Raw genomic sequence first — 115343 nt, forward strand, 5'->3', positions numbered from 1 at the left:
AAGTAGCGAGTGCCGCACATGCGGTCGAGATGGGCACCGGCGTCGGAGCCCCCCACGATCACCCGGGGGTCTTGCCAGTGCTCGGTGCGATGAGCCCAACTCTCCTCCGAGTCATCGGCATTGATGGGCCACAAATCGGTGCGCAAGTCATCAGCCAGCACGATGTCGCACAGGGTGTCGAAGGGTTCTTGGCCCCGCTCCGCGGCGATGTCGCCCACTCGCCGGCCGGTGAGCCCCTCGTTCTGCGGGGCATAGGTGGTGCCGATCTCCATGTTCTGCCACTGGGCCATGTGGTAGAAGCCGCCGCTGCCGGTCTGGGCCTGCTCGTTCAGCCACCGTCGGGTCTCCGGGTCGGCCAGCGCCGCCATCTTCTCCTCATGGGGAAGGTTCATGGTGTCCTTCCACCCCGGCATGTTGTAAAGCGGGCAGTAGGTGGCAAAACACAGCTTCAGCCCGCCGATGGTGGGCATCGACAACGCCACAATGCGCCCGCCCACCTCAGCCGCCGCATCGGCGGCCCCGAGCTGGTGGTTGGTCCGGTCTTTGGTGTCGGCGCTAACCGTGAGCACGTTCCAGTTCAGCGGACGCTGGGCTCGGGCCGACATCTGACTCATCAGCTCGATCTCCTCGTCGCTGAACATGCTGAGGCATCCGGAGGTGATGAACTCCAGCCAGGTCCCAGGGTGGTCGGCCACCGCTCCGGCCAGCGCCAGCACCTCCTCGGTGGAGGAGAATCGGCTGGGGACGGGCTCGTTGTCGCCATCCCAATGGGTATGGGCCAAAGACGTGGAGAACCCCATGCCGCCGGCAGCCAGCCCATCGTGGAGGGCCCGCACCATCTGGTCGAGCTGATCAGAGCTCGCCGGCTGGTTGGCGTCGGGCCCCATCACATAGCGGCGCAGCGCCGAGTGGCCCACCAAGAACCCCGCGTTGACCGCGGTGTTGCCGTCGAGGCGGTCCAGGAACTGCCCAAACGTCTCCCAATCCCACGGCAGCCCCTGTTCCAGCGCCAACAGGGGCATCCCCTCCACCATGGCCATCATCTCTTGCAGGTACCGGGCGTCGTCGGGATTCACCGGCGCCAGCGAGAACCCGCAATTGCCGCCCAGCACAGTGGTCACCCCGTGCATCGGCGACGGCGTAGCCGCCGGATCCCAGAACAACTGGGCGTCGTAATGGGTGTGAGGATCGATGAAGCCCGGCGACACCACTAGCCCGTCGGCATCCACCGTCCGGGCTGCCGCCCCATCCACCTGCCCGATCTCGACGATGCGCCCCTCAGCCACCGCCACATCAGCCACCACCGGCTCGGCCCCGGTCCCGTCCACAACCGCGCCACCCCGAATCACCAGATCAAACATGCCCCCCACAGTAGGCGCGCCCCGTGACAAATCCCCTGGCGAAATGGACCAACCGACACACTGGGTCTACCGGTACAGTTGTTACATGGTCGTGGAACTAGACCTCAGCCCTGACTGTGAAGCGGCTCTGCTAGCCGCAGCCCAGCAAGCAGGCTGCACCGTGGACGAAACAGTCAACCTCGCCGTCCAGGCCTTCGTCGAGCAGCAGAAAGACGCCGTTTGGCTCGCTGAAGCCAAGAGGAACATGACAGTTCATGCAGAAGCCCTGCGCCGTCTAGGCGAGTGACAGGCGAAACGTTCTTCCCCTCGCTGGAAAATCTACTGGCAGCTGCCCGAGAGATACTGGGCGAAAACCTGCCGATCAGAGATGTGGGCCTGCTCGAATCTGCCGTTGCCCGATGCGTGGCCCACGGGATCAGCCTTGCCGACATCGCAGAGGTTGCCGAGATCAGCCGCAGCTTGGCCAAGCAGCTCGCCGACCGCCAGGGCAAGCTTGACCTCGCCGAGCCTCTCACCGAGGTCCTCCGATGACCTGCTCCGAACGGACCAGAAGAACCGCCGCCACATACGCCGGAAGTGCCGCCGGTATGGCCCTCATGGTGCTGCTGCTGGGAGCCTCGCCGTGGCTCATCCCCGCCGTTGTCGGAGGCTCGCTCATCGGCTCGTTGACCGCCGCATGGTCGGACCGGAAGAAGGCCGACTCATGATGGCGATGGTCACCCACGAGCACTACCCCCTGCCCGACATCGACCGAGCTGCCCAGCGGCTCACCCTCACCGTCGCCCAGGCCCTCCACAACGCCGACCCCGTGGATCTGCTCAGCTCCCTGCTCATCTATCCCAGTTTGTGGGACAAAGCCGCCGCATTGCTGCATTCCATCGTGCTTGGGCACCCCCTAGTCGATGGAAACAAGAGGCTCGGCTGGCTGGCCGCCACCACCTTCCTGAGCGTCAACGGACACCCTGTAGACAAGATTTCCGCAGATGCCGCATTACACCTCGTGGAGAGCATCGCCATCCATCACCTAGAGGTTGAGGATATTTCCAGCGCTCTACAAGAGTTGGCCCGCGGATAGCCGCCTCGACCGCTTCGGCAACGACTTTGTCCCACACACCGGGCCCACCAAGATCAGCTCTTAGGCGACCGCCTCACCCTCTTGCCCCTCGCTGCTCTCGGGACCCCAGCGTGATCCCAATAAGCCCTCCGCGGACTCCGAGGATCACTCTGACCTGAAAAGCCGTTGACATCCCTGTAGCAGCATCGCTACTGTCACCAATGCCTGCGGTCCGGTTAGTAGGAATCTTCCGAATGCAGCCGACATACCGCGGCGACGGGGCCCCGGACCGCACGGGGCCCCTTTTTTTTCGCCATGAACCGTCCGGCCCGTGATCCAGTGGGCCTTAGGTCCGTACCCTCCAAAAGGCTGCTGGCAAGGCTCCGAAGGCGCCAAAGCAAATGGGGTGGCGAAACAGGCGACTTGGCCGGGTAGTCTGAATGCCTACCGGCTTGCGGAGGTGACGATGTCTGACAGAACAGCAAACCAGATGCCAGACGCACCTGGCCCGGCCACGATCGCAGAGATCATCCGCGGTTTGGAACCTATGGGCGATCCACGCAAGTTCTCCATCGAGGACTTGACCACTGAGGAAGAGGACGCTTTCTTCGCCATCATCGAGAACCTCTGACCACATGCCGCCACAAGTAGTGGTTGACACCATGGTCGCCAGTGCCTGGCTCGCCAACCGCCAGGTAGAGCGCCAGGTTCGTTGGTTGAGGGTTCTGGCGCAGGCCCTATGGATACTCCCCTTCGTGGTCGTCGCCGAGATGCGCTTCGGGGCCGAGGTGGCCGGTTGGGGCCTTCGACGCAGAGCGAGGCTGGAGAACGTGATAGCGCGTGCCGCAGTAGTGCCTCCGCTTGAAGACATCACCGATGCGTATGTCGATCTACGAGCCTGGAGCGTTCGCAGCGGACACGGTCTGAGCGCCAAGAGCCACGAAGCCGACCGGTGGGTCGCCGCTGTCGCTATTGCCGGAGAACTCCCGCTCGCCACTGAGGACTCGATCTTCGACGACGTTCCTATGCTACGGCTCCTCGATCCAGATGGGGCCTAGACGTTCTGCCCGCAGAGATTGCTAGCTCGACTGGGTAGGTCGGCTGTGGGGTGCGCATTGTCATTGTTTGAAGTGGCCATGTTGGCCTGTAGCATGGCTCGCAGCCGTTGCGTACTGCGCGACACCAGATGAACAAAACACAAATCAGGCTATTCCTCGGCCAGGAGATCGAGGATCCCGTAGAGCAAAAACTCATCAGCCGCTTGCGCCTTGATTTAGAGCAGCGCGGTGTTAGCGGTGCCTTGTACGCGAACTTCATCCCGCGACCCGGACAGCAGCGCCAGATCGACCTGCTCGTCCACACTGAAACCCACACAGCGCATGTAGAGATCAAGGGTTTCAATGCCAACTACCCGGTGCGCGGCCATGTGAACGGTCTTTGGGTTCAGATCCTTGCTGACGGGACAGAGCGGCAGATTACAAACGGCAGCTCGCAGGCCATTCGTGGCACCTACGCGATCAGCGACGCCATGCGAGACCTTGCCAGGAAAGAGGGCGTCGCTGCGGTAGATAACAATTTTTCCAGTTATATCGACACGATCGTTGGATTGTGGGAAGCCATCCCCGAAGGATCAGAAATTGAGCCACGAGCCCATGTGACCGTACTGGGTTACCAAGACCTCCTCGAGCGGCTAGTCAAACCCGGGCCATGTGTGCCGTGGACGCAAGAAGAGTGGGATGAATTCGCCCGCCGCCACAGCCTCTTCCAGCCCGAAGACATCTCGCCTTCCGAGCAGAGCAGGCGCGACAGCCTCGAAATCATCGCTGATTACCGTCCAAGGGCCCGAGCCAGTCTCTCAGACGGTCTCGGGCCTCTGGTCGATCTGGGCGCAACTGACAACGATGGCACTGAATTGGCGGCAGACGACATCGACAACATGGTCGCCGCTGGCAGAGTGGTCGCGATAACAGGCCACTCGGGAAGCGGCAAGACCTTTTTCGCTCGACATTTGGTTGTGAGACACTGCGATGCTGGTCGCTTGGTGGTCTGGGTTCGGGCCGCTGACTACGAGGGTCGATTCAGCGACTTGCTCAACTTGGCCACAGCTCCGTACAGCATCGAGCGGCGAAAAGACGTCATTCGAGCCGCCGAAGAAACTGGAGTGGGCATATCTGTAGTGCTCGATGGTCTGAACGAGTGCCCGGAGAGCGAACGGACCGAACTACTGAAGCAATTGAAGGCGTTTTGCTTGCGACACTCCGCGGGAGTGCTGGTTACAAGCACTGTTGAGGAAGGTCTGGTCGGCACGCTAGGCGCGAAAATCTTGAACTCCAACGAGCCCGATGCAGAGACCAGGCTGGCGATCCTCCGCTCTTATGGCGCCCGACAGCCAGAGCGCATAAGCGACCAGTTCCGCTCGCCGCACGAACTGGCAATCGCCGCGGAGTGCGAAAGCGAGTTGGCCAATGGCGCATCGGTCGCAGACCTGCACGACGCCTTCGTCCGCCGACATGCCCCCACCGTACGAGTCCGAGCCGGCCTACGCTCCCTCGCCGCCAATCTTCACTCCCAATTCAGAACCAGCATGCCGCAACTCGATGCTGCGTCAGTCCTTAACTCGCCAAGCCTTGAATCTGATGCCCGATTCGTCGACGAGGTCTTAGCCAATCCACTCATAGGGATTGACCGCCACCGTGTCCGTTTCCGCCACGAGCTATTCGGCCAATTCCTCGCCGCCGAGGATCTCGTCCGCTCCTCCAGCACCAGCCAACGCCTCGCTGCTCATCTCGACCTTCCGGTCAACAAGCCGCTCACTCAGACTGCCCTTCAAATCGAGCGAAACAGCCACCGGATCTGGGACGTGATCAAGGCGCTCTGCGATGAGTGGCTAATGCTCAGGGCACTCACAGGCGATTACGGCCCCGAAGTTGCCGCTCTCGCCGCTGCGGACATCCGAGACATTCTCCATGTCGGCATCGCCGCAGCCAACCCAGAGAACGCCTCCTTCGAGGCCTTCAAATCCGAAGATCAGGAGGGCTTTGCCTTAGGCGGGCGTTGGTCGACAAGCCGCCGGTGGTCAGAGACCGAACTGAAGCTGCTGGCCGCCGCAGGCAGGGGCTCGTACCGAGGCCTGCTCGTCGAAGAAGTCTGCGAGCTGATCGACAAGACCGATGAGCTGTGCCAGACCCAGGCGCGGCTCCTGCAAGCCGACGGCATAACCAACCCCATCTCGACGGTCGTAGAAGCGACGCTCAGCCAAATGGCGCACCAAGTAGACCGGGAGAATTGCGGGCTCGCTATGCCCTACGTCGCCGTCGCGTTCGAGTATGCCGCAATGGAAGCCCCGTTCAGTGGCCTTCGGGGCAGCACCGGGCTAGCAGGACGCTTGGCCAACGGCGCAGGCGACTACTCGTGGGGCCGCTACTACCTGGCGATGCTTGCAGTCAACCCATTCGATCCCACCGACCAAGCTGTCTTCGCCTCCCTGCTGCGTCGGGCTTGGGACGCCGGCGGATCCCCCTTGCAACTTAAAGCCCTACACACAGCCACAGACTTAGGGCGTCACGGCGGAACCCAAGACCCGCACCGCTCCGAAATCGTCGACGTACTGCGCTCGATCGATACGAGCAATCTGATTCTGAGTACCTCGCTCCTCGAAGCACTCGCCGAATTCGACGAGATTGAAAGCGAAACCACAGTCGAGCAAGTTCACGACCGTATCCGACAAACCATCTCGCGCCCCGAAGATATGGAGAGCTGCCGTGCGGCCCGGAGCATCGTGGCCATGCAATACGAAACCCAGGAAGTCGTCGGCCCCTACCGCGAAGCAATCGGAGAACTCACTGATACAGATTGGGCATGGCTTCTTACCATGGCCGCGCGTGGCTCCGATCCCAACTCATGGGACATCGATTCCCTGTTGGAGCAACTGTCGAACCTCGTCCCCACTGGGAACGCCGCTCTCGATAACGCTGCCAAAGATGTGTTCGCGTCGTACCTAGACGGCCCGCCCGAAGACTCCACTATGCCGCAGGTGGCGTCAGCCGCATGTCGGGCTGCCATAAGCGGGTGGGCCCAATTCGAGTCTGAGATTCCACCAGGGCCAAATGACCCGACCCCAGCGCAAAGAAGCTGGCACCTTATTGCCAGTCTGCTGCTCCGCCACGAGCAAGACGACGCCGCAGTGGATGCTGAAACACTCTGGAGCGCCCTCCTCTCCGAACCGGACCAAACAGTCGCGACCCTGGCCCACATCGACAGCACCGACAAGGAGCACTTGTGGGACCGCCAAGCACGAGCGCATTATCACCGCCGCGACCTCCCTCAACTAGCCGAAGACTACCCAGAGTCCATGCGCCGCCTATTCGAGTGGGCGCTCGACAACCTGGCAGACATTCCCACTCACCCCATCATCCACAGAAAAGGCGTATTGGACTTCGCGATACGGATGCTCGGACTTGTAGGCACCGAGACCACCGCCGAGAAACTACGTGTCTACACCCTAGACCCGAAGGCCGGCAGCACCGCCGTCCAAGCCATCAGGCAGATCAACAATCGAGCCGCCTCATGAGACCCGCCGTAGACCACTTCCTGACCCCTAGAAACAGCATGTCCAAGCGCTCAACGAGGATGCCATAACAGATCGTAGGTCCGTAGATCGAGCCACGGTGGCGGAGTCGAGCACTGCCAATTCAACCTCGATGCCCTTGGACACTACATCTCGGTCCTTGAAACCGAACAGGTGAATGAGGCTGTCGGCTATGAATTACAGGCACTCCTCCACCGATAGCAGACAATGGTCGCCTTCACAGTCAGGCAGCATCTCAACTGGGAACAGGGTTCCGCAGTCAATCGACTGGAAATGGCAACTGATGGCTGTCAGTCGCTCAGGCATACTGGCTTCATGGAACCCACTGAGCAGATCTTGGAATGGGCCCGTGAGCACATTGACAAGCTATCTGAGGACATGACATGGACCCCGTCGCGATACGGAACCTTTGGTTACTGGCAAGCCATCAACCCACAAGTTCGGGGTGTGATTCGTGCACGGGCAACCGCTGCATTGGATTTCTTAGAACGCTTCACTGGACCCTCGTCCCTCTGGACCAAGACAGCTCACGACGTGTTTGAGAACAATGGCGACAATCAGTCAATGGAGACCGGGGCTAGGGCAATAGGTGATGTACTTGAAGAGTGGTCCAATCTCGTTCGATCTGGCCAAATTAGGCCAAGACTCACTGAAACGCTCGCTCTTCGACAGATTGCTTCAACCGAACTCCTTGAACAAGTTTGTGCACTAAACGCCGATCACAGTGTCACGCCTGCTGCACCCATCGTCCTGGCGGGTGCCGCTTTGGAGATTGCATTACGTTCAGCAGTAGAAGAACTCGGGCTCAGCATTTCAGGTCAGCCTGGCATCTCAACGTACGCAAGAACACTCCGCAGCGCTGAAGTGCTGAACAAGCAGCACATTAAGGACATAGAACAAATGGCAGGGCTTCGTAACCAGGCTGCTCACGGGGAACACGATGCACTCAGTCGTGAGCGGTCGGGTCTGATGGAACAGCAAGTCAATATCTTCCTTAGAACCCTGGAGGAAGTAATCGAGAAATCGGCCTAGTCTCTATCTGTCCAAGAGGGGCGGGTCGACGCGGGGTGAGCTTGGGAGGGGTGGGCGGGTGGGGGGCTGATGTTGGTTTGGTAGTGAGTGGCTAGGGCTTTAGCCAACTGGTGGGAATAGTGGGTGAGGCTTGCCTGATCGAGGGGTGGAGTTTTGCTGTTGGGTGTGTTGGTCAAAGTACCGTGGGCCGACTCGTAGGCATGAGTCATGGCATCGTAGCGATCAAGGATCAGATTCTTGGTGTGATACTCCCCATGCTTCTTCCTATCTTTACGTTCCACAATAGCAAAAGTGTCCATGATATATATGACGTCTTCGCGATTAACGCCATATAAGTGAAACATGAGGGCATCTAATTCGGCAAGGATCAGCGCTCGGCGTTCCTCGTCCCAGACAAATGGAGGACCAAAGCAATCCAGGGAATTTGCAAAACTCCTCAAATCCCACGCAGTATAAACTAATTCTAGAATTGCAGCAGAAATCATCGTTTCATGGGTGCGGACTTGATTACAAGACAAAACAGGGAATTGCTTCAAGTAACCCAGCGTAAGATTCGTCCCTCCTATCTTCTGTCGAGCGATGTAGTCCAACACAAAAGAGTTCAACACTGACAGGAGCAAATGAGGAGCTCGTGCGTCTCGGATTAGTGGTTCAGAATGCCCAACTGCAGCTAGTGGTAAAGCAGTACAAACTAACGTTCGTCCATTTGTGGAGCTACTCGTAACGTTGTTGAATCCAAGAAGCCACCAGGAATTCATGCCAATTCGTTTGACAACCTCTTTTTCATTGACCCAATAATAGGGCTTCGCAGTAAACTGTGGCATCATTTTCTCTTCTAAACTCAAATACTGTGGTTGATTCTTCCGGTGTATCGCGGTAGGGCTCTTGATGACGTTTGCAGCCCGATGATCATAGAAAGATACCATCTTTCCTTCATACAATGGAAGGAACCGTTCTTCGAACCCCTCGTCATGTTGTCGCACATAGTGGTTGCCTTCCATCATCAAACCAGCCGCATCTAACATTTCACTCTCATGAAATAAACCAGAATCATTGCTCATGTGGAACATACACTGGTAGGACATATTCCATGGGTTGCCTTCAGGACTCCCATCAATGACAAGAGGGGCGACTCGACGGTAGATTGCCTTTGTTATTTCTGCATCTCGACTTGTTCGAAATACGGGACATGTTTTTGTATTCGGATTAAGAGAATAGAAATCACTTGTTGTTAGGGAAAAAGTTCTGTCTGCGTCATCAAGATCAGAAATTGTTTGCGCAAAGAAAGAAAACACGGCCTGATTCACCGGCGAATCAGAACCGGATAGCGTGAGCAGACAGAATTTCGTTCCCTTGTGAACTCCGTGAAAGAAATTCTCCCGATTTTCAAAATCATATAGGGAGACTAGCGAACTTTTTTCAACGAAGTCCTGAAAAAGATATTGGGACTTATATCGGATGGTGGCGAAAGCCATGCCTGAGCAGGCGTTATAGAGAAAGACAGGAAATATGGACGGATTGAACAAGTTGTCGGCGCGCCGGAAAACGGCGGTCATATACAAGCATCCGAATGACGGAACGCTGAACGGAGTCGATGGCGATATCGACCGCTGGGTGGACGACAAAGGAGTGCTGCACGTGTTCTTGGCACCGGGAGGATCGTTCCGGCTGAGCGATGAGCCAGACCGGGTTTGTACACCTAATACGAACTAGCCCTCGTCGCACTCGGGAGCGCAATAGGCGCACCCGTTGATGCTCCAATCCGGGTATATCGCTCTAGCCAGTAGCACAGCCTCCCGACATGAGGGGCGCTCGAATAGGTGGATCTGGTTTATGTCGTCGGGAAGGCACCCCTTCTCCTTGCCAACTGACAGATTGTGGAGTTCTCGCTGCCCCTTGTGCTTGCCTTCGGTCTGGGCGTTCTCGTTCAAGACGAAATGTGGCATGGGCCAAGGCTACAGAGCAGGCACTGGAATCAGGCACGCCATCAGGCGTGTTTTAGAGACATAAGACTCAAAGTCCGGGGAGCCCCAATCCTTCTAGCTGGGATTTCTTGTGCATCGGGGCTCTCCGGACTTTGGACCACTGGGGTCGGTTGATAGAACTCCTCTTGCACAAGAATTACGGCAGGAAGGAGTGCGGAGTGCAACGAAATACACTGAGGATAAACTGTCATAGGTGCGTGATAACGTGGCGTCCGATGAATGAAGAACGGAAGCGCCACAAAGCTCCTGGTAGAGCAGATCGCAACGGCATATCGCTATTCGACCTCATGGGAATGTTCCCCACTGACAAGGCAGCCGAGCAATGGCTGATCGAGCGCCGCTGGCCGAAGAAAGTCGCCTGCGTATCGTGCGGTTCGGTCAACGTGCAGACAGGAGCGAAGCACCGCACGATGCCGTTCCGCTGCCGCGAGAAGGGATGCGCAAAGAAGTTCAGCGTCAGGACCGGCACGGTCATGGAGGCATCCAATCTCGGTTACCAGACCTGGGTGTTCGCCATCTACATCGTGATGACCAACTTGAAGGGCGTGTCGTCCATGAAGCTGCACCGCGACCTGGGCATCGGCCAGAAGGCGGCTTGGTTCCTGCTCCATCGTCTGCGCGAAGCAATGGCCGGCGAGGACATCCTGTTCTGCGGTCCCGTAGAGGCTGACGAAACCTACGTCGGCGGCTTGGAGAAGAACAAGCACAAGGACAAGCGCATGAAGGCAGCGGGCGGGCCTGTCGGCAAGGCCATCGTCGCCGGTGTGAAGGACCGCTGCTCCAACAGGGTGGCTGCCAGAGTCGTTCCCGACACGTCAGCCGACTCGCTGATCGGGATGGTCTCAGACCACGCCGAGAAGGGAACGCTGGTGCTCACAGACGAGGCGAAGGGCTACCTTCCGCTCCGCAAGAAAGGCTACGGCCACAGGGCCGTAAAGCACTCGGTTGGCCAGTACGTAGACGGCATGGCACACACGAACGGGATCGAGTCGTTCTGGTCGCTGTTGAAACGCGGCTATCACGGCACCTATCACCAGATGTCGCCGGAGCACCTTCATCGCTACGTGGCCGAGTTCCAGCACCGCCACAACGAGAGGCCATTCGACACCATCATTCAGATGGAGAGGGTGGTCAAGGACATGGACGGCAAGAGGCTCACCTACGAGGAGTTGATCGCAGACGGCGTGCGCGCCAACAGGGTCAGGGAGACGGCTTGTTGAGCGAGCGGTCCCTATTTGCAAAAAATTTGCCAAATAGGAACAGAGCTAGGCTACAATACATATAGCCCTGATGGCCGGGGGAGTGGACCCCCCGGCCTAAGGCTGCTAGTAGCCACGTAGCAACCCTGCACTGATCCTATTCACGCACAGGGCACGCTTTCAACCCATTTCAAGGCGATTTCCGCAACTTACGACTCTGGTTCCTGATCGCGTCCACCAAGCCCTGTGCGTCAGGCTCCGACTGGCCAAACGGGGAGCGCTTCCTGGGAAATCTGCGGCTTTTGGATGCTTGGCTGGCGATCTCGTCCAGTGCTTCGGCAACGATCTTGCGAACGTCCTTCTCGTCTTGCGGATTCATTGGCTCTCCTTGTGGTTTCAATTGCGTATGTTTGGCAGATACCCCAGTCGCACGCACTCGTCGTCTGACGACAGCCGGGAATCGCGGGTATCGAAGATCGCTCCGGGCACTCTCGGCCCCGGATACCTCCCGTATGCGTCAACCATGAACTCGCATATCCACGCCCAAGCATCCGGGGCCGAGTCCTCCGGTGCTTCTAGGACATGCGCGCTCAGCTCGTGGAACATGGTTTCTAGGGAGCGGAACTCCCTGTTCAGTGCGTCGTGATCCTCTCTGAGTGTCAATAGAGCGTCTGCCAGGGAGCCGAGTTGCGTCTCCATGTCCTCAATCTCCGATGACGAGTCGGACTGCAATGCCAATTCGACTGCCTGCGGCGGCGCTGGAACACTGTCCGCAAGCACCGCCGTTCCCGCGGTTGTTGCAGTGCCCGGTTCCTGTGCCCTACACCCTGCAAGCACAATGCCGAGCAAGATGGCGCAGAACAGCGCAATATGCTTCTGTCGAGATGCTCTCATGTCAGTCGAACTGCGAGAACACCAAGTAGTAGCAGTCTTCGTATGCGTACCGTGAGGATACGGTGAACTCGACTGCTGGCGTGCCGGTCTCATCCCACTGGCACTGGGCCATCTGTTCGCAGACATCTCTCCGCGCATCGCCCATCGTGGGAGAACCGAGCGCCCACTGAGCAGACCCCCATTCGGCAGAGTCGCGCTCATCCACCAGAGCGCGTTCACACCTGTTGACAGCGAGGTTCCAGCCCGGATGCTCACGCGCCGTCTCAGGCGTCTTTGGAGCGTCCGATCCGCATCCGGCGACGAGCATCAGCGCGGCGAGCAGTATTCCTAACCACTTCAAGGTGGCCCCCTTCGGCTGGTGAGTTGCCTCTTGCCGAAGACGCACGCACAGCCAAACCGAAGGGAGCCGCGCGAGGCGACTCCCCGAATTTGATATGGCTGTGCGGCATTAGAGCCTGCACGTCTTCGGCACCGGCCACGGTAGCACAGAGCGGGCGATGGCGGTCCTCTGTTGTCGAACGCCTCCGCTAATATCGGAGAATGGAGACAGATGACGTGCGAGCGCCGGAAGACGAGTTGCCGGAAGAGCTAGAAGACGCCTACGACCCGGAAGAAGTGTTCGTGTTTGAGGGCACGCCGGAAGATTTGGCCGACGCTCTGTTCAAGGAATGATGAATCTGGCGGGCGCAGGTAAGATATATGCAGAGGGATGTATATGCTGGTATTGGGTATAGCGGGAATAGTCGTCGGCGGGCTGACGCTGCTGTGGAGGGTCTACGCGTGGTTCGACCGCAAGTTCGACAGGCTGGACAGGCGGCTGAGAAAGCACGACCGCGCCGACGCGAAGCTGAAGGCCAAGGCCAAAGTCACGAAGAAGGACGTGCGGCGGCTGGAAGGCAAGGTGGACGATCTGAGCGACAAAGTGGACCGGATGGACGAGAAGCTGGACGAGTTGCTGAAGAAGGCTGCCTGAGCAGGCACTATGGCGCGCCACCATCCGATATAAGTCCCAAGATATTTCGTAGTATCATCTGTAGCAATCCCCGAGGGAACGATCACTCCTAATCGACCAGTAGATGAGAGACTGGTCCTCATAAGTTCGACGAACACAGGATACTTGTTTACATCGCCTCTACCACCTAAAGGAAAGCGCCCACTATTACACAGTAATGAGCTCCACCCTTCAGACTTGCGGAAATCAGTGTTAAAGACCATAAACAGATCTGGATTTTCGTCTTCAAGGGCATCAACCCGACGCTTTCGAGCGGCGGCATTTGCTGCCATGGCAACGTGGCTGTCTCTACCGGTAAACCATTCTATCTTTTGAAGTTTCACACGTCCCCATGGTGGGTTCCCAAGGATTGCGTCGAATCCTCCGGACCAGCCTGTATGAGGGTTGGTGGCGTTGTGAAGACCAGAAGGCACAGAGAACACATCCGGGAAGGTCAGGTGCAGGTGGGTGAACTGGTAGTCCTCAGCCAGGGTTTGAATCGTCTCTAGTACACCAGCATCAAAGAGCGACCCCCGGGACGGGCTATCGCTTTGGGTCATCGCAACAACTTGATCGGGAGTTAGTCTCTCTCCCTCCTTTAGTACCTCGTCTGTGATCGCGGGCGCATCAGAGGACTTTGGCGCCACGAATGCGGCGCACCAGGTGTCGGCAATCAGCTTCTCCTTTTGCGCTAATCCTCCGCTTCGCATTTCTTCGTACTCAGCCTCCTTACCGGCCACTTGCTCAGCGGTGTGGTCAGGAGCCTCATCAATGCGTCGGAGAGCAGCAGCAAGCTTGGCGCTGTCGGCTGCCATCGAATAGTCCAGTTCAAGCAAGAGCTGACCTCGCGCGTTGCGCTCGGCCTTATTCCTCTTCCGAAGCGCGCTGACGTGTTTCTTGTCATCGCCGGTCATGGCTTTGAAGGCAGCGTCGGGGATGCCTGCGGCCAATAGCTTGGGAGTAGTTCCAAGCAGGCTGTTACCGCAGGCTATGCGGTGCTCTAGGAAGCCGAGTGGCCGGCCGGGGACATTGGCCTCTAGCCACAGACTCACCTTACACAGTTCCACGGCCATCGGATTGATGTCGATCCCGTACAGGCAGCGGCCTACCACCTCCCGCAATGCAGCCCGCAGTTCGTCGGCACTCGGTTCGGTTCCGCCCTCGCGGACGCGGGCCAGCCGGGCGGCGATTCGGTGGCCAGCGGCGATCAGAAAGTGGCCCGACCCACAAGCGGGATCAAGCACTTTCAGAGCCAGTAATGCTTGCTCGGGATCGGGTTGGGCCGCGGCCTCGTCAATCACTGGATCCAAAGCGTCGTCGAGCAAGCGGGAGATCAGTGCAGGTGGGGTGTAGTAACTGCCAGTGGTCTTGCGTTCACTGCCCGCCGCCCGTTTGAGTTCGAACGTGCGGGCATCGGGGTTGGTATCGGGGTGCAGCTCCAGCAGCGACTCGTAGATCGACCCCAGCTCCTCGGTGCCAAGGTTGTGATAGTCCACTTGTCGCCACAGACGGGCTTCGTCGTCACGCACCAAGGCCAGGTTGCGGATGGCCTCGAGCAGGCGCGCGTTACCTATCTGGACATCAGCCAAGTCGGGGACTTGAGCAGATGACCACAGAAAGCTGCCCAGCGAAGTAAGGCCTAGCGCGGTTCGAGCATTCTGCTGCCCTTCGTTGTCGCCTATGTCCAGCGCTGCCATAGTGACCGCCAAGCCTGACCACAGGTCGCTGTGGTCGCCCCCGCGGCGGCGCTCGGCCAAATGCCGTAAACGGGCCACTGAGTAGTGGCGCTCGTAGCGTTGCTTTGCCTCAGGGTCGGCGTCGGCGGGATGGAGCAGACCGCGGGCCTCCGCCACCAGCAGGAACAACAAGCGATAGACGATCCGCAGGAGCTGGCGCTGCAATACCTCGGGGACCAACTCCCGGTTCCGCAGACGAGCGCGCAGCGACTGGTTGGCCGAGTGCTCCAACACACCGCAACCGAGCGCGACAATGGCACTCTCCACTCCGTCGCGGAGCTTGTCACGAGCGCGGGTACCAGCGGAAGCGGCCTCTTGAGACCACTGCTCCAACAGGCAAAGGTGCGGCTGGTCGGCTTCGAAGCGGGTTCGGTGACAGCACAGCCACAGCAGGGCGAACTCGGCGAATGAGTCGCCATCAAAGATGGCGGCCACATCGAACTCCACATACGCCTGGCGAGTGAACGAAGCATTGTCTCGCAGCAGGCGCAGCACCCGCCCGTTAGACACGATTCCCCATAAGTGTTGGTCAGAGTGGTTCAGGAACTCCTGGACCAGGCCGTGGGGCGAGGCTTTTGACGCGCCCCGCACTCCGGACGAGCGCCGGTCTACGTCCACCCGCCAGCCCATGAGATGGACGGGTACGTAGCCAGCCCACTCATGGCTGATGGCATAGTCCTTGCTTCCAGTGCTATCGCTTGATCCATCATTGACCGTGAGGCTCTGAACCAGCGGCAACCCTGCGAAGCCCAGTTCGTCGAGCAGGGGCAGGAGCCATCGCTCGCGGGTCAAAGAGGTTCCGGTTTCGTCCAGTGCCAGCGATGCCTCGGCCTGACGAAACCCAGCCCACAACGCGGTCAACCGCTGCCACGAGCGGGTAATGGCGTCCCGTATCCGCTCGCCAGGGGCCAAACCGTAATCGACGGCCTTCATTCCCGGCAGCTTGAGATCGACGTTATCAACTCGCTCTAGAAGCTCTCGCGACAACAGAGCACCTAGGACCGAAACCGCTTCCCGGCCCATCAGGAGGCCGCCTTGGGGAGAAAGTGGTACACGGCGAGCACATCAGTTGGGGTTTGGGCCTCAACCGCGACCCGACCAGGACCAGGACCGCGCACGACGGCTCCTTGGCGTCGGTCGGCATCCCGCACTCGGGCGTGGGCCTCGGCCAGTGCTTCGGCGCGGGCTTCGGCCTCGGTAGCAACCGTTGGGCGCCAAAGCGGCTCAGCATCGATGATCGCCTTGATGCGCTCGGCCGCTACCTCGGGCATCACGTTCCCCGCGGGCTCAGCATCCAAAAGGGGCCGAACCTGCTCGGGGGTCAGCCAATCTGGTCTGTGGGGTGCGCCAGCGAAGGCCAGCAGCATGGCCTCTTCAGCCAGCATGTGATGTTCACCACCGCGGGCCGACGCAGCGATCGACATCCTCACTCGGCATAGAAGCAGCGTGGTAATGATCGACACGGCACCCGTTCGCATAACTCCGCAGCGAGCGGCGACAAACTGCCTTCCCCCTTCGGTTGCGCCAGCTGAATCGAGGGCCTGGTCAAGTACATGGCCGGCCAGCCCGCCGACCGCGGGATGAGTACGGGAGAGCACCAACCCGCCCTTGGGCGCTGTTTGGCCGAACCCGAGAACCATATTGGAGTTGTTTGTGTCGCGAAGCGCCAGAGAATCCTTCACCGCATCGGGCACCTCGGCCAGGTCGACTTCATACGTTCGATCCGAGGCGGCAGCATCATCGGTAATGGCCGCTCCGTAAGAGCGCAGGGCAGCGGTCATGAACTGTTCAACGTCAGTTCCCGAGCCAATGGCCTCGCGCATAGCGGCCAACTCGGCAGCCACCTCACTGGGGTCGATTCGCCTCTGAGCGAACAGTGATCGGCGGCGACTTATTTCGTTGTCGCGGGCCCGCTCCCATTCGGCGTCGAGTGCATCGGTCTTGGGGCGCAACTGCTCGATGATCCCTTGGAGGGGGACATCGATTGCCCGGCCAGACGAGGTCAGCACCTGCTCGGCCAGCGCTTCGATGATGTCGCTCGTGGAACCGGGAACCGGAATTGACACTCCCAGCGCACCCCTGATCCTGCGGTGCTTGCGAAGCAAGACCTCTAGCACTGTCTCGTCGATGCGATTGTCGGCGCCCCAGTAGGTGACTACCCGTACCTCAGGCCGCGGCTGGCCGTAGCGGTCTACCCGCCCTTCCCGCTGTTCAAGGCGGGTGGGGTTCCACGGCAGGTCATAGTGGATCACCGCCGAGAAATGGTCTTGCAGGTTGACGCCCTCGCTGAGGCAATCGGTGGCCACCAGCACACGGCGGGGATAACTGGCCAACTCGACGATACGAGCCTCCCGGTCAGACGGAGGTAGGCGACCGGTAACAGCGGCGACTTCGGGACAGTCGCGCTTGGGCAGGCGTGCCCGCAGCCGTTCGGCCACATACTCGGCGGTCTCAATGAACCGACAAAACACGATGGGCTGAAAGCCGTCGGCCAGTAGTTCGCTCACGATTCCGACCAAACCTTCGAGCTTGGTATCGGCCCCTTTGCCCCCAGTGGCGATCTCGTCGGCCTGCTTGGCGAATTCCCGCAACCGGCGGGACACCGCTGACTCGGCAGCTTCCGTTTGGCTACCAGGCACGACATCAGGTGCCTCTTCGACATCATCCAGATCAAGGATCATGCGGCGACCCAACTCGTCGATGTCTTCAACGGAATCAGTGTCGGCATCAACGGTGACCGCCCGAGTCCGCAGCGTGGCGGCAGCCGCTGCGGGGCTGGATGCCAACGCCCGTAGTAGCCCCAACGCCGACCACCAGCGAATGCGCTGACCTCGCTGTCCGGTGCCTCGTTGGACCACGGAGCTCCGGGCATACTCCAAGACCTCGTCAAAAAGCACCCGGTAGCCAGGTGATAGGTCGTAGTGCTGTTCGCGGTCAGCTCTTTCCGGAAAGTGCGTGTCGATGTCCAGGTAGTTGTCGATGTCGCTGCGGCGGCGCTGAACCAGATGGCGAGCCAACCGCTCTCGATGACGGCGGTTGTGCTCACCGGCAAGGTCGTAAGGCAGGTCGGCGAATTCGCCATCAAGCAGACTCAGGAGTGAGCGGAACGAGTCGTCCTTGCCCGAATGCGGAGTGGCAGTGACCAGGATGAGGTGGCGCTCGGCTTTGGCGGCCAGATCCCTCACCAAAGCATGGCGCTGGTGGCGGCTGCTAGCGGCGCGCTCACCAGCCTGTGCGCACGTATGGGCTTCGTCCACTATCACCAACTCGGGACAATTTCGGATGAATTCGCCGCGGTAGCGGTCGGACTTGACGAAGTCCAGGGAGACGATCACGTTCGGATAGCGGTCGTAGATGGACTGGCCGACGGCAAGGCCGCGTTCGAGACGGGCGGCGGTTGACGCCAAAACAAGCTCAGTCTCGATGTGGAACTTGTCGGCAAGCTCCACTTGCCACTGCTCGGCCAAATGAGGCGGGCACAGCACCGCTAGGCGGTCGGCGTCTCCTTGGGCCATCAACTCGGCGGCCACCAATGCGGCTTCGATGGTCTTGCCCACGCCCACGTCGTCGGCGATCAGCAGGCGCACCGGGTCGAGGCGAAGGGCCATCAACAGGGGCACCAGCTGATAAGGGCGGGGATCGACGGCCAACTGGGCAACCGAGCGGAACGGCCCCGCACCGGAACGGAACCCGAGCCGCAGCGCATCTCTCAGCAAACGGGCTGAGTGGGCATCTCCCAGATGCCGAGACGGATCGGGCAGATCGAAACTGGCGGGCGAGACCTCTTCGACCGCAGCCAGGATGCCGGTTGTTTCGTCATCGGTGCCGCCCAGAGGGCGGACCATCACCATCTCGTCGGTGCTGTCGGGCAAGACAACCCAGTCGCGCCCTCGCGCGGTGACCAGCGAGCCAGGTGCGAAGTTCATGAGGCACCCTGGTTACCGATGCCGAATACCGCGGGATGGCGGGTGACGATGGCTTGCCAGTCGTCAGCGTGGCCGAAGCGTATGACCTGATAGCCGAGATCGTTCATGGCCTGTTCCTGGATGGCATCTCGCGCCGCCCGCTCGGGGTAGTCGTGATGAGGGCCATCCACGTATACCACCGCGCAGGCTTCGTCATAGACGAAGTCCGGGCGGGTCTGGGCGGTCTCGAAGTAGACCTGCGAACGATCGGGGCGTCGATAGCCGCCGCGTTCGAGGAAGGCTAGAAACTGCTGCTCAAGGCCGGAGTCAGCGGAGTCGGCCAACTCGTCATCGTGCTTGTCTCGGGCAAAGGTCGCGCCGTGGACCAGAGGCATGAGATATTCGGCCGCCAGACGGCGGTCGAGCAGGCCATGATCGCCTTGGTTCGAGTACGACATCAGACAGTCGTAGCAAGCCGCCTCACACGCCTCCACCTGACCCGGGCCGTCTTGGTCATGGCCAGTGTCGGGATCAATGTGGCACCGACGCAGCGCCTCGCGAGCGATCCGCGGCCATAGCGACGGATCGTCCACCAGCTGTTTCAGGGCACCCGCACCGCCCTCAGCCGCCTCGTACACCAGCAGTTGACGGCGATTATCCGGCGATGGCAGCGGCTCGGCGGCGATCTCGCTCGGCTCCAATTGGAACACCACTTGCAGGGCGGAAGTCAATGCGGCCTGGACCGAGGCCATTGTTTCTATGTCGAGCTCGGCGGGGGGAAGGTCGACAGCGTTTGGACTGCCCTGACCGCTCCCCTGGGCTACTGGCTCAATGAGCAGTGCGTTGCGGGCGTCGGTTACATAGGGGATCACCCGGACCGTGCGCTGAGACAAGGGATCTTGGTGGGATGTGTCGGCATCGCCCTCGGCGGCATCGGCGTCGCGTGCCCAATAGCCCCGCTCGATGTCAAGCACAAACCCGAGGTGCGCTCGGTTGGCGCGTCGCCGTGGCCCTTCGTTGATTCGCCAGATTGTGGCCGCGTCCCCATACGACAATCGCAGAACTGGTCCGTCATCGCGAGGAGCCCCGCCTGCCTGAGTAGCGCAGAGCACTCGCTCGCGAACAGATCTTTCGCCTTGGCGGCGAGCGAAGCGGACGGCGGCAACGATGTCGTAGCCCCGTCGCTCCCGCTGTTCCTCATCGGACGTGATCCGGTCGCGGCGGCGAGTAGACACATTGCGCAGTCGGAACATGTTTCGGGTCTGCGGGGGCAGAGGCTCAGAGCAATGCTCGCATACGTCGGGGCCAGGAGCGGTGTAGTCGGCGTGTAGGTAGCCGCACGCTTCGCATCGCTTGATCGACGTGGTGATGATCGAGCCGCCGTCGGGGTCACTCTCGAAATCCTCGGCGTCGAGGATCACCCGGTTGACCTGATAGCGGTTGCCCTCGTGGTAGATCAGGCTGTGGGGGCTGAACTCGGAGATGGCCAGGAAGCGAGGGCGCTGCAAGAACTCGGTGCCGCGTTGCTGTCGGCCTGGCACGAATGCCGACAAAGGTAGGCGGGGGAACGAATACCCGGGCAGGAAGCCTTCAGCGGCAAAGTAGCGGTACGGGTAGAAGTCCGAGTGGAAGCCGTCGCTTAAGTCACCTCGCAGCAGATCGAGTTGGCGGACGGCCTCTCGACGGAGGCGGTCCGCTTGTTCTCGATCTCGGCGGGTGCGACCGGCTGCTTGCCGGATGCGGGCCTGCTCGACAGCCTGGTGAAGTGCCGAGCGGTACAGCGATTTCCAACGATCGAGCGAGTCGGCGAACCGCTTGGGAAGGGCCTGCATGGTGTCGTCGAGCCAGTCAGCAGTCCACCAGTCGGCCTCGGTCAGCTCTGAGCCGAGATTCTCGAGGACCACTTGGGCGCGGGCCTGAGCCTGAGTACGGGCAGCTTCGTCAGCCAGCGCGTCGTCTACGTGGGCCAGTAGCTCCAGCGAAGGCTCATCTCCCGAGAGGTCGAGCAGCTCGCCCATCTTGCTGCCCAGATTGAGGCCGCTGTGGGTCAGCCAAACCGAGTGGACGTGGGCCCGAACTAGATCCTCGTTGGCCAGGTCAAGGCGGGGTGCCTCCACCTGGCCCGCCACCATCTGCTCCTGATGACGAAGGAAGTGCTGATCGTGGCTGTTGCCGGTAGCGCAGAAGGTGGTGACCAATGCAGGCTGGCCGCTGCGTCCGGCTCTCCCCGAACGCTGCGCGTAGTTCGCCGGCGTGGGCGGCACGTTTCGCATGTTCACTGCGTTCAGCTCGGCAATGTCGACACCCAGCTCCATCGTGGGTGAGCAGTACAAGACCGGCAGCTCTCCGTCGCGGAATCGGTGCTCCCGCTCAGCCCGCAGTTCGTGGGTAACTTGCGCGGTGTGCTCTCTGGCCTCGATGCGGTGCTCTTGGGCGTCCTGCTGGGTGTATAGACCCACAAAGTACGGATTGGGCCTGATGCCGCGCTCTGGCCCTGACGGCATACGAATCGGGTCGTAGTAGGGCTGGCCGTTGCCCAACTCCCAGCGCATCGCCCCCGCGGGAAGCTGCCAAATCCTACAGCCGTCGTCTTCGAGGCCTGCTTGGTACAACAACCCGTAGACGTTCAGGGCTTCGGCTAGGTCGTCGATGATCTGCTGGCGCTCTTCAAGCGTCAGGTGCTGAACTCCACCTAGCGTGTCGAGGCGGTTGAGGAACTGGCCGAAGCCGCTGCGGGGACCGAGGTGCGTGAGGCTGCGGTCATCATTTGGCCGGCGAGGCCGGGCGACCAGCGCCGAGCTGTACTCCAAACGCTCGCCTTCAAGCGACCACGGATCGCAAAGGTTCTGCTCGCTGCGCTGCTGCATTGCGTGGTGGTTGTTTCGGTCGAGGACTCCGACCCGAATGGCCAACTCCCGGCGGACGACATCCAACATGGCCCGCAGGATCCGAAAGCGGACTCCGGCGTCGCTCTGGGCAAGGACAGGGTGGCGAGTCGCCCACTCCTGCTCGTCGGCGGCCAGCTCATCGAGCGACTCGTAGCCGATCGATAGGAGTCCGCATTGCTCGAGATTGGGTTGGGTGATCCGCCAGCCTCGGCGTAAGTCGAGATACAGCCGGTAGGAAATCGCCTCGGTGAGCGCTTGACTTGCCATGTTGTGGGCATGGCCCCTTGCCTCGGGCTGAAGGGCATAGGTCTGCGGAGGCAGGTCGAGGACTTCGACGACTCGCTGGGCCACATTGTCATGGTGAAGACCCTCCTCTCCAGCCATACGCAGGGCTTGATAAAGGGCTGACCGCAGCATGGTGACCTCGACAAAATCGTTGAGGTGGCCCGCTTGGAGCGAGGCATCTTGGCGGTTGTCGGTGAATGACAGAAGCTTGTGGGCTCTGGGGCTGAGTTCACCTGCTTCGCGCAGGTGGCTGATCGTGGCCAGGGACGTAATCGTGGTCACCGTCGAGCGCCCCTGCGAGCCGAGGGTGCCCAGCCGGGTAAAATCATTCCCAAGGCGCCCGGTGTAGGAAACGCCGCAGTTCATGCAGAACCGGAATGGGGTTGGGAGCCAAAAGGCGATGGTTGTGCCAGCCTGGCTTTCTCCAGAGTCCAATGTGGCTAAGTCGTCATCCACCAGCGGGACAAACGCACCATTAGCAGCGATGTTGATAGGTCTGGGAACGCTATCCCTCCGACCGTCGCGCAACCTTTGGTTGGCGTCGAACCAGTCAAAGGGCAGGCGGTTTTCGATGCCCTCGCGATCAATGGGCCATGGACTGTCTCTTGGGCCTTGCTCATCTGGCCCCGCTGCTTCAACGGTGGGTCGGCTCCCCCGGCCAGGTGCATCGGGATGCGGATCGGCGAACAAGAAGCCGGGTTCACCATCACCATCATCGGTGTCACCCAAGTCGCGAGCCACAAGAGCCGATCCGCCATCAACCGCTGATTGCCGAACTACGTAATACTCCTGCCCACATTGCCGGCAGAACGACAATGGGAGGTACGACCGGTTCCGGTCGTCACGCACAAACCGCTGCGCCCGCATTGTGATCTCTCGATCTTCGGCGTCTTCTGGGGTGGCATATGCCGTGTCTCCTGCACTTAGGAACTGATGCAGACGGAAGGCGAATACGCTCTGGCCCGCTGCTTGGTCCGGCAGACGGCTGGCGGTCAAGAGCTGGTCTTGAATCGCCTTCTCACACTGGGCACTGGGCAGGCCTGTCGCCGCGGCGAGACGTTCTCCTCCACCATCGGGTCCTGCGATGGGAATGGGCGTAGCCCTCACCAGCCGACCGCTGGCATCCTCGGCCAGGCCGAAAGTTGATTCGATCCAGATCGACAATGGGTCGGTCAAGAATTCGTCAACGGTGACGGCAGCAGAGGGTGAGGCCTCAACCCGGCTGGCCAGTTCTCTGGCGAACTCAAGGCTGTTGATGTCTCGATCATCCGTGACTCGCCTCAGTGTTTCAGAGATGATGTCACCGGGCTTGACCTCGGCACCGAACAGCTTTGTAGCCACTTCTGCCACTCGGGCATCGCGCTCTGCGGGCGTGCCCTCGGTTGAGAGTGTGGCCGACGTGCCCACGCACTGCATGTCGGAGGCACCGGTAGCCTCTCGGATTCGGCGAACCAGCATGGCCACATCCGCTCCCTGGCGACCTCGATGGGTGTGTAATTCGTCAAGCACCAGGAAACGCAGTGAAGACATCGCCCTTACCAAGGCCTTGTCGATGTAGCGGGTGAGAATGAGCTCGGCCATCACATAGTTGGTGAGCAAAATGTCGGGCGGATTAGTGAGAATTGCCTCCCGCTCGTGCTGGTTCTGCTGGCCGGTGTACACAGCAAACGTGACAGGCCGATCTACGGTTGAACCGGGCGTTGTCGCCCAAGAACCGTGGTCGAGGAACTTGGACAGTTCCTCATATTGGCTGTTGGCCAGAGCGTTCATCGGATACATGACCAGAGCCTTGACGCCCTGGCCCGACCCTGAGCGCAGCACATGATCGACGATGGGAATGATGTAGGCGAGACTCTTGCCGGACCCCGTGCCAGTGGTCAGCACATAGTTCCTACCCGCTGCGGCGGCATTGACAGCCTCGCTCTGATGCCGGTGCAATGTGAGCAAGTGGCCTTGGGAGTTGTCGGCCGATTTGCCCGTTTGGAAGATGTCACCCGCTGTCTGGTGCAGTTGCCCTGATTCAACCAGCTCATCGATCGACGCCCCCGGCTCAAACGCAGGGTTCACCCCAACCCGGGGATGCGGCCACAGCAGCCCACCGTCCAGCGCCTCGACTACTCCCTCTCGAATGCGCCCGTCGGCAATCTCCACAAAGCTCTCGGCGTAGCGCCGGTACTCCCCAACCACCCGCTCCCGAAGCTCAAATACGTCCACAATCAGTCTCCGTCACGAAGGGACTGGCTGCCCCGAGCCTCGGAATGTGTCTGCCTCGGCACCGCCCCATCCTCGCATCGGGGTGTAACCCTATGGGCAATACAAGCTGCTGTCAGGACTCACAGACCCCGATGACTACCTAGCGACCGCGATTGGCGATCTCCCCAACGAGAAACGGCCCCGACCGAAGTCGGGGCCGTCGGGCCGGGGCTACTCACCCCGGCGGGGTTATCCATATCCTAAATGCAGCAAAGGTCGAACGTCAGCTTGCGCTACTCCTCCACGAGGGACCAGATTCGCTTTAGGGGGAGGTCGGCGCGAATCTCTTCGCTGAGCCGCTCGTAGTTTCTGAGGACGGCGTTGAGTAGGTCTTCGGCATCCCAGACGCGGACACGGAAGAACTGATTTCGAAGCTCCTGTCGCGCCACTTTGTTGACTCCGCCCCATGCAACCAGAAGTGCTTGCTCGGCACCATGTGTGGTGAGCACTCCGTGGAGTTCGCGAACGACCTTCGCATCAACCGGTGCTGGACTTGACTTCACCTGAACAATCAACCGAGGGCTATCCAACCCCAGCGGGCCTTGACCGGCGAAAATATCGATTCCGCCGTCAGCGCCCCGGGATGCTTGCTGGGTAAAGAACCCTTCCGCAGATAGAACAGCGGCAACGAGTCTCTCCAGCCCATGACCGGCGAATTCCTGGGAAACATAGGCCTGAATCTGATCGCGCCCGATCCTTTCGAGGTCAAAGGTTGATTCGGCCGCGTCAGTCGCATCCGCGTCCTCCGCCTCCATTGACTCGACAGTTTCATCTCGAGCACCGGGGTCATTTCCGGCCTCCATGATCTTCTGAAGACGCCAAGCTCCATCGTTGCGAGTGATCTGGCACACAGTCTGAGCCGCACCAAGTGAATACAGAAGGTCTTGCTTTATGGCTGTCCTTGGGACATCTGTGCGTTGCCAATCGACCGAGATCACGTGTCTCTTCCGAGGATCGTCATCTTCTCTGTACTTATACCCGTCCTTCACAGTGCCTAAGGCGATTTGGGATGTCGTCTTCATAGGAAGAACTATCAGATCTCCAGGCCTTACACGGCGCATCGACCATAGCTGGCTGGTGTAATTTGCCACTGCCGCGTTTGATAGATGAGGAAGGGCGACTCTGACGATTTCCTTTACCTCGTCACGTGAAACTACTTCGGTCAAATTCGGAATCTCATTGAAACCGCCCCCCGCAGCAAATCCGTGCTCAAGGGCAAAGTTCTCACTCTCACCTCCCCCACCAGAACGAACCAACCAGGCCTTTGGCGCGTCAGTCATACTCTTGTCCTCCTGCCCTACGGCAGCACGGTTTCGGTGTCGCGGCCGGAGCGGAGGAGGGTGCCGGGGGTGGCGCCGGTGGGGTGGCCGGCGGTGATGATTTCGGTGCCGTTGACCAGTACGTGCTCGACGCCGATGGCGCTGGCGTAGAGGCGCTCGCAGCTGCCGGGGAGGTCGGTGCGCTCCACGATGGGGCCGGAGGCAACGGTGTTGGGGTCGAATACCACTAGGTCGGCGCAGTAGCCCTCGGCGACACGGCCGCGGCCCTTCAGCCCGAATAGGCGGGCGGGCTCGTCGGTCAGCAGCCGCACGCACTCCTCCATCGACAGCAGTCCTCGGTCGCGCACTGCCTGGGCCAGCATCTCGGTGGGGAAGCGGGCGCCGCACATGCGGTCGAGATGGGCACCCGCGTCGGATCCGCCCACCAGAACCCGCTGGTCGCGCCACAGATCGGCTCGCTGCTGCCAAGCCACGTCGATGTCGTCGGACGACAAGGGCCACAGCGCGGTCCGCAGATCGTCGGCCACCACGATGTCGAGCAGAGCGTCGAAGGGGTCCACTCCCCGCTCGGCGGCGATATCGCCCACCTTGCGCCCGGTGAGCCCGGCGTTCTCCGGGGCGTAGGTGTCGCCGATCTCCATGTTGGCCCAGGTGGAGATGAACTGGAACGGCCCTTCTGAGCTGCGGGCCTGCTCATCCAGCCACTGCCGCACGGCGGGATCGGCCAGCTTGGCCTTCTTCTCGTCGTGGTCCAGATACAGCACATCGCCCCAGTTGGGCAGCAGGTACAGAGCGCAGTAGCTGGCGAAGCTCATCTTCAGCCCGCCGATGGTCGGCATCGACAGGGCCACGATGCGCCCGCCGGCCTCCGAGGCCGCATTCGACGCACTGAGCTGGTGCTGGGTGCGGTCCATCATGGTGGAGGCGTGGGACAGGACATTCCAGTTGAGCGGCCGCTGGGCCCGCACCGACATCTGGGTCATCAAGTCGATCTCCTCGTCGCTGAAGAACGCATTGCAGCCGGTGATGATGAACTCAAGCCAAGTGCCGGGATGGTCGGACACCGCGTCGCACAAGGCCAGCATCTCGTCGCGGTCGGCGAAGTACGACGGCACCGGATCGTTGTTGCCGTCGGAGTGGGTAGTGGACTGCGACGACGAGAACCCCAGGCCGCCGGCCTCCAGCGCCTCGTGCAGCAGCCGCACCATCTCGCCCACCTGCTCCGGGGAGGCCGCGTTCCCGGTGCCTTCGGCCCCCATCACAAAGCGGCGCAGCGCCGAGTGGCCCACCAGGAACCCGGCGTTCACCCCGATGCGCCCGTCCAGCGCATCCAGATACTCGGCGAAGCTCGACCAGCTCCACGGAAGGCCCTGCTCCAGCGCAGGCAGGGGCATCCCCTCCACCTTGGCCATCATCCGGCGGATGTAGTCGGCGTCGTCGGCCTTGAGCGGGGCCAGCGTGAAGCCGCAGTTGCCGCCCAGCACCGTGGTCACCCCGTGCTCGTTGGAAGGAGAGGCCAGCGGATCCCAGAAAAGCTGGGCGTCGTAGTGGGTATGGGCGTCGATGAACCCCGGCGCCACCACCAGCCCATCGGCGTCGATGACCTGGGCCGCGGCTTCGCCAACTTCGCCGACGGCAGTGATCTTCCCCCCGCTGATGCCTACGTCGGCGGCGAACCCCGGCGATCCGGTGCCGTCCACCACCGAGCCGCCCTTGATGATCAGATCTAGCATGGGGCAAGACTAGGCCAGGCCGCTGACACGGCCCCCAGCGAGCCGTCGCCTCCTGACCGCAGAGTACGCTCAGCCCATGCCTGAGATCCCCAAGATCATCTCGGTGGACGACCACGTGGTGGAGCCGCCCACGGTGTGGACCGACCGTCTGCCCCGGAAATACCAGGATGTCGGGCCCCGAGTGGTACGGGAGACCGTCTGCAAAGACCTGATGATCATCGACCACGAGCCGGTTTGGGTGGACAGCGACGTGGAGCGGGTGGTGGATTTCTGGCTGTACGAGGATCTGAAGCGGGCCGTCACCCGGCTGAGCGCCGCATCCGGGTACCCCAAAGAGGAGGTGGACGCCCGGCCCATCAGCTACGAGGACATGCGCCCCGGCTGCTGGCAGCAGCAAGCCCGCCTCGACGACATGGAGCTCAACCACGTGGAGGCCGCCATGTGCTTCCCGATGTTCCCCCGCTTCTGCGGCCAGACATTTATGGAGGCCGACGACAAGGAGCTGGCCCTGCTGTGCGTGCAGGCCTACAACGACTGGATGATCGAGGAATGGTGCGCCGGCACCGGCGGCCGGCTCATCCCGCTGCCGCTTATCCCCCTGTGGGATCCCCACCTAGCCGCCGCCGAAGTGCGCCGCAACGCCGACCGGGGAGCGCACGCGGTGGCCTTCACCGAGTTGCCCACCAACCTGGGGCTGCCGTCCATCCACGACGCCGACGGGCACTGGGAGCCGCTGTTCGCCTCCTGCGAGGAGACCGCCACCGTGTTGTGCATGCACATCGGCTCGGGGTCGCGCATGCCTTCCACCTCCCCCGACGCCCCGCCGGCGGTGCCGTCCACCCTCACGTTCAACAACGCGATGGGGTCACTGGCCGACTGGCTGTTCTCCGGGGCGTTCATTCGCTATCCCGACATCAAGATCGCCTACAGCGAGGGCCAGATCGGCTGGATCCCCTACATCCTGGAGCGGGCCGACGTGGTGTGGGAGCACAACCGGGGCTGGAACCGGGTGTGGGGAGTGATCCCCGAGCCGCCCAGCAGCTACTTCGCCGACCACGTGTACGGGTGCTTCTTCGACGACCGCTTCGGGCTGGCCAACCTGGACGCCATCGGGGAGGACAACGTGACCTTCGAGACCGACTACCCGCACTCCGACAGCACGTGGCCCCACACCAAAGAGGTGGCCGAGAAGCTGTGCGAAGGGCTGTCCGACGAGGTGATCTACAAGATCATGCGGGGCAACGCCATCAAGATGCTGCACTTGCCCTTCGATCAGTAGAAGGCGGTCGCCGCGCATGATCTACGACTTCGTGATCGTCGGCGGGGGCTCTACCGGCGCGGTGTTGGCCGCCCGGCTGTCGGAGAACTCAGACGCCTCGGTGTTGCTGCTGGAGGCCGGGCCGATCGAGCCCGATCCCGAGGCCGACCGGCTAGGCGCGGTGGACTTCTCCCACACCGGGCGCGACTGGGGCTTTCAGGCCCGCACCTCCGGAGACGCCACTGCCCCCTACCCCCAGGGCCGAACCCTGGGCGGAGGGTCGTCGGTGAACGGGGGCGTGGCACTGCGGGGGATGCCCAGCGACTACGACGCCTGGGCCAGCCCCAACTGGAGTTGGGAGGCCATGGCCCCCTGCTTCCGGCGACTGGAAGACGACCCCCTCGGCGGCGACCTGCACGGAACAGGCGGCCCCATCCCCATCCGGCGGGCAGCCAAAGATGATTTGGTCGCCCCCCAGCAGCAACTCCTGGCTGCCGCTGAAGACAACGGGCTGACCTGGGTGGACGACCACAACGACGGAGTGTCGGAAGGCATCGGCCCGTCACCCCAAAATGTGGTGGACGGCGTGCGGGTGTCCACGGCTATGGGCTACCTCCGCCCGGCCGACGGGCGGCCCAATCTGGAAATCATCGGTGGGGCCTACGCCCACCACATCGTGATCGAGCGGGACCGGGCCACCGCGGTGGCCTATTCGCCTAGCGACGGCAGCCAGGAGCAGGCTCGGGGCCGGCACATCGTGGTGTGCGCGGGAGCGCTCAACACCCCCGCACTGCTCCTGCGCTCGGGCATCGGCCCGGTACGGGATCTGGAGGCGGTGGGCATTCGCTCTGTGGTCGACCTCCCCGGCGTGGGCGCCAACCTCATGGAGCATGTGGGGGCGTTCATCTTCGTGGTCCCGCCCGAGGGAGCGGTGACCACCGACATGGTGCAGCACCAGCTGCTCATCCGCTACAGCTCCCCGGAAAGCCCGGTAACCAACGACATGCAGATCGGCATGATGAACCACTGGGACCTGAGCCAGAACGAGCCTTTGGCCGAGGTCTGCGGCTCGGAGCTGATCTGGGGCATCTGCGCTGGCATCCAGGTCCCCCGGTCCCGGGGACGGCTGCGGGTGCTGTCGCCCGACCCTGGGCATCCGCCGGTGATCGACCTCAACCTTTTGGACAGCCCTGACGACATCGCCCAGCTCGTGCACGGCCTGCGCCTCTGCCACCGGTTGGCCACCCATGAGGCACTGTCGGAGAGGTTCGAGCGGGTGGCCGTTCTCGACGAGGCCGCCTTCGCCAACAGCGACGACGATGCCCTGGCCGACTACTCCCGACAGTTCAGCTTTCCCTGGTACCACGCCTCGGGCACCTGTCGGATGGGACCCGACCCCGACGCTGGCGACGTGGTGGACGACTTCGGCCGGGTCCACGGCATCGACCGCCTGTCGGTGTTCGACGCCTCCATCCTGCCGATGATCCCCCGGGCCAACACCAACTTGACCTGCATCGCCGTGGGCGAGCGGGCCGCGGAGCTGCTGCGATGAGCTTGGACCTCGCCATTCGAGGCGGCACGGTGATCGACGGCACCGGCGCACCAGGCCAACCGGCCGACGTCGGCATCGCCGGTGGGCGCATCGCCGAGATCAGTCCTCGGCTGAGCGACACCGCTGTCCGCACTATCGACGCCCAGGGTCTGGTGGTGGCCCCGGGATTTGTGGACATCCACACCCACTTGGACGCTGCCGTGCTGTGGGACGACACCCTCAGCCCGTCGCCCCTCCATGGCGTGACCACGGTTATCGGGGGCAATTGCGGGTTCACCGTGGCCCCTATCACCCCCGAGGCCCGCGACTATCTGCTGGCCATGCTGGCCCGGGTGGAGGGCATGCCCGCCGAGTCATTGGCCACCGGCCTGAACTGGGACTGGGGCACCACCGCAGAGTACCTAGACCGGACCGATCGGCCTCTGGCCGCCAACGCCGGATTCCTGGTGGGCCACTCCGCAATCCGCCGCACGGTAATGGGAGAGCGGTCCTCGGAGGCGGCCACCGCCGCCGACGTCGAGGCCATGGCCGGGCAACTGCGAGCCGGACTGACCGCCGGCGGGCTGGGGTTCTCCACTTCAACATCCAACACCCACCACGACGGCGATGGTCGGCCGGTCCCCTCCCGGGCCGCGAGCCGCGACGAGATAATTGCCCTGTGCCGGGCAGTCCAGGGCACCGCGGCCCCCGTGGTGGAGATCTCACCGGGTGTTGAGGGGTTCGATCCCGAGCTAGCCGAGCTCATGGCCGACATGTCCCTGGCCGCAGACAGACCCCTCAACTGGAATCCGGTGATCGTGGATGCGGCCACCGAAGCCGGGGGCTGGGACCGGCTCCGCATGTCGGACGCAGCCGCCGAACGGGGCGCCGAGGTGCTGGCCCTCACCATTCCGCTGGCCATCACCGCCCGCCACTGCCTGGCCACCCCGTCGGTGCTGGCCGCCCTGCCCGGCTGGGAGGATCCGATGGCCCTCCCCCACCACGAACGGCGGGAACTGCTGGCCGACCCCGTGCGCCGCCAGGAACTCGACCGATCGGCCCGGTCGGTGAAGATGCGCCTGTCCCACCTCGCCGACTGGGGCGCATATGTGATCGGCGAGGGGTTCAGCCTGCAGACCAAGCCGCTGGAGGGCCGCACCGTCGGAGATGTGGCCTCTGAGCGGGGTGTGAGCCCGTGGGACGCCCTGTGCGACATCGCGGTGGACGACGACCTGCGAACCGTGCTGGTGTCGTCGGCCAACGGGGCCGACCGAGCCGACTGGGAAGCCCGAGCCCGATTCTGGACTGACGACCGGGTGGTGATGGGGGCATCCGATGCCGGCGCCCACCTCGACCAACTCGACTTCTTCACCTATACCACCGGATCGCTGGCCGCGAGCCGCCAGTTCGGCTTGCTGAGCCTGGAGGAACACGTCCGACAGCTCACCGACGTCCCGGCCCGGCTCTACGGCCTGGCCGGGCGGGGCCGCATCGCCGAAGGCTGGCACGCTGATCTGGTGGTTTTCGACCCCGACACGGTGGCGCCGGGCCCGGTCCACACCCGATACGACCTACCCGCCGACGCTGGCCGGCTGTACGGCGAAGCCGTCGGAGTGGCCTCGGTGATCGTGAACGGTGCCGAAGTGGTCACCAATGGCCAATTCACCGATGCCCGGCCCGGGCATCTGCTGCGATCGGGGCGCGATACTGAACCGGTGACCCTGACGACTCGCCGCTCAACCCACAACAGCCAACGAGGAGCGCTATGAGCCCCACCGCCATGATGATCTCGTCCGACTCCCACATCATCGAACCCCCCGACCTGTGGACCGAGCGGGTAACTGCCGGGCCGATGGCCGAGCGGGTGCCGCAGGTGCGCCGCGAGCCCGGCGGCGACTGGTGGTACATCGACGGCCAGCGGTCCATGTCGTTTCTGGGCTTCCAGGCCGGCAACCGGTTCGACCAAGACCCCACCAAGCTCCGCATCGAAGCGTCGTTCGACGAGGTCCGCCCCGGGGCCTACGACCCCGAGAAGTTCATCGCCGACAACCGCACCGACGGGGTGGCCGCCTCGGTGATCTACCCCAGCGAGGCGCTGCTGGCCTACAGCATCCCCGACTCCGAGCTGTGCTCGGTGACCATGGCGGCCTACAACGACTTCATCGCCGATTTCTGCGCCTACGACCCGCAACGGCTGAAGGGCATCGCCCTCATCAACGTGGACGACGTTGACGAGGCCATCGCCGAGATGACCCGGTGCCGCAATATGGGCCTGTCCGGCGCGATGATCAGCGTGATGCCCCCGGCGGGCCAGGGCTACGACCACCCCCGCTACGAGCCCTTCTGGTCGGCCGCGGTCGACCTGGATGTCCCCCTGTCCATGCACGTGGCCACCGGTCGACACCTCGCCAGCGCCAGCGGCCAGACCAAAAACGATGTGAGGGTGGTGACGGAGGCCGCGTTCTACCTGCAAGACCACTTCGTACGGAAGTCGCTGGGCGAGATGATCTTCGCCGGGGTGTTCGAGCGCCATCCCCAGCTCAAGGTGGGATCGGTGGAACACGAGGTGGGCTGGATCCCGTTCTGGCTGTTCCAGATGGACTACTGCTACACCGACCGGCCGCTGCGGGGCGACTGGCACCGCTTCGCCGATCCCGACGCCCGTCCCAGTCACTACTTCAGCTCCAACTGCTTCGTGAGCTTCCAGGAGGACGCGGTGGGCGTGCGAGTGCGGGACACCTTCGGCACCCACACACTCATGTGGGGCTCCGACTACCCCCACACCGAGTCCACCTTCCCCCGGTCTCGGGAGGTGGTGGCCGAGACCCTGGCCGACGTGCCCGACGACGAGCAGCAGCTGATCGTGAGGGACAACTGCGCCACTCTCTACGGCTTCGACCTCGACCTTCTCGAAGCCGACCTATCGGGATAGCGGGATGCGCATCGCCTTCGGGACCGACGAGCCCACTGCCCTGACCGGCGCCATCAAACAGCATTTGGCCGACAGCGGCCACAACATCGTGGCGGCCGCGGCAGAGGGGGCGCCGTGGCCCGACGTCGGCCGAGCGGTCGGCGAGGCCGTGGTCGACGGCAGCGCCGAAATCGGGGTGGTGTGCTGCTGGACGGGAACCGGAGTGTCGATCGCAGCCAACAAGGTGCATGGGGTGCGGGCCGCCTTGTGTACCGATGCAGAGACCGCCCGCGGTGCCCGCCGCTGGAACGATGCCAACGTGCTGGCCCTGAGCCTGCGCCTCGTCTCCTCTGAGGTGGCCGCCGAGATGCTCGACGCCTTCCTGGGCACCGACCCCGACCCAGACGAGTCCCCCGAGATCGCCAAGCTCTCCTGATATGAGAGTCCGAATCGGTGTTGGCGTAGGAGGCGGGACGGCGTCGGGAGACCCCGAGGTGTTCGGCGCGGTAGTCGACGGACTGGAGCGGTTGGGGTTCGACTCGCTGTGGGTGGCCGAGCGGGCCAGCGGGCCAGCGCTGGACCCGGTGGTGGCCATGACCTTCGCAGCCGCCCGAACCACCCATCTCAAGTTCGGTCCCAGCGTGATGGTGCTGCCCGGCCGCAACCCGGTGCTGTTGGCCAAGACCATGGCCAGCCTCGATCGCATCTCCAACGGCCGGCTGCTGCCCGCGTTCGGGCTCGGGGTAGCCGACGCCGCCGAGCACCAGGCCTTCGGGGTGGCCCGCATGGACCGGGGGGCCTGGTTCAACGAGGCGCTGCCGCTGATGCGCCGGCTGTGGACCGAAGACGTGGTGGAGCACCATGGCCCCCGATTCCATCTCGACGCCGCCCGGGTGGACATCAAGCCGGTCCAGCAGCCTCTAGACGTGTGGATGGGCGGAATCGCCCCCTCCGAGCTCCGCCGGGTCGGCCGGCTGAGCGACGGCTGGCTGCCCTCGTTTGTCACTCCCGACGACGTGCGAGACGGAATCGCCGCCATCAAACAGCACGCCGACGAGGCCGAACGGGAAATCGACCCCGAGCACTACGGAGCACTTCTGACCTACACCGACGGCCCGCTACCTGACCGGTTCCTCGAGCTCATCAAGCTGCGCCAGTCCGACAAGAACCCCGCCGACCTAGTGGCGTCGAGCCGAAAAGAGCTGCGCCCCAAGATCGAGGCCTTCATCGAGACCGGCGCCTCCAAGTTCGTGGTCATGCCCCTGGGCGAACCACCGGACTGGAAAGAAGAGATCGAAGCCCTCGCCGACAACCTCCTGCCGTTGCAGGACTAAGGCGGCTACGAGCCCAAGGCCTGCTCCAAGTCGGCCAGCAGGTCGTCGGCGGTCTCGATGCCGACCGACAAGCGCACCAAGCCGGGGTCCACTGCTAGCGGCGAGTCGGCCACCGACAGGTGGGTCATGGTGGAGGGCTGCTCGATGAGCGACTCCACTGCGCCGAGAGACTCGGCTAGCCGGAACACCTTGGTGGCGCTCACCGCGGCCACCGCGGCGGCCTCTCCCCCGCCATGGATGAACGACACCATCCCGCCGGGGCGGCGCATCTGCTGAGCTGCGATCTCATATCCCGGGTGGTCGGGCAGGCCGGGAAACAGCACCCGGTCAACCGCGGGATGGCCGGCCAGAAACTCGGCCACCGCCTGCGCGTTGTCGCAGTGGCGGTCCATGCGCACCCCCAGCGTCTTGACTCCCCGCAGCAGCAGATAGCAGTCGAACGGGCTGGGCACCGCGCCCACCGCGTTCTGGACGAACGACAGCCGCTCGGCCAGATCATCCCGATTCACGGCGATAAACCCCCCGACCACATCGGAGTGGCCGCCCAGATACTTGGTGGTGGAGTGCACCACCACGTCGGCCCCCAACTCGAGGGGGTTCTGGAGGTAGGGCGTAGCAAAGGTGTTGTCCACCACCACGTCGACCCCTGACGCGTGGGCCATGTCGGCTACCGCAGCGATGTCCACCACGGCCAGCATGGGATTGGTGGGCGTCTCCACCCATATCTGGCGAGTCTCAGGGCGGATGGCTGCGCCCAGCGCGTCCAAGTCGGCCATGTCCACCGCCGACCACTCGATGCCCCGCTCGCCGTACACCCGGGCGATGAGCCGGAACGTGCCCCCGTAGGCGTCGGTCCCCAGAATCACGTGGTCGCCGGGGCGCATCATGCCGACCACCGCGTCCTCCGCAGCCATGCCGCTGGCGAATGCCATGCCGTGCTCGGCCCCCTCCAGCCCGGCCACGCACCGCTCCAGCGCCACCCGGGTGGGATTGGAAGTGCGGGCGTACTCGAATCCCTGATGCTGGCCCGGTGCGGCCTGCACAAAGGTGGTGGCCAGGTGGATGGGAACGGTGATGGCACCGGTGGCCTCGTCGGGCTCTTGGCCGACGTGGATGGCCCGAGTGTCGAAACCCCAGTTGTCGGAGGAGGAGCCGCTCATGACTCCGTGGCCGACGGGCCCGACGACAAGAAGCTCAGCACGTCGGTACTGGTCATCACCGCCCGGGGACGGCCGCCGTCGAGCACCAGCAGGGCTGGGGACCGCTCCAGTTTGGTCACTGCCAGCGCCACCGATTCGCCGATGCCGATCTGCTCCAGGGGGCGGCTCATCACGCTCTCCACCGGCTGGCCCAGCAGATCGCCATTGAAGGCCAACTCCATGAGCTGAAGCTCGTGGACCGATCCCATAACCTCGGCGGCGGCCAAGGGCATCTCCCCTTTGGCCACTGGCAGCTGGCTGACTCCGTGGTCGCGCATCCGGGTCACGGCCACGCTCACCGGATCGTCAGGGAACACGTACACCAGCGGCGGCAGCGCCCCCTCCTTGGCGTTGAGCACGTCCTTCACACAGGGGTGCTCGCCGATCAAAAAACCGTACGACGCCATCCAGTCGTCGTTGAACACTTTGGACAGATAGCCCCGGCCGGCATCGGGCAGCAATACCACCACCACATCATCGGGTCCGCAGTCTTGGGCCACCTCCAAGGCAGCGCACACGGCGGTTCCCCCCGATCCGCCGATCAGCAGCCCCTCCCGCCGGGTCACCAGCCGGGCCATGTCGAAGGAAGCCTGGTCGGAGATCGGGATCACCCGATCGACCACCTCGGGGTCGTAGGTCTCGGGCCAGAAGTCCTCGCCGATCCCCTCCACCAGGTAGGGCCGGCCCGACCCGCCGCTGAACACCGAGCCCTCAGGATCTCCGGCCACGATTTGGATATCGGGGTTCTGCCGTTTGAGGAAGCGCCCCACCCCGTTGAGCGTGCCGCCGGTGCCTGCCCCGGCCACGAAATGGGTGATGCGCCCGGCGGTCTGCTTCCACAGCTCCGGACCGGTGGTCTGCTCATGCGACAGGGGATTCACCTGGTTGAAGTACTGGTTGGGCCGGTAGGCACCGGGGGTCTCGGCCACCAGTCGCTCGGCGGTGGAGTAGTACGAATCAGGGTCTTCGGGATCCACCGCCACCGGGCACACCACCACCTCGGCGCCGTAGGCCCGCAGCAGCTGCACCTTCTCCGGGCTCACTTTGTCGGTCATCACGAAGATGCAGCGGTAGTCCCGCTGGGCGGCGACCAGGGCCAATCCCACGCCGGTGTTCCCCGAGGTGGGCTCGATGATGGTCCCGCCCGGCTTCAGCAGCCCATCGCGCTCGGCGGCATCGATCATGGCCACCGAGGGCCGGTCCTTCACGCTGCCGCCCGGGTTCAGCATCTCCAGCTTGGCCAGCACCTCACACGACACCCCCTCAGCGATGCGCCGCATCCGCACCAGCGGAGTGTCTCCAATGAGGTCGAGGATCGAGTCGGCGACCTCCACGCCCATAAGCTACCCGTTGCCATGAACCGGCCTCGCATCACACTTCCGAACGTCGCGGTGGAGCCCGAATGCTGGCGTCGGCCGGTGCTGGTCGACGCGGTGGTCGCCGGAGGGGGCGCGGTGTCGGCCCCCGCCGGGGCCGAGGCCTTGGTGTGGGCGGAGCCCGCCGCCCCCGAGCTCTTGCCCGGGGTGCTGGAGGATGGACCGGGCATCGGGTGGGTGCAGCTCCCCTACGCCGGCATCGAGAACTTGACCCATCTGCTGGACCGAGACCACCACTGGACCTGCGGCAAGGGGGTGTACGCCGAGCCGGTGGCCGAGCATGCGCTGATGCTGGCCCTGGCCGGCCTGCGGGGAATGGGGAGCTTCGCCCGGGCCCGCAGCTGGATGCCACCGCAGGGCCGCAACTTGCTGGGCGGCCGGGTAACGGTGCTCGGCGGCGGCGGCATCACCGAATCGCTGGTCCGCCTGCTGGAACCGTGGGACTGTCAGATCACCGTGCTGCGCCGCCATCCTGCACCCATGGAGGGCGTCGAACGGGTGGTCGGCCCCGAAGATCTGCACGACGCCCTCCGCGACGCCGATGTTGTGGTGGTGGCGCTGGCGCTGACTCCCGAGACCGCCGGCATCATCGACGCCGCCGCGCTCGACGCCATGGCCGCCCATGCCTGGCTGATCAACGTGGGCCGGGGCGGCCATGTGGTCACCGACGATCTGGTGGAAGCGCTGACCGCCGGGGCCATCGGCGGTGCCGGGTTGGATGTGACCGACCCCGAGCCCCTCCCCGACGGACACCCCCTGTGGAGCATGGACAACTGCCTCATCACCCCCCATGTGGGCAACACCCCCGAGATGGGACTGAAGCTCCTCGCCCGCCGGGTCACTGAGAACGTCCGGCGCTACATCGCCGGCGAGGAGCTGCTCGGCCCCGTGGACGTCGACCTCGGCTACTGAGCCGTTACGGTCCGACGATTCGCTCGAATCGGGCGTAGGGGTCTTGGATGGTGATCACCCTCATGGGACGCCCGATCGCCGCGTGGACGCGGGAGCCGAAGGTGACGGGGCCGGCAACCAGATCTTCGGCATCGAACCGCTCCATTTGGACGGCCACCACGGCGGGATCGGTGGTTCCGGCCCGCTCGACCGCCCGCACATAGGCCTCCACAGCGTCGTGCCCGGTGACCGCTCGACCGTCTCGGGCTCGATGGCCGGTCACCGCGAAATAGTCGGCGAGCAACTGGCGAACTTCGGGGCTGGGATCGGGGGAGTCGGTGTAGACCGAGGCGTAAGAGAGCATGGTGAAGTCGCCGACGCCGGGAACATGGCCCAGCCAATGATCGCCGTCCATGGTGGAGCTGGCGAAAATGGGCTGGACGATGCCCGCGCCGCGGATCGGCGCCAGGATCTCGGGGGCCACCAGCCTGGTCCCGCAGAACACGATGGCCTCAGTGCTGGAGCCGGCCAGCCCCGACAAGATGGGCTCTAATAGGCCGGGATCGGTCGGCTGATAGCGGTACAGGCCGGATATCCGGCCTGCGAAGCCCTGCTCGAAGGCCTCGCAGACTGCCACCGCCTCAGTACTGGTCTGATCGATGATCACCGTCGCATCAGTGAGACCCCGCTCGGCGACCAGCGAGACCAAGATCTCCGCTTCAGTGCTCACCGGCGTGCCCAATGAGAAGACCCGTTCTCCCAGCTCTCCGGAAATCCAGATGTCGTCGGTTCCACAGGGGCTGATCACCAGAGTGCCCGAGCTCTCCAGCGCGTTGAGGGCGGGTTGGGCGAAGACGGCATCGCACGTCATCAACACCAGGTCGACGCCGTCCAGGAGAAGCTGTTCCGCCCCTCGGTGCATCGAGGACATCTCGGTGTGGCTGTCAAAGTGGCGAAGCACCACCGGACGTCCCAGCAGGCCGCCGGCCTCGTTCAACGCGTCAATCCGGTTCTGGGCGGCCACCAGAGCCGGCTCGTCGTAGTCGGCCAGGAACCCGGTGGTGGCCATGAGCGCGCCGATCACGATGGCGTCGTCGGGCAGCGGTGCGCCGGCGAACGTCGCGGTGGGGGTGGGAGAGCTCTGGACGGCCGGCTGTCCCTCTTCCTCGGTCATGGGGGCAGAGCTGATGACCGTTCCCTCGCTGAACAGCCCGCAGCCGGTGCAGGCCAACAGCACCAGCACGGCCAGGAGCACTGGCCTTGCGCCGGACGGCATCACACTCACATTTTAAGGTCGCGGAAGGGAACGCCCTTGTCGGCTCGCGGCTCGCGGGGCAACCCGAGAATGCGTTCGCCGATCACATTGCGCTGGATTTCTGGAGTGCCCCCGCCGATCTTGTGGGCGAAATGGCCGACCATCTGCCACACCCAACTGTCGTCGTTCAACATCGCCTCCGGTCCCAGCAGCTCCATGGCCGTTTGGCTGGTGTCGCGGATGTGGTCGCCGGCCAGGATCTTGGTGATCGAGGCCTCCGGGCCGATCTCGGTGCCCTGGCTCAATGCGGTGTACACCCGCATGCCCAGGTAGCGGAGCACTTCCGACCTGATCCACGCTTCGGCCAGGGATTGGCGAACCGCCGGATCGCCGTCTTGGTCCTTGCGGCGGGCCAGTTCCACCAAAGCGGGGACGTCCACCCGGGACGACTGGGCGCCCACCGCGGCGCGCTCGCTGTTCAAGGTGGTCTGGGCCACCGCCCAGCCGTTGTTGACCCCGCCGATCACATTCTCGGCTGGGACTCGCACATCGTCGAAGAAGGTCTCGTTGAACTCGGCCCCTCCGGTTATCTGGCGCAGGGGCCGCGGCTCCAAGCCCTCCGTGTCCATCTCCACAAAGAAATAGGTAAGGCCTTGGTGCTTGGGCACATCCGAATCGGTGCGGGCCAACAGGATGCCCCAGTCGGCCAGATGGGCGTAGGAGTTCCACACCTTTTGGCCGTTGACCACGAACTCGTCGCCGTCTCGGACCGCCCGGGTCTGGAGCCCGGCCAAATCGGAGCCGGCGTTGGGCTCGCTGAACAGCTGAGCGAACACCATCTCCCCCCGGCGGATCGGGTCCAAGAATCGCCTCTTCTGCTCATCGGTGCCCCACGCCATGAGCGTGGGAGCAGCCATGTCGAGCGCAGCCATGAATATCGACATCACGACGCCGTAGCGGCTCTGCTCCTCTTCGAAGATGATGGCCTCCATGGTGGAGGCCCCCCGCCCCCCGTGCTCTGTCGGCCAGTCCAGACAAGCCCAGCCATCGGCGGCCAGCCGCGCTTGCCAGGCTCGGGCTCGACCGGCCATTTCCTCCTCTCGGCCCGCGTTGATGCCCGGATTGAACATCTCATTGAACGCCTCCGGCGAGCCTTTGGCCGGCGCATTGGCCTCCAGCCAGGATTGGGCCTCAGCCCGAAACGCTGCTTCTGCGGGGGTGTCGCCGAAATCCACGGGGACAGGGTAAGTCGATTACGGGCGAACCAGCACTTTGCACCGGTCCTCTACCCCTGTGCCGCTTCCAATTCCTGCTCTACTCGGGCGATCTCAGCCCGGTACCACCCGGCCTCCTGAAAGTTGCGCAGGCCGAATTGCTCCCCCATCGATCGGAGGGCAGCGAGCTTGGCCGACAGCGCCCCTACGTGGACGGCGTCGGCGGCCAGAACCATGTCGGCCAAATGCAGGGCTTCGAGTAGCTCACCGGCGGCCAGCCGCTGCTCTGAGCGGGCCACCAGGGCATCGGACCCGGCCAGGTCCACCACATCGGGGTAGACCGCCTCAGGAGACGTGGCGTAGAGATCAGCGGTGGACCGATAGGTGAACCAACCGGCCAGCCCCTCCCAGATGGCCCGGACGCCCCAGTCCACCCGGCCGTAGGTCTCATTCAGGGGAGAGTCGTCGGGAAGGCGGATCTCCTTCATGAGCGTGAAGGGGTCCTTGCCCTCGTTCATTCCGTCGATCACCTGGTCCCACACCCAGGCCACCCCGTCGTGCATGCGGGTGAGCACGTCTCGGACCTGATCTTGGCCCACAACCGGCTCGAAGTGTCCGGCCAGGGCAATCTCCGGCTCAAGGTCGCGAACCTCGCGAAGCGACTCCATATATTGCTGAGCGTCGCGGTAGGGCTCGCCCCTCAAGGTGAACAGGTTGGGGAAGGCGTCGATTATCGGACCCCAAAGGTCGCCCACGAAAGCGGCCCGCAGTTCGGGAACCCACACCGTGAGCCCGTCGGGGCCCTCCGCTCCGGGGGTGTGCATCACCTCGAAGGTGAGATCGCCCACTCGAAGGGTGTGGGAGCGGTCGACCACGATGTCGGCCTCTATCGGCGGGGTGGGCTCCACCCGGCCGGATTCGGTGCGGAGGTTCATGGCCGCCCCCCACAAGATCTTGGCCCGATCCACCCGGAACTGGGTCAGCCGGCGGTACTGCTCATCGCGCTGGAGGCACAGGCGGTGGGCCACCACTTGGGCGCCCTCCCGGGACCAGAGCCGGTGACCGCCGATGTGATCCTCGTGGGCGTGGGTCAAAACGATGTAGCGCACCGGGTTGCCGGGCGCGGCCGAGAGCTGGCGATAAAAGCGGCGGGCGTCGCCGGCCAGTCCGGCATCGATCATCACGCTGCCCTCAGGGGTGGCCACCTTGTAGGCGTTGGCCGTGCCCTCCGCCATCCAAATCCGGTCGGCTACCTCGGTTGCCGTCTCGGGGCCATCCCTCCCAATCAGCTCCGAGACCCGCTCGTCAGCCATCAGTCATCAACCCAAACCCAGCGACCCGGGCGAATCTCCACGCCCTCGGGGTGCTCATGGCACTGCACATCCAGATGAATGGGCAGCAGGTACCGCATGTAGAAGGCATGGACGGTCACGGTGGGCATTACGAGGTCGTCGTAACGCTTTATCTCCACCCGGGGGTCCTTCTCCTGCCAGGCTTCGCATTTGGCCAGGCAAGTGTCGACCTCGTCCCGGGTGTCGAACAGCAAACCGAGATGGTCGAACGGCGGGGGGGTCATCGGCTCCTTGTGCTCGGCTAGCAGGATGAATTGGCTGGTGGCAGGATCAGTGGACAACAGCAGCGCGGTCTGCTTGAGGATCTGGGTGTCCCTGGCGGTCCAGCCGAACACATCGCCGTAGAACTCGCGCACCTCCGCCCGATAGTCGTCGGTCAATGTCCCCAGCGGAAGCGTCAGCTCCATGTGGTTGAAGCGCATTTTGGCCATGCCGCAGCGTAGCCTGAGGCGATGTTGCGATCTTCAGCCGCCAAGCTGCTCTGGTCGATTCTGCTGGTTCTGGCCCTGGTGGCCGGGGCTTGCGGCAACGACGACGACAGAGGAACCACCGAGCCAGCACCCGTGGCCACGGCCACCGCCGAGGCCACATCGGCCCCCACCGAAGCCCCCGCGCCGGAACCCACCGCAGAACCCGAACCCACCGCAGAGCCAACCCCCGAGGCAACGCCCGCCCCCACCGAAGCCCCCGCGCCGGAACCCACCGCAGAACCCGAACCCACCGCTGAACCAACCCCCGAGGCAACGCCCGCCCCTGAACCCGACACCCATCCATCAGGGTTGGACGTCGGCGCCATCAATGCTGCGGCGGCCGACTGGATGGAAGCGGCAGGAATCCCCGGGCTGGTCTTGGCCGTGGCCCATGGAGACGAGGAGCCGTGGACGTTCGGCTGGGGTGTGAGCGATGTCGTCACCGAAGAACCCATGACGCCGGGCCAATATGTCCGCATCGGATCGGTCACCAAGCCGGTCACCACGGTGGCGGTGCTGTCGCTGGTGGAAGAAGGCCTCCTCGACTTGGACACGCCGGTCACCGCCTACCTGGGCGACGACTGGTACGGCACATATGAGCACGGCCCCGACATCACCCTCCGGCACCTCATGGGCCACACCGCCGGATTCGTGGAGTACGCCTTCGATCCGGGGTTCTTCATCCTGGCCTCCGCCCGGTTGAGCGTGCCCATCACCCCGGGGGAGATTGTGCGGTTCACCACCACATATGGCCCGGTGGCCGACTTTGAAATCGAGTACAACTACAGCACCGCGGGACACGTGATCGCGGGGATGATCATCGAGGCGGTCACCGGCAATCCTGCCCATGTTGAGATTCGGTCCCGCGTGCTCGAGCCGCTCGGTTTGCAAAACACCTATCTTCCCCCCGGCGAGCTGCCACCAGTGCCAGTGGCCAACAGCTACAACGGAGGTCTTCTATATTCCGCTTTCTCCTCGTTGACCAGAGTTCCCGACGAAGCCCGGCACAACTACTTGGGCAACGACTACATCTCCACCAATAGCTATTCCCAAGAGCTCCTGCAGACGGCCGGATGGACGGGCGGGGGAATCGAGACCTTGATCGGCGACGTCCCGACGATGTTCCGAGGGCTGTTCGCCGGAGGCCTGATCAGCGATGAATCCCTTGCTGAGATGACGACCCCGAGCGTGAATCCCGGCTATGGCCTCGGAGTGGGCATTGACGACATCGACGGTCGACTGGCCTATAGCCATGGTGGCGGAACGCCGGCATTCAGCACCCGAGTGATCTACTTCCCCGAGCTAGACCTGACGTTGGCGGCAAACGCCAACGTGTTGCCTCCTGAACCCGGCGTGGGCGAGTTGATGGACGTCCTGATCCCGATCGTGATGGAGAGCTGGGGATTAGCCGGCTAATGAGCCTGACCGCCTGGAATGAGGCTGCGACGCAGGTCACCGCGCCGGGCCAGCTGTTCTCATGGTCGGTAAAAGAGGTGAACGGCGTCCCCCTGCGGATTTTCGACAACGCGCCCGATTCCATGCGGGACCTCTTCGTCGGCACCGCGGCCCACGGGGAGGCCGACTACCTGGTATTCCGCGACGAGCGCCTGTCGTATACCGAGGTCCATCGCCAAGCGAGGGCCCTGGCCTCCTGGCTATCGGAACACGGCGGGGTGGGTCCGGGCGACCGGGTGGCCATCTCCATGCGCAACTACCCCGAGTGGATCATCACCTACTGGGCGGTGATTTCAATGGGCGCCGTGGTGGTGGGCATGAACGCGTGGTGGACTGCGGCGGAGATGGCCTACGGCCTCGACGACAGCCAACCGGCCGTGCTGGTGATCGACGGCGAGCGCTGGAAGCGCTTGGATTCCCTTGAGAACCGGCCAGAGATCCCGGTGGTCGTGACTCGGTGCGACGACAGCTTGCCTGACGACATCGTCCGCTGGGCCGACACGGTGGACAACCCCGGCCCGCCCGAGCTTCCCGACGTGGACATCGAACCCGACGACGACCTGTGCGTGTTCTACACCTCGGGCACCACCGGCTTCCCCAAGGGGGCGGTGATGACCCATCGGGCCGCGGTCCACAACGTGATGAACATGGGCTTCTACTCGGCGGCGCTAGGCATGATCAACGAGAAGGAGTCCGTCCCCCGAGACCAGCGCGACCAACCGGCCGGCCTGGTGTGCGTGCCGCTGTTCCATGTCACCGGGTGCAACTGCTACCTGCACCCCACCACCACCGTGGGCGGGAAGCTGGTGCTCATGTACCGCTGGGACGCCACCGAGGCTCTGAAGCTCATCGACGCCGAGCGGCCCAGCACCCTGGCCGCGGTGCCGGCCATGTCTCGGGAGATCGTGATGCATCCCGACTTCGACCGCTACGACACCTCCAGCCTGGGCTCGCTGGGGGGCGGGGGCTCGCCGCTTCACCCCGATCTGGTGGACAAGATCTCCCGGTCGATCCCCAGCGGCAACCCCGGCACCGGCTACGGCCTGACCGAGACCAGTGGCGTGGTCACCATGAACATCGGCCAGATCTACAAGGGCAAGCCCACCACCGTGGGCCAGCCCCTGCCCACCGTCGAGGCCAAAGTGGTGGACGACAGCGGCACCGAACTGCCGCCCGGCCAGCCGGGAGAGCTGCTGGTGCGGTCCCCCATCGTCATCCGGGGCTATCTCAACAAGCCGGGGGCCACCGCCGAGGCCATTGTCGACGGCTGGCTGCACACCGGCGACGTCGCGGTCATCGACGAGGACGGGTTCATCGCCATCGTGGACCGGGCCAAGGACCTGGTGATCCGAGGCGGTGAGAACATCGCCTGCGCCGAGGTGGAGAACGCCATCTACCAGCACGACGCAGTAGCCGAGGCCATCGTGTTCGCCATTCCCGACGAGCGCCTCGGTGAGGTCCCCGGCGCCGCGGTGGTGCTGCGCCCCGGCGGCGAGCTCGACGCCGCCGGGTTGCGGGCCCACCTCGAGGGCCGTCTGGCCCCCTACAAGATCCCCGCCCACATCTGGTTCCTCGACACCCCCCTGCCCCGCAACGCGTCTGGCAAGTATCTGAAGCGCCAAGTACGCGATGAACTGCTGTCGTCTTAGGCGACAGAACCCCCCTGCCCGGTAGCATTTTCTCGTGACCACCGCCACCGCTGACCGCTACACCATCATCTCTTCGGACTGCCACGCCGGAGCCAACCACAAGACGTATCGGGAGTATTTGGAGTCATCCTGGCACGACGAGTTCGACGCCTGGCGGGGCAAGTACCGCAACCCGTTCCGCGACCTGCAAGACGACGGCCGCTCCCGCAATTGGGACAACGACCGCCGCATCTCCGAGCAGCACACCGACGGCGTGGTGGCCGAGATCACCTTCCCCAACACCGTGCCCCCCTTCTTCCCCACCGGCACGCTGATCGCCCCCCAGCCCACCGACAAGGACCTCCCCCGCCGCCTGGCCGGCATCCGGGCCCACAACCGGTGGCTGGCCGACTTCTGCGCCGAGTACCCCGAGCGCCGAGCGGGCATCGGCCAGATATTCCTCAATGACATCGACGAGGCCGTGGCCGATGTGAAGTGGATCGCCGAGCACAACCTGCGGGGCGGGGCGCTGATCCCCAGCATCGCCCCCAACTCGGATCTGCCTCCGCTGTTCCACCCCCGCTACGACCCGGTGTGGGCGGCGTGCGAGGAGCACGACGTGGTGATGACCCTGCACTCCGGCGGAACCGGGATGCCCGACTACGGCGACTCCCCCGCGGCCGGGCCGATGTTCGTGATCGAGACCCCGTTCTTCTCCAACCGCTCCATGTGGCACCTCATCATGGGCGGGGTGTTCGAGCGCTACCCCGGCCTCAAGGCGGTGTTCACCGAGCAGGGCTTCGGCTGGGTGCCCGACATCTTGCGCCGCCTCGACGGCCTCCACGCCCAGATGTCGATGACCGGGCGCACCGGCGAGCTCGGCTTCTCCGCCGACTCGGTGCTGCCCGAGAAGCCCAGCTTCTACTTCGATCGCAACATCTGGATCGGCATCAGCTTCCCCGGCCCCAACGAGATGCGCCTGCTCGACCGGGTGGGCGACCACAAGGTGATGTGGGGCTCCGACTACCCCCACGTGGAGGGCACCTACCCCTACAGCCGAGAGGGCATCCGCTTCGCCCTGCACGACCGCGACGAGGAGTCAATGCGCCGCATCCTGGCCGGCAACGCCGCCGACGTGTACAACTTCGACCTCGACGCCCTGGCCCCCCTCGCCGCCGAGCACGGCCCAACGGTGACCGAGATCGCCGAGCCCCTCACCGAGATCCCCAAAGACGCCACCTCCCCCGCCTTCTGGGGCAAGTAGGGCTAAAGCCAGCACCAGCTGGGCTCATTTCCGCCGAAGGCCGCAACCAGAAAGGCACGCTCATGGTGAAAGACATCCGCGATGTGACCCCCGACCAGCATTGGGATGCGTTCGAAGAGATCTGGACCGGACTCATGTCGTACCGGTACCTCAACAAGACCACCCCGGCGCTCGACACCGGATTTGCCGACGACGAGCTGGAGTCGATGCCCCTGCGCCACGACATGCGCAACGCCCACGGCGGGATCATGGCCGCCCCCCTGGCCATCGGCTGCCCCGAGCCGAGTTGGAACGACGATCTGGTGGTGCCCGCCCCAGTGGTGTCGTTCACCCAGATCCTCGACGATGCCCGAGGCGTGGACCGGATCGAGGTGTACCGCGAGGTAATCAACTTCGGCCGCACGATGGGATTCACCCGCTCCAAAGTGGTGGATGCCGCCGACCACTCCCGAGTCATCTCCACTTCGGCAGGAATGGGAGTGAGCCTGGGCGACGTGCCCGACGGCTACGAGGCGGTGGACAACCCGCTCATCCCGGTGGAGGACTCTCCCGACATGCCCCGCCTCCACGAGGTGTTCGGCGTCACCAAGGGCGACGACGGCTGGTACCGGCTCCCCGAGCTCACCAAGGAGTTCTCCGCACCCCACGCCGCCCTCCACCTCGGCCCCATCCACATCGTGTTCGACATCACCGCCCACGAACTGGTTGAACAGGCGGCCGGAACCGACCGCATCCAGGTTGAGAGCTGGTACGTGATGTTCGTCAAACCCGGCCTCATCGGCCCATTCCGCTGCGAGGCCGAGGCCATCACCAGCCGCAGCGGCCGCATCAACGTCAACCTCACCCTGTTCGACGAGGGCCGCGACAACCGCACCATCACCACCGGCTCAGGAGTATTCCGGGTGGTCTAACCCCCCTCCACAATTGAGCACCCACCCCACCGCCCGCCCGGTACCGTGGGATCAAGCCCGGGTGGCGGAATAGGCAGACGCAGGGGGCTTAAACCCCCCAGCCCTCAAAGAGGGCGTGTGGGTTCGACTCCCACCCCGGGCACTAGGGGCTGTTCGCCGGTCCCGTTGAGGCAGATGAGACGTTCATCGGAGGCTTGGAGGGCAACAAGCACAAGGACAAGAAGCTGAGAGCCGGACGCGGCACGGTGGGCAAGACCGCCGTGTTCGGGATCAGGGACCGGGCCACCGGCAAGCTCGCAGCGAGGGTCGTGGACGACCGCTCAGCGCCCACGCTGACGGAGGCTGTGGCCGAGACTGTGCAGCCGGGAGCGATGGTCTACACCGACGAGTGGATGGGCTACTACCCGCTGAGGGGGATGGGATACAGCCACGAGACGGTCGTTCACGACGTGGCGCAGTGGGTCGATGGCATGGCGCACACCAACGGCATCGAGTCGGTGTGGGCTGTTCTCAAGCGCGGCTACCACGGCACCTACCACTCGATGTCGCCGGAGCACCTGGGACGCTATGTGGCCGAGTTCCAGCACCGCCACAACGAGCGCCCGAACGACACCGAGGACCAGATGCGAGAGCTTGTCCGCCAGATGGACGGCAAGCTGCTCCCCTACAAGGAACTAATCGCTGACGGACCCCACGCTAAGATGGCCGCATGACCGCAGGTCCGGCCACACCGGAGGACTGGCCCGACATCGAGCCGGTCGAAGAGACGTTCGAGGAAGCCGTCGGCAAGCTGCTGGGGCTGGAAAGCCCGGTCGAATCGCCGTTCGCGGAGGGCCGGGACCGGGGGTGATTTCGGATCGGGCCTTGCATTGGCCTGATCGGGGCGATACGTTGCCCCGCCATGACACAAAGAACATCCCCTGAGTCGTTGCGGGGCACCCGCAACGGCACACACACACACACACACACAGGTCAGCGGCGATGTTGTCTGATCTATTGCGCCCCAGGAGGGCGCTCGCCCTAATCATCGCCGCCGCCGTTCTCGCGGCGGTCGTCGCAAGCCCCGCATCAGCCCATGAAGGGGAGCAGGAGGCCTACACCGAGAGGGTCCAGACCGGCACCGAGACTTACACGGAACAAGTCCAGACCCGCACCGAGGTCTACACCGAGAGGGTCCAGACCGGCACCGAGACCTACTCGGAACAGGTTCAAACCGGCACGGAACTCTATACGGAGCGAGTCCAGACCGGCACGAGAACAGTTACCAAATACGTCCAGACCGGCACGAAGCAGGTGCGAGTCGGCCCCTACACCCGCACGGTCAGGCATCCCTGCATAACCGTCATCATCAGCGGGCAGGCAGGAACCTATTGTCCGCCTCCCACCACCGAGACGGTCTACAACTACCGAGAAGTTCCTGTCTGGAAGACGACCCAAGAAACCGTGCCCGTCTACGAAACCGTCACCAGAAGTCGGCCCGTCTACGAAACCGTCTACAGAACCCGGCCCGTCTACGAGACCGTCACCCGCACCCGCCCGGTCTACGAGACCGTCACCCGCAGCCGCCCGGTGTATGAGACCGTCACCCGAACACGCACCGTCCACGACGACGGCTGTACCTCGCCGTCGCAGCCCAGCCAGCACTCGACGGCACCGGCGAACCACAGGGCCACATCGGTCTACTTCGACGACTACGGCCACAACTGCGTCCTATACCGCAGCGCGGTGTCCCGAGGCCCGTCGCTGGGTGATATTGCGAGGTCAGTGGTCGAGAACGTGGAGAAGGCGCTGGAGACGGTGGGTACGACCTTGCAGGACGCGGTGGAGACTGCCGTGAGGACGGCGAACAGGCTCGTGTGCAGCGAGGACGGCCAGATACTCACAGCTGCCGCCTTCGGCACCATGACTGGCGTCGTGACAACCCCCGGCGTGGGATTTGGAGCGGGTGTGGGAGCGGCGTATTACCTCAGGGAGACGTGCGGCGACCTGTACCCGACCGCCGCTGCCGCGCCCACAGCCACGGCGGAGCCAACAACGGAGCCAACAACGGAGCCGACTGTGCAGCCGACTGTCGCTCCTACGACCGAGCCGACAGCAGCCCCTACCCAACATCCAGACCATCAGGAGCCGCCGCCGGTGTTTAGCCGCAAGCTGTGTCGAACCATCGGCACTCACACGTTCTGCCACTACTACACGCCCGACGGCTGGACCCAGCGGACCCATGTGGACTAGTAGAGTGGTGCTGATGGCTGAAAACGCAAGAGGGCTGATGAAAACGGGCGGCGACAGGCTGCAAGAAGGCATAGCCGCTGGTCTGGCGGCTGGCGTGGCCGCTCTCGTCTGGCACAAGCTCTCAGTCCCGTTCGCCCTGAGCGTGCTTGTCGGACTCGCCGTTCTGCTCATGGTCTGCTATGCCATGCGGAAGTACAACCAGTCCAAGCGAAAGCCGGACAGAAACGACGAATCAGTCCCGGAATCCAGAGAGCGTGGGGTTACATAGCTGCACAGCAGTTGAGTAGGGGCTATGCCGTGGCTAGCCAGGAATATAGTTCCCCAACCTAAGAAGCAGCACACGCACCAGACCTGAGTCCACCGTTTGGCGTCTGCTCACCACCGCAGTCACCTCGTCAATCGAAAGTGCCCGCCACCGCTGCGGCGGTGTTGGGCGCCGGGCCGCTAATGCGGAGCCCCGGGATCCTTGCCGACTAGTGGTTCCAAAGCCGTAGCATCGCTGTCCCCGGGCTCCTTTGCCACAAAAGCAGCAGCTCGGCCCTCGCTATTGGCTGGGCGGCCAGCGAGTTTCACGTGTTGGTGCCAGAGCCGCCAGGGAATGGTGCCTCGGCTGTTGAGCAGTGTGCCGATCTCGGTTGCGGTTATTGTGCCGCCCAACCAGCCCCGCTTCGTCCCGTGTCGCCCGCCGAACCACTGAGTTGTGCGCACCGTCTCGCGCACAGCAGACACGATCACGGTGCCCGCGACCATCGCTGCCAACAACAACAGCGACCTGGCGACGCTTCCCCACACCTGCCGGGGGAGGCTGCCTTCGGGGCTGGCGAAGGCCCCATACACCGCCCAGCCGAACCAATAGCCCCACATAGCGGTGTGCTTGGCGACGGCCTTTAGCCGTCTCAAAGGCGCGCGCCGCCGCGCTTCTTTCAGCCTGTCGTACCAGCCGGCGGGCGGGCCGATCTCAGGACAGGAGAACTCCTCGCTGTAATTCCCCCAATCTGCGGAGGGTTCGCGGTCCGGTTGGGTGGGGTAAATCAGCCACAGAGCGTCCTCTGGGATATCTCGGTTCGCTCTCAGGAAAACTCTCCGTTGCCTGCGCTTGGGCCTGTCGGACGACAGCACTAGGGCGTATCGCGGGTCGCTCTCCGCGAGCCTCATGGTTTCCGCGTCTACCAACAGACACCTAACCTTGGCGTCGGGATCGACGGCCTCGGCTGCTGAGGCAACGGCGATCATCCGCTCTTTGGCCCTAGTTTGGGCGGTGGCTGACCGCAACAAATGGCAGCCGTTCTCCCCAGCGGTCAGGCGAAACTCCAACACGAACCCCGAACCGTTTTGAAACAGATCCTCGACCTCTGGGTCGCTGTCCAACAAGTACTTCCAGCTTTCAATCGGAAACCCCGACTTCGGCTCGGTCTCACGAACCGTATATGTGCGCCGGAACCACAGCCACAACGCCCTAGGCCGCCATCGCGGCTTCGTGGGTTGCAGCGGCACCCGACGGCCACGGCTGATTGCCTCCGCAAGTGACCGAGACGCAGGTGAATCGATTGGCGCGGCCATTTGGGTCAATGGCGTGCGCCGCCCCAACCGATGCTCTCTCCGTCCATTCCATGATCCGACTTCCCGCTTCTTGTCTCGGCGCATCAGCCAGGTGATCCACGGCCCTCCCACCGTCGCTGCCACTCCAATCGCCGTCATCATCAAAGCCGCCACATTCACCGGCATCCTCCTTGCCTGTCCCTTTCCATTAAAGACGTGGTTACGTCCTAATCGAGGTGACCGGCCAAAGGGGGGATACTCAGTATTGCCCCCCTGAACAGCCCATGGACCTCGGAAATGACAGACACACTCCAGAGTCCGGCGATCTATGTTCCCGACCCGCGCAAGCTCAACCATGTGACCAGGGGAATCCCTTGTTTGCCGCAGCCTCGGAAACAGGCTTTCCTCAGTCGAGACAGCTTAGAGTTATCTGGCAAGACCTATCGTCGTACCCAAAAGCAGCTTCCCCAAATGACCGTCGACCAAGATACTCCCGCTCTCAAAGTCTGGCGTGCTGTAGTACGTCGGCCTTGGCACGCTGACGTCGTGCTATCCGTCCTTAGCCGGACGCAACTGGAAGCGGTAGCCCAAGCGATCCACCACACCACCGGACTCGTGCTTGACCTCTCCACCAACCGGCGAGGCAATCCTTGCCTCGTATTCCCCAACCGACACCCCTCAGACAAGACTGGCGAAGGATGGGAGGTCATTCGTCAGGGGTCAATGGTGACCGAGGACGGGGAATGGCGCGTCCAGGTTGATTGCCAAGAGTCAGAAGCATCATGGTTTGTCGAATGAGACAATCACTGCTCCCCGACGCCAAGAAATCCGAGCAAATCCGTTTCAAGCCCCATAATCGCGAACCTCTGACCGGAAGCTCTCAACTCCCCGTCCGTTGCCCGTAGCTCCTTTCTCCCTCATACGGTTGGCATTTCTTGTCCTGGGCACTCAAGGTGTCAATCACCGCTCAATCCCTGTCGGCGGGTGCTGCGATACGACGGCTCATACGGGCCGATGTCACCCTTGAATATCTTGGAGGATGCTTCCTCTAGCAATTTGTCTTTCCAAGGCGCTTCCATTTCGCCTTCCCTCGGTTGGGCCTTCTTGGCAAGATCGTCGACGTAGGGACGCAGTGACTTGAGTTGCAAGGAGAGTCCCAGCCATCGGGCGTGGTTATGGCGGTGGACTTTGGCAGCTCGGGTTTCACTGCTTGCTAGGTAGACGAGGATGACGACGGGGCCTCCCAGCAGCGGAGCTGAGATCAAGTGGCCATCCCAACCACTCGGCCCCACACCTGACAGCTTGAGAATGACCACGGCCATAGCCCACAAAACTGCACCTAACTGCGCCCATCTTGCCGATCTCGTGTGCTGGTCCATGAGGGTCTTCTCCGCTTCGGCAGCGGCTTCGTGCGATCCGCCGAGAGTGGCTCCCACGGTGAAGCCGTAGCGATCCTGCAGGTCCTCCAATAGTGATGTCAGTTGGGCCATTGCTTGGGACTGCTGTTCCTCGATCTCCCGCACGGCCCCGTCCATTGCATCCCGGCTTTGTCCGGCTTTGTCTTCTATCTCCCTCACAGCGCTATCTATCGCGCTTTGGCTCTGCTGGACTGCGCTTTCGACTGATCGCTTTGCGTCTCCTACTGCTCTGCGCCCTTTCCTCATGGTCTCGACGAGGGAGCGAGCAGCAGGAACTGGGTTCCTCTCGGCGGCGACAAGAATTGGGCCACCGCGCGCTATTACTGCATAGCCGTGAAGCGTGTTGAGGAGGGACTCGCGGTCTTGCGGGTAGGAACCCCGTACTACGTTCAGGCAATTGGCTATCCGTTGCCATTCCTGTATCCCCAACATCGGCGATGCCTCGCTCAAGGCGTTTTCGATCATGTTCAGGAATTCCTGAAGGATGTCACCGTCGGTGTCCGGGTCGGGTCCGCCTGAGACCTCGCGCAGCCATTCAACGTCGTCAGAGAAACTGGGGTAGCTGCTTAGAGCTTCCTTCACATGGTTGGGAACCGAAGTTTGTTGTAGGGGCATTTTGACCACCGTTCTTCTCATCCGCCGGTGATTTGACGGCAGGGGGCTAGCTGCTTGGCGGCGAGTGTATTGGCCCGCGATGACAGTTTGAGGCAATGCCACAGGGAGCTGGCCAGGCTGACTGCCCCTAGCTAGAAGCGCTCACTAGAGCTATGTGCGGGGGCCGCCGGAAGGTTCGAACCTGTCTCCTTAGGTGGTTTCACTGACAATCACCACTGTCACTCTGATCGAGATGATGGAGGCCTGCTTTCCATTTCCTCTGATCGGGAGAAGTCCTATGTCAGACTTCAAACAGATGTTGCTGATTGACCGAGACGACGCTGCAGGAGCGACGACCTGGCTGGAGTCGGAGCGAGAACTGGCTGCGGCGGCGTGGGCCATTGTCAGTGATGGAGCCCTCGCTGAACTTACTGTCGCAGAGTCCGAGGTTGTCGACGCCGCAGCGGAGATTACTGAATCGGGCACTACCGAACTGCTGTCTGGGATCGAGCAGGGGAGCGACCCGTTGGGGGATGCGTTTGTGCGGTTGCGATCCCCAAAGCAGAGGCGGCCATTGGGGGCGGTGTATACGCCTCCGGGGATCGTGGAGGCGATGGTGGGCTGGGTCGCTAGCAGAGAGCAGCCTGCTCGGATCGTCGATCCTGGCGCAGGGTCGGGGCGCTTTCTGCTGCAAGCGGGACGGGTCTTTCCTGATGCTTCGTTGGTCGCTGTTGAACTGGACCCCTTGGCCGCGCTGCTGTGTCGGGCCAACCTGACCGCCGCGGAGCTTGATGATCGGTCCACCGTGATGGTGGAGGACTACCGAGAGGCCAATCTTGGCAGTTGCGATGGGGTGACGGCGTTTGTGGGAAATCCCCCCTATGTGCGCCATCACCAGATCGAGTCTCGGTGGAAGCGGTGGCTGACAAGCACTGCGGCAAGCCGTGACCTGCCGGTTAGCGCACTTTCGGGGCTTCACATCCATTTTTTCTTGGCGACGCTTCTCGCGGCGCAGCCGGGAGACATCGGAGCCTTCATTACCTCTGCGGAATGGTTGGACGTCAATTACGGGAAGCTGCTGCGCGGGATGCTCACCGACGGGTTAGGCGGCGAGTCGGTCCATGTCGTTGCTCCGGAGGTGTTGGCTTTTGAGGATGCGGCTACTACCGCGTCGGTGACCTGTTTTCAGATCGGTTCGGAGGCCCGCTCTGTCAAGATGCGCCGGGTCGCGAATGCCAGCGACCTTGCCGACCTCTCCAAGGGACGTCGAGTAAGTAAACAGCGACTCATACAAGAGAAGCGGTGGTCGCCGCTGTTGTCCCCCGTACCGCCGCCGCCAGAAGGATTCGTCGAGTTGGGGGAACTCTGCCGGGTACACAGGGGCGCGGTCACCGGGGCCAACGCCACCTGGATCACCACCGCCAATGATCCCCAACTGCCAGCAAGGACGCTGTTCCCGTCAGTCACCAAGGCCCGAGAACTCTTTGACGCCAGCGACGACGTGCTGTCGAGCCTCCACAGCCTTCGGGCAGTCATCGACCTGCCCGCCGACCTCAGCGAACTCGACGAGGACGACCGGGCGCTCGTGAAACGCTTCTTGCGATTCGCAGAGCACAACGGCGCTCACTCCTCCTATGTCGCCCGCCACCGGAACCCCTGGTGGTCAGTAGGCCTGCGATCCGCCGCTCCGATCCTGGCTACTTACATGGCCCGACGCCCTCCGGCATTCGTCCGCAACCTTGCCGGTGCGCGCCATGTCAACGTCGCCCACGGGATCTACCCCCGAGACCCATTGTCCGATGACGCTTTGGACACCCTGGCCGCTTCTCTGAGGTCCAGCGTTTCGGTGGCACAGGGACGCACCTACGCTGGTGGACTCACAAAGTTCGAGCCTTCGGAGATGGAGCGCATCCCGGTTCCCAATCCCGCTCTGCTCGTTGAGATGTAGTCGTGAGCCTCACAGATCCGCCTCGCTGGACCAGCGAGGAATTCGACGAGCAACGAGAACTCGCCAGACAGATCTTCCGCTCCCAACGGCTGAACGAGTCCCAAGGGGTCTATTCCGAGACCTTTGTCCAGTGCCTCGAATACATCAACGAGCTCCTCGACAAAACCGACGACCTCTCGCGACTACAAGGACAGCCTGGTGTTTCGGCAATCGACCCCGGACTCCTGGAGGTGCTCGCCAACCCCGAATTGTTGGAAGCCCTCCGCTACGTCGTCGGCCCTCCCATATCAGCGGATGATCTGGCCGAACTTGCCGACACTTCGCTTGCTGCTGGCGTGCTGCTCAATGACTCCGGCGCATCGGTCCGGGTGATGGGAACTATCGCCCAGGGTCTCGACCCCAAGCGATTCCCATGGATCGGTCAGGGACGCAGAGCCGATGACAGCGAAAGGACTGCCGCCGCGATAGCAACGGCGGCCCTTATGGCCACACGGCGAGTGGAAACCGCCCGACGAATGCAGTCCAAGGAGCAAGAAGAGTCGGTCAAAACCTCCCTACGGGAAGCAGGCATGGCAGAAGTCGAACCACGGACTGTCTCACCCGGCCTACTGGATGCCCCGGCACCAGGCGAGTTCTGCGGTGAAGCACTATTCGGTCAACGCAAAGCAGATCTCATAGTCAGGCTGTACGACGGACGTTGCATGCCCATTGAGTGCAAGGTGTCGAACTCGTCAACAAACTCCGTGAAACGACTTAACAATGACGCCGCCGCGAAGGCCTCAGACTGGATCGAAGAGTTCGGCAGCGGAGCCACCGTCCCCAGCGCCGTCCTATCTGGCATCTTCAAGACCCGCAACCTCGAACAAGCCCAAGCCCAGCACCTCACGATCTTCTGGGCCCACAACCTCGATGCCCTAGTGAGTTTCATCCACTCGACGGCACCGAATGACTAGGGCTAGCTCGCAGACTCTGCGGAATGGTTGTCACATTCTGCATCAGACCTGGAGTGGAGTTCAGCTGGTGATGGAGCCGCCGGCGAGGGGGATGGTCTGGGCGGTCATCCAGGAGGCTTCCTCGGAGGCGAGGTAGGCACACAGGGCGGCGACGTCTTCGGGGGTGCCCAGTCGCCGAGTGGGGATGGCCCTGGCCAACTGATCGGTGACGCCAGTGTCGCCGGTGTTCGACATCAGCCCTAGGGCGATGGAGTTCACGGTGACCCCTGTTCGGGCCACCTCGAGCGCTACCGAGCGGAGCAGCCCGGCTGCGCCGCCCTTGCCCGCCGAGTAGGCCGCCACGCCGATGTTCACGCCCACGGTGCCCGCCCCCGACACTACGCCGATGATGCGGCCCCAGCCCCGCTCGATCATCCCGGGCAGAACGGCGTGGGTGCAGTTCATGACTCCATCGAGGTTGACGGCCAGTGGTCCGGCCCAGTCTGCGGGCTCGGTCTCGGCGAAGGGTTTGACCTGCATTAATTCGGCCCCCCCATTGCCGGCGTTGTTGACCAAAATGTCGATGGGCCGATCAGCAATCGCCGCCCGCACCGCATCGCCGTCGGTCACGTCGAAGGGCAGCGCCTCAGCGGAGGTGCTGGCGGACACGATCTCATCGGCCACTCCGCCGGCCCGATCGGCAACGATGTCGTTGACCAAAACGTGGGCCCCCAGAGACGCCAGCGTGCGAGCGACGCCAGCGCCGACGTTCTGGCCTGCACCGGTGACGAGGGCGGTCTTTCCATTGAGCTCGAACATCAGTGTCGCTCCTTTCGCTCCTGGCCCCTGGCTATCTCGGAACGTCTTGCCATGCCATGTCGTGGTAGGGGTCGGGCTCTCGGGGCAGGCCGAGCACCTTCTCGCCGATCACGTTCTTGTTGACCTCGGTTGTTCCCCCCTCGATGGTATTGGCCCGGCTTCGCAGCATGCCCTTTACGGCATACGGCATGCCTGCTGCCCATGCTTCGATGGAATCTTGCCCGTCGAAGGGTTCTTCGGGGATCCAAGCCATTGACGCCAGGCCCAACGAGTCGGCGGCGGCCAACTGGAGGGCCTGGTTGAGCTGACCCTGGTGTACTTTGCCGATCGACGCGGCCGGTCCCGGCGTTCCCCCCGCCTTTACGGTGGCGCGAACCCGCTCATTGGTCCAACCCCTGACCATCTCCTCGCAATAGAGCCGCATGAGCCGGTCGCGCTCCACCGGGCCGATACCCGCCTTTCGGGCCTGCTCGAGCAGACTCTCGATCCCTCCTCCCCCGATGCGATCCACCCCACCCGATCCCGACCCGGCCACCATCTGGCGCTCGCCGGCCAGGGTGGCCCCGGCCACCCGCCACCCGTTGCCCGCGGTGCCGACCCGGTGGAAGTCGGGAACCCGCACCTCTTCGAGCCACACTTCGTTGAAGTCGATTTCGCCGCCGATGTGACGCAGCGGGCGCACCTCTACCCCCGGCGACGAAAGCTCAACCAGGAAGTAGGTAATCCCCCGGCGCTTGGGGACGGAGGGATCGGTTCGGGCCAGGCAGATGGCGAACTCAGACTCATGAGCCCAGGTGCTCCACACCTTTTGCCCGGTGAGAATCCACTCATCTCCGTCTCGTTCAGCCCGCATGGCCAGCGAGGCCAGATCGGAGCCAGCGCCGGGTTCGCTGAACATCTGGCACCACCGCTCTTGGTTGGCGACCATGGGGGGAAGAAAGCGCAGGCGCTGCTCCTCGGTGCCGTGGGCGAACAGTGCCGGGGCCGTGTTGTGCAATCCGAGGGGATTCAACCGCCCCAGGTTGAGCGGGGCGATCACTGCTTCTGCCACCCGGGCCTTGGCCAGCGGGAGATCAAGGCCCCCGTATTCGACCGGCCAGGTGGCCACCGCCAGCCCAGAAGCTGCAAAGACTGGGTACCAAGCCTCGTAGTTCTTCCGTGGCCTTACTTCCCGGATGGCCCGCCGCCCACCGGGGGCGGCGTCACGCCACGCTTGGGGGACGTGCTCGGCCACCCAGGCACCGACAAGAGCGCGGATCTCCTCGTCGGTGCTGGTTGCGTCTATCGGCAGCCGCTCGGAGTTCATTCCGCCGACATCGCCTCGAACCGCTCGACGAGCGCATCCAGCGCCTCCGCCGCAGTGGTCGCCCCTCCCGGCGGAGTGGGCAGCCTCGCCGGGCCGTGCTCCCGGCTCGGCAGCAGGATAGTGGCGTGGCCCGGGCAGGTGACCTCACCTCGTTGGTTCTCGCCGTAGATATCGAGGTCGACCACTGGAGCGCCTTCATCGTTGAGGTACTTGCGGGTAACCGTGCCCCGCATCCAGTGGGTGTCGCCCACATAGTTGAACCGGCGGAACTCCACGTCGAGGGAGGCCAGCCAGGCATCGTCGCCCATCCAGTCGGTACACAGATGCACCAGCCAGGTCTCGCGCATCCGCCCGTAGTCGTAGGTGGCCGGGTTGCCCGCCCGCCGGGCCCACTCGGGATCCCAGTGGACCCGCTGCTGGACGTCGGGGATGTTGAGGTCGTCAGGCCGGAAGAACCCGGGCACCCGCTGGCGCTGCTGCACACCGAGCCGCAGCGCCTTTACCCCGTAGAGTCCCATCCCCATGCCGGTGTGCCACACCACCATGTCGGTGACCCGCATCGGCCCCTTGACCAGCGGCGGCAGCTCGTCGCCCACCTCGGTGTCCTCCCACCAGCGGGGCTCGGCCCCCCGGCGGCGCTCGGGCTCGCTGCTTGCCGCCTCGGCGATCTCGGCGATCTGCTCATCGGTGTAGGGCTCGATCACGATGTCGCCATACTTGCCCTTGCCCTCGTCGGCTTTGCGCTCCACCGCCCCGCGGTCGGTGCGGATCATCAGCCGGTACTGGGCCGACAGCACCGCCTCCTGGGTGGCGAATACCTCAGCCGTCCACTCGTGCACGGTGCGGGCCGCGAACTCGCTCTTCTTGTCGTGTACGCCCACCAGGGCATTCCGCCGGGTGACCCGCATCCCGGGGCGAAGCGGCGCCCACCACTCCCGGTAGCTGCCCGAGTAGTAGGCGTGGGCGCCCTTGAGCGGATCACCCTTGAGCAGCGCCTTGGTGTCGGGGTCGAGCTTCTCAACCTCGTTCTCCCCGATGAGCGTGTCGCCGCCGTTCATGTTGGGCGACGAAATCGGCCCTCCCCACACGGTGCCCGCCCCGTAGTCGGGATCGCACCACAGCGGGTTGTCGTCGCCGTAAGCCTCCGCCACCTGCCGAAACGCGTCGGTGTTGGGCTCGCGATACCAAGGAGGCTGAGGATGCGGCTGAGCGATTCCGATCCGAGCCCGCAACCGGGCAATGGCCTCGTCGGTTATCGCACCCCCGTCCGACACGGACCGGACTGTACCCGACGACCTAGCCCGCTTCTCCCCTATCGCATCGGACAAGGTCCAGTTTCACCTAGTCGGCGTCGACGATGGGTTCCAGAGCGTCGGCCATGTCGTGAACGAAGGCGGGAGGGACGGGTGAGAAGGGGTAGAGGATGGCGAGGTCGAGGCCGACGGCTTTGTATTGCTCGGCTTGGGTGAGGACGTTGTCGATTGGGTCTTCGGCTTGGTAGATGAGGTGGGTGGAGGTGGTGATCTCGGAGGGGTCGCGGCCGATCTCCTCGCAGCACTCGACCAGTCGGGCTTTCGATTCCGCGAACTTCGCCACCCCGCCGCCGGGAAAGTTCCAGTGGTCGGCCCATTTCGCCACCAGGGGGATGGTGCGGCGGGGGCCGGCACCGCCGATGACGATGGGCGGGGTGGGCTGCTGGGGGCCCTTGGGCTCATTGCGGGCGTTGGTGAGGGTGTAGAAGCGACCCTGGAAGTCGGTGATCGGCTGGCTGAGCAGCGAGACCACGCACTCCAGATACTCCTCGAATCGGTCGAAGCGCTCGGCGAGGCTGATCCCGTAGGCCCCGGCCTCCACCTCGTTCCAACCGGCGCCGAGCCCCAGATCGAGCCGGCCGCCCGACACGATGTCGAGAGATGAGGCCATGGCCGCGCAAAGCCCAGGGTGCCGGTAGGGGGCGGCGTTGACCATCGACCCGATCCGAATGCGCTCGGTGGCCTGGGCCAGCGCGCTCAGCGTCACCCATGCCTCCAAACACGGGCCCTCCTCGCCGCCGTAGATGGGGTAGAAGTGATCGAAGACCCAGGCCGACTCGTACCGGGGATCGGCATCAAGCTCCTGCCATGTCTCCAACATGGTGGACCACTCGATGTTCTGGGGCATGGTCTTGAACGCGAGCTTCATAACTTGCCTCCAACGCTTCTTTCTTCCTCACTGAGCACACATAGAGTGAGCGCCGAGTGGAGAAAGGTCAAACCATGACTAATGAGGCTGCGGCACGAGATCGGTTGATGACCGGGGAGGCGTGGAACGACTTCTGCGACACAATGCGGGCCGCCGGCCAGGTGGTGGTCGAACGCACTCCCGACGCCAACGAGCAAGACCGGGTGGAGGGGTTCCGCTACCTGACCCGCATGTCGCTGATGGCCTATATGCGCTGCATCGAGAACCTCCCCCCGATGGAGAAGAGGGCGATTTGGATCATCCCGCCGCCCATGAAGGGTGGCCAGGGGGTCCAGTCGCCCGACCAGGATCACGTGGTGCAGCCCATCGACGCCACCAAGCGTTACCGGGTCACCGGCCAGCGGGGCTCGGCCCCCTACGTCCACATGTCGGCGTGGACGCCGAAGGTGCCCGATTGGGTCGGGGTGGAATCAGTGGGCGACCGGGCCGTCGCGGTGCTGGAGGAGTTCAATCCGAGCTGGTCGCAAACTCCGTTCACCGCCCTGCTCGACGAGTTCACCGACGGCGCCGGAAACGTGGATTTCGTGCTATCGGTGGACGATCCCGGGGTCGACAACTGGATGCCGGTCGCCCCACAGACCCGAGAGCTGATGATGAGAATCGTCTATGACGACCGCGACTCTCAGTCGTCGCCTCGGCTGATGATCGAGCCACTCGAGCCCACCCCGGTGATTGACACGCCGGACGCGGCTGAGATGTCGAAGCGGCTGGCCCTCGCGGCCCAGATGGTGCTGTCGGTGCAGTCCGACTACGCCGACTGGACCGACACGCTGCTCAAGGAAGAGAACCAGCTACAGCTCACCACCGAGCACTATCTCCGGGTGGGCGGCTCCCCCGACGACCGCCACTTCGAGTTCGGCTACTGGCGCATTGGCGAGGGGGAGGCACTGTTGGTGGAGTTCAAGCCCCCGGTTTGCCGCCATTGGAACTTCCAGCTGTGCAATCACTGGATGGAGAACCTGGCCAACTACTTCACCGGCCAGGGCTACGCATCGTCTCAAGACGTCGAGGCCGACGCTGATGGAGTGGTGCGGCTGGTGGTGGCGGCCGAGAAGCCGGCAACGGGTGTCTGGGTCGATTCTGCGGGCCGCGACCACGGAGTGATGGGGTTGCGTTTCGTGGAGCACGAGTCGGTCCCCGTGATCACCACGAAGCTGGTGCGCTTTTCCGATCTGGGCTGACGCGGCAGCGGCGGCTGATCAGTAGTCGAACACCGAGGGCAGCGCGTCCATAGGGCGGGCCTCGGGGTAGTGCTCGGCGATCATGGCCGCGTGGTCGGGGTCGTCGTCGATGCGGTTGGGATCGAAGCGAGCGTCGATCCCCCGCTCCTCCAAGTCGGCGTTGAAGCGGGCGGCGATGTCGTCGCGGCTCAAGGGGTTGGAGGCCAGTCGGTTCTTGTGGTCGGCGTCGATGTACACATCGGCCTTCCACAGCACGCTGATCCGGACATCGGCCAGCGGCGTGCGGTACACCTCTTCGCCGTGGTCGGTAACCACCCAGTCGCCATCGGGGCTGCCCGCCGGGGCAAACTCCGCCATCGGAGTGACGAGGGGCGTGCCGATATCGAAGGGGCCGATGGCGTTGACCTGGTGAAACATTCCGTGGTTGTCACCCATGAGCGCGGTGTTGGCCATGTTGCCCACATGCTCTTCGGGTGGTTGATCGGGCCCGTAGGGCCAGTAGCGGATCCCGCCACCGTCCACATCGTTGAGCCACCAAATGGCCGTAGCCTGCGGGAACGACATGTCGTCAAACAGGCCCGACCACAGCATGGCCCTAAGCAGCCACATCGGCGTGTTGGTGCGGTCGCGTCCGGCGAAGCGGGGGTTGTCGGTGTGGGCTGGCCCTGCTTGGGGAATGGCCATCATCTGGTTCACGTACACGCTGTGGGGTTCCACGATCTCGGCGCTGTAGAACGCCTTGGCCGAGTCGATGTAGGCCGGATTGTCCAAAAACACCTCCGACCCCGGCACGGCGATGGTCTCGTTCACCCAGTCGTCCCGGAACCAAAGCGGACGGGTGCGGGCGTGGGGATCAGCCCCGGGGTTGTACCAACCTCCCAGCGGCACATAGGGGGCCTCTTGGGCCAGCAGCTTGATCGCAGCCCCGACATCGTCGAGCACATCAGTCAGCAGAATCGGCGGGTCAGAAACATGCATCGCCCTCGACGGTACCATTCGATGTGATGTCGTCGCGTAAGCCGCATCCGCGAGCTGGGCTGAACCGCGATGAGATCGTGGCCGAAGCCATTCGCATCGTCGAGTCAGACGGTCCCGCGGCACTCACCATGCGCCAGCTGAGCGCGAGGCTCGGGGTGAACCCGAACACCGTCTACTGGCACGTCGGAAATCGCGAGAGCCTTTTGTCCGCGATGGTCGCGCAGAAGGCGGAAGAGATCGCAGGGGTCCAGCTCAAGGGCAGTACACCTCGCGCTCGGGTGGCCGATGGAGTCCATCGAGCGCGGGCGGCCATCGCCAAGAGCGCATCGGTTGCCATCCTCGCGTTCGAGATCGGGGCCGAGCACCAGTTGGTCCGTCCGCTCGCGGTGGCGATCGCATCGGAGATCGAGGCCGCAGGCGTGGACGGTATTGACGCCGGCGTCGCCACCGTCTCGTTCCTCGCGGTGGTCTCAGGCTTCACCACGGTAGAAATGCGACGCCCGGAGAGAGCAGCCGACGGGCTGGCTCCAGATGCTCTGTCGGAAGGTGCGTGGCGAGGGCTGACGGACTTCGATCACCACGACGCCGCGTTCGACATGGCGATCAACGCGATCCTCGACGCCGTTTTCCCCTCTGGCTAGCGGCCGGCTCGCGGCCACACGATTACGCAGCCGGCCGGGCCGGCCACACGGCCGCCGTCGACCACGGAGCCGCTTGCTCCAGCTGCCGTGATACGGCCAGGACTAAGTCTTCGCGGCCGAAGGGCGCCGCCACCTGAACGCCAAGCGGCACACCGTCCTCGTCATGGCCCATGGGAACCGACGCCGCTGGCTGCCCGCCGACATTGAAGACCGCGGTCTCGCTCGCTGGCGTTGAGGCGATCGGCAGCAACGCGTCGACGTTGCTCGTGTCATATACGCCGAGCTCGGGAACGACCGTTCTGGTGGTCGGCGACAGGAAGATGTCGAACCGCTCGAAGTAGGTTGCCGCCTTGCGTCCGATCAGCTCGGCGGACTGAAGTCCTCGGATGACATCAGCGCCGTCGAATCCAATCGCGAGGTCGTATAAGTAGCGAGTGAACGGCTCAAGGTCGTCGTCTTCGAGCCCGCGGCCGAGCTCGGCGAGCCGGTCGTCGATCATCACCTTGGTCGCGGCGGCCATCAACCCGCCCAAGGTCGCGAGAAGGCCGGGCTCCACCGGCAAGTCTGCTACTTCCAAGTGGTGACCCATCCCCTCAAGGCATCCGGCTGCCCGCTGGAGGGCCGCAGCACACATCGGGTGGAATGCAGGCCCTTCCATCGAGTGGCTGGCCACGCCTACCCGCAGCGGACCAGTCTTCGTCTCGAGCGACGACAGCCACGACGCCGCCGGCGAGGAGATCTCATAAGGGTCACCCAGAACCGGCCCCGCGGTCAGGTCGAGTACATGCGCCGAGTCCCGAACCGAGCGCGTCATCACGTGGTCGATGCCCATCGGATACGACATCATCGTGGGCCCAGGATGTCCCGTCACTCGACTCCTGCTCGGCTTCAATCCAAATAGACCGCACGCGGCTGACGGGACGCGGATCGACCCGCCGCCATCGTTGCCATGGCCGATGGGTACCATGCCCGACGCCACCGCAGCGCCCGTGCCGCCCGACGACCCGCCCGGCGACTTGCCGAGATCGTAGGGGTTGCGAGTCGGGCCATAGGCGGCCGGCTCCGTAGTGCCCATCTTGCCCATCTCCGGCATGTTCGTGACACCGAGGATCACAAACCCCGCCGCCCGATAACGCTTGGTCAACTCACTGTCCTCGTCAGGAACAGCACCCGCCATCAGCCTTGAACCCCACGTCTCGGGAACGCCGGCCAGCCGTGCTCGACAGTCCTTCACCACAAACGGAACGCCAGCGAACGGCGCGTCCCGATCCACGTTGCGGGCGCTTTCCAACGCCGAGTCGTAGCACGTGGCAATCACCGCGTTGATCTCCGGGTTTCGCTCCTCGATCCGTCCAATCGCCGCCTCTGCCAATTCAACCGGATCCACAGCTCCGCTCCGGACGGTGGCCGCGATCTCCGTGGCGTCCGCCGAATCCAGCAAGGCTCCAATCTCAGTCATCGCCGATCCTTTCCGTCAAAGTGCGTTCTGCCAGTTTTCAATAGAGGTCTGCGGTGCCGTCGCGTAGGTCGCGGCCACGATGGCCTCGAATTCGCTGGCAATAGCCGCATGTTCGCTGATCACGTTGTGCCCCTCCCGGGCATCTGCGTTGCAGTCGACCAGGAACGCGTCAAACTCGTCCGGTGGGAGCGTCCTACCGTCCCGCCGGGTGGAGCGGTCGTAGCGCCAACGGCGGGTGCGGACACAGAAGCGCTGCGGCCAACCGCCACCGCCGGTCCAGTAGCCCACGCCGATGGCAGCCATTGCGGCTATTCCCGGGAGTCCGTACCCAATGGCCGAAATGAGGTGATCCGGCTCGTCGCCAGACACCAGCGACCGCCCGTCCCCCATTCGGGCTTCGAGGCCGCACAGGTCCAGCAGCGTCGGACCGAGGTCAACCCCGGAAGCGAGCTCTTGATTCATCGCGCCGGCATCCAGCTCGCCGGGCCACGACAACAGGAAGGGAACGCGGTGCGACCAAGGCGAGAACATCTGCTTTGAGTAGGCCCCGCCGAGCTCGCCCAAGTGCGCGCCGTGGTCGCTGCTGAACACAACGATCGTGTCCCCTCGCAGACCCTGGCGGTGCAGCGCCGCCAAGATCTCTCCGATCTGGTCGTCGATCCAGTTCACAAGGCCGTGGTAGCGGGACTGGGCGGCGACGATCTGTTCCGGTGTGAGGTCGCGGGGTGGAACCTGCCCGAAGACCCGCTCGAATTCCGAGAGCCCCTCCGTTGGGCCAAATGCGTCGAACGAGTCGGGCCAGGGTGCGTCGTCGTACCTCGACGCCCACGGTTCCGGCACGACGACCGGCGTGTGAGGTTGGAGGAAGCTGACCCGCAGCAGCCAGGGCTGGTCAGTCGGGCGGTCCCGTTCGAGCCAGCCCACCGCATTTTCGGTCAGACGCCGTGGGGGGAAGGCGAGGCCGTCAGGCCAGGTCGCGGCGTTAATGCTCACACCATTGGTGATCAGTCCGAGCCGGCCACGGTTCTCACCGAAGGCGACCAACAGCTCAAGCTGGTCGGCACCGTCGTACTCCGATTGTTCGAACCCGAGGAGAGCGTCGGGGACATGTTCCTTGCCGAGGTTGACCGTGCGGTAGCCGGCCCGCGTGAAGACTTCGGTGAACGACTCGACCGGGACCGCGGCACCGAGTCCTCGACCGTGGTTGTGGTAGATCCCAGTGGTCGTCGGCAACAGCCCAGACTTGTACGCCGACCGGGCCGACACGCAAACCGGCGAGTCGACGTAGAACCGATCAAAGCGCACGCCTGCCTCAGCGATGGAGTCGATGTTGGGTGTCTTGATCGGCGCGTATTCGTTGTCGTAGATGCCGACCGCGTCGGAGCGCAATTCGTCGCACATGATCCACAAGACGTTCGGCTTCTTGGGGCCCATGACTCTCCTAGACGCCACCAATCGCTGGCTGACGATAGCTCCCATCGACTATTATACAGTGTACAACAACATTGGCAGTAGCGTCGGGGATCTGGAGTCCGCGAGCCGCCGACAGAGCTGAGGAGTCCCGGATGCCGCGACGAGTCGGCAGAAAGCAAACACGACTTGAGGGGGCAGGGGATCATGCCGATCCCTCCGCAACCAGCGTCCTGAGCGACCAGATCTTGGCCGCGGAGGCTGAGCGCCAGGCGGAATTGGCGGCAGAACCGGTGATCCTCGACGACGATCAGCTTCCCGGCGTCGGCGCCAAAGAAATCTCGCTGAAAGAGGCCATCTCGATTGGTGGGGTGTCCACCATCGTCTTGCTGGGAGCCCTCGACGCCACCGACGCCCTTGGAATCAGCGCATTAGGGCTCCTGGGCCCTGACATCAAAGAATCGCTGGGGGTCAGCGACGCCGTGCTGGGCACCATCACCGCCGGGGGCAACGTATTTATCGTGGCCGGCGGCCTGTTGCTGTCCCGGATCGCCGACAACAGCAACCGGGCCAGATTGGTGGCTCTGGCTACCATCTTCTGGTCGGCGATGACCCTGCTGCTCGGATTCGTGCAGACCGCGTTCTGGTTCTTCATCGTCAATTGCGCCATCGCGTTCGGCCGATCGCAGACCCATCCGGTGCAGGGCGCCATCATGGCCGACAGCTATCCCGTCGAGGCCCGGGCCCGGGTGTATGCCGCCAAGGATGTGGCCGGACGATCGGGTGCATTCATCGCGCCGCTGGCCGTCGGCGGACTGGTCTCGTTGATCGGCGGGGACGACGCCTGGCGTTGGGGGTTCATCGCCGCATCGGTCCCCACGCTGATCGTCGGCGTGGCCATCTTGTTCCTCAACGACCCGCCGCGGGGCCAGTTCGAACAGCGCTCCGCCATCGGCGAGACGCTCACCGACATGAAGCCGGGGCCCATCTCGCTCGGTGCCGCCTTCCAGCGGCTCTTCAAGGTGCGGACGATGAAGTGGGCGTTGATGGCCGCGGTGGCCCTCGGCTTCAGCCTGATATCCGACGGGCTCTTCCTCAATCTCTACCTCGACGAGCGCTTCGACCTCGGACCGTTCGAGCGGGCCCTGGCCAACAGCACCCCCGGCGTGATCGCCCTGTTCATGATCCCCTTCGTGGCCAAGTGGTACGACGGCTTCTACCGCCGCACCCCGCCGCAGGCCATGGCCTTGCTGGGGTCGCTGTTCTTCCCGATGGCGTTTTTCACCGTGCTCCAGCTGCTGATGCCATCACCGGTGACCTTTGCGGTGATGGCCGGGCTCAAAGCGCTGTTTGCCGCCCCGGCCCTGTCGCTATTGGGGCCAACTCTGGCCCACATCAACCCCTACCGCATGCGGGCGCTGGGGTCAGCCATCGGCATGTCGCTGGTCTTTGGGGCCGGCGGTCTCGGCGGGGCCATTCTGATGGGCCTCATCTCCGACGCCACCTCGCCCCGTACTGCCCTGTTGGCTGTTGTTCCCGGAGCCATGATCATCGGCGGTCTGTTGACCATCAACGGCGCCCGACACATCCGGGCCGACCTCACCTTGGTGGTAGAGGAGATTCGGGAAGAGAAGGCCGAGCGAGACCGGATGAGGGCTGATCCCAGCGACATACCAGTGCTTCAGCTCCACAACATCGACTTCTCCTACGGCCCAGTGCAGGTTCTGTTCGACGTGAACCTCGAAGTGGCCCGGGGCAAGACCTTGGCGCTGCTCGGCACCAACGGAGCGGGCAAATCCACGGCTCTGCGGGTGGCCGCCGGTTTGGGCATCCCCTCCCGGGGCGTCGTGCGACTCAACGGCCGCAACATGACCTTGGCCTCGCCCGAGCAGCGGGTGAGGGAGGGTATCTTCTTGCTGCCCGGCGGCCAAGGGGTGTTTCCCCACCTCACCGTGGTTGAGAACCTCGAGACATCGGCGGCGATCATCCGCAGCGACGCCGATACCAAGCCCGACATCGCCGGGCGGCTAGATCGGGCATTCGAGCTGTTCCCGGTGCTCGGCCAGCGGCCCAAGGCGTTGGCTCACGACCTCAGCGGCGGGCAGAAGCAGATGCTGGCGCTGGCCCGGGTGATCATGCACGACCCGGAGGTGCTCATCATCGACGAGCTCTCCCTTGGCCTTGCTCCGGTCGTCGTCCAAGACCTGCTGGCCGTGGTCGAAGGTCTCCGCGACGCCGGTCAGACGATGATCATCGTGGAGCAGTCGCTCAATGTCGCCCTGACGTTGGCCGATCGGGCGGTGTTCATGGAGAAGGGCCATGTGCGGTTCACCGGGTCGGCCCAGAGTCTCCTGGAGCGCGATGACCTGGCCCGCGCGGTGTTCTTGGGCCGTGACGCCGCTACCGATCTGCCAACTGATGAGGACGAGGGCTGATGCTGGCCTTCACCCTCACCAGCCAGATCGTCTACTTCGGGGTAATCGACGGCCTGCTCATCGGCTTGCTGGCCCTCGGCGTCGTGCTGATCTACCGGGCCAGCGGGGTCATCAACTTTGCGGTGGGATCGCTCGGGGTGCTGTCGGCCAGCCTGCTCGCTCTCCTCGTGCTCACCTACGGCTGGCCGTTCTGGCCCGCGGCCATCATCTCGGTGATGGCGGGCGGCCTGATCGCCGCCGCACTGGAACTCACTGTGATCACCCGGTTGTTCCGTGCTCCGAGGGTCATACTCCTGGTGGCCACCATCGGGATCGCCCAGCTCTGCGAGCTGCTCCAGGTGGCGCTGCCCGACATCGACGTGTCGATGGCGAACCGATACCCAGTGGCGCTCTCCGGCGATTGGGAGAGATTCGGGCTCCAAGTGCGAGGTGTCGAGCTGATTGTGATCATTGTTGTTCCCGTCCTCACCGTGGCCCTCTCCTACTACCTCCAGCGCACGGCACAAGGACGGGCAATTCGAGCCGCAGCCTCCAACCCCGACCTGGCCCGGCTCACCGCCATCAGCCCCAAGGTCATCTCGACCATCACCTGGATCATCGCGGGCCTGCTGGCCGCGGTGGCACTGATCTTGGTGGCGGGGATCAACGGCCAGCCCAGCGGCTTCCGGTCGCTGGGACCGGCCACCCTGGTCCAGGTTCTGGCCGCGGCCCTGATAGGGCGGCTTCGAAACTTCCCGATGGCGATGATTGCTGGAGTGGCCCTGGGGCTGCTCCGATCGCTGCTGGTATTCAACTGGCCGACTACCGCAGGGCTCTACGACGGATCACTCTTCTTGATCGTCATCGCCACCACACTTCTTGCCAGCCGGCGGCTCACCGGCAGCGACGAGTCGTTCTCGTTCGTGCCCACCACCCGTCCGCTTCCCCATGCGGTGGCCCGCCTCTGGTGGGTCCGTCACTCTTCCCGCATCGGCATTGGCCTGCTCATTGCGGGCGCGGCCATTCTCCCCTTCCTGGTCACCCTGGCGTCGCGCCAGCTCCTGTTCAGCGAAGTGCTGCTGTTCGCCATGATCGGCATCTCGCTGGTGGTGCTTTCCGGCTGGACCGGTCAGATCTCGCTGGGGCAGGCCGCGCTAGCCGGCATCGGCGGCCTCACCACCGCCGCACTAGTCGCCGGACGCGACATCGGGGTCGGCCTCGGCGGAGCATCGTTCACGCTGGCCCTGCCCGACATCCACTTCCTGTTGGCCCTGCTGGTGGGCGCGGCGGTTACTGGGGCCGTCGCAGTGGTCATCGGGTTGGGCGCGTTGCGGATTCGGGGCTTTCACCTCGCCATTGCCACCTTGGCGTTGGCCTTGTTGGGGCAGCAATTTCTCTGGCGACGACCTTTCCTCTCCGGCGGTTCCTACACCGTTTCTCTCCCCCGAGCCACTGGGCCTGTCGACCTGACCGACCAGCGCAGTTACTACTTCTTCTCACTGATTGCCCTGGTGGTGGTGATTGTTCTGGTGGCCAGAATGCGAGCCACCGGGGTTGGGCGCCGATGGCTGGCGGTGCGAGACAACAGCACTGCCGCGTCGGCGTACACGATCTCGCCCTCCCGGGCGGGAATCCAGGCGTTTGTGGTGTCCGGGGTGATCGCCGGGCTCGGCGGCGGTCTGTTGGCCGGGCTGTACGTGACCGTGGGGCTGACCGAGAAGTTCCAGCTCGAACACTCCATCCAGGTTGTCGCCATTGCGGTGATCGGCGGTGCCGGAACCGTGGTCGGACCGATTCTCGGCGCCCTATGGATCGTGGGCCTCCCCGCCGTCTGGCCCGCCAACGACTTGGTTCCGCTCTTGACGTCCTCCATCGGGCTGCTGGTCCTCTTGATGTATTTTCCGGGCGGATTCGCCCAAGTGGTGCTTACCGGACGCGACCGCTTCCTGGGCTGGTACGCGGCCCGGCTTCCCGAACCCGAGCCGCCGCCGAGACGCCAGGTGGCCAGCGTCGTGTCCCGACCTGACGCTGCTGCCGCCACCGGGCCGGTGCTGGTCGCCAAGGAGGTGACAGTGACATTCGGAGGCCTGACCGCGGTCGACAGCGCCTCGATCCGAGTCCACGCCGGAGAGGTGGTGGGCCTCATCGGAACCAACGGGGCGGGCAAGACCACCCTGATGAACGCCATTAGCGGGTTCGTCCCGTGCTCCGGTCGAATCGAACTGGAAGGCCGTCCCATCCACAAGATGGCCGCCGACCGGCGAGCGGCGCTCGGTTTGGGCCGTGCGTTTCAGCAGTCTCGGCTCTTCCCCGACCTGACCGTGCTCGAGACCCTGGCGGTGGCGGCGGAATCGCGCCAGCGAACCTCGTTCACCACCGCGGTAGCCCACCTGCCCAACGGCTATCGCCGCGACCGAGCCCAGCGGGCCCACGCCCAAGACGTCGCCGACTTCCTCGGCCTCGGACCCTACGCCGACAAGTTCACCTCCGAGCTCTCCACCGGCACCCGTCGCATCGTCGAACTTGGCTGCCTCCTGGCTCTAGAGGCCCGCGTACTGTGCCTCGACGAGCCCACCGGAGGGGTGGCCCAGCGCGAAGTTGAGGCGTTCGCCCCCCTGCTGTTGTCGATCAAAGAACAACTGGGCGCCGCCATGGTGGTGATCGAGCACGACATGCCCATGATCATGCAGATCAGCAATCGGATCTACTGCTTGGAAGCCGGCCGCGTGATCGCAGTGGGCTCGCCGGCTGAGGTTCGCACCGATCCCGCAGTCATCGCCTCCTACTTAGGCACCGACGAGCGGGCCATCCGCCGGTCGGGGGCAACTGCTTCAGCCGAAGGAGCTCAATTCCCAATGCCGACTACTGTTTTCAACGAGGGGGAGACATGAAAAGGCTGCTCGCTTTCTTCGCAGTTTTTGGCCTGTTCGTTGCGGCCTGTGCCGGGGGTGACTCCGGCGATGAGAATGGGGCCGCCCCCGGCGCGTCACCCCCTACCGAGGCTGCCGAGGCCCCCGCGCCCGAAGGCACCGCCGCGGCCGAAGATGCTGGCGTCAGCAATGGCGCTGATGCACCAGAACCCGCGGGAGACGACGGGGAGAGCGAAGCCCCCGAAGACACTGCCAGCCCAAAGCCCTCGGACGGCGCCCTTGCGGACGGGGAACCGGCGGCCATCTCCGATCCCATCTTCCAGCCGACGTGCGGGGGAGAAGGCGAGCTCAGTGCCACCGCCACCGGCGTCACCGCGGAGACCATCAAGGTCGGCGCCCCTCAGATCGACTACGCGGAGCTGAGCAATCTGGGGCTCGTTCAGCTCGACCGAGGCGACAATGAGGTCATCCTCCAGGCACTGGCCCAGGAAGTGAACGACAACGGGGGGATCTGCGGTCGCATGGTGGAGACGGTGACCTACAAGTTCCTGCCCTTCGGTACCGACACCTCCCTGGCCGGCTGCGTTTACTTCACCGAGGACGAGCAGGTGTTCGCGGTCTTGGGCCCTTTCACCAGGGTGCCGGCGGGAAACATCTGCGTGACCGAGACCTACAGCACTGCGCTACTCGGCGCCCCGTTCAACGCCGAAGATCGGGCCCGGGCCAATGCTCCCTGGGTACACCTGGAAATCGCCACCGACCGGGTGCTGGAGGTATTTGTGGCCGCATTGGACAAAGCTGGGCTGCTCGCCGATCTCGGAAATGTGGCCGTACACTCCGGTGCCGGACGCCAGGAATTGGTGGACAACGTGCTCGTCCCTGCCCTTGAGGCCGCCGGAGTGGAAATCGCCGAGCGGACGGTGATCGATGTGCCGTCCGGCGACACCCAAGCCGGAGCGGCGGTGTGGCGGACCTTCGCGGAGATCTACCGGAACGCCGACATCAATACCGTCTTCATCGATGGCGACAACGTCTTCGGGGTGGAACAGCTCATCCAGAACGGCCTCGATGTCAAGCTGTTCAATGCGGAATTCTCCACGTTCTCCTATGGGCTGGGAGGCTCGAGCGACCCCAGCTTTTTCGAGGCCTACACCCTCGGCTCGCCATACGCCGGCGATGACGTCAACCAGCGAACGGAAGACTGCATTGACGCCTTCGAGCGCCAATCGGGAATCGAGGTGATACCCACCGAGCAGCTTCCGGAAGACGAAACCGACTGGTTTACGCCGGTACGCGGCTATTGCCGCGTATTCGACCTCTTCGTGCAACTGGCTGCCGCGGCCGGACCGAACCTGACCAACGAGACCTTGCAGGCGGCGATCGACGGATTCGGACCCATCGAGTTGCCCAATGAGGCGTTCGCCTCGCTGGGAGTCGGGAAATACGACGCCCGAGATGGCGTTGTCCTCATGAAATGGGATCCCGAAGCCGGTGATGACAACGCGGGCGACTTCGTCGTCATCTCCGACTTGATCGACACCGGAAGCTGACAGGCGGCCAACCAAACACCCGGTACACGGCCACAGGGTCCGGCTTCGTCGGCGCCGGACCCCGACTGCGGTCAGGCGTTCGCCATCATCCCAACCGATCCCAAGGTGAACGCTGGGGAGTAGCTGTCGGTCGGATAGTCCTCAGACCCTATGGGCCGGGCGACCTCTTCGACCCTGGGGCCGACTTCTGAGGCCAGCGGTGCCAGCGCGTCGAGGTCGAATCCGTAGAGGTCGGCGGCATTGGTGGACACCATCTGGGCCACATCGGCGGCGTCGCGTCCGGCAAAGGCCACCCGCAACGCCTCCATTGAGTGAGGCCACGTGCCCTCGTTGTGGGGATAGTCGTTCCCCCACATGATGTGGTGGACGGCGTCGTCGCCCAACGATGCGATCTCACCGGCGCTGGGGAAGCTCGCGCCAAATCGCACTTGGTCTCGGAAGGTCTGCCGTGTGGTCCGCTCCAGATGGTCGGCGCCCGCGGCGTCGTGGTTGAGCTTCACCTGCTTGGCGAACCAGCCGATCATGGGGAGGTCAGCTTTGATCCAGCCCACCCCCTGTTCGGTGAGCACCAATTTGAGATCGCGATAGCGGTCGAAGATGCCGCTGAGCAGGAACTGGGTGAGCGACCGCTTCGTCCAAAACGAGTACTCGGCCAGCTCTATGACGGCCCGACCGGAACCGGGGGCGTACACCGGCGCGTTTCCGCCGTGGGTCGTGACCGGATACCCCACTTCGGCTGCGGCGGCCCACACTGGCTCCCAATGCTCCTCGTAGAGCTGGGGAAAGGTCCCGTCGGGGGGCGCAACCCGCACCAGCACGCCGCCGGTCATTACCCCGGTCTCCGCCATAGCCCGGATTTCGTCGGCCACCTTCTCGGGAACAAACGGACTGGTCTGTATCAACCCGCGAAGTCGGGTTGGGTCACTGGCACAATGGTCGGCCATCCAACGGTTGTGAGCCTTGAAGCCTTCCCATTGGAGCTCGATCTCCCGGCGATCGTGCCCCCGCTCGAACACATTGAATGTGAACGGTGTATCGGTATTGGGCAAAACGACCCCGGCCACCACGCCATCGGCAAACTGCTCGTCTCGGCGCTGGTTGTGATCGAAGTTGTTCGGATTGGTCTGATCGCCATCGGGCAGCTTCTCCGCAGCCCATGCGTCGAACTCGTCGTGCAGCGAAGAAGGTAGGTACGGCCGGTAGTCGGCGAGCCGGCCCCCGCCATGGGTATCGGCGCTCACTACGATGTACCGCCCGTTGTCGGTTATGCCGCGAATTGAAGACGTATTGCTCATTGTTCTGCTCCCTTGGGGCCCGAGGTTAGTTTCACGTTGAGTGAAAACATGATCCGAGACCCTGACACGGTGTAGGAAACGAGGATGAGCACACGCCCCAACGTCTTGTGGGTGTCGTTTGAGGACTGCTCGCCGAGGTTCGGCTGCTACGGCGACCCGGTGGCCCGCACCCCCAACCTCGACCGGCTGGCCTCAGAGGGCGGCCTTTGGACCAAGGCCTTCACCACCGCTCCGGTGTGCGCCCCATCGCGCAGCGCGGTGATCACCGGCATGCACCCGGTGACGCTCGGCACCCACCACATGCGCACCAACAGCGGCCCCCATCACGGTGGGAAGGGCATTCCCCGCTATGAGGCGGTTGTCCCCCACTACGTGCGCTGCTTCCCCGAATACCTGCGGGCGGCCGGCTACTTCTGCACCAACCGCAACAAGACCGACTACCAGTTCATCCCGCCCATCACTGCCTGGGACTTGCCGGGCGGCCACTGGCGCGACCGGCCCGATCCCGACCAGCCGTTCTTCTCGGTGTTCAACCTGGACGAAACCCATGAGATGGCGGGATGGGAGGGGAGCTTCTTCGGCGACAACGACATCGGCCTCGACTCCATCGAAGTGCCGCCCTACTTCCCCGACACCCCCAAAGTGCGGGAGTCGCTGGCCCAGGTGTACACGGCCATCGAGCATTGCGACCGCTTGCTGGGCGATTTCCTCGAAGAGCTCGAAGAGGACGGACTAGCGGAGTCCACCGCGGTGTTCGTGTGGACCGATCACGGCCCCCTGCCCCGGGGCAAGCGTTGGCCGTACGACAGCGGCATCCACAGCCCGCTCATCGTCCGATGGCCCGGGGTCATCGAGCCGGGGACGATCAGCGACGAGCTGGTGAGCACCATGGACTTGGGGCCGACGGTGCTATCGATCTGCGGCACCGAAGTTCCCCGACACCTTCATGGCCGCCCGTTCCTCGGCCCCGATGCCCACGGCGGGCGCGACTACGTGTTCGTCTCCCGGGACCGCTACGACGAGATGTACGACACCGTGCGGGCCAGCCGGGACCAGCGATTCAAGTACATCCGCCACTACGACCCCGCCCGGCCCTACATGATGTGGAACTCCTTTAGGAACAACCACCCGATCATGCAGGAGATGTGGCGGCTGTACGCGGCCGGCGAGCTCGAAGGCCATCCGGCGCAGGCCATGGCTGACAAGCGGCCAGCCGAGGAGCTGTACGACACCGAGGCCGATCCTCACGAAATCAACAATCTGGCTGGCGACCCGGCCTACCGCGAGGTGCTGGAGCGTCACCGGGCGGCTCTGGAGAAATGGCAGCGCGACGTGGGCGATCTGGGAATGGTGCCCGAAAACACGATGGTGGCCCAGATGTGGCCGGGAGGAGTGCAGCCCATCACCGACGCCCCCAAGTTCATCGTGGTGGGCGGCGAACACCACGGCACCGAGGCCAGCCCCGAGGGCGGCACGTTCAAGGGCCCGGCCATCCTCCAGCTGCAGAGCAGCACCCAGGGGGCATCCATCGCCTACACCCTTGAAGACGACCCTCTGCCCGACCCGCCCGCCGATCTCGACGCCCAGTTTGCTGCCGCGCTAGGCCACAACCCCCAAGCCGGAAGCCCCCCTCGCCGCCTGCTCTACCACGAACCGCTGCGGCTGCCAGTCGGTGAAACCCGCATCCGAGCCGTCGCCCACCGCATCGGCTACCGGCGCAGCCCCGAGTCGGTGGCCACGTTCGTCGTCGAATAAATGACCCATAAATGACCCATACTGGAAGCACTTGGCGAAAGAAACACCCCTATGCGAATCCTCTACATCGACATCGACACGCTTCGGGCTGATCACTTGGGCTGTGCGGGGTATCACCGCAACACCACTCCGAACATCGACGCGCTGGCCGCCGAGGGGGTGCGCTTCGCCAACGTCTATGCGTCCGACGTGCCTTGTCTGCCGAGCCGCACCGCGCTCATCACCGGCATGTTCGGGATCCGCAACGGGGTGGCCAACCACGGGGGGATGGCCGCCGACCTGCGGCCCCAGGGGGCGGAGCGCAGCTTCTTCTCCTCGATCGCAGCCAACTCCTGGGCGTCGCGCTTCTATTGGTCGGGATACCACACCGCTTCGATTTCCAGCTTTCCGTTCCGCCACTCGGCCACTTGGTGGAACAGCGGCTTCATGGAGTCGATGAACCTGATGCGGGGCTTCGGCGGCGAGCGGGCCGACCAGGTGCTGCCCGGAGCGCTTCGCTGGCTCAACGACAACGCCGCGCAGGAAGACTGGTTCCTCCATGTACACCTGTGGGATCCCCATACTCCCTATAACACTCCCGAAGAATACGGAAACCCATTCGAAGGCGACCCGGCCCCGGCATGGCACACCGAGGAGGTGCGGGCCCGCAACTGGCCGCTGGCCGGGCCCCATTCCGCTCAGGAGCCCTGGGGGTTCAAGCCCGACGAGTGGGGCCCTCCCCCGCCCCGCCACCCCTGGAACCTGTCGACCATGGACGAGGTGAAGCAGACCTTCGACGGCTACGACACCGGGATCCGCTACGCCGACGACGCAGTGGGAACGCTGGTCAACAACCTGGCCGACCAGGGCGTGCTGGACGACACCGCCATCTTGGTCTCCTCCGACCACGGCGAGGCGTTCGGCGAGCTGGGCGTGTACGCCGACCACCAGGGGGCCGACGAGGCCACCTGCCACATCCCCTCAGTGCTGCGGTGGCCGGAGATCGAGCCCCAAGTCCATGAGGGGCTGCTCTACCACCTCGACATCGGGGCCACTGTCGTCGATTTGGCGGGCATTGACGTTCCCTTCCTCTGGGACGGCAAGTCGGTGGCCGAGGAAGTCCGCACCGGCACTCACGGCGGGCGGGAGTACCTAGTGCTCTCGCAGGGGGCGTGGTCGGTGCAGCGGGGGGTCCGCTGGGGCGACCACCTCTACTTGCGGACCTGGCACGACGGCTACCACGCCGCCTGGAACGAGGAAATGCTGTTCGACATCGCCGCCGATCCCCACGAGACCATCGACCTGGCCGAACAGGCCCCCTCAGTGCTGGCCGACGGCCGAGACCAACTGCTGTCGTGGACCGACGACCAAATGACCCGCAGCTACTCCCCTGTCGATCCGCTCAAGATCGTGCTTGCCGAGGGCGGCCCCTTCCACTGCAAAGGGCACCTGCCCGAGTACCTGGAGCGCCTCGAAGCCACCGGTCGATCCGATGCGGCGGCGACTCTGCGAGAGCGCCATCCAGTCGACAACACATCCACCGGCCTGTCTGGGATCCCCAAAGATCTGCTGGAGCGCCTTGGAGTGGACAACTAGTGCAGGTGTTGCCTGGTCGGGCCATCACCGGGATGTCGGCCATACTGCTGCCCCATCTCGACTCAACCACGGTGGACTGGGCCTCGCTGGATGCCCACATCGCCCGCACCCGCGAAGCGGGGCTCACCCCGGCGGTGAATATGGACACCGGCTACGTCCAGCTTCTTGATGCCGACACCCGGGTGCAAGTGCTCGAGCGGGCCGAGGCCGTCACCGGGGGCGACTTCGTGGCCGGTGCATTCGTGGCCGACGAGCCGGAGGCGGCGTTCGACCTCGACGCATATCGGCGAGCCGCCGAGGAGATCACCGACCGGGGCGGCCTGCCGGTGATCTTCCCTTCACACGGATTGAACGACCACGGCGATGCCGCCTGGCTCGACGCCCACGGCCAAATCGCTCCCCACCTGGAACGGTTCATCGGATTCGAGCTCGGCCCCATGTTCGTGCCCTACGGCCGCATCGTGACGCTCGACACCTACCGGGGGCTGCTCGACATCCCCCAGTGCATCGGCGCCAAGCACTCGTCGCTCAACCGGGAACTGGAGTGGCACCGGCTGGCGCTGCGCGACGAGGTGCGCCCCGATTTCATGGTGCTGACCGGCAACGACCTGGCCATCGACATGGTGATGTACGGCTCCGATTACCTGCTGGGCCTCTCCACGTTCGCCCCCGACCAATTCGCCGAGCGCGACCGCCTGTGGGCCAAGGGCGACCCCAGCTTCCACCAGCTCAACGACGTCCTCCAGTACTTGGGCCACTTCACCTTCCGCCCCCCGGTGCCGGCCTACCGCCACAGCGCGGCCACGTTCTTGCAGATGCGGGGCTGGGCCCACAGCGATGCGGTGCCCGCCAGCGCGCCCACTCGGCCCGACAGCGACAGAGAGATCCTGCGCGACATCGGCGAGCGCCTCGGAGTGCTCTAGCCCATGCCCCGCTGGACCCAGGTGAAGAACTTGACCAGCGTGGCGGCGCTGCGCAGCCATCTCGAGGACCTCGGCGTGCCCATCCCCCTCGACGACGAGGTGGACCCCGCCGGTCCGCTGGCCCGATCCCTGGCCATTACCGATGGCTCAGCCGGGACCTACACCGCCCCCAACCGCTGGGCAGTACTGCCCATGGAGGGCTGGGACGGCGAGACCGACGGACGGCCGTCTGATCTGGTCCGCCGCCGCTGGGACCGGTTCGCGGCCAGCGAGGCCGGGCTGGTGTGGGGCGAGGCCACCGCGGTCCGCCCCGACGGCCGGGCCAACCCCCGCCAACTGGTGCTCGACGACACCACCGTCGACGATTTCGCCGCCCTGCGGGCCCGGCTCGACCCGTCGCAGGTAACAGTGCTCCAGCTCACCCACTCCGGCCGCTACGCCCGGCCCACCGCCGCCGGACCAGCCCCCAAAACGGTGTACCAGCACCCCCTGCTGGATGCCCGGGTGGCATCAGGCCCAGCCGAGGTGCTCACCGACGACGAGATCGACGAGCTGGTGGAGCAGTTCATCCACCGGGCGGTGCTGGCCCACCAAGCCGGGTTCGACTTCGTGGACATCAAGGCCTGCCACGGCTACCTGGGCCACGAGTTCCTCTCCGCCGTCGACCGCCCCGGTCCCTACGGCGGCGACCTGGAAGGCCGCACCCGCTTCCTGCAATCCATCATCACCGGCATCCGCGCCAAAGCCCCCGCCCTGGGGGTGGCCGTGCGCCTGTCGCTGTTCGACTTCGTCCCCCACACCACGGGAACCGGGGGCGTCGGCACCCCCGAGGCTTCCGGCCCGTACCCGCTGGCCTTCGGGGGCGACGGCTCGGGGGTGGGCATCGACCTCACCGAAACCCACCAGATGCTCGACATGCTGGGCGAATTGGGTGTCGGGCTGGTGTGCGCCTCCGCAGGCAGCCCGTACTACGCCCCCCACATCCAGCGGCCCGCCTACTTCCCGCCCTCCGACGGCTACCAACCCCCCGAGGATCCCCTGGCGGGGGTGGCCCGGCTGGTTGCCAACACCGCCGAGATAACCCGTCAGCACCCAAACACAACAGTGGTGGCCGCCGGCCTGTCGTACCTCCAGGAATGGCTGCCCAACGCCGGCCAAGCCCTCGTCGCCCACGGCACAGCCCACGCCGTCGGCCTAGGGCGCATGATCTTGTCGTACCCCCAAATGCCCGCCGATGTGATGGCTGGCCGCCCACTCGACCGGCGCCTCATCTGCCGCACCTTCTCCGACTGCACCACCGCTCCTCGCAGCGGCCTCGTCTCGGGCTGCTATCCGCTCGACGACTTCTACAACCAGCGAGAAGAGCGCATCCAGCTCGCCGCCTTCAAGAAAGAGGCCAGAACCCGCCTGCGCTGACCGGCTTATTCGGGGGGAGGGCGCAACGCCCCCTGGCAAAAGCCCCATAGTCCGTTGAACCGGGCGTGAGTCGAGCCCACTCGACCGAGCGCAAAGATATGGGCGGCCAGCGAGACATCGAAGAAGAGATCGGACAGTTCCTCCACCTCGATATCAGATCGGACTGATCCATCGGCCACTCCGTCGGCGATGATTGCGGAGAAGTGCTGCCGCAGGGGATCCCAGGCCAGCCGGAGGCCTTCGGGCCGAGTGGCCGCCAATTGGTTGTGGAGTATGGCCAGGGTGCGGACGGTCTTGGCCGGCGGCGCATCCTGGCCTCTAATGAAGTCCCACAAAGTCCGGGCGCTAATCTCAAGTCTGACCAGGGGAGGGGCCCCAGCTTGATCGGAGGCGGGGAAGTGCTCCACAAGCTGGGTGATCAGCTCTTCAAATAGCGCCAAGACGAGGTCATCCTTGGAGGAGAACAACTGGTAGAAACGCCGAAGCGAGCCTCCTGAGCGCTGCACCACATCTTGCACGGTGAACTCCACCGACTCTTCCTCTTCAAGCAGGGCCAACGCGGCGTGGACAAATTCGCCGCTGCGAGCCAAGGCCTGGACTCGAGCGGTGTCCAGAGACCGCTCAAGCATGCGCTGCTCCCAGGAACTGAGCGCAGCCAGCTCGGAATCTGCATTCTCTACTTGGATATCCGTGTTCTCAACACTGGCATTTTTGTTCTCAGTGTCGATATCTATGTTCTCAGGCATGTCTTTCCTGTTCTCATAGTTGATATTCTAGTTCTCGCGTGTAAGAATGATATTCTCACCAAGGAGAAGCGGGTTATGTCGCCCCCCACACTAGCCACCGCGATCGACCTGACCGACATGGACATGTTCGCCGTACGCGAGCCCTACGAGGTGTATGACGAGCTGCGAGCCCGCTCCCCCATCTGGCGCCACCCTGAGACCGCCACCCATGACGAGCCGTTCTGGCTGGTCACCTCTCACGACCTCATCACCAAAGCCCACCGGATGGGCCCGGTGCTCTCCCATCAGACCGGTCCGGGCCGCAATGGCACCGGCGGGATCATCCTTCCCGACGTCGAGATGGGCCCCGGAATCATGATGGTCATGACCGACCCGCCCGATCACACCCGCTACCGGAAGCTGGTCAGCAGAGGGTTCACCCCTCGGATGGTGCGCAAGCTAGAGCACTGGCTCCGCGCTCGCAGCCACCTCATCATCGATGCGCTCGACGGTCGCACCGAGGGCGATTTCGTGGTCGACCTGGCCTCCGAGCTGCCGCTGATGGTCATCGCCGAGATCGTCGGCGTCCCCCAGGAAGACCGCCACAAGCTGTTCGAGTGGACCAACTCGGCCATCGGGCGCTTCGATCCCGAGTTCCAAGACCATGACGATCCCCACTCGCCGCTAAACGGGCCGATGGACGCCTTCAACATGACCATCTACGCCCAGCAGCTCACCGAGGAGAAGCGCCGCTGTCCCGGCGACGACCTGATGACCAAGCTGACACAGGCCGAGGTGACCATGGCCGACGGGACGGTTACTGAGCTCAGCGACCTGGAGATCTCGGTCTTTTTCACCTTGCTCGTCATCGCCGGCAACGAGACCACCCGCAATGCCATCACCCACGGCCTTCTCGCCTTCCAGGAGTTCCCCGACCAGTGGGAGCTGCTGCGCCGTCATCCCGAGCTGATGCCCAGCGCGATAGACGAGATTCTGCGGTACGGCTCGCCGGTCCGGTACTTCCGCCGCACCGCGGCCGAGGACCTCGAACTGGGCGGGGCGCACATTGCCGCCGGGGAGAAGGTCGCCCTGTGGTATTTGGCGGCCAACCGCGACCCCGAGGTGTTCGCCGACCCCCACCGTTTCGACATCACCCGCACACCGAATCCCCATGTGGCCTTTGGTGCCGGTGGTGCCCACCATTGCTTGGGCGCCAACTTGGCCAAGCTGGAGCTGGAGATCTTTTTCGAGGCGTTGATCAACCGCCTGCCCGAAATCGAGGTGATCGGCCCGCCCGAGCGGCTACGCGACCTGCTGGTCCACGGCATCAAACACCTGCCGGTGCGCTACGGCCCGGTGGCCAACGCCGAAGCGGCCTAGCCTTCGCCGCTCCCTGCCCCCGATACTGTGGGGGCCGAACCCAGCAGCGAAAGCAGGCGAGCAGTGCCCGATCTCCAGGTAGAAAAGCGCGACCACATCGTGACCGTCACCATCGACCGCCCCCCGGTCAATGCGGTCACCACCGCCACCATGGCCGAGATCCGAGACGTGTTCTCCACGCTGGGCGACGACCGGGACGTGCGGGTCGCCATCTTCACCGGCGCCGGTGACAAGTCGTTCGTGGCGGGCGTCGATCTGAAGACCTCTGGAACCGAACCCCGCGATCAGCGGCCCCCCACGGAGCTGACCGACCCTGGATTGGTGGCCCGGGAGGCCATGTGGGCCATCATCGACTGCGCCGTGCCGGTGATCGGGGCCATCAACGGCTACGCACTGGGTGCGGGCCTGGCCTATGCCGCCTGTTGCGACATGCTGGTGGCCTCCGAGAACGCCACCTTCAGCACGCCAGAGATCAACGTCGGGCTGTTGGGGGCCAGCGCCCACCTGTCGTCGATGATGGGCCGCCACAAGGCCCGGGAGATGTTCTTCACCGGCGAGCAGGTCTCCGCCCAAGAGATGCACCGCATCGGCGCCGTGAGAGAGGTAACCGCCCCTGACAAGCTCATGGCCACCGCGCTGGAGCTGGCCCAGGAGCTGGCCACCAAGAGCCCGATTGCGCTGCGCATGGCCAAAGAGTCGATGAACCGAATCGAGAACATGGAGCTGCGGGAGGGCTACCGCACCGAGCAGGACTACACCACTCGCCTGATGCGCTTCGACGACTCCCGCGAGGCCCGCCGCGCCTTTCGGGAGAAGCGCGACCCTGAGTACAAGTGGCAGTGAGGGCGATCCTGTTCAGAAGAGCTTGCTGTTGTCCCAGTTGAGCATCTTGCCCACCGGGGTCAGCTCGATGGTGGCGTTGAGGTTCTTCTCGTAGTAGTCCCGAGTCTGCTCGGGCATCACATCACGAGCGGTTCGATACGGGGCGTATTTCTCGTCGAGGGCCTGGCCAATCCGGCTGGCCAGTTCCTCGGAGGGCTCGATTATCCGGCCGATGCACTCCACATGTACCGCCCGCAGCTCGGCCCACCGCTCGCCTGATTCCACCAGGAACGAACACCGTTCGTCGTTGCGCACCCGAACCACCTTCTTGCCTCGGGTCACCATGTAGATCTTTTGGTCCAGCACCACATACCAAACGGGGAGGGAGATCGGCTGGCCGTTGGCCCGCAACGTAGTAAGGGTGCCGTTCACCGAGGTCTCCAGCATCTCCCAGCACTCCTCCGGCGACATCCGCACCGTGAGCTTGGCTCTCTTCTCAGTCATCGACCAGCCCTCTCAGCTCTCGTCGGAGGATTTTGCCCGAGGCCGATTTGGGAATGGCATCGGTGAACCGCACCTCTCCGAGGTGCTTGTAGGTGGCCATATGATCGGCGACATGGGCCTTGACCGCCCGCTCATCGAGTAGGGAATCCGGGGCGGCAACCACGAATGCCAGCGGCACCTCGCCGCTCTCGTCGTCGGGGCGGCCAACCACTGCGGCATCGGTGATCTGCGGGTGGTCCAGCAGCAGCGCCTCCAACTCGGCAGGGGCCACTTGGAACCCCTTGACCTTGATGAGCTCCTTCAGTCGGTCGACGATGTAGACGTGGCCGTCGCCGTCGATCCGGGCGATGTCCCCGGTGTGAAGCCAGCCGTCCTCGTCGATGGTCTCAGCGGTGGCCGCCGGGTTGTTGAGGTACCCCTTCATCACCTGGGGGCCGCGGATCCAAAGCTCCCCCTCCACATCGATGGGCTGATCTTCACCGGAGTCGGGAGCAACGATGCGGGCCTCGGTATTGGCCACCGTCAGGCCCACCGACCCCGGCTTGAAATTGCCCGGCGGGGTGGCATGGGAGATAGGGCTGAGCTCAGTCATCCCGTAGCCCTGCACCACCTCGCAGCCGATTCGGTCCGATGCCTCCGCGGCCACCTCTGCTCCCAGCGGAGCAGCGCCGGACAGCACTTGGCGCAGCGACGAAAGATCGAAATCGGCCACCGCGGGGTGTTTGGCCAACGCCAACACGATGGGGGGAACGGCGAAGAACCGGGTCACTTGGTGCCGCTCGATGAGCGAAAGCGCCTGGGCCAAGTCGAAGCGGGGCATGGTCACCAGCGTCGCCCCGTGGTGAAGCTGGTCGTTCATGAGCACCTGCATCCCATAGATGTGGAAAAAGGGCAGCACAGCCAGCACCACGTCGCTGCCCTGGGACGCCACCGATGAGGCGCACTGCTCGATGTTGTTAACCAGATTAGCGTGAGTGAGCATCACCCCCTTGGGCAAACCGGTGGTGCCCGATGAGTATGGAAGCACCACCACATCGGTGCGGGGATCAACCTCGACCTGCGTGACCGGGTCTCCCATCAGCGACTGCATGGGGACGCCCATGGTCGGGCTGGTGGTGTCTATCACCGTCACATCACCGCCCACCCCGGCCTGGTCCATGGCCTCTTGGGCCTGGGGCGCAAACCCCTCGGCGGCAAAGACCAGCTTCGCCTTCGAGTCGGTGAGCTGGTAGGCGATCTCCTCCGCTCCGTAGGTGGGATTGACCGTGGTGACCGCTCCTCCCGCAACCGCCACCGCGTGGAACACCACTGGATACCAAGGGGAGTTCGGCGCGATCAGCGCAGCGACATCACCTCGCCGGAAACCGCCCGCGGCCAACCCCCCGGCCAGGGAATACACCGACCGCTCGAGTTGGCCGAACGTCAGCGACCACTCCCCCGGACCGTCGATCACTGCATTCTGGTCGGCCAACTCCGCGGCCCGCCCAAGCACAAACCCCGTGACCGGCTGGGAACTCAGCGGCTCATCGGGCAAGAGGCTGGGATGAACCATCACGAGGTGGCTCAGGCGGGCGTGATGCCGTGGAACGGGCTCCCCGCCGCCTGATACTCCTCCAGCAGTTTGAAGAACTCCTCGCCGAAGGGACTCTCACCCCGCAGCGGCATCGCCGCTCGGACAACGGTGAAGTCCAAAGGCGCGAGCTCGGCGGCGGCGTCGAAGTGGCGGCCAGCCCCCTCCTCGTCGCCGGTCCGCCGCAGATGGGCGGCAAGTCGGAAGTGCAGGCGGGCGGCGATCTCGTCCTCGTTCAGATCAGCGATCTCGCTGCCGGCGTCGTCGGGAACAACTCCGTCGTGGACCCAGGCACGGATCTGGTTGAAATGGCCCTCACAGGTGCGACCGGTGAACTCACTGAACATGTCGCTTCCGAATTCGTTGGCATTGGGGCGGGCGATTCGTCCCTGCTCGTCGATCCACACCACCGCGGGCACATTGCTGATGGCGTACGTCTCAGTCAGGGTGTGGTCGGGGTCCATGAGCACCGGATAGGTGATGCCATCGGCCAAAACCCGCACCTCGTCGACGGCCTCGTCGATGGCCACTGCGATCACCATGAAGCCGTCATCGGCCAGCTCATTGTGCAATTCCTGCCACCCGGGCAGGTCAAAGGCGCATCCTCACCAACTGGAGAAGGCGACGAGGAGCCGCTTTTTGCCGGCGTAGTCCGACAGGCTGCGCTCCTCGCCGTCGAGGTCGGAGAGAGTGAAGTCGGGCGCCTGGCGATCTCGCAGAGCCGCCTGGCGAGTGGCGTTGGGCTGGCCCAACACCACAACGCTGGCGTCAGGATCGATCACGGTGGGCTGGTCCACTGCATTGGCCACCGCGGCCAAATCGAGCTTGTCGCCCACCCGGATTGCCGAGCCGTCTCCCACCAGCACACATTGATCGCCGCGGCAGAGCCCCTCCGGTTTCAGCGTCCAGCCGACGGCGGTGGAGAGGGCATCCGGCTCGACAAGCGGGCGCCCATCCGCCCACTCTCCGGTGGCAGTGGCCACCTCGTCGCCCAGGATGGTGATCGTTGTCATGGCGGAAACTCCTTTACTCAACAGGCTCGGTCGAAATCGGGTCGCCGACCGGCAAATAGGTTCTGACTTCGGGGAAGTACTCGTAGCGGCGCACCAAGGAGCCGGCCGAGTGCTTGTCGGGCGAGAGGCTGGCTCCGATCATGGCAGGAAGGTCGAACGTGCCGAGCCCCTCAGCCGCGGCCCTGAATGTCTCCGGGGTGATGTTGCCGCCGGCGGCCTCCAGGATCTTCACGGTCAAAGCGAAAGCCCGGCAATGGTTGACGACACCGTTGACTATGTCGTCGTTGGTGAGATCGAGAGGCTCGTCGCTAGATCTCTCTTCAAATACGGCGAGGCACTCCTGCACGCCGGGATCGGCCAGCGCTTCCTCGCTGGTCGGCTTGTTCGTGGTGACGGCAAAAGTGCGGGCCATGTACTCGTCTTCAAGGCCTTGATCATTGGCGATATCCAGGCGGTCGGCAGCCTGCCCGTTGGTGTGGGCAATGCGCACCTCCCAGCCAATTCGCTGCACCGACCCGATGATGCCGTAGACGTTGGAGAGGTTGAGGATCAGATCAACCCCGTCGGCCTCCATTCGGGAGGAGATGTTGTCGGTATTCTGCTCGTTCTGAACGGTGTCGGTGGTGGGTGCACCTGGGGTGTAGACACCGACGACGTCGATGCCCGCCTCCTCCAGCAAGGGCTGTACCGCATCGGCATACTCCTTGTCGGGGGGCGCCTCGTAGTAGACGCCCACGCGGTGCCCCTCGAGGTCGCCGGCCCGGATCATCTCGGTGGTCCCGCCGACCCGCTGGCGGGTTTGCTTCATCTCAGTGGCGAAGAACAGGCCGTTGGACCGCTCTTGGCGCTCGGTGTTCTCCCCGAAGTGGCCCACATAGGGGTGCCCGTGCAGCTCGGTAATGCACAGGGCGTTGTCCTCGAGGAACTGGCCGATCACCACGAACACCCTCTTGTCCTCCATCAACTCGGTACACACCCGCTCGCTGTCGGTGGAACCGATCGGCAGGAAGGAAACCACATGGACGACGACGTTGCGGCCGTGGATGCCGCCCCGCTCATTCAGGTCTTCGGACAGAGCGGCATAGAGGTCCTGCACCGGGAAGATGCCGATGTCGACGCCGAACATCTCATTGATCTGCACCGGATCGATGGCGGCCACGCCAATAGCGATCTCGGTTTCGGTCACCCCCTGGTAGCTGGCAATGAGCTCCACCGGTGTGGGGGCTGGCGTCGGCTCAGCGGGGGTCTCAGCCGGCTCGTCGGCCGGTTGCTCGGCGGACTCATCAGCCGGCTCCTCTGCGGGTTCCTCGGCAGGTTCCTCGGCAGGTTCCTCTGCGGGTTCCTCGGCCGGTGCAGCCGTCTGCTCCTCAGCCGCGGCTGGCTCAGCGGTGTTGGCGGCACCGTCATCGTCGTTGCCACCGCAGGCCGCGGCCATCAATGCCAAGACGACGATCAGCCACCACCATCTTCTAGCGGTCCCAAATCCCCTGTTCTTGCCGGGCATGTTCATACTCCAATGCTGTGGCCGGATAGGTGTAGTGGCGTCATTTGAGCCCCAAACGAGCGTATTGCTCATCGGGAGCGTCAACCTCGTTGAGCGCGGTGTGGAGCAGATCAATCATCTCTGCGGCTGATGACTCGCTGCTGCGGTTTTCCTGCTCGCTCGGGTCGATGTCGAGGTCGAACAGGAAGTGGCGGTCGTTGCAGGCATTCACCGCCACCCACAGCGGCAGCGTGTCGCCCGGCTCGTAGGGCTGGCGGATCACCGGCACCTCCGAGCCCGGCATGTTGTCGAGCCAGGCCCGGTGGTCGGGCGGGGGCAGGCCGGGCATGCCGATGTCTCCGAACGGCATGGTGGACCACCGGTTGGACCACATGGAGATGGGAAAGTTCTCACCCTCCGCTCCCCGGGCGTACTTGTGCTGGCCATCGGTCACCTGCACCCAGCCACCGAACACCCCGCCCAGCGCCCACTCCCGGATGGAGTCAGCCTCGCCGCTCAGCAGCGGGGCCATGGAGCGGCCGTGGGTGGTCTGCATCACCTCGGCATCGAAGATGTCGGCCACGGTGGCGAAGATGTCCACGTTGGTGGTCAGCGCCTCGCAGGTTTCCCCGCCGGGTTTGCCGGGCCACGAAATCAACAGCGGCGTGTGGCCCAGCGGCTCGTATTGAGGCACGCCCGGCTTGCCCCAGATGTCGCGGCCCTCCCGCTCGTCACCCAAGTAGTGGCCGTGATCGGTACACACAATCAGCGCGGTGTCGTCCCACAGGCCCTGATCGTCGAAACGGTCCAGGATCTGCCCGAACCAGTGGTCGATCATCGACAGCTTGGCCCCGTAGTTGGCCCGCACATGGCGGCCCTCTTTCTCCGAGAGGTTGCCCGAGGCGATGCCCCCGTCGATGTAGGGGGGCCAGATGATCCACTCCTCGTCTCCCCACGGCTCGTCGTGATAGCGGCCGGCCCACGGAGCCGGAGTGTCGAACGGCTCGTGGGGATCGAACTCGTCCACGAACATGAACCATCGGTCGTGGTGCGGCGTGTCCTCAGCCAAGAACCGGGCCGCCGAGCTCATGGTCATCGGTCCGGGATAGTCCTCCTCGGCCCGGAAGAACGTGCGCGACCGGTCGTAGGCCCGATCCATCTCCTCGAGCCCCCACATCTTCGACCACCACCAGCCGCCCTTGCGCGCCGGCATCGTCGGTGAGCCAGCCCAAGAGGGGTCGTAGTAAGTGCGCCACGGATCGCCTTCATGGCCTCGCAGGTAGTCCCAGCAGTGGAAATCGGTGTGGTAGTTCTCGCCGCCGGTCTCGAAAAGGTGGGGGTGATCGGTAACCAGTGCGGTGGTCACGCCTTGGCGGCGCAGCACTCGGGTGATGGGCTCCTCCCACAGCTCGATCGAACCCCACGGCTTCCACAGAAAGTCCAGCGCCCCGCACAAGATGTCGTGGCGGGCCGGCATACAAGGCAGCGACCCCGTCACGTGGCGGGTGAACCGAGTGGCCTGCTCAGCCGCAAAACGGTCCAGGTTCGGTGTTTCGAACTCGGTGCCGCCATAGCTCCCCAACATATGCCGATTCAGCGAATCCAACAGGATGACCGCGACATTCGAAGGTGTGCTCATGAATCCCCCTGTCCTGTCTCTGGCGTCTCCTCGATCTTCTGACGCTACTCTCATGGGCCAGCACAGGCCGAATATGGCCATCCAAGCTTAGGGGAGACGTTGGACGACGATCAGGCTCAGGGCGAGTCGATAGACGCTCTGGCGACAACGGTGCTCGAGGGCGAGGCTGCTCGTCGAGATGCCCAGAAGGCCGACGTGCTGTTCCCCGACGATCTGCTGCCCGGTGTTGGCGGCGAGCAGACCACCCTCAAGGAGGGCCTGCGCAAAGGCGGATTTCAGACCTTCATCGTGCTGCTGGCGCTGAACAGCCTCGACGAACTGGAGAACAGCGCGGTGGCCATCTTGGGCCCCGACATCGGCGAGAGCTTCGGCGTGAGCGACGGGGCTATCACCGCCATCAGCACGGCCTCGCTCATGTTCTTCGTGCTGGGCGCGGGGCCGATGGGGTGGCTGGCCGACCGCTTCCGCCGCGGTCCCATCGTGGGCATCGCCAGCGGGGCCTTCGCCGCGTTCAGCGCCCTGTCGGGGGCGGCGGTGAACACCCTGATGTTCTTCTTCATGCGGTTCTTCGCCGGCATGTCCAAGGCCAATACCATCACCGTGCATCCCAGCATGCTGGCCGACACCTACCCGCTTCAGACCCGGGGTCGCATGTACGCCACCAACGCCGGAGTGGGCCGGGTGTTCTCCGCCATCAGCCCGATCCTGGCCGGAGGCATCGCGGTGTGGATCGGCGGCGGCGACGGCTGGCGGTGGGCGTTCTACCTGCTCGGGCTGCCCACCGCGGCGTTGGCGTTCTTCGCCTTCTTCCTGCGGGAGCCGCCCCGGGGCCAGTGGGAGCAGAAGCATGTGCTGGGCGCAGGGCTGAAACAGGACAACAAGATGCCCATGTCGGTGGAGGCCGCCTTCACCCGCATCTGGAACATCGACATGATCCGCAACATGACCATCGCGTTCGCGGCCATGGGCTTCGCCTTGTTCCCGGCCGGCTCGATCCAGTCGTTCTTCTTGGAGGAGGAGTTCGGCCTCAACGCCTTGGAGCGCGGCTTGGCCGTAGCTCCCGCAGGGATCGGGCTGATCGTGTTCTTGCCGTTCGTCGGACGCCGGTTCGACGCCACCTTCCGCAAAGACCCCGACCGGGCCATCCGGCTCATCGGCATCCTCTTGTTGCCCATCGGCGTGCTGGTTCCCGTCCAGTACGCCATGCCCAATCTCGCTTTGTTCATGATTCTGTCTGCCATCAACTCCACCTTCTTAGGCGGGGCTTTCGCCATGGTGCAGCCCGCCATCCAAGCGGTGTTCCCCTACCGGCTGCGGGGCATGGGCACTGCGTTTCTAACGTTCTTCATGGTCATGGTCGGCGGTGTGGGAGGCAGCATCATCGCCGGTTTCCTCCAAAACGAGCTCGGCGAGCAGACCGCCATCACCATCATCACCGCCACGGCCATGCCGGTCGGGGCCTATTTCGTGCTGCGAGGGGCCAACCGGCTGCGCCGCGACCTCTCATTGGTAGTCAGCGAGCTGCGGGAAGAACAGAACGAGGAGCGCCGCCAAGCCGAAGCTGATCCCGAAGACATACCCGCTATCCAGGTGGCTGATGTCGATTTCAGCTACGGGCAGGTGCAGGTGCTGTTCGACCTCGGGTTTGAAGTACGCAAGCACGAGACGCTGGCCCTATTGGGCACCAACGGCGCGGGGAAGTCCACCGCGCTCAAGGTGATCACCGGCTTGGTGACCCCCGAGCGAGGAGTGGTGCGTCTGCACGGCCAGACCATCACCTTCGCCGCACCTGAGCAACGGGCGGCCATGGGGCTGCACATGCTCCCAGGAGGAGCCGGGGTGTGGAGCGACCTGTCGATCCGCGACAACCTGCTCATGGGGGCTTACGCCTACCGCAAGGACCCCGACGACCGGGACCGGCGCATCGAGAAGGTGTTCGAATTGTTCCCCGACCTGGCCCAGCGGCCCAAAGAGCGGGCGGGCAACTTGTCGGGTGGCCAGCAGCAGATGCTGGCGTTGGCCCGGGTGATGTTGCACGAACCCGAGGTGCTGATGATCGACGAGCTGTCGCTGGGATTGGCTCCGGTGGTGGTGCAGTCGCTCTTGGAAACAGTCGAGGAGCTCAAGGACCAGGGCCAGACCATGATCATCGTGGAGCAGTCCCTGAACGTGGCGCTGGCCATTTCCGATCGCGCCGTGTTCTTGGAAAAGGGGCAGGTGCGCTTTGAAGGCCCGGCCCAAGAACTGGCTGAGCGGGATGACTTAGCCCGAGCCGTTTTCTTGGGCACCGAGGGCGGCTGATGGGTTACGCCTCCTTCTCGGTGCTCGGAACTTGGATTACCGAGCAGCTCGTATTCGACGGGGTAGTCAGCGGCCTGGTGACCGGGCTGGTGGCCATGGGCATCGTGCTGATCTACCGCTCCACCCGGGTCATCAACTTCGCGGTGGGCAACATGGGCATCATCGCTGCCTCCATGACGGCACTGCTGGACCTGAACTACGGCTGGCCGTTCTGGCTGGCGCTGGCGCTCTCGCTAGTGCTGGGCGTGTTGTTCGCCGCCGCGGTGGAGCTGACCGTGATCCGCCGCCTGTTCAAATCACCTCGGGTGATCGTGCTGGTGGCCACGGTGGGCATTGCCCAACTGGCCCAGTTGGTGGTTTCCCAGCTCCCCGATATCGAGGCCGCCGGCCAAAAGTACCCCAAACCTATCGGTCCGAGAGGGGACAATGTTTTCTTCGCCAAAGAGGTTTGGTTCACCGACATCAACATTCGAGGCCCTCAGCTCACCATCCTCATCGCGGTGCCGGTGATAGCTCTGCTGCTGGGCTGGCTGATGAACCGAACGGCATTCGGCAAGTCGGTGGCCGCCTCAGCCAACAACCCCGAGCTCTCCCGCCTGTCGGGAATCAACCCCAAGACGGTGTCCACCTTTGTGTGGGTGACGGCCGGGCTCTTGGCCTCGATTTCGATGGTCATGCTCTCGGGGTCGACTGGGCAGATCGCCGGCCTGGCCAATCTCGGACCCCAGACCCTGGGAAGGGCGATGGTGGCTGCGGTGCTGGCCGCCATGATCTCCTTCCCCCGGGCCATGCTGGCCGGGGTGCTGATCGGGGTCCTCTATTCCCTTTTCAAGTTCAACTTCCACAGCCAGCCCGGGCTCATCGATTTCGTCATCTTCTTGGCCGTGCTGGTGGCCGTGTATTTCCAAAGCCGCAGCCAAGGTGAAACTGGTGTCTTCTCATTCGCCCCCAAGGTGCGGGCCATCCCCGAGCGGCTGCGCCAGGTGTGGTGGCTGCGACACCTGTCCAAGATCGCCCTGGGGGCGCTTTTGGTGCTCGGCATCGTGCTAGTGCAGCTCCCCGGCATCTCCAACCTGCCGTCCCGCCAGCTGCTGTACGCCACCGTGCTGTGCTTTGCGGTCGCCGGACTGTCGGTCACCATCATCACGGGTTGGGCCGGCCAGCTCTCCCTGGCCCAGATGACCTTCGCCGGCATGGGGGCGCTGTTCGCCGCGAGCCTCAAACGGGGACTGTCCATGGACTTCACCGTGGGAACTGGGTTCTTGCCCGGCGACGCGTTGTCGTACGACTTTTTCGACGTCCAGTTCGAGACCGGCGGCATCCCGTTCATGGTGGCCATTCCCGTGACTGCGCTGTTCTCTGCACTGGTGGCGGCCGTGATCGGGGTCGGGTCACTTCGAGTTCGCGGCCTCTATTTGGCGGTTACCACCTTTGTGTTCGCGCTGGCCGCCCAGCAGTACCTCTATCGGAGGCCGTTCTTCACCGGGGGCAACACCTCGTCGGTGTCGTTCCGCCGGGGCGAGCTGTTCGGCCTCGACCTCAAGTCGCAGAAGACCTACTACTACGTGTGTCTGGCCCTGTTGCTGATCGCGGTGATCATCGTCAGCCGACTGCGCCGATCAGGGGTAGGCCGCACCATCATCGCAGTGCGCGACAACGCCGACTCCGCCTCGGGCTACACGGTTGGGCCGGTGCGCTCCAAGCTGTCTTCGTTCGCGTTGGCCGGGGGCATCGCCGGATTGGGGGGAGCAATGCTGGCCGGCCTGGTGCAGAACGTCCCGATCAGCGAGCGGTTCTTCCAGGTGGAGGACTCATTGCAGCTTGTGGGCATGGTGGTGATCGGGGGCCTCGGCTCGTCGATCGGCGCGGTGTTGGGAGCGATTTGGGTCTACGGCCTCCCGAATCTGTTCAACAATGCGGAAACCGTCGCTCTGTTCTCCTCCAGCATCGGGCTCCTGCTGGTGCTCATGTACTTTCCGGGCGGGCTCATTCAGATCGGTTACAGCGCACGAAACGCCCTCATCGGCTTGGCCGAACGGCGACTCGGCCCCGATCCCGGCGGCAAGACCGTCCAAGCTGCTCCCACCAGCCTGACCCGGCTTGAAGATCCGCGGCCATCTACCGACCCCATGCTGGCCGGGCGCGATATCTCCGTGCACTTCGGCGGCGTTCAAGCGGTGTCGGAGGCCACCGTGGTGGTCCATCCCGACGAGATTGTGGGCCTCATCGGGACCAATGGCGCCGGAAAGTCCACGTTCATGAACGCGGTAGGGGGGTACGTTCCGTCCGCCGGCCAAGTGGAGCTGCTCGGCACCGACATCTCCCGGCTTTCTGCTTCCCGTAGGGCCCGAGCCGGGTTAGGACGCACCTTCCAGACCGCGTCGCTGTTCCCGGAGCTGACGGTTCGAGAGACGGTGCAGGTGGCATTGGAGGCCCGGGGCCGCACACCACTCCTGAGCACTGCCCTGCACCTCCCCCACACCTTTGCCTTGGAACGGCGGCGTCGGGCCGAGGCCGACGAGCTCATCGACTACCTGGGGTTGGGACGCTACGCGGATTCCTATATCAGCGACCTGTCCACCGGGACCCGTCGCATCGTCGAGATCACCGGGTTGCTGGCCCTGGGCACCCGGGTGCTGTGCCTCGACGAGCCCACCGCCGGCGTCGCCCAGCGCGAGACCGAGGCATTTGGCCCGCTCATCGTCAACATCCGCCGAGAGCTGGAGGCGGCCATGCTGATCATCGAGCACGACATGCCCCTCATCATGAGCATCAGCGATCGGGTGTACTGCCTAGAGGCCGGCAAGGTCATTGCCGAGGGCTCCCCCTCAGAGGTCCGCAACGACCCACTGGTGATCGCCAGCTACCTCGGCACCGACGAGCGTGCCATCGCCATCAGCGACGGCTGACCCGCAGCTGAAGATAGGCGAGTCGACCTAGTAGCGGGGGTTGCGGGGGCCGAAGAACAGGCGCTCGGCGTTGGCGTAGAGGTACTTGTCCAACACGCCGTCGCGCAGGTCCAGATCCCAGGCCTCGGTGACACAGCGGCGCATATCGAGTGCCGGATGGTCGGAGGCGAATATCACTTTGTCCTGGCCCCGCGTGTTCATGAAGTGGACGAATTCCTCCGGGAGCCGCTTGGGGCTGTAAGCCGAGGTCATCAGATGCAGGTTCTTGTACTTGATCATGAGCCGCATGGCCACCCCCCACCACGGGTCGGCACCATGGGCCATGCACAGCTTCAGGTCGGGAAAGCGCAGGCAGATCCGGTCCAACAGCATCGGGTCTTGGCCCTCGCCGGGCATGGGCGGGCCGGGGATGCCGGTATTGATCGACAGCGGCAGATCCAGCTCGGTGCACTTGGCGTAGAGCGGGTAGTACACCGGGTCGCTGGGCGGCACATCTACTCCGAACGGCACTACCCGGGCCAGCGCCACCGGATACTGCTTGACCATGTCCTCCAGCTTCCACAGCACCGGCATCATTCCCCGGGGGTCGAGATGCAGCGCCAGCGCGAACCGCTCGGGGTAGCGCTCCACGAAGTCGAAGGGTCGGGGATTGTCCTCGCCGACCGTCGCCTGGATGATGGCCTTCTCCACCCCGAGCTCGTCCATGAGCGGCAACAGCTCCTCGGGGGTGAAGCTGCGGAAGAAATCGGCCCCGCCGTGGAGGTAGTCCTCTTTGACCCGGATCAGGTATTCGGGGGGTTCGTAATCCCCCATATTCACGTTCACCCAACAGTCAATCGCTCTCGGTGGCATGGCCCGACGCTATCCCGGCTGGGTGCCCCGGCTGGACTTGATGGCAATTCTGATAGGTGACTCGCATCGCCAGGCACCAGAATCAAGCCATGGCCACTGCCCTGGAAGGGTTGCGAGTCTTGGAGCTCGGCTCGGGAGCGGCTGCTGGTATCGCCGGAATGGTTCTGGCCGAGAACGGGGCGGAAGTGGTCAAGATTGAATCGCCCCAAGGTGACCGCGACCGGGGGAGGCCGGGTTTTGCCGTGTGGCACCGGGGCAAGAAAAGCGCAGTCCTCGATTTGGCCGATGCCGGCGACCGGGACCGCTTCCTTGAACTGGCCCGCGTGGCCGACGGGGTGATCGAGGCGCTCCGCCCGGCGACAAGCGCAAGACTCGGCGTCGATTTCGAGACCCTGCGGAAGCTGAATGGCCAGCTGGTGTACGCCGCCATCACCGGGTTCGGCGAGACGGGGCCGTGGCGGGACCTGCCCGGCCATGAGCAGATCGTGGCGGCCAAGAGCGGGCGCATGACCACCTACGACGGGGTGCGCCCCGGGCCGGTGTTCACCCCAGTGCCCATTGCCTCCTACGGGGCGGGGATGCTGGCCGCGGTGGGGTTGATGGCCGGAATCTGGGCCCGTCCCCGCTTGGGCCGAGGGCAACGAGTCCACACCAGCCTGCTTCACGCCCTCAGCGTCTATGACATGACCAGCGGGCACGGCAACCGCACCAACATGCCGCCCGAGCCGGGAAAGGTCTACGGCATCATGCGAGTGCCGTTCATGACCGCGCCCACTAAGGACGGCCGGTTCATCCAGATGTGCAGCCGCCAAACCCACCACTACCGCCGGTGGCTGGCCGAGCTAGGGCTTGAGGCATTGCTGGACGACCCCGAGCTGGCCAATGCCCCCGACTTGTGGCCCAGCGAGGAGCGACTGGCCGAGGTCATCGAGGCCATCCGACATGGCATGGAGCAGCGGACCGCCGAGGAGTGGATGGACGTCTTCTGGGCCAAAGACATCGGGGGTGATCCGTTTTTGGCCCCCCGGGAATTCCTGGACCATCCCCAATGCACTCAAAACGAACGCCGACAAGAGGTGCTCGATCCCGACTTGGGCCCAACCGTGCAGATCGGACCGCTCGGGATGTATTCCGAGACGCCCTCAATTGTCGGGCCGCCCGCGCCCTGTTTGGGTGAGCACACCGACGATGTGATGGCCAACTGGCTGTCGGCCACGTCACCAAAAGGCCATGCTGACCAGGACAGTCACACCGGTAAGCTGCCCCTAGCCGATGTCACCATCTTGGATGTCGGCTACTTCTACGCCTGTCCGTTCGCGGCCACGCTGCTGGCTGAGGCGGGGGCCCGGGTGATCAAGGTCGAGCCGCCCACCGGCGATCCCGGACGGCGCAACTGGACCACCGATTATGTGAAATCCCTGGTGGGCAAGGAATCGATCGTCTTGGACCTCAAGACCCCCGAGGGCCTGGACATTCTGTACCGGCTGGTGGACAAGGCCGACGTGTTCCTGCACAACTTCCGGCCGGGGACCCCCGAGCGCCTGGGCATCGACGCCGAGGCCGTGATGGCTCGCAACCCCGCCCTTTTGTACGTGTACGCCTCGTGCTTCGGCAGCCGGGGGCCATGGGCCCACAAGGCCGGGTTCCATTCATCGCCCAACGCCATCGCCGGGGCAGGAGTGGTGGAGTCGGGCGACCAGAACCCGCCCCGGAATCGCACCTACGGCGACCCCACCGCCGCGCTGGCCACCGCGGCGGCCATCATGACCGGCGTATTGGCCTGTCGGCGCACCGGACGGGGCCAGAAGCTGGAGACCACCATGCTCACAGCCACCGCCTACGCCGTGGCCGAGTGGGGCATTCAACACTCGGGTCTACCAGCGCCAGTGGTGGACTCCGGGCAGTTCGGATACCACGCCTACCAGCGGCTCTATGAGACCGCCAATGGCTGGCTGGTACTGGATGTGCATCGAGACCGCGAGCATCAGGCCTTGGGCGAGGTGCTCGGCATCGAGCTTCCCGAGCTACCCTCCTCGGAACTGGAAACCCAGCTAGCCGAAGTGTTCAGTTCGGACTCGGCTGAGGCTTGGGAAAGCCGGCTGCTGGCCGCCGGAGTACCCGCGGCCCAAGCTGATCGGGGCGACTTCTTGCACAACATGCTGAACGAAATTCACATGCGAAAAAGCGGCGTGGCCGTCGAAGCCGAACAAGACGGTCTGGGCTCGTACTGGAGGGCCGCGCCGACCATGCAATTCTCGTCTTCCCCCACACCGCTGGCCCCTACACTCCCCCTCGGTTGGGCCACAATGGGGATATTGGGTGAACTTGGTATCGATCATGAGGAAATCACCAGACTTCACGATGCCGGGGTGACCAAGCCCATCGGACACGGCCTACCTACCTAAAAGACCAATGAGCGAATCTTCTGAACTTCAGACATCCGTGTTGGCCTGCATGGACCACCGATTGGACCCTGTTGCCATCCTGGGGATCAATCCCCACGAGGCCCACGTTGTCCGCAACGCTGGGGGCTATGTGACAGAGGACGCCATCCGCTCCATTTGCCTGTCGCAGCAACTGGTCGGAACCAACCGAATTGTGGTGCTCCACCATACGGACTGCGCGGCCTCCACACATTCTTCCGAGGGATACCGGCGATTGGTGGAAGCCGGTACCGGCGTCTCACCGACCTGGGATGTTGAACCGGTGGGCGACCCCCGCGAGCGGGTCCTGGCCGCGATGGAGCAGCTGCGGGCATCGCCCCTGCTGGACACGGCCAACTTGGAAGGCTACGTCTACGACGTGGATGACGGCAGCCTGACCACAGTCGGGTAGCCGTCTATCTCGGTGACATTGGGAGCATCTCGTCACCGGCGATGCCCGCCGACGATTCGCTCATCGACGACACAATGGCCCCTCGGTTATGAGGAGTGAGAATGAACTCACTGGCGGCCCGGTTGTGCTCGCCCACCACATAGGTCGGCCCGTTGTGGAGGTTGGCCAAGGCTTCATCGGCGACATCTGCGGCCTCCATTGGGCTGTGGGCGCTCAAGTCGGCCCCCATTCGACGGTGGGAGGGGGTATCGGTGGCCCCGATCACCATGGCGATGGCGTCCACCCCGTAGATTCCGAGCTCCCTCCACAGCCCTTCGGCGAGGACCCAGTCATACGCCTTCGAGGCGTTGTACACCGACTGGTGGGTTGAGCCGGCAAACCCGGCTACCGAGCCGACCAAAACAAAGCCGCCCCGTCCCCGCTTGATTAGCCGAGGGGCAAAGCGATGGGCGAACAGCGTCGTGGTGCGACAGTTCATGTTCACCAGCGCGAGGAGGTCTTCCTCGGGCCATTCGGGGAAGTAGTTGAACCGGATGGTGGCCCCGGCGTTGAAGATCACCAGTCCGACGTCGAGGTCCTCGGTCAACTCGGTCGCCATGGCCGCCGCATCGGCGTCGCCCAGGTCTACCGAGGCGGTTCGAACCTCGACGCCGTACTCGGCTTGGATATCGGCGGCGAGAGCATCGAGCGGGGCTTGGCGACGAGCGAGCAGCACCGAGTTGATCCCCTCGCGGGCGAGACGCCGGGCAAAGGCCTCCCCGGTGCCCTCCGACCCTCCCGCGATCAAGGCCCATGGGCCGTAGCGTTCGGAAAAGTCAGCCGGGAGTTCCCAATTCATGGCCGCAGACTACTCATTCGGTGATCCCTTCCTGGCAGCCTGAACGGGCACGGCGCATCCATCTCGTAGAAGGGCCACTAACCTCGCCCCGTGGATTTAGGAATCAGCGGACGACGGGCGCTGGTGGCTGCCTCATCGGCTGGACTGGGTCTGGCCACCGCGGTGGCACTGGCCGACGAGGGATGCCGGGTGGTGATGAACGGGCGCGACTCCGACCGCCTCAACGAAGCGGCCGGCGGCGTGCCCGACTCCATCCCCATCGTGGGCGACGTGTCCGACGCGGCTGGCGCAACTGCCCTGGTAGACGCGGCCACCGAGGCCTTGGGCGGCATCGACATACTGGTCACCAACGCCGGCGGGCCGCCCGGGGGCAACTGGGCCGACACCGACACCAGCCTCTACGCGGCGGCACTCGAGTTGAACCTCATTTCGGTGGTGGCCATGACCAAGGCGGCGGTGCCCGCAATGCAGACCCAAGGCTGGGGCCGAGTACTGGCCATCACCTCGGTATCGGTTCGCCAACCGCTGAACATGCTCATCTTGTCGAACACGGCTCGAGCCGGAGTCACCGGCTACCTCAAGACCATGGCCAACCAGGTGGCAGCCGACGGGGTGACCGTCAACTCCCTCCAGCCCGGCTACCACACCACCGACCGGCTCCGACAGCTGTTCGGCGATCGGATGGCCGACCTGGAATCGAGTGCCGCCTCCCACTCGATAGGCGACCCATCGGACTTCGGCCGGGTCGCCGCCTTCTTGTGCTCTGAGCACGCCCGGTTCATCACCGGCGCCGCCCTCCCGGTGGATGGCGGCCTCTACGCAGGCCTGCAATAGGCAAAAGGAGAAGACATGATCCGACACGTTGTGATGTTCAAGTTCCGAGACGACGCCGACGAGGCCCAGCGCCAGGCGGTACACGACGCCATCGCCACCATGCCCGAGGCCACCGGAGTAACCGAGGCCTACACCATCGGACCGGATCTGGGGCTGGCCGAGGGCAATTTCGACTTCGCGGTGGTAGGTGATTTCGCCGATCGGGAGGCCTACCTGACCTACCGCGACCACCCCGAGCACCAGCGGATCGTCTTCGACATCATCCGCCCGGCCATCACCGACCGAGCCGCCATCCAGTTCGAAATCCCCTGATCGCCCCTAGACGGGCATGACCCCCGGAGAGGGGTAGCCGGCGGTGAAGCCGCCGTCGGACACGAACTCCGACCCAGTGGAATACGAGCTCTCGTCGGAGGCCAAGAACAGGGCGAGGCGGGAGATGTCCTCGGGAACTCCGGCCCGGCCCATGGGGGCCATCCGGGCCGAATAGGCCTCAAGGTTCTCGTGTACCTCCTCAGGAGTCCTCTCCTCAGTGGATCCCATGTGGGTGAGGATGAAACCGGGGTGGATGGAATTCACCCGGATCCCCAGTGGGGCCAGTTCCATGGCCGCGGTCTTGGTCATCCCTCGCACCGCCCACTTGCTTGCGATGTAGGAGGTGAGGTTGTTCATGCCGATCAGCCCGTCGATAGACGAGATGTTGAGGATCGATCCGCCGCCTGACTCGGTCATGGGCTGTACCGCCGCCCGCATCCCCAAGAACACGCCGGTCTGGTTCACCTCGGTGACCCGCCGATAGCTGTCCAGCGTCATCTCGGCCAATGGGGCCACCTCGGCAATCCCGGCGTTGTTCACCAGCACATCGAGGCGCCCGAAGTTCTCCATCACCGCATCTATGGCCGCGGCCCAGTCCTCCTCCCGGGTCACGTCAAGGTGCTGGTACACCGCATTCGGGCCGATGTCGGCGGCCACCGCGGCACCCTCGTCGTCGAGGATGTCGGCCACCATCACCTTGGCCCCCTCGGCAGCGAACATCCGACAGTGGGATTGGCCCATACCCCGAGCACCACCCGAGACCAGCGCAACCTTGTTGTCCAAGCGTCCCATACTTCTCTCCGTTTCTAACGACAGCGGCCACGAGGGTAGCGTTTCCCGAGCGATATGACGGCCAATGCGAACGACTCGCTGCTTCCTCCGTTTCCCGAAGGCTGGTACTTCGTCACCAGCCGCCAGTCCCTTGAGAAGGCCCGACTCATCAAGAAGACATGGATGGGCGAGGAAATCGTTGTTTGGAGTGACGACAACGGAAGCGTCTGCGTTGCTGGGGCCTATTGTCCGCATCTGGGCGCCGACCTGGGGCCAGAGGTCGGAGGGTGTGTCCGCGACGGCCATCTCGTATGCCCGTTCCACGGATTCGAATACAACGCTGGCGGCCAGTGCGTGGCCACTCCCTTCGGTCCCCCGCCCAAAGCAGCGCGGTTGCAAACGTTTGAGGCCAGGGAAATTGCCGGTTTGATCTTCGCCTGGTGGGATGTCAATGGACGACCGCCGCAGTGGCGCCTGCCCGTCGAAGAGCCAGACCAAGCCGGTTGGAGCAGCCTGCACATATGGACCTCCCGCTTTCCTGGCCATCCCCAGGAAACAACGGAAAATTCAGTAGACCTGACCCACCTTCAGCACGTCCACGGCTACGACAGCGTGAGCCGTGTCGACCCGGTTACGGTGGACGGGGCCTATTTCAGGAGCCGTTTCGACTTTGGCAGAACCCGGAGGATCGCCAAATTCGCCAAACTGAAGCTCGATGTTGCCGCCAACACCCATATATATGGGCTGGGCTACTCCTTTGTGGAAGTACACGAGCGCACGATCGGGCTGGACATGCGGCTCTGGATTCTGGCGACGCCGGTCGATGGCGAGCTGATCGAGCTGTCGGTGGTGTCGCAAACGGGAGAAATCCGCGAGCCCAACCGCAAAGTTGCCGGGCTGGGATTTCTGCCCGTGAGACTGCGGGCCCCCATCATCAACAAGATCATGGCCGCTTTCGAAAAACAAGACGTGCTCCAGGACATTCCGATCTGGAGCACCAAGCAGTACCGGTCCCGCCCGCGCCTCTCACGTGCCGACGGTGAGATCATGCAGTTCCGCTCCTATTGCGCCCAGTTCTATCCCGACCCTCCCGGTGAAGCAGCTGTCGGACAAAGAGCCGCAGGCCGTCCAGTGGGCAACAACGGATAGCGGAACGACGGATAGCGGGTAGAAGACAGTGGCAAAGGGCAGAGCACAGAAAGCGCCGCGGAAAATCGCCATCGTCGGCGGCGGCATTTCGGGGCTCGGCGCGGCGTGGGGGCTGCACCATCAGCCGGACCGGTTCGACTTTCGACTGTTCGAGGCACAGGAGCAGCTCGGCGGCAACGCCATCACCGCCCAGATGCCCCAAGACGACGGCAGCTCGATTCCCTTCGATATCTCGGTCACCGCCTGCATCCCGTCGGTGTACGACCACATCCTGCTGCTGATGAAGCAGTTCGACATCGAGCTACTCGACACGAAATTCAACTACAGCGTTAAGTACGGCGGGCAGATCTACGCCCACGACTTCGATTCCGACATCAGACAGCAGCTGCAACCGGAGATTGCCAAGTTCCAGCGCCTCCTGCGGCGCCTGCACCGCTTCGGATGGCTCACCCATACCCAGTCGAAGGCGTTGAGCCTTCTGAACCCGTACAACTACGTCAGCATGGGCACGCTGCTGAATCTGGGCGGGTTCTCCGGTGACTTCCGTTACAAGGTACTCAAGCCCATGTTCGTCAACTTCCTCATGGCCACGAACGTGTTCGACATGCCGGCCTCCCTGTTTGCCCGGTATCTGGAGTTCTTCGACATCGAGTCGGCGACGCCCATGCAGACGTGGGATCAGGGAACGCAGCGCATCTACCAGCACCTGTCGGCCGACTTCCAAGACAAGATCTACCTGAACCGGCCGGTGCAAAAGGTGTACCGGTCGAAGTCCGGTGTGGTGGTGGTAGACGCAGCCGGTGTTCGAGAGGAATTCGACGAGGTGATTTTCGCGTGCAACGCGAACCAAACCTTGATGATGCTCGACAAGCCCACCGCCCTCGAGCGCTACCTGCTGTCGTCGATCCGCTACGAGAGCGAACTCCACAACCACACCGTCGTCCACTACGACTCATCGGTGCTCCCCGACAACGAGGTGAAGCCGCTGACCACGCGCAGCAACCACATCGAGCAGTACGGAGCCCGACCGGACAACTACGAGATCACCTACATCATGCACAACCAGCAGCCGTGGGCCAACCGGTCGGACAAGCCCTGTCTGGTGACCTACAACGCCATCTCGCCGATCGACGAGGAGAAGATCGTCAAGAAGTGGTGGTTCCAGCACATCGTGCACGACGTGCGCCACGTTGCCTGGCTGGTTCACTTGTTCCGCTTCGTCCAAGGCAAGCGGCATACCTGGTACTGCGGCGCCCACACGCTGATCAACAGCCAGGAAACCTGCTTTATTACCGGTCTCGCCGCGTCAAGGCAGCTCGGCGCCGACTATCCCTTCGACGATCCCGGGGCGAGGCGCTCCTTCAACTTCTACGGGAGCCTCATGTACGGGTGGCGCTTCCGTAAGGCGAAGCGCTAAGGGGGGGGGGGGGACAGCTCTTGCCGCTGTCCGGCAATGCGGAACTTCAGCCTCTTGTTCGGGGACATCGACGCGAACGGGGCGATCTTCAACTTGTAGTTCTTGGGGACGATTTCGAGGTCGAAGTAGTACACCATCAACAGCAGGTCGATTGCCATCTGAAGTTCTGCCATCCGGGAGCCCATGCACGTGTGGGTGCCCAGGCCGTAGGGGACATACGTGGTGCCAAGGTGTTCGTTGCGCGGCGCCTTATAGCGGTCGATGTCGAAGGTGAAGGGATCGGGAAAGACATCGTCCATGTAGTGGGTTGCCGTCGTGGCGATCAAGACCCGCGCCTCCACCTCGAGTTCGTATCCCTCGACCACGCACGCATTCATCACGTTGCGAACCGACATTGAGATGGTCGGCCACATGCGCAAGCACTCCATGATGAAGCGGCGGGTGATGTCGGTCCCCGGCCCGACGAGCGCTTCAAGGTCGGGGTCGCCGTCGGCGAACAGGGCATCGGCCTCGGCCTGGATCTGCTCGTGGAACTCCGGTCTTGTCAACATGGCGTAGATGATGAAGCTCAGCTCGTCGCCCACGTACATGCTGGCCAGCAGCGGCGTGGAAAGCAGGAACCGCAGATTCGACTCCGGTACGAACTGCTTATCGCTGGCATGCATGCTCATCAGATCGTCGACATATTCTCGTGGGCATCCAGCCCGCTGGGCGGGGGTGTGGACTTTCTGGACCCTGTCCACCACCTCGTCGACCAGCTTCCCCCGACGCCTCATGCCTGGTGTCTTCAGCATGAACTTGGGGAGAGACTTGGCGACATGGGTCTGGAGCGCCCGCTCTTTGAACTTTTGCAGATCTTCGATGAGATCCTGCGACTCAATGCTGGCCAGCAGCGGCGACGTCTGGGCGTTTACAAAATTCCGGCACATCGTGACCGCAGGCAGGGTTTCCCCGACAGTCCACGTCGCCATGTGCCGTCGCGCGTATGAGTAAACCACATCGAGTGACTCTTCTAGCCTGGTGCGGGAATATGCAGGCTGGATGGACTTTCGATAGCGAAAGTGGTCAGCCCCGTCGAGGCCGGGCAGCAGTCCTATGCCGCCGTAGACCCTCTCAAAATCCTGGAAATAGTCCCTGGCCCTCAGGTACATGCGGCCGTGGCGGTGAACCCAGTGATTCGTCTCCGGGCCGCCGAGAACAATAGTGCGATCCTGGAAGGGCAGGCGAACCTCGAACACCGGGCCGTACTCTTCGTGAAGCTCCGCGAACAGCGCCGGCACGTTCCCGCTACGCACATGCTTGTTGCGCAACACCTTTCGCAGCTTGACAACGGGAATCGGCTTGGTCAGGGCGGATCGCCGCAACAGCGGGCCGGCGATGTTCTCGCTGACCGCATCCGCGATGGAGCGGCCGATCAGGTCCATCTTCAGGATCTGCTCGACACGCTGCTCCGACTCCTCATCAAGTTCGAAGATGTAGCGCAGCACGTCACAGGTGTCGATCAGGCAGACGATGACCACGTCTCTTGGACTCGGAATCTCGTTGTTGAAAAGCGCCTTGCTGATTCGGGTCTTGACAAACTCGACGGCAGTACCCACCTCGGAACTGGTGTAGAACCCCGACATCCAGGCTCCTCGGGCCAACGACCAGAAATCGCCCTCGTGGTGCTGGAGGATCCCCAGGTTTACCAGGCGATCCAAGGTCATATCGACGATCGACTCGGCTTTGGGAGCGAGCCGCTCGATCCAGTACTGGGCGTTGTACTGCTTTGGCTCGGACGCGATCTCGCCGAGGATGGGGTCGAGGCAGGGGTCACCCGTCACCTTCGTGTCCAGAAGGATCAGGGAATCCATGTCGGTGTCGATGCGATAGAGGAAGGACAGCTCGGCGAGCGCGGCGCCCACGACGGCGCAGTTCAGCGTCCAACCGGGTACTTGGCGAAAGTAGCCGCTCTCCTCATTCAGGAGCGTCAAGACGAGCTCGTCGAGCAGGCTCAGCGGCGTCGCGTTGGCCTCTACCTCGGTTTCGACGCGTGTCAACAGACCGACTTTCCGTGTCCCACCCCACAAACTCTAATCATTCGCGTTATCCACAACAACCATCCGGGCTGTCTCGCGAACCCACTGAAACGGCTCATTGCCGCCTCATTTGTGCTCGAAAGCATCAGCCGAACTCGGCAGTTGCGAGCTCTTTGGCACCTAAGAAGTAACGTCAGGCGGGCAGTTCGCGCCGCTGCTCCACGACGCGGATCTTCAGCTTCTTGTTCGGCGACATCGACGGGAACGGGCTGATCTTGAGTCGGTACCTCTTGGGGGCGATCTCCAGCTCGTAGTAATGCACCATCATCAGCAGGTTGATCGCCAACTGAAGTTCCGTCCACCGGATACCGAGGCATGTGTGCGTGCCCAGCCCGTAAGGGGCGTATGCAGAGCCAATGTGCTCCTTGCGCAGCGCGTCATAACGGTCGATGTCGAACGTGAAGGGATCGGGAAAGTGATCGCTCATATAGTGCGTGGCCGTCTGGGCGATGATGATCCGCGCCCCCTCGGGCAGTTCGTATCCCTCGACCACGCACTGATTCATCACGTTGCGAACCGACATCGGGACGATGGGGTACATGCGCAGACATTCCATGATGAAGCGGCGGGTGATGTCGATCGCTGGACCGGTGAGCGTCTCGCGGTCGGGATCGCCATCGGCGAACAGGGCATCGGCCTCTTCGCGGATCTTCTCGTGGAACTCCGGCTGCGACAGCATGGCGTAGACGATGAAGGAGAGTTGGTCGCCCACGTACATGCTGGCAATCAAAGGTGCCGATAGCACGAATCGCAGGTTTGACTCTGGGAGGAACTGCCGATCGCTGGCGTGCATGTTCAGCAGCTCATCGGCGAGATCCCGAGGACATCCCGCACGCTGGGCGGGCGTGTGGACGCGCAGGACCCGTTCCACCACTTCGTCGATGAGCTTCGCCCGGCGCCTCATGGGGGGGGTGCGCAGCATGAACTTGGGGAGGGTCTTGGCGAGGTGCGTCTTGAGCGCCCGCTCCTTGAACTTGTGCATGTCGTCGGCAATGTCTTGCGAGTCAATGCCTATGGTCAGCGGCGACAACTCCGAGTTGACCAAATTCCGGCACATGGTTACCGCAATGTCCGCTTCTCCCACGTTCCAAGTCGCCAGGTTCTCCCGAGCCTTGGAGAAGACCATGTCGAGCTGAGCTTCCAGCCTCCCGCGGGCATAGCCCGGCTGAATGGACTTCCGATACCGGAAGTGATCGGCACCGTCGAGGGCCGGCAACAGCCCAACCCCGCCGTAGACCTTCTCAAAGTCCTCCAGATAGTCTCTGGCGCGCAGTTGCATGCGACCATGCCGGTGTACCCAGTGATTCGTCTCGGGCCCTGCCAGAATGATCATGCGCTCCTGGAAGGGCGCCCTGAGCTCGAACACCGGGCCGTACTCCTCGTGGAGTTCCGCCATGAGCGCCGGCACGTTGCCGCGGCGAAGATGCTTGCTGCGCATCACCTTGCGCAGCTTGAGCCGCGGAATCGACCTGGTCAGGGAAGTTCGTTGGAACAACGACACGGCGATGTTCTCGCTGACGGCGTCGGCGATGGAGCGACCGATCAGGTCCATCTTGCGGATCTGCTCGACCCGCTCCTCTGCCTCCTCATTGAGCTCGAAGATGTAGCGCAAGACATCGCAGGTGTCGATGAGGCAGACGATGACCACATCTCTCGGACTTGGGATCTCGTTGTGGTAGATCGCCTTGCTGATGCGGGTCTTGACGAACTCCACGGCAGTACCCACCTCGGAACTGGTGTGGAACCCCGACATCCATGCCCCGTGGGCCAGCGACCAGAAATCGCCCTCGTGGTGTTGGAGGATCCTCAGGTCGACCAGGCGATCCAAGGTCATATCGACGATCGACTCCGCTTTGGGCGCGAGCCGCTCGATCCAGTACCGGGCGTTGTATTGACCTGGCTCCATCGCGATCTCGGCCAGGATGGAGTCGAGGCAGGGGTCTCCCGTCTTCTTCGTGTCCAGAAGGATCAAGGAGTCCATGTCGGTGTCGATGCGATAGAGGAAGGACAGCTCGGCGAGCGCGGCGCCCACGACCGCGCAGTTCAGCGTCCAACCGGGTATTTGGCGAAAGTAGCCGCTCTCCTCATTCAGGAGAGTCAAGACGAGTTCGTCGAGCAGGCTCAGCGGCGTCGCGTTGGCCTCTACCTCGGTTTCGACGCGCGTCATACGTGGACTATCCCGCATTCCACGCCACGAACTCTAAACCCCAGCGTTCCGAGCAACCAACACACTGTTGTTGGTATTGCCATAGTGCATTCCAAAGCCAAAGGGTCTCTACGTTTTCTACCGACAGCGTCTATAGGGGTAGCTTTCTCCGGACGCACGCAAAGAGGTGAACATGAGCACGCAGCAACCAGAGGCAACCAGCGGCAATGGGGAACGAGACCTGCGAATCGCCATTATCGGGGCCGGACCGGGCGGTCTGTGCGCCGCCATCCGGCTGCGCCAGTCGGGCTTCGAGAACTTCACGGTGCTGGAGAAGGGCAGTGGCGTGGGCGGCACGTGGTATCACAACCGCTATCCCGGCTGCGCCTGCGACATCCAGTCGGAGCTCTACTCGTTCTCCTTCGAGGTGAACACCACCTGGACCCGCCCTTACGCCCGCCAGCCCGAGATCCTGAGCTACATGGAGCACTGCGCGGAGAAGTACGGGGTGCTCCCCCACTGCCGGTTCAACGACGCGGTGACCTCAGCCCGCTGGAACGACGACGATGCCACCTGGACGCTGACCACCGAGTCGGGCGCTGAGGTGACTGCCGACGTGGTGATCAGCGCGCTGGGCATGTTCAACGACGTGCCCCTGCCCGACATCGAGGGCTTGGACTCCTTTGAGGGCAAAACCATCCACTCGGCCCGGTGGGATTGGGACCACGACCTCAGCGGTGAGACCGTCGGCGTGATCGGCTCGGCGGCCAGCGCGGTGCAGCTCGTCCCCGAGATCGCCCTCGAAGTGGGCCAGCTCCACGTGTTCCAGCGCACCGCCAACTGGGTGCTCCCCAAGGAGGACGACCCCTACACCCCCGAGGAGATGGCCGCCCGCCAAGCCGACCCCGGCATCGTGGCGGCCCGCCGCGACGAGCTGTTCGAGCAGGTGGACACCGGCATGGCCTTCAAGGACCCGGTGAGGCAGGCCGAGATGGAGGACATCGGCCGCCGAGCCCTCGAGGCGGTGACCGATCCCGAATTGCGGGCCAAGCTCACCCCCACCCACATGTGGGGCTGCAAGCGCCCGCTGTTCCACAACGAGTACTTCACCACCTATAACCGCCCGAACGTGGAGTTGGTGACCGACGCCATCGAGCGGATCACCCCCAAGGGGGTGCTCACCGTGGACGGCACCGAGCGGGAGATGGACACCATGGTGCTGGCCACCGGGTTCTCCACCACCAAGTACCTCTCGGCCATCGAGGTGACCGGCCGGGGAGGCTTGGACATCGAGGACGCCTGGAACGACGGCGCCACCGCCTACATGGGCATCACCACCGCCGGGTTCCCCAACCTGTTCATGCTGTACGGCCCCAACACCAACAACGGCTCGATCATCACCATGATCGAGTACCAGGTGGACTACGCCCTAGCCCACATCCAGCGCCTGGCCGAACAGCGTTTGGCCTGGGTGGACGTGAAGGCCGACACCATGGCCGACTACAACGAGTGGGTGCAGGAGGGCATCTCCGAGATCAGGCCCTGGAACGCCAGCTGCAACGGCTACTACCGCAGCCCCAGTGGCCGCATTGTCACCCAATGGCCCCACAACATGACCACCTTCAAAGACCAGACCGCCGCCATCGACGAGGATGCCTTCGAAGTGGCATCACTGCCGGCGGACTGAGTCGCCGTCGGAGCGCAACCAGAAACCACCTAAATCAACAAGGGGCGAAGCGAATGACCGGAAGACTTGAAGGCAAGGTGGCGCTCATTTCTGGCAGCGCTCGGGGCCAAGGCGAGGCGGAGGCCCGCCGATTCGTCGCCGAAGGGGCCAAGGTGGCCATCACCGACCTGCGGGACGTGCTGGGCGAGCAGCTGGCCGAAGAGTTGGGGCCGGACACCTTCTACCAGCAGCTTGACGTCACCCGGGAGGACGACTGGGACACGGCGGTGGCCGCCACCGTGAAGCGGTTCGGCAAGCTGGACATCCTGGTGAACAACGCCGGCATCGGGGCGTTCGGCACGCTGGAGGGGCTCGACCTGAAAACTCACCACGAGATGACCGACATCAACCTCCACGGTGTGTACCTGGGGATGCGGGCGGCCAAGGCCGCTCTGGTGTCCAGCGGCAACGGGGCCATCGTGAACATCTCGTCCATCGACGGAATCGTCGGCGTGCTGGGCATGACCAGCTATGCCGGCACCAAGTTCGCCGTCACCGGCATGACCCGCTCAGCTGCCATCGAGCTGGGCCCGCTGGGAGTTCGGGTCAACTCCATCCACCCCGGGGTGATCAATAGCCCCATGGTGCAGGAGGCTCCACCCGAGACCCTGGCCCGGCTCAACCGGCTCATGGAAATGCAGCCCATCAAGCGCATGGGCGAGCCCGACGAGATCGCCTCGCTGGCCCTGTTCTTGGCCAGCGACGAGGCCAGCTACATCACCGGCGCCCAGTTCGTGATCGACGGCGGACACCTGGCCGGACCGTGGCGGGATTCGTTCGAGGAGTAGGGACGGCGAAGCCATGACCGACACCCTGCCGGCGTTCGATCCCCACAACCCCGATTACTTCGTAACTGGCCTGCCCTTCGACCTGCTGGCCGAACTCCGCCAGCAAGGGCCGGTGGCCAAGACTCCGCTGGGCTACTACCTGACTCGCCGCCAAGAGGCCGACGAGCTGCTGTACGCGGTGGACACCTACGGCTCCGACATGACGCCGGGCACCGGACTCACCGGCGTGGAGGAAGTGCCCGAGGAGCAGCTGTTCCTTCCCGAGATCGATGAGCCGGTCCACGGGCAGATCCGCCGGCTGTACAACTCGGCGCTGGGACCCCACCGCACCATGAGGATCCAGCCGTTCGTGCGAGAGACCTGCGAGGGGCTGCTGGACGCGCTAGTGGACGACGAAGTCTCGGACCTGCACGCCGACTACGCCGTGCCCATCCCCTGCGAGGTGATCGCCCACATCATCGGCCTGCCCGAGGGCGGGGCCGACAAGCTGAAGGTGTGGTCGTCGGACGGCTCGGTCATGTTCCGGGCCGTGTGCCCGCAGTACGCCCCCGACGGCCCGCCCATCACCGGCTACTTGAAAGACTTGGTGGCCCAAGAGCGACAAGCGGACGAGCCCAGCTCGCACACCTACAAGGTGTTTCTGGATGCGGAGATCGAAGGCGAATCCCTCAGCGACACCGTGATCGCCCATCAGCTTCAGACCATGGTGCTGGGCGGGGTACACACCACTCGCGGCCTGCTGGCCCACTCCATGCACCGACTCATCGTGGAGCCCGAAACTTGGGCCGCTCTGGAGGCCGACCGGGAGCTGATCCCGGTATTCGTGGAGGAGTCGCTGCGCCACGACTCCCCCGCCCCCCGGGTGGCCCGGCGATGCCTGAAGGACACCTCATTGGGCGGAGTAGACATGCAACAGGGCGACTGGGTGGAGGTGGGCCTGGCCTCAGCCAACCGCGACGAGGCCCAATACGACGAGCCCGAGGACTTCCGCCTCGACCGCCCCGACCCCCTCAACCACGTTGCCTTCGGCGCCGGCGCCCACGTCTGCCCCGGCGCCAGCCTGGCCCGCTTGGAGGGGGTTACCGCCATCGAGACCCTCCTCGACCGCGTCGCCGCCCTAACCCCCGTCGACGGCTTCCAATACCCACCCCTCCCCGCCAACCTCGCCTACAGCGACCTCCCCGCCCAAATCACCTGGCGCTGAAGACAAAGTCGGCATATTCGGTTGGGTCGGCCTCCCGCCAATTGGTTCCGTTTGGATCAATAATCCACATAGCTGGATCGCCCAGGGCATAGTCAGGGAAGTCTGAATACCAATGTCCCGATACAAGGATGGCGTCTCCGAGATTGTGAATAGACCAAATGAATGTGAAAGAGCTGTCACCCTGCTCGCGCCTATCTTCCATATGCGTACTTTCTGGGGTCTCGATAGATTCCCATTCGTATCCGTCACGAGAAAAGAACATTTCCTGTGGTCCACTCCATAGTGGGTTATAGCCTGCCAAATACGGCTCAGTCAGTGCGAGATAGCCAGCAGTCGTCCCTATAATATCACAACACCTTTTCGCTCCTATGTACGGCAGTTCAGTCCAGTTGTCTGGGTAATCTACGGAAGCTTCCCCATTCCACACTTCTGGCCAAACCCATCTTGAGAAATTTGAACTTTGCAAGTATGGCTTGTTTCCATATTCGCTTCCATAGATCAAAAATATTTCATGACTAAGGCCCCATTCTTCTGAAGAAAAAAATCGTTCTTTGACTGACCCATCGGCAGAAAACCACGTAAAGCGAAAACCCTCCTCACCGTTTTCCCATGAAGTCCAGAGAGAACTATATCCTGATATATCCTCTTTTACGTCATCAGGCAAGAGACGCCAGATGCCAAGCGTCATTGTAACCGTAACTAAAATTAGCCAGCCATTTGGACCTAATATAACATCCTCCAGATCAAACGAAACTTCGAGCTTTGGATGGAGATAGTCCGGCCTATGGAACGGAATCGTCAATTGATCCCACTCATCCAAGTCAGTAGACGTGAATACCTTAGTGCTGGATGCCTCTTCTATTGCCACCAGCAGGTGGTTCCCATTCGAAGCGACAAGAATCTGTGGAGAAAACACTTCTTCTCCATAAGCCCTGAGTGGTGAGATCGTGAAGGGAACCGAGAAGCGCTCTGGACTAGTCCAGTCATTTCCATCATCTGATGCTCTCATGAGCAGGTACGGCTCTCCATACAATGAAGGAAACCACCACACTGTTGCTTCTTCACTAGCACTTTGGACTTCAACCATACATGGGTCAATGGGTTTAGGATAGCCAAAATGGAGGTATCCATTCTTCCATGGAACGCGCCATGAGTGCTGGCCAAGCGATTCAACAGTTGCGTCATTCTGATCGCCTACCTCGTTAGAGCTTACCTGCGTTATGAGATTCTGAACATAAGCAATCGAAGCAGCTTCTTCGCATTTGATTTTCTTGACATAGGTTTGAATCTCAGAGGCTTCTTCAGCACGAGGAATGTCTAATGGCGAATACATGTACTCCAAGATACGCTCTTCGATTTCTCGCGGAATGCTGGGGTGTTCAAGGACGAAACCAGAAGTGACTGGAACTGCTGTCGGCGTGGGAGGGGGAATTGTCGGAGTCGGAGGAGGAACCGTTGGCGTGGGAGGGGGAATTGTCGGGGTCGGCGTCGCTGCGGGGGCCACCGGAGCCGGTGGGGGAGCTGCCGGGGTCGGCATCACGGGCACTGTCGATTCGATTATGCCAGCTTCAACAGTAGGGGAAGCGATGCCAGAGACTTCGCTTGGCGAACCTCCACATCCAGTGACGCTTGCGGAAACCAAGCTCAAGGCAGCCGCAGACACCCCGGTGAGCTGAATTCGGCGGCGCAGCCAGCGCGCCAAGTCGCGGCTTACCAGATTTTTCATAGACCACCAATCTGCTCCCTTGGCCTATAGACGCACAAGACTGGCATTCGGTTCCATGAGCACCATACACCTCAGGCCTCACCGCCCATTCGAACTGGATCTTCCAAGAGGAGACTTTGCCGGACTCGGATACAAGCTCGACTTCACCCTCACCCCCATCGATGCCTGAATCCACATGTCGCCATAGGAGCTCCCCAACAAGGGAGCCATCCTGGGGCCCCGGAACCATCACAGGTTTCTAAAATTCCGGCCACAGGACCGATCGGGAGAGGTAGCTTGTGTGTATGCAACTGGACAGGATTACCGTCAATCCTGAACGCATGGGTGGTTTGCCCTGCATCAGAGACCTCCGGGTAACAGTTGCCACGGTGCTTGGACAGCTAGCCGCTGGAAGAACTCGTGATGAAGTACTGGCCGACTATCCGTATCTTGAGCCAGAGGACATCACAGCAGCACTCGAATTTGGTGCCGCCCGCGTCAACGAACGGGAACTCCCTGCCGCCCACCTGGCGTGAGATTCCTCATCGATGCCAACCTTTCCCCTCAGGTAGCCCAAGCGCTCCGCGTCGCTGGACACGAAGCTCAGCACGTCAGCCAGTTGGACATGTTGACTGCATCTGACGAGACGATTCTCAAATGGGCGGCCGAACACGACAGCACCCTCATTACGGCTGACTCTGACTTTGGAGCGCTTCTCTCAATCCGTCGTGCTAACAGCCCTTCAGTCGTCCACCTGCGGGGAGTGGCCGACCAACCCTCGGATGTTCATACCGCGCTGCTCATCGAGAATCTTCCAGCGATTGAAGAAGCCCTAGTGAAAGGGTCGATCGTGTCCCTCAGCCCGACTCGCATTCGAATCCGCGACCTCCCAATCACATAACCCAACAGCCGCCTAGTCCCAGGCGGGGTTCCAGTGGTTGTAGGCGGTTACTTCGGCTGCGGGGTGGCGGAGGGCGGGGCGGAAGTTGGTGCCTTTGGTGTAGGCGATGGGGAAAAGGCCGGCTTGGATGTGGGTGTCGTAGGGGATGCCGAGCAGATCGGCCATTTCTTGTTCGCGGTGGAGGTGGATGGTGGTCCAGGCGCTGCCCATGCCTCGGCTGCGCAGGGCCAGCATGAAGCTCCACACCGAGGGGATGATCGACCCCCACTGGCTGGCGTGGTGGAACGTCTTGGCCCGGTCGCTGCGCAATACGCCGAACCGGTCGGCGAGCACCGGGAACAGCAGCGCAGGCACCCGGTGCATGGTGTCGCGCAGGTAGGCCACCGACTCTGACATCTGCTCGGCTCGCACAGTTTGGCGCTCGTAGTGCTCCCGCCCCGCGGCGATGTCAGCTGAATACTGCGCCATGGCCTCCCGGTAGATGTCGGCCGCTTGGCCGATCACCTCGGGGTCGTCGAGCACGATCCAGTGCCACTGCTGCTGGTTCGAACCGGTCGGTGCTTGCAACGCCAGTTCCAGGCACTCCTCGATCACGGCCCGCTCCACGGGCCGATCCAGGTCGAGGCGCTTCCGCACCGCCCGAGTCGTGGTCAGCACTTCATCAATGGTCAGGTCACGAAGCGTCATAGGGGCATCGTAGGATCATCGCCATGAGCGATGCGGTGCGGGCGATGGTGCAGGTGGGGCCGGAGCGGTTGGAGATGCAGGAATTTGGCCGGCCCCAGGTGGGCGAAGACGATGCTCTTCTGCGGATTGAGGCGTGCGGGATTTGCGGTACTGATGTTGAGACTTATTCGGGCAGTTCGCTGATGAACTATCCGGTGATTCCGGGGCATGAGCCAGTCGGGGTGATCGAGGAGATCGGCGAGCGGTACGCAGCACGCTGGGGATTGAGGCCGGGCGATCGGGTGGTGGCTGAAGCGGCCTATGGGTGCGGTCGCTGTCTGGCGTGCCTCGACCAGCAGATGTGCCTAGTGGCACCGGGCAACCACGGCTTCACCCCCACTGGTCGGGCTCCAGCACTGTGGGGCGGGTACGCCGAGATGATGTATTTGGCCCCGGGATCAGTTCCCCACAAGATCGACAGTTCGATACCGCCTCGCATTGCTGCGCTGTACAACCCGCTGGGGGCGGGGTTCGCCTGGGCGGTGTCGGCCCCCAACCTGCGCTACGGCGACACTGTCACTGTGCTCGGCCCAGGGCAGCGGGGATTGGCCTGTGTGATTGCGGCGGCGGCCGCGGGGGCATCGGCGATCTTCGTGACCGGATTGGGGACTCAGGACGCCCACAAGCTGGCCCTGGCCGCCGAGTTCGGGGCCGATGTGACCATCGATGTGGAGACGGAGGACGCGGTGGAGCGGGTGCTGGCCGAAACAAACGGCCGGGGCACCGACATCGTGGTGGACACCACCCCGCACGCCACCCAGCCGGTGGTGGATGCGGTGTCCATGGCCCGATTGGGCGGCACCATCGTTTTGGCCGGCCTCAAGGGCCACGGGGTGGACGGCTTCCCCTCCGACGATGTGGCCATGCGCTACCAGACCGTGATTGGGGTGCGCACGGTTGACTTCCACAGCTATCGGCAGGCGGTGCGGCTCATCGAGTCGGGGACGCTGCCGGTGGAGCGCCTCCACACCCACCATTTCCCCCTG

Annotated in this window: 91 protein-coding genes and 1 tRNA gene (2 of these 92 only partly in view); 53 read left to right on the plus strand and 39 right to left on the minus strand. The window is 63.8% G+C overall.

What is annotated here, in order from left to right; genetic code table 11:
- Positions 1-1361, minus strand: partial view of an N-acyl-D-amino-acid deacylase family protein gene (locus ACOGI7_RS10075; protein ID WP_419848628.1) — the 5' portion only. Its footprint begins 352 nt before the window's first position; only the first 1361 of its 1713 coding nucleotides appear in the window; the start codon lies at positions 1359-1361; its stop codon lies off the left edge, out of view.
- An 85-nt stretch (positions 1362-1446) separates the two neighbouring features.
- Between ACOGI7_RS10075 and ACOGI7_RS10080 the strand changes: the two genes are divergently transcribed.
- The 8 genes from ACOGI7_RS10080 to ACOGI7_RS10115 all read left to right on the plus strand — a co-directional run bounded on the left by ACOGI7_RS10080 (position 1447) and on the right by ACOGI7_RS10115 (position 8035).
- Positions 1447-1647, plus strand: a complete 201-nt coding sequence (locus tag ACOGI7_RS10080) for a hypothetical protein (protein WP_419848629.1) — start codon at positions 1447-1449, stop codon at positions 1645-1647.
- Complete coding sequence (locus tag ACOGI7_RS10085; RefSeq protein WP_419848630.1) at positions 1644-1892, plus strand: hypothetical protein; 249 nt, start codon at positions 1644-1646, stop codon at positions 1890-1892. Before ACOGI7_RS10080 ends, ACOGI7_RS10085 begins: the two co-directional genes overlap by 4 nt.
- Entirely contained in the window at positions 1889-2068 is a 180-nt protein-coding gene (locus ACOGI7_RS10090) for a hypothetical protein (RefSeq protein WP_419848631.1), read from the plus strand. The genes ACOGI7_RS10085 and ACOGI7_RS10090 overlap by 4 nt, the downstream gene beginning before the upstream one ends.
- On the plus strand, positions 2065-2436 hold the full coding sequence (locus ACOGI7_RS10095) for a type II toxin-antitoxin system death-on-curing family toxin (RefSeq protein WP_419848632.1): 372 nt from the start codon (positions 2065-2067) through the stop codon (positions 2434-2436). Before ACOGI7_RS10090 ends, ACOGI7_RS10095 begins: the two co-directional genes overlap by 4 nt.
- A gap of 469 nt (positions 2437-2905) precedes the next feature.
- Positions 2906-3046 carry a hypothetical protein gene (locus ACOGI7_RS10100; protein WP_419848633.1) on the plus strand — a complete coding sequence of 47 codons (141 nt, stop codon included), beginning with the start codon at positions 2906-2908 and terminating at the stop codon, positions 3044-3046.
- 4 nt (positions 3047-3050) lie between these two features.
- Positions 3051-3473: a PIN domain-containing protein gene (locus ACOGI7_RS10105; protein ID WP_419848634.1), complete on the plus strand. Its 423-nt coding sequence runs from the start codon at positions 3051-3053 to the stop codon at positions 3471-3473.
- Between the two features lie 128 nt (positions 3474-3601).
- On the plus strand, positions 3602-6985 hold the full coding sequence (locus ACOGI7_RS10110) for a hypothetical protein (RefSeq protein WP_419848635.1): 3384 nt from the start codon (positions 3602-3604) through the stop codon (positions 6983-6985).
- A 333-nt stretch (positions 6986-7318) separates the two neighbouring features.
- On the plus strand, positions 7319-8035 hold the full coding sequence (locus ACOGI7_RS10115) for a hypothetical protein (RefSeq protein ID WP_419848636.1): 717 nt from the start codon (positions 7319-7321) through the stop codon (positions 8033-8035).
- Here the strand turns inward: ACOGI7_RS10115 and ACOGI7_RS10120 are convergent.
- Together ACOGI7_RS10120 and ACOGI7_RS10125 are read right to left on the minus strand one after the other, a co-directional pair.
- Positions 8032-9591, minus strand: a complete 1560-nt coding sequence (locus ACOGI7_RS10120) for a hypothetical protein (RefSeq protein WP_419848637.1) — start codon at positions 9589-9591, stop codon at positions 8032-8034. The two genes, ACOGI7_RS10115 and ACOGI7_RS10120, sit on opposite strands and share 4 nt — an antisense overlap.
- A gap of 153 nt (positions 9592-9744) precedes the next feature.
- On the minus strand, positions 9745-9981 hold the full coding sequence (locus tag ACOGI7_RS10125) for a hypothetical protein (protein WP_419848638.1): 237 nt from the start codon (positions 9979-9981) through the stop codon (positions 9745-9747).
- 332 nt (positions 9982-10313) lie between these two features.
- Between ACOGI7_RS10125 and ACOGI7_RS10130 the strand changes: the two genes are divergently transcribed.
- Positions 10314-11240: an IS1595 family transposase gene (locus ACOGI7_RS10130; protein ID WP_419848639.1), complete on the plus strand. Its 927-nt coding sequence runs from the start codon at positions 10314-10316 to the stop codon at positions 11238-11240.
- 375 nt (positions 11241-11615) lie between these two features.
- On the opposite strand, the gene ACOGI7_RS10135 is transcribed toward ACOGI7_RS10130, so the two are convergent.
- Positions 11616-11918, minus strand: a complete 303-nt coding sequence (locus ACOGI7_RS10135; RefSeq protein WP_419848640.1) for a hypothetical protein — start codon at positions 11916-11918, stop codon at positions 11616-11618.
- A 196-nt stretch (positions 11919-12114) separates the two neighbouring features.
- Positions 12115-12453, minus strand: a complete 339-nt coding sequence (locus ACOGI7_RS10140; protein ID WP_419848641.1) for a hypothetical protein — start codon at positions 12451-12453, stop codon at positions 12115-12117.
- Positions 12454-12653: 200 nt separating this feature from the next.
- Here ACOGI7_RS10140 and ACOGI7_RS10145 point away from each other — a divergent pair, with 200 nt between their 5' ends.
- Positions 12654-12785 (plus strand): hypothetical protein, encoded by a 132-nt coding sequence (locus ACOGI7_RS10145; protein ID WP_419848642.1) that lies wholly within the window; start codon positions 12654-12656, stop codon positions 12783-12785.
- A gap of 102 nt (positions 12786-12887) precedes the next feature.
- On the opposite strand, the gene ACOGI7_RS10150 is transcribed toward ACOGI7_RS10145, so the two are convergent.
- The 5 genes from ACOGI7_RS10150 to ACOGI7_RS10170 all read right to left on the minus strand — a co-directional run bounded on the left by ACOGI7_RS10150 (position 12888) and on the right by ACOGI7_RS10170 (position 27184).
- Positions 12888-15863 carry an Eco57I restriction-modification methylase domain-containing protein gene (locus ACOGI7_RS10150; protein WP_419848643.1) on the minus strand — a complete coding sequence of 992 codons (2976 nt, stop codon included), beginning with the start codon at positions 15861-15863 and terminating at the stop codon, positions 12888-12890.
- On the minus strand, positions 15863-18766 hold the full coding sequence (locus ACOGI7_RS10155; RefSeq protein ID WP_419848644.1) for a helicase-related protein: 2904 nt from the start codon (positions 18764-18766) through the stop codon (positions 15863-15865). The genes ACOGI7_RS10150 and ACOGI7_RS10155 overlap by 1 nt, the downstream gene beginning before the upstream one ends.
- Entirely contained in the window at positions 18763-24132 is a 5370-nt protein-coding gene (locus ACOGI7_RS10160) for a DEAD/DEAH box helicase (RefSeq protein ID WP_419848645.1), read from the minus strand. The genes ACOGI7_RS10155 and ACOGI7_RS10160 overlap by 4 nt, the downstream gene beginning before the upstream one ends.
- Before the next feature lie 272 nt (positions 24133-24404).
- Entirely contained in the window at positions 24405-25451 is a 1047-nt protein-coding gene (locus tag ACOGI7_RS10165; RefSeq protein ID WP_419848646.1) for a restriction endonuclease, read from the minus strand.
- 17 nt (positions 25452-25468) lie between these two features.
- Positions 25469-27184 carry an N-acyl-D-amino-acid deacylase family protein gene (locus ACOGI7_RS10170; RefSeq protein WP_419848647.1) on the minus strand — a complete coding sequence of 572 codons (1716 nt, stop codon included), beginning with the start codon at positions 27182-27184 and terminating at the stop codon, positions 25469-25471.
- Positions 27185-27260: 76 nt separating this feature from the next.
- On the opposite strand from ACOGI7_RS10170, the gene ACOGI7_RS10175 reads away from it, so the two are divergent.
- The 6 genes from ACOGI7_RS10175 to ACOGI7_RS10200 are packed head-to-tail and all read left to right on the plus strand — an operon-like array spanning position 27261 to position 34218.
- Positions 27261-28463, plus strand: coding sequence for an amidohydrolase family protein (locus ACOGI7_RS10175; protein ID WP_419848648.1), 1203 nt, complete (start codon positions 27261-27263; stop codon positions 28461-28463).
- Between the two features lie 16 nt (positions 28464-28479).
- Positions 28480-29994 carry a GMC family oxidoreductase gene (locus ACOGI7_RS10180; protein WP_419848649.1) on the plus strand — a complete coding sequence of 505 codons (1515 nt, stop codon included), beginning with the start codon at positions 28480-28482 and terminating at the stop codon, positions 29992-29994.
- Positions 29991-31742, plus strand: coding sequence for an N-acyl-D-amino-acid deacylase family protein (locus ACOGI7_RS10185; protein ID WP_419848650.1), 1752 nt, complete (start codon positions 29991-29993; stop codon positions 31740-31742). Before ACOGI7_RS10180 ends, ACOGI7_RS10185 begins: the two co-directional genes overlap by 4 nt.
- Positions 31739-32905 carry an amidohydrolase family protein gene (locus ACOGI7_RS10190; protein WP_419848651.1) on the plus strand — a complete coding sequence of 389 codons (1167 nt, stop codon included), beginning with the start codon at positions 31739-31741 and terminating at the stop codon, positions 32903-32905. Before ACOGI7_RS10185 ends, ACOGI7_RS10190 begins: the two co-directional genes overlap by 4 nt.
- A 4-nt stretch (positions 32906-32909) precedes the next feature.
- Positions 32910-33320, plus strand: coding sequence for an RpiB/LacA/LacB family sugar-phosphate isomerase (locus ACOGI7_RS10195; protein ID WP_419848652.1), 411 nt, complete (start codon positions 32910-32912; stop codon positions 33318-33320).
- Between the two features lies 1 nt (position 33321).
- Positions 33322-34218: an LLM class flavin-dependent oxidoreductase gene (locus ACOGI7_RS10200; RefSeq protein ID WP_419848653.1), complete on the plus strand. Its 897-nt coding sequence runs from the start codon at positions 33322-33324 to the stop codon at positions 34216-34218.
- Positions 34219-34223: 5 nt separating this feature from the next.
- Here ACOGI7_RS10200 and ACOGI7_RS10205 read toward each other — a convergent pair whose 3' ends face one another.
- Both ACOGI7_RS10205 and ACOGI7_RS10210 read right to left on the minus strand, forming a co-directional pair.
- Positions 34224-35378, minus strand: a complete 1155-nt coding sequence (locus ACOGI7_RS10205; protein WP_419848654.1) for a cystathionine gamma-synthase — start codon at positions 35376-35378, stop codon at positions 34224-34226.
- Positions 35375-36751: a cystathionine beta-synthase gene (locus ACOGI7_RS10210; RefSeq protein WP_419848655.1), complete on the minus strand. Its 1377-nt coding sequence runs from the start codon at positions 36749-36751 to the stop codon at positions 35375-35377. The genes ACOGI7_RS10205 and ACOGI7_RS10210 overlap by 4 nt, the downstream gene beginning before the upstream one ends.
- 21 nt (positions 36752-36772) lie before the next feature.
- On the opposite strand from ACOGI7_RS10210, the gene ACOGI7_RS10215 reads away from it, so the two are divergent.
- Entirely contained in the window at positions 36773-37705 is a 933-nt protein-coding gene (locus ACOGI7_RS10215) for a D-isomer specific 2-hydroxyacid dehydrogenase family protein (protein WP_419848656.1), read from the plus strand.
- 4 nt (positions 37706-37709) lie between these two features.
- Here ACOGI7_RS10215 and ACOGI7_RS10220 read toward each other — a convergent pair whose 3' ends face one another.
- The 4 genes from ACOGI7_RS10220 to ACOGI7_RS10235 are packed head-to-tail and all read right to left on the minus strand — an operon-like array spanning position 37710 to position 41936.
- The gene (locus ACOGI7_RS10220) at positions 37710-38960 is read right to left on the minus strand and encodes an ABC transporter substrate-binding protein (RefSeq protein ID WP_419851496.1); all 1251 of its coding nucleotides are present in this window, start codon (positions 38958-38960) and stop codon (positions 37710-37712) included.
- Positions 38961-38965: 5 nt separating this feature from the next.
- Positions 38966-40174, minus strand: coding sequence for an acyl-CoA dehydrogenase family protein (locus ACOGI7_RS10225; protein ID WP_419848657.1), 1209 nt, complete (start codon positions 40172-40174; stop codon positions 38966-38968).
- A gap of 50 nt (positions 40175-40224) precedes the next feature.
- Positions 40225-41466, minus strand: coding sequence for an MBL fold metallo-hydrolase (locus ACOGI7_RS10230; RefSeq protein ID WP_419848658.1), 1242 nt, complete (start codon positions 41464-41466; stop codon positions 40225-40227).
- On the minus strand, positions 41466-41936 hold the full coding sequence (locus tag ACOGI7_RS10235) for a VOC family protein (protein ID WP_419848659.1): 471 nt from the start codon (positions 41934-41936) through the stop codon (positions 41466-41468). The genes ACOGI7_RS10230 and ACOGI7_RS10235 overlap by 1 nt, the downstream gene beginning before the upstream one ends.
- 21 nt (positions 41937-41957) lie before the next feature.
- Between ACOGI7_RS10235 and ACOGI7_RS10240 the strand changes: the two genes are divergently transcribed.
- From ACOGI7_RS10240 to ACOGI7_RS10280, 9 genes are all read left to right on the plus strand, one after another.
- Positions 41958-43391, plus strand: a complete 1434-nt coding sequence (locus ACOGI7_RS10240; RefSeq protein WP_419848660.1) for a serine hydrolase — start codon at positions 41958-41960, stop codon at positions 43389-43391.
- Entirely contained in the window at positions 43391-45079 is a 1689-nt protein-coding gene (locus tag ACOGI7_RS10245) for a class I adenylate-forming enzyme family protein (RefSeq protein ID WP_419848661.1), read from the plus strand. The genes ACOGI7_RS10240 and ACOGI7_RS10245 overlap by 1 nt, the downstream gene beginning before the upstream one ends.
- Positions 45080-45113: 34 nt before the next feature.
- The gene (locus ACOGI7_RS10250) at positions 45114-46322 is read left to right on the plus strand and encodes an amidohydrolase family protein (protein WP_419848662.1); all 1209 of its coding nucleotides are present in this window, start codon (positions 45114-45116) and stop codon (positions 46320-46322) included.
- Positions 46323-46384: 62 nt separating this feature from the next.
- Positions 46385-47233 carry a hypothetical protein gene (locus tag ACOGI7_RS10255; RefSeq protein WP_419848663.1) on the plus strand — a complete coding sequence of 283 codons (849 nt, stop codon included), beginning with the start codon at positions 46385-46387 and terminating at the stop codon, positions 47231-47233.
- Between the two features lie 55 nt (positions 47234-47288).
- Positions 47289-47375 (plus strand) — tRNA-Leu (locus ACOGI7_RS10260).
- A 7-nt stretch (positions 47376-47382) separates the two neighbouring features.
- Positions 47383-47946 (plus strand): IS1595 family transposase, encoded by a 564-nt coding sequence (locus ACOGI7_RS10265; protein WP_419851497.1) that lies wholly within the window; start codon positions 47383-47385, stop codon positions 47944-47946.
- Positions 47943-48083, plus strand: a complete 141-nt coding sequence (locus ACOGI7_RS10270) for a hypothetical protein (protein WP_419848664.1) — start codon at positions 47943-47945, stop codon at positions 48081-48083. The genes ACOGI7_RS10265 and ACOGI7_RS10270 overlap by 4 nt, the downstream gene beginning before the upstream one ends.
- Before the next feature lie 131 nt (positions 48084-48214).
- A complete protein-coding gene (locus tag ACOGI7_RS10275; RefSeq protein WP_419848665.1) occupies positions 48215-49465 on the plus strand; it encodes a hypothetical protein in 1251 nt (416 codons plus the stop codon).
- Positions 49466-49478: 13 nt separating this feature from the next.
- Entirely contained in the window at positions 49479-49733 is a 255-nt protein-coding gene (locus ACOGI7_RS10280) for a hypothetical protein (protein ID WP_419848666.1), read from the plus strand.
- Positions 49734-49909: 176 nt separating this feature from the next.
- On the opposite strand, the gene ACOGI7_RS10285 is transcribed toward ACOGI7_RS10280, so the two are convergent.
- Together ACOGI7_RS10285 and ACOGI7_RS10290 are read right to left on the minus strand one after the other, a co-directional pair.
- A complete protein-coding gene (locus tag ACOGI7_RS10285; protein ID WP_419848667.1) occupies positions 49910-51190 on the minus strand; it encodes a hypothetical protein in 1281 nt (426 codons plus the stop codon).
- Positions 51191-51960: 770 nt separating this feature from the next.
- Positions 51961-53058, minus strand: a complete 1098-nt coding sequence (locus ACOGI7_RS10290) for a hypothetical protein (protein WP_419848668.1) — start codon at positions 53056-53058, stop codon at positions 51961-51963.
- 274 nt (positions 53059-53332) lie between these two features.
- Here ACOGI7_RS10290 and ACOGI7_RS10295 point away from each other — a divergent pair, with 274 nt between their 5' ends.
- Positions 53333-54964: an N-6 DNA methylase gene (locus ACOGI7_RS10295; RefSeq protein WP_419848669.1), complete on the plus strand. Its 1632-nt coding sequence runs from the start codon at positions 53333-53335 to the stop codon at positions 54962-54964.
- 2 nt (positions 54965-54966) lie between these two features.
- The gene (locus tag ACOGI7_RS10300; RefSeq protein ID WP_419848670.1) at positions 54967-55917 is read left to right on the plus strand and encodes a XamI family restriction endonuclease; all 951 of its coding nucleotides are present in this window, start codon (positions 54967-54969) and stop codon (positions 55915-55917) included.
- Between the two features lie 60 nt (positions 55918-55977).
- On the opposite strand, the gene ACOGI7_RS10305 is transcribed toward ACOGI7_RS10300, so the two are convergent.
- The 4 genes from ACOGI7_RS10305 to ACOGI7_RS10320 all read right to left on the minus strand — a co-directional run bounded on the left by ACOGI7_RS10305 (position 55978) and on the right by ACOGI7_RS10320 (position 60202).
- Positions 55978-56715 carry an SDR family NAD(P)-dependent oxidoreductase gene (locus ACOGI7_RS10305; RefSeq protein WP_419848671.1) on the minus strand — a complete coding sequence of 246 codons (738 nt, stop codon included), beginning with the start codon at positions 56713-56715 and terminating at the stop codon, positions 55978-55980.
- 31 nt (positions 56716-56746) lie between these two features.
- Positions 56747-58021, minus strand: coding sequence for an acyl-CoA dehydrogenase family protein (locus ACOGI7_RS10310; protein WP_419848672.1), 1275 nt, complete (start codon positions 58019-58021; stop codon positions 56747-56749).
- Entirely contained in the window at positions 58018-59295 is a 1278-nt protein-coding gene (locus ACOGI7_RS10315) for a hypothetical protein (RefSeq protein ID WP_419848673.1), read from the minus strand. The genes ACOGI7_RS10310 and ACOGI7_RS10315 overlap by 4 nt, the downstream gene beginning before the upstream one ends.
- Positions 59296-59362: 67 nt before the next feature.
- Positions 59363-60202 carry a TIGR03560 family F420-dependent LLM class oxidoreductase gene (locus ACOGI7_RS10320; RefSeq protein WP_419848674.1) on the minus strand — a complete coding sequence of 280 codons (840 nt, stop codon included), beginning with the start codon at positions 60200-60202 and terminating at the stop codon, positions 59363-59365.
- Between the two features lie 74 nt (positions 60203-60276).
- Between ACOGI7_RS10320 and ACOGI7_RS10325 the strand changes: the two genes are divergently transcribed.
- Positions 60277-61443, plus strand: coding sequence for a hypothetical protein (locus ACOGI7_RS10325; RefSeq protein WP_419848675.1), 1167 nt, complete (start codon positions 60277-60279; stop codon positions 61441-61443).
- Positions 61444-61461: 18 nt separating this feature from the next.
- Here ACOGI7_RS10325 and ACOGI7_RS10330 read toward each other — a convergent pair whose 3' ends face one another.
- Positions 61462-62421, minus strand: a complete 960-nt coding sequence (locus ACOGI7_RS10330; RefSeq protein ID WP_419848676.1) for a hypothetical protein — start codon at positions 62419-62421, stop codon at positions 61462-61464.
- A 26-nt stretch (positions 62422-62447) separates the two neighbouring features.
- Between ACOGI7_RS10330 and ACOGI7_RS10335 the strand changes: the two genes are divergently transcribed.
- A complete protein-coding gene (locus ACOGI7_RS10335) occupies positions 62448-63062 on the plus strand; it encodes a TetR/AcrR family transcriptional regulator (protein ID WP_419848677.1) in 615 nt (204 codons plus the stop codon).
- Positions 63063-63084: 22 nt separating this feature from the next.
- Here ACOGI7_RS10335 and ACOGI7_RS10340 read toward each other — a convergent pair whose 3' ends face one another.
- The gene (locus ACOGI7_RS10340; RefSeq protein ID WP_419848678.1) at positions 63085-64521 is read right to left on the minus strand and encodes an amidase; all 1437 of its coding nucleotides are present in this window, start codon (positions 64519-64521) and stop codon (positions 63085-63087) included.
- Positions 64522-64536: 15 nt separating this feature from the next.
- On the minus strand, positions 64537-65955 hold the full coding sequence (locus tag ACOGI7_RS10345) for a sulfatase (RefSeq protein ID WP_419848679.1): 1419 nt from the start codon (positions 65953-65955) through the stop codon (positions 64537-64539).
- Positions 65956-66086: 131 nt separating this feature from the next.
- On the opposite strand from ACOGI7_RS10345, the gene ACOGI7_RS10350 reads away from it, so the two are divergent.
- From ACOGI7_RS10350 to ACOGI7_RS10360, 3 genes are read left to right on the plus strand one after another with little or no spacing between them, the layout of a single operon-like run.
- Entirely contained in the window at positions 66087-68366 is a 2280-nt protein-coding gene (locus ACOGI7_RS10350) for an ATP-binding protein (RefSeq protein WP_419848680.1), read from the plus strand.
- Entirely contained in the window at positions 68366-71236 is a 2871-nt protein-coding gene (locus tag ACOGI7_RS10355; protein WP_419848681.1) for an ABC transporter permease subunit, read from the plus strand. Before ACOGI7_RS10350 ends, ACOGI7_RS10355 begins: the two co-directional genes overlap by 1 nt.
- On the plus strand, positions 71233-72765 hold the full coding sequence (locus tag ACOGI7_RS10360) for a hypothetical protein (RefSeq protein ID WP_419848682.1): 1533 nt from the start codon (positions 71233-71235) through the stop codon (positions 72763-72765). Before ACOGI7_RS10355 ends, ACOGI7_RS10360 begins: the two co-directional genes overlap by 4 nt.
- Before the next feature lie 71 nt (positions 72766-72836).
- On the opposite strand, the gene ACOGI7_RS10365 is transcribed toward ACOGI7_RS10360, so the two are convergent.
- The gene (locus ACOGI7_RS10365; RefSeq protein ID WP_419848683.1) at positions 72837-74060 is read right to left on the minus strand and encodes an amidohydrolase family protein; all 1224 of its coding nucleotides are present in this window, start codon (positions 74058-74060) and stop codon (positions 72837-72839) included.
- Positions 74061-74144: 84 nt separating this feature from the next.
- Here ACOGI7_RS10365 and ACOGI7_RS10370 point away from each other — a divergent pair, with 84 nt between their 5' ends.
- The 4 genes from ACOGI7_RS10370 to ACOGI7_RS10385 are packed head-to-tail and all read left to right on the plus strand — an operon-like array spanning position 74145 to position 79729.
- The gene (locus ACOGI7_RS10370) at positions 74145-75815 is read left to right on the plus strand and encodes a sulfatase-like hydrolase/transferase (protein ID WP_419848684.1); all 1671 of its coding nucleotides are present in this window, start codon (positions 74145-74147) and stop codon (positions 75813-75815) included.
- A 51-nt stretch (positions 75816-75866) separates the two neighbouring features.
- Positions 75867-77390: a sulfatase-like hydrolase/transferase gene (locus tag ACOGI7_RS10375; RefSeq protein ID WP_419848685.1), complete on the plus strand. Its 1524-nt coding sequence runs from the start codon at positions 75867-75869 to the stop codon at positions 77388-77390.
- Positions 77390-78313: a dihydrodipicolinate synthase family protein gene (locus ACOGI7_RS10380; protein WP_419848686.1), complete on the plus strand. Its 924-nt coding sequence runs from the start codon at positions 77390-77392 to the stop codon at positions 78311-78313. The genes ACOGI7_RS10375 and ACOGI7_RS10380 overlap by 1 nt, the downstream gene beginning before the upstream one ends.
- A gap of 3 nt (positions 78314-78316) precedes the next feature.
- Positions 78317-79729, plus strand: a complete 1413-nt coding sequence (locus tag ACOGI7_RS10385) for an NADH:flavin oxidoreductase (RefSeq protein WP_419848687.1) — start codon at positions 78317-78319, stop codon at positions 79727-79729.
- A gap of 5 nt (positions 79730-79734) precedes the next feature.
- Here ACOGI7_RS10385 and ACOGI7_RS10390 read toward each other — a convergent pair whose 3' ends face one another.
- A complete protein-coding gene (locus tag ACOGI7_RS10390) occupies positions 79735-80475 on the minus strand; it encodes a TetR/AcrR family transcriptional regulator (protein ID WP_419848688.1) in 741 nt (246 codons plus the stop codon).
- 75 nt (positions 80476-80550) lie between these two features.
- Here ACOGI7_RS10390 and ACOGI7_RS10395 point away from each other — a divergent pair, with 75 nt between their 5' ends.
- Complete coding sequence (locus ACOGI7_RS10395; RefSeq protein ID WP_419848689.1) at positions 80551-81834, plus strand: cytochrome P450; 1284 nt, start codon at positions 80551-80553, stop codon at positions 81832-81834.
- 63 nt (positions 81835-81897) lie between these two features.
- Entirely contained in the window at positions 81898-82677 is a 780-nt protein-coding gene (locus tag ACOGI7_RS10400; protein WP_419848690.1) for an enoyl-CoA hydratase-related protein, read from the plus strand.
- Between the two features lie 12 nt (positions 82678-82689).
- On the opposite strand, the gene ACOGI7_RS10405 is transcribed toward ACOGI7_RS10400, so the two are convergent.
- From ACOGI7_RS10405 to ACOGI7_RS10425, 5 genes are read right to left on the minus strand one after another with little or no spacing between them, the layout of a single operon-like run.
- Entirely contained in the window at positions 82690-83160 is a 471-nt protein-coding gene (locus ACOGI7_RS10405; RefSeq protein WP_419848691.1) for a pyridoxamine 5'-phosphate oxidase family protein, read from the minus strand.
- Complete coding sequence (locus ACOGI7_RS10410; RefSeq protein WP_419848692.1) at positions 83153-84712, minus strand: AMP-binding protein; 1560 nt, start codon at positions 84710-84712, stop codon at positions 83153-83155. Before ACOGI7_RS10410 ends, ACOGI7_RS10405 begins: the two co-directional genes overlap by 8 nt.
- Positions 84713-84723: 11 nt before the next feature.
- On the minus strand, positions 84724-85743 hold the full coding sequence (locus ACOGI7_RS10415) for a peroxiredoxin family protein (protein ID WP_419848693.1): 1020 nt from the start codon (positions 85741-85743) through the stop codon (positions 84724-84726).
- A gap of 13 nt (positions 85744-85756) precedes the next feature.
- Positions 85757-87253 carry an ABC transporter substrate-binding protein gene (locus ACOGI7_RS10420; RefSeq protein ID WP_419848694.1) on the minus strand — a complete coding sequence of 499 codons (1497 nt, stop codon included), beginning with the start codon at positions 87251-87253 and terminating at the stop codon, positions 85757-85759.
- A gap of 34 nt (positions 87254-87287) precedes the next feature.
- On the minus strand, positions 87288-88865 hold the full coding sequence (locus ACOGI7_RS10425; RefSeq protein WP_419848695.1) for a sulfatase: 1578 nt from the start codon (positions 88863-88865) through the stop codon (positions 87288-87290).
- Between the two features lie 99 nt (positions 88866-88964).
- On the opposite strand from ACOGI7_RS10425, the gene ACOGI7_RS10430 reads away from it, so the two are divergent.
- Entirely contained in the window at positions 88965-91166 is a 2202-nt protein-coding gene (locus tag ACOGI7_RS10430; RefSeq protein WP_419848696.1) for an MFS transporter, read from the plus strand.
- The gene (locus ACOGI7_RS10435) at positions 91166-94075 is read left to right on the plus strand and encodes an ABC transporter permease subunit (RefSeq protein WP_419848697.1); all 2910 of its coding nucleotides are present in this window, start codon (positions 91166-91168) and stop codon (positions 94073-94075) included. Before ACOGI7_RS10430 ends, ACOGI7_RS10435 begins: the two co-directional genes overlap by 1 nt.
- A 27-nt stretch (positions 94076-94102) precedes the next feature.
- Here the strand turns inward: ACOGI7_RS10435 and ACOGI7_RS10440 are convergent, their stop codons facing one another.
- Positions 94103-94927 (minus strand): amidohydrolase family protein, encoded by an 825-nt coding sequence (locus ACOGI7_RS10440; RefSeq protein WP_419848698.1) that lies wholly within the window; start codon positions 94925-94927, stop codon positions 94103-94105.
- Positions 94928-95016: 89 nt separating this feature from the next.
- Here ACOGI7_RS10440 and ACOGI7_RS10445 point away from each other — a divergent pair, with 89 nt between their 5' ends.
- Both ACOGI7_RS10445 and ACOGI7_RS10450 read left to right on the plus strand, forming a co-directional pair.
- Positions 95017-97332, plus strand: coding sequence for a CaiB/BaiF CoA transferase family protein (locus tag ACOGI7_RS10445; RefSeq protein ID WP_419848699.1), 2316 nt, complete (start codon positions 95017-95019; stop codon positions 97330-97332).
- A gap of 7 nt (positions 97333-97339) precedes the next feature.
- Positions 97340-97762: a beta-class carbonic anhydrase gene (locus ACOGI7_RS10450; protein ID WP_419848700.1), complete on the plus strand. Its 423-nt coding sequence runs from the start codon at positions 97340-97342 to the stop codon at positions 97760-97762.
- A 4-nt stretch (positions 97763-97766) separates the two neighbouring features.
- Here the strand turns inward: ACOGI7_RS10450 and ACOGI7_RS10455 are convergent, their stop codons facing one another.
- On the minus strand, positions 97767-98600 hold the full coding sequence (locus ACOGI7_RS10455) for an SDR family NAD(P)-dependent oxidoreductase (protein ID WP_419848701.1): 834 nt from the start codon (positions 98598-98600) through the stop codon (positions 97767-97769).
- Between the two features lie 90 nt (positions 98601-98690).
- On the opposite strand from ACOGI7_RS10455, the gene ACOGI7_RS10460 reads away from it, so the two are divergent.
- Entirely contained in the window at positions 98691-99434 is a 744-nt protein-coding gene (locus ACOGI7_RS10460; protein ID WP_419848702.1) for an SDR family oxidoreductase, read from the plus strand.
- Positions 99435-99449: 15 nt separating this feature from the next.
- Positions 99450-99746, plus strand: a complete 297-nt coding sequence (locus ACOGI7_RS10465; protein WP_419848703.1) for a Dabb family protein — start codon at positions 99450-99452, stop codon at positions 99744-99746.
- Positions 99747-99752: 6 nt separating this feature from the next.
- Here ACOGI7_RS10465 and ACOGI7_RS10470 read toward each other — a convergent pair whose 3' ends face one another.
- Positions 99753-100538: a glucose 1-dehydrogenase gene (locus ACOGI7_RS10470; RefSeq protein WP_419848704.1), complete on the minus strand. Its 786-nt coding sequence runs from the start codon at positions 100536-100538 to the stop codon at positions 99753-99755.
- Positions 100539-100592: 54 nt separating this feature from the next.
- Between ACOGI7_RS10470 and ACOGI7_RS10475 the strand changes: the two genes are divergently transcribed.
- Together ACOGI7_RS10475 and ACOGI7_RS10480 are read left to right on the plus strand one after the other, a co-directional pair.
- Positions 100593-101666, plus strand: coding sequence for a Rieske 2Fe-2S domain-containing protein (locus tag ACOGI7_RS10475; protein WP_419848705.1), 1074 nt, complete (start codon positions 100593-100595; stop codon positions 101664-101666).
- A 28-nt stretch (positions 101667-101694) separates the two neighbouring features.
- A complete protein-coding gene (locus tag ACOGI7_RS10480) occupies positions 101695-103083 on the plus strand; it encodes an FAD-dependent oxidoreductase (RefSeq protein WP_419848706.1) in 1389 nt (462 codons plus the stop codon).
- On the opposite strand, the gene ACOGI7_RS10485 is transcribed toward ACOGI7_RS10480, so the two are convergent.
- Together ACOGI7_RS10485 and ACOGI7_RS10490 are read right to left on the minus strand one after the other, a co-directional pair.
- Positions 103080-105122 (minus strand): cytochrome P450, encoded by a 2043-nt coding sequence (locus tag ACOGI7_RS10485; RefSeq protein WP_419848707.1) that lies wholly within the window; start codon positions 105120-105122, stop codon positions 103080-103082. The two genes, ACOGI7_RS10480 and ACOGI7_RS10485, sit on opposite strands and share 4 nt — an antisense overlap.
- A gap of 172 nt (positions 105123-105294) precedes the next feature.
- Positions 105295-107328, minus strand: a complete 2034-nt coding sequence (locus ACOGI7_RS10490; protein ID WP_419848708.1) for a cytochrome P450 — start codon at positions 107326-107328, stop codon at positions 105295-105297.
- 172 nt (positions 107329-107500) lie between these two features.
- Between ACOGI7_RS10490 and ACOGI7_RS10495 the strand changes: the two genes are divergently transcribed.
- From ACOGI7_RS10495 to ACOGI7_RS10505, 3 genes are read left to right on the plus strand one after another with little or no spacing between them, the layout of a single operon-like run.
- Positions 107501-108994 carry a flavin-containing monooxygenase gene (locus ACOGI7_RS10495; protein WP_419848709.1) on the plus strand — a complete coding sequence of 498 codons (1494 nt, stop codon included), beginning with the start codon at positions 107501-107503 and terminating at the stop codon, positions 108992-108994.
- 53 nt (positions 108995-109047) lie between these two features.
- A complete protein-coding gene (locus ACOGI7_RS10500) occupies positions 109048-109821 on the plus strand; it encodes an SDR family NAD(P)-dependent oxidoreductase (protein WP_419848710.1) in 774 nt (257 codons plus the stop codon).
- 13 nt (positions 109822-109834) lie between these two features.
- Positions 109835-111025: a cytochrome P450 gene (locus ACOGI7_RS10505; RefSeq protein ID WP_419848711.1), complete on the plus strand. Its 1191-nt coding sequence runs from the start codon at positions 109835-109837 to the stop codon at positions 111023-111025.
- Here ACOGI7_RS10505 and ACOGI7_RS10510 read toward each other — a convergent pair.
- Positions 111012-112751, minus strand: a complete 1740-nt coding sequence (locus ACOGI7_RS10510; protein WP_419848712.1) for a hypothetical protein — start codon at positions 112749-112751, stop codon at positions 111012-111014. The genes ACOGI7_RS10505 and ACOGI7_RS10510 overlap by 14 nt on opposite strands.
- A gap of 284 nt (positions 112752-113035) precedes the next feature.
- On the opposite strand from ACOGI7_RS10510, the gene ACOGI7_RS10515 reads away from it, so the two are divergent.
- Positions 113036-113266, plus strand: a complete 231-nt coding sequence (locus ACOGI7_RS10515; protein WP_419848713.1) for a DUF433 domain-containing protein — start codon at positions 113036-113038, stop codon at positions 113264-113266.
- The gene (locus tag ACOGI7_RS10520) at positions 113263-113631 is read left to right on the plus strand and encodes a DUF5615 family PIN-like protein (RefSeq protein ID WP_419848714.1); all 369 of its coding nucleotides are present in this window, start codon (positions 113263-113265) and stop codon (positions 113629-113631) included. Before ACOGI7_RS10515 ends, ACOGI7_RS10520 begins: the two co-directional genes overlap by 4 nt.
- 12 nt (positions 113632-113643) lie before the next feature.
- Here the strand turns inward: ACOGI7_RS10520 and ACOGI7_RS10525 are convergent, their stop codons facing one another.
- Positions 113644-114318: a nitroreductase family protein gene (locus ACOGI7_RS10525; protein WP_419848715.1), complete on the minus strand. Its 675-nt coding sequence runs from the start codon at positions 114316-114318 to the stop codon at positions 113644-113646.
- 23 nt (positions 114319-114341) lie between these two features.
- Here ACOGI7_RS10525 and ACOGI7_RS10530 point away from each other — a divergent pair, with 23 nt between their 5' ends.
- Positions 114342-115343, plus strand: partial view of a zinc-dependent alcohol dehydrogenase gene (locus ACOGI7_RS10530; RefSeq protein ID WP_419848716.1) — the 5' portion only. 78 nt of this gene lie beyond the right edge of the window; the window shows 1002 of its 1080 coding nt (coding positions 1-1002); the start codon lies at positions 114342-114344; the stop codon falls past the right edge of the window.

This window comes from Candidatus Poriferisocius sp. (genome assembly GCF_965204145.1).
Classification (GTDB): Bacteria; Actinomycetota; Acidimicrobiia; order Acidimicrobiales; family Bin134; genus Poriferisocius.

Excerpts from the sequence above, each read along its gene's own strand:
- ACOGI7_RS10410 (WP_419848692.1), bottom strand. The coding sequence starts at position 84,712 with ATGGTTCATCCCAGCCTCTTGCCCGATGAGCCGCTGAGTTCCCAGCCG.
- ACOGI7_RS10450 (WP_419848700.1), top strand. The coding sequence starts at position 97,340 with ATGAGCGAATCTTCTGAACTTCAGACATCCGTGTTGGCCTGCATGGAC.
- ACOGI7_RS10305 (WP_419848671.1), bottom strand. The coding sequence starts at position 56,715 with ATGTTCGAGCTCAATGGAAAGACCGCCCTCGTCACCGGTGCAGGCCAG.
- ACOGI7_RS10310 (WP_419848672.1), bottom strand. The coding sequence starts at position 58,021 with ATGAACTCCGAGCGGCTGCCGATAGACGCAACCAGCACCGACGAGGAG.
- ACOGI7_RS10390 (WP_419848688.1), bottom strand. The coding sequence starts at position 80,475 with ATGCCTGAGAACATAGATATCGACACTGAGAACAAAAATGCCAGTGTT.
- ACOGI7_RS10350 (WP_419848680.1), top strand. The coding sequence starts at position 66,087 with ATGCCGCGACGAGTCGGCAGAAAGCAAACACGACTTGAGGGGGCAGGG.
- ACOGI7_RS10275 (WP_419848665.1), top strand. The coding sequence starts at position 48,215 with ATGTTGTCTGATCTATTGCGCCCCAGGAGGGCGCTCGCCCTAATCATC.
- ACOGI7_RS10395 (WP_419848689.1), top strand. The coding sequence starts at position 80,551 with ATGTCGCCCCCCACACTAGCCACCGCGATCGACCTGACCGACATGGAC.
- ACOGI7_RS10185 (WP_419848650.1), top strand. The coding sequence starts at position 29,991 with ATGAGCTTGGACCTCGCCATTCGAGGCGGCACGGTGATCGACGGCACC.
- ACOGI7_RS10490 (WP_419848708.1), bottom strand. The coding sequence starts at position 107,328 with ATGACGCGCGTCGAAACCGAGGTAGAGGCCAACGCGACGCCGCTGAGC.
- ACOGI7_RS10230 (WP_419848658.1), bottom strand. The coding sequence starts at position 41,466 with ATGGCTGACGAGCGGGTCTCGGAGCTGATTGGGAGGGATGGCCCCGAG.
- ACOGI7_RS10435 (WP_419848697.1), top strand. The coding sequence starts at position 91,166 with ATGGGTTACGCCTCCTTCTCGGTGCTCGGAACTTGGATTACCGAGCAG.
- ACOGI7_RS10330 (WP_419848676.1), bottom strand. The coding sequence starts at position 62,421 with ATGCATGTTTCTGACCCGCCGATTCTGCTGACTGATGTGCTCGACGAT.
- ACOGI7_RS10325 (WP_419848675.1), top strand. The coding sequence starts at position 60,277 with ATGACTAATGAGGCTGCGGCACGAGATCGGTTGATGACCGGGGAGGCG.
- ACOGI7_RS10235 (WP_419848659.1), bottom strand. The coding sequence starts at position 41,936 with ATGGCCAAAATGCGCTTCAACCACATGGAGCTGACGCTTCCGCTGGGG.
- ACOGI7_RS10470 (WP_419848704.1), bottom strand. The coding sequence starts at position 100,538 with ATGGGACGCTTGGACAACAAGGTTGCGCTGGTCTCGGGTGGTGCTCGG.
- ACOGI7_RS10385 (WP_419848687.1), top strand. The coding sequence starts at position 78,317 with ATGCCCCGCTGGACCCAGGTGAAGAACTTGACCAGCGTGGCGGCGCTG.
- ACOGI7_RS10440 (WP_419848698.1), bottom strand. The coding sequence starts at position 94,927 with ATGCCACCGAGAGCGATTGACTGTTGGGTGAACGTGAATATGGGGGAT.
- ACOGI7_RS10090 (WP_419848631.1), top strand. The coding sequence starts at position 1,889 with ATGACCTGCTCCGAACGGACCAGAAGAACCGCCGCCACATACGCCGGA.
- ACOGI7_RS10290 (WP_419848668.1), bottom strand. The coding sequence starts at position 53,058 with ATGAGAAGAACGGTGGTCAAAATGCCCCTACAACAAACTTCGGTTCCC.
- ACOGI7_RS10110 (WP_419848635.1), top strand. The coding sequence starts at position 3,602 with ATGAACAAAACACAAATCAGGCTATTCCTCGGCCAGGAGATCGAGGAT.
- ACOGI7_RS10125 (WP_419848638.1), bottom strand. The coding sequence starts at position 9,981 with ATGCCACATTTCGTCTTGAACGAGAACGCCCAGACCGAAGGCAAGCAC.
- ACOGI7_RS10220 (WP_419851496.1), bottom strand. The coding sequence starts at position 38,960 with ATGCCGTCCGGCGCAAGGCCAGTGCTCCTGGCCGTGCTGGTGCTGTTG.
- ACOGI7_RS10405 (WP_419848691.1), bottom strand. The coding sequence starts at position 83,160 with ATGACTGAGAAGAGAGCCAAGCTCACGGTGCGGATGTCGCCGGAGGAG.
- ACOGI7_RS10510 (WP_419848712.1), bottom strand. The coding sequence starts at position 112,751 with ATGAAAAATCTGGTAAGCCGCGACTTGGCGCGCTGGCTGCGCCGCCGA.
- ACOGI7_RS10095 (WP_419848632.1), top strand. The coding sequence starts at position 2,065 with ATGATGGCGATGGTCACCCACGAGCACTACCCCCTGCCCGACATCGAC.
- ACOGI7_RS10295 (WP_419848669.1), top strand. The coding sequence starts at position 53,333 with ATGTTGCTGATTGACCGAGACGACGCTGCAGGAGCGACGACCTGGCTG.
- ACOGI7_RS10425 (WP_419848695.1), bottom strand. The coding sequence starts at position 88,865 with ATGAGCACACCTTCGAATGTCGCGGTCATCCTGTTGGATTCGCTGAAT.
- ACOGI7_RS10155 (WP_419848644.1), bottom strand. The coding sequence starts at position 18,766 with ATGAACTTCGCACCTGGCTCGCTGGTCACCGCGCGAGGGCGCGACTGG.
- ACOGI7_RS10180 (WP_419848649.1), top strand. The coding sequence starts at position 28,480 with ATGATCTACGACTTCGTGATCGTCGGCGGGGGCTCTACCGGCGCGGTG.
- ACOGI7_RS10500 (WP_419848710.1), top strand. The coding sequence starts at position 109,048 with ATGACCGGAAGACTTGAAGGCAAGGTGGCGCTCATTTCTGGCAGCGCT.
- ACOGI7_RS10370 (WP_419848684.1), top strand. The coding sequence starts at position 74,145 with ATGAGCACACGCCCCAACGTCTTGTGGGTGTCGTTTGAGGACTGCTCG.
- ACOGI7_RS10505 (WP_419848711.1), top strand. The coding sequence starts at position 109,835 with ATGACCGACACCCTGCCGGCGTTCGATCCCCACAACCCCGATTACTTC.
- ACOGI7_RS10105 (WP_419848634.1), top strand. The coding sequence starts at position 3,051 with ATGCCGCCACAAGTAGTGGTTGACACCATGGTCGCCAGTGCCTGGCTC.
- ACOGI7_RS10150 (WP_419848643.1), bottom strand. The coding sequence starts at position 15,863 with ATGGGCCGGGAAGCGGTTTCGGTCCTAGGTGCTCTGTTGTCGCGAGAG.
- ACOGI7_RS10190 (WP_419848651.1), top strand. The coding sequence starts at position 31,739 with ATGAGCCCCACCGCCATGATGATCTCGTCCGACTCCCACATCATCGAA.
- ACOGI7_RS10165 (WP_419848646.1), bottom strand. The coding sequence starts at position 25,451 with ATGACTGACGCGCCAAAGGCCTGGTTGGTTCGTTCTGGTGGGGGAGGT.
- ACOGI7_RS10135 (WP_419848640.1), bottom strand. The coding sequence starts at position 11,918 with ATGGAGACGCAACTCGGCTCCCTGGCAGACGCTCTATTGACACTCAGA.
- ACOGI7_RS10215 (WP_419848656.1), top strand. The coding sequence starts at position 36,773 with ATGAACCGGCCTCGCATCACACTTCCGAACGTCGCGGTGGAGCCCGAA.
- ACOGI7_RS10285 (WP_419848667.1), bottom strand. The coding sequence starts at position 51,190 with ATGCCGGTGAATGTGGCGGCTTTGATGATGACGGCGATTGGAGTGGCA.
- ACOGI7_RS10270 (WP_419848664.1), top strand. The coding sequence starts at position 47,943 with ATGACCGCAGGTCCGGCCACACCGGAGGACTGGCCCGACATCGAGCCG.
- ACOGI7_RS10320 (WP_419848674.1), bottom strand. The coding sequence starts at position 60,202 with ATGAAGCTCGCGTTCAAGACCATGCCCCAGAACATCGAGTGGTCCACC.
- ACOGI7_RS10120 (WP_419848637.1), bottom strand. The coding sequence starts at position 9,591 with ATGACCGCCGTTTTCCGGCGCGCCGACAACTTGTTCAATCCGTCCATA.
- ACOGI7_RS10200 (WP_419848653.1), top strand. The coding sequence starts at position 33,322 with ATGAGAGTCCGAATCGGTGTTGGCGTAGGAGGCGGGACGGCGTCGGGA.
- ACOGI7_RS10495 (WP_419848709.1), top strand. The coding sequence starts at position 107,501 with ATGAGCACGCAGCAACCAGAGGCAACCAGCGGCAATGGGGAACGAGAC.
- ACOGI7_RS10175 (WP_419848648.1), top strand. The coding sequence starts at position 27,261 with ATGCCTGAGATCCCCAAGATCATCTCGGTGGACGACCACGTGGTGGAG.
- ACOGI7_RS10130 (WP_419848639.1), top strand. The coding sequence starts at position 10,314 with ATGTTCCCCACTGACAAGGCAGCCGAGCAATGGCTGATCGAGCGCCGC.
- ACOGI7_RS10240 (WP_419848660.1), top strand. The coding sequence starts at position 41,958 with ATGTTGCGATCTTCAGCCGCCAAGCTGCTCTGGTCGATTCTGCTGGTT.
- ACOGI7_RS10420 (WP_419848694.1), bottom strand. The coding sequence starts at position 87,253 with ATGAACATGCCCGGCAAGAACAGGGGATTTGGGACCGCTAGAAGATGG.
- ACOGI7_RS10335 (WP_419848677.1), top strand. The coding sequence starts at position 62,448 with ATGTCGTCGCGTAAGCCGCATCCGCGAGCTGGGCTGAACCGCGATGAG.
- ACOGI7_RS10365 (WP_419848683.1), bottom strand. The coding sequence starts at position 74,060 with ATGAGCAATACGTCTTCAATTCGCGGCATAACCGACAACGGGCGGTAC.
- ACOGI7_RS10515 (WP_419848713.1), top strand. The coding sequence starts at position 113,036 with ATGCAACTGGACAGGATTACCGTCAATCCTGAACGCATGGGTGGTTTG.
- ACOGI7_RS10475 (WP_419848705.1), top strand. The coding sequence starts at position 100,593 with ATGACGGCCAATGCGAACGACTCGCTGCTTCCTCCGTTTCCCGAAGGC.
- ACOGI7_RS10080 (WP_419848629.1), top strand. The coding sequence starts at position 1,447 with ATGGTCGTGGAACTAGACCTCAGCCCTGACTGTGAAGCGGCTCTGCTA.
- ACOGI7_RS10170 (WP_419848647.1), bottom strand. The coding sequence starts at position 27,184 with ATGCTAGATCTGATCATCAAGGGCGGCTCGGTGGTGGACGGCACCGGA.
- ACOGI7_RS10280 (WP_419848666.1), top strand. The coding sequence starts at position 49,479 with ATGGCTGAAAACGCAAGAGGGCTGATGAAAACGGGCGGCGACAGGCTG.
- ACOGI7_RS10255 (WP_419848663.1), top strand. The coding sequence starts at position 46,385 with ATGGTGAAAGACATCCGCGATGTGACCCCCGACCAGCATTGGGATGCG.
- ACOGI7_RS10355 (WP_419848681.1), top strand. The coding sequence starts at position 68,366 with ATGCTGGCCTTCACCCTCACCAGCCAGATCGTCTACTTCGGGGTAATC.
- ACOGI7_RS10375 (WP_419848685.1), top strand. The coding sequence starts at position 75,867 with ATGCGAATCCTCTACATCGACATCGACACGCTTCGGGCTGATCACTTG.
- ACOGI7_RS10100 (WP_419848633.1), top strand. The coding sequence starts at position 2,906 with ATGCCAGACGCACCTGGCCCGGCCACGATCGCAGAGATCATCCGCGGT.
- ACOGI7_RS10195 (WP_419848652.1), top strand. The coding sequence starts at position 32,910 with ATGCGCATCGCCTTCGGGACCGACGAGCCCACTGCCCTGACCGGCGCC.
- ACOGI7_RS10145 (WP_419848642.1), top strand. The coding sequence starts at position 12,654 with ATGGAGACAGATGACGTGCGAGCGCCGGAAGACGAGTTGCCGGAAGAG.
- ACOGI7_RS10340 (WP_419848678.1), bottom strand. The coding sequence starts at position 64,521 with ATGACTGAGATTGGAGCCTTGCTGGATTCGGCGGACGCCACGGAGATC.
- ACOGI7_RS10455 (WP_419848701.1), bottom strand. The coding sequence starts at position 98,600 with ATGAATTGGGAACTCCCGGCTGACTTTTCCGAACGCTACGGCCCATGG.
- ACOGI7_RS10360 (WP_419848682.1), top strand. The coding sequence starts at position 71,233 with ATGAAAAGGCTGCTCGCTTTCTTCGCAGTTTTTGGCCTGTTCGTTGCG.
- ACOGI7_RS10465 (WP_419848703.1), top strand. The coding sequence starts at position 99,450 with ATGATCCGACACGTTGTGATGTTCAAGTTCCGAGACGACGCCGACGAG.
- ACOGI7_RS10445 (WP_419848699.1), top strand. The coding sequence starts at position 95,017 with ATGGCCACTGCCCTGGAAGGGTTGCGAGTCTTGGAGCTCGGCTCGGGA.
- ACOGI7_RS10525 (WP_419848715.1), bottom strand. The coding sequence starts at position 114,318 with ATGACGCTTCGTGACCTGACCATTGATGAAGTGCTGACCACGACTCGG.
- ACOGI7_RS10205 (WP_419848654.1), bottom strand. The coding sequence starts at position 35,378 with ATGAGCGGCTCCTCCTCCGACAACTGGGGTTTCGACACTCGGGCCATC.
- ACOGI7_RS10245 (WP_419848661.1), top strand. The coding sequence starts at position 43,391 with ATGAGCCTGACCGCCTGGAATGAGGCTGCGACGCAGGTCACCGCGCCG.
- ACOGI7_RS10345 (WP_419848679.1), bottom strand. The coding sequence starts at position 65,955 with ATGGGCCCCAAGAAGCCGAACGTCTTGTGGATCATGTGCGACGAATTG.
- ACOGI7_RS10115 (WP_419848636.1), top strand. The coding sequence starts at position 7,319 with ATGGAACCCACTGAGCAGATCTTGGAATGGGCCCGTGAGCACATTGAC.